Raw genomic sequence first — 114,126 nt, 5'->3', positions numbered from 1 at the left:
AGGGCATGCGGAGGAGCTCATCGCGGAGGTGACGGCGCAGGCGTACCGCGAACTCGATCCGGCGGCAGGCAGAATGACGAGGGTCGTCCTGTTTACCGGCGAGACGCCGCGTGTCCTCATCGTCGTGCACCATCTCGCGATCGACGGTGTGTCATGGCGGATCGTCGTTCCGGACCTTGCTGCGGCGTGTGAAGGGCGGGTGCTGGCGCGGTCGGGGATGCCGATGCGCGCCTGGGCGCAGGCATTGACGCAGCGTGCCAGCGAGCGGCGGGCGGAGCTGCCGCTGTGGAGGCAAATCCTCGCGGCACGGGGGCGAGTCCGGGTCGGGTCGCGCGAGCTTGGTCCCAGCGACACGATGTCGCAGACCGGGACGGTGCAAGTCGACGTCCCTGTGAACGTAGCGGAAAAGGTACTTACAGTGCTGCCCGAGCGTTTCCGGGCCCGCGTCGACGATGTCTTGCTCAGCGCGCTCGCCCGGGCGGTGGTCGCGGAGCACGGCCCCGGCGGTGTGCTTGTTGATCTTGAGGGGCACGGTCGTGAGGAGTCCGTGGTGCCGGGGGCTGACCTTGCACGTACCGCGGGATGGTTCACGACGCTGTACCCCGCTCGGCTCGACCCTGGTGAGGGCGACGCGGCGAGCGCGCTGAAGCGCGTGAAGGAGCAACTCCGCGCCATTCCCGATAACGGGATCGGTTACGGGATGCTGCGGCACCTTGACGTTACGGGGCGTGCGGAACTCAGTCCGCTCCCCGCTCCGGAGATTGGGTTCAACTATCTGGGCCGCTTCACGCTCGGTGAGCAGGCGGGAGAGCCGTGGTCTGCTGCAGCTGACGCGCTTGGTGGATCGACTGATGCGGAGATGCCAGTGAGCCATGCGATTGAAGTGGGGGTGGTGGCGCTGGAAACCGATGCAGGAACAGTGTTGCGCGCGCGCTTCGGCTTCAGCACTGGCGTCGTCACCAAGCACGTGGTGCAGAAGATGGCCGAGCGATGGGCAGGGGAATTGAGCGGACTTGCCGAGGATGCGTCGGCAGGCGGGTTTACCGCCTCTGACCTCACATTGAGTGGCTTGGAGCAGGACGAGATCGAAGAGTTTGAGGCGGAGTTCACAGAGTTCTCGGACGTCAACTAAACACTTGATCATGATAAGTTCGGTAAGGCTAACCAAATATGTCGGGCAATTCCGGCATTCTCATTCCGGGGAGATCAAGCACATGCGAGGAACAAAACTGAGTGGCGCACGCCGTGCGGGGGCACTCGCTGCAGCGTCGCTGCTGGCGCTGGGGCTGGCGGCATGCGGAAATGACGGAGATGGCACGAGTGCCACCGCCGACTCGGCGGACGTGGCAGCCACATCAGACTCGACTCGCACCTTCGAGGCGCAGAACGGCTCCATCGAGATTCCCGCAGAGCCGCAGAGCATCGTGGCATGCGGCTACGCTGTCCTGCCGCTGATCCAGGCCCAGGCAAACCTCTCAGCAGTGTGCGAGTGGACCCGCGAGATCGACAGTATGGCCGAGGAAACTCGCGCTGCCTACGATGCGCTGCCGAAAATCGCACCTGATGGGGCGGCGCAGTCGATCAACTATGAGGCAGTCGCCGCGGCCGAGCCGGACCTGATCATCATGGGTGTCCCGATTCGCGCCAAGGAAAGCCTCAACATGGAGGCGCTGGAAGCGCTGGCGCCGGTGGTCTTCCTCGGTCCCACGACCGCGTCAGACTGGCGGGAACTGGGTGAACAGCAAACCGACGCTGCCGGAGTCGCCCAGAACTATGGTCCCTTCAAAGAGACATACGACGCGCGTGCCACCGAAATCGCGGAGAAGTATAAGGACAGTCTTGGCAGCCTGAAATTCGCTGGCGTGTGCGATATCTGTGGTGCCAATGCAGGGGAGTTCGTCCGCGAGTATGCGGATTCCTACACCACGAACTTGTTCGCTGACCTCGGCGCCGACTTCCCCGGTCAACCCGACGACGATTCCATCGAGCATGCAGAGTACGCGTCGTACGAGCGCATTCCGGAGCTCCTCGGCGACGCCGATGTCATCGTCTACGCGGTTCAGGAAGACGGCACCGTTACCGAGGAACTCGAGGAACTTATGAATTCTGATCTGTGGCAGTCGCTTCCAGCGGTTCAGTCCGGGAACTTGATCCCCGTCCGCCACGGCCATGCCGCGACCTACCAGACGGCAGTGCTCGCGCTCGATTCCATCGAGGAATCACTTGAAACCCTGCCCGCAGCCAACAACTAACGGCTAAGGACTAGATCTCTGATGTCCCGCACCACTGCGCTCGAAGACGTTGTCCCTCTTTCACCATTGCAGCACGGTCTGCTCTACCTTCACGCCGTCACCAGGCCGGACGATGGTGCGGATGCTGGGCCTGACGTGTACACCGTGCAGTCAGTATTGAGGCTGACAGGTGACCTCGATGAGCAGCGGCTGCGGGACTCGGCACACGCCCTCCTTGAACGGCATGCGGCACTGCGCACCTGCTTCCGGCAGCGTAAAGATGGGCGCACCGCTGGTCTGGTTGTCCGTGGTGTGACCGCACCCTGGACAACGAGCGACCTGACCCACCTGCACAACGGTGCACAGGTCACCGAACTCGAGAAGATTTGCTCCGCCGATCGTGGGCAATGGTTCGACCTCACACAGCCGCCCCTTATCCGCTGGCATCTCGTCCGCACGGGTGCACGCGAATGCCATCTCATCATGACGGCGCATCACATCGTCGTCGACGGCTGGTCCACACCGATCCTCGTTCGTGAACTGCTCGAACTGTATGCCGGCGCCGGGGAGCTATCGCCGGTTCGGCCCTACCGCGACTATCTCGCCTGGCTGGACAAGCAGGATCATGCTGCCGCCCAGGCTATCTGGCAGGAGACGCTCGCGGGGCTCACTGAGCCGACACTGGTTGCGGCGCCCGGATCTACCCGCGAAGCACGCCAGATCGATACTCACGACCCCGGCATCCCTACCGAACTCACTGCTGCGGTTCTTGCGTGTGCGCAGCGGTGCGGGGTAACGGTCAATACGGTTCTGCAGGCAACGTGGGCGTTGCTGCTCAGCGGCCTTACTGGCCGTCGCGATGTGGTCTTCGGAGCGACAGTATCGGGACGCCCTCCAGAACTGCCTGGAGTGGAATCCATGGTCGGGCTCTTCATCAACACCGTTCCAGTTCGCGTACAGATAGAGCCAGGCGACACAGCCGCCGATCTCTTAGAGCGAGTGCAGCGGTCCCACGCCCGAACCATCGATCACCAGTACGCCGCCCTCGCTGATATCCAGCGTGACCAGGGGCTCGGTGAACTGTTCGACACCCTGACCATCTTCGAAAGCTATCCAATCGACAAGGATGCGCTCGAACGAGCACAGCAGTCAGGCGGTATCCGAATGGATGCCGTGCACGGAGCGGATGCGACGAACTTCCCGCTCGTCCTGGTCGCAGGCCTTAGTGACCAGTTGATTGTCCGGCTCGAATACCAGCCAGCATTGTTCTCACCCGACGCCGTCACCGCTATTGGCCGACGCTTCGTCTCGCTGCTCACACAAGTCACCGGTCAGCCAGAGTGTCCAGTCCCGCAGATGTCCTTCCTGCTCGACGAAGAGCGTAAGGAACTCACGTCCTGGCTTCCCGCCCGCGCTGACGCGACGACCATGCCGGACCTCCTCACCGCGCAGTCCGAAGCAACACCAGACCGCACCGCAGTCGTCTGTGGCGGTGACATTCTCACTTTCGCCGACTTCAGTTGCGCGGCGAATCAACTGGCCCGGGCGCTGATACAGCACGGCATCGGGCCTGAAGCTGTAGTGGCGATCGCCTTGCCCCGCTCCGCAGCGGTGATGTCCGCGATTTTCGGTGTTTTCGCCGCGGGCGGCTGTTATGTCCCACTCGATCCGTCGTATCCACCGGAGCGTCTCGCGCACATGCTTGACGACGCGCGGCCCGTCATGGTCATCACCGACGCCGCGACATCCGAGACGCTGGGCAGCGTGCTGAGTGGCTGGAATGTACTCAACCTCGACGCGGCTCGCGAGCTGATCTCACGACAGTCGGCACGCCCTATTACCGACGACGATCGCTGCGCCCCGCTGCGGCCCAGCAACACCGCCTACGCCATTTACACCTCAGGTTCTACAGGGCGCCCAAAAGGTGTGGCGATCACCCACTCGAACCTCGTGAACCTGTTCGCCAGCCATCACGCTGATCTGCACCAGCCTGCCGTGCAGGCGGCGGCTCGCGAGAACCTGGGTGTCGGACACGCGTGGTCCTTCAGCTTCGACGCTTCCTGGCAGCCCATGCTGTGGCTGCTCGACGGCCACACAGTCCATATCTTCGACGACACCACCATGCGTGACCCAGCAGAGATGACGCGCTACACCCTCGAGCACGAACTCGACTTCCTCGAGGTCACCCCCACTTTCCTGGACCACATGACAGGTGAAGGCCTGTTCAGCGGAGCGCACCGTCCGGCCGCTGTCGGTTTCGGTGGTGAAGCGGTCAACCCCGATCTGTGGCGGCGTCTGCGGGCCTCACCAGTGCTTGCCGCGAACCTGTACGGGCCCACCGAATGCACCGTCGACTCACTGATCGGTTTCGCCGCAGACACGGCGTCACCGACGCTCGGACGTGCTGTGCACGGGGGCCGCGCGTACGTGCTCGACGACCTGCTGCGCCCTGTCCCGCCCGGCGGGACCGGTGAACTTTACCTTGGTGGGGCCGGGGTGGGCCGAGGCTATCTGAACCGCCCGGAACTCACCGCGGACCGGTTTGTGGCTGACCCGCACGGAATCGCGGGGCAGCGCATGTACCGTACCGGCGACGTAGTGCGACTCTCTGCCGGATCGCCATACCGTCTTGAATACCTCGGACGCGGTGACGACCAGGTCAAAATACGTGGCTTCCGCGTCGAACTCGGCGAAGTGGAAGCGGCGCTGGCCGCAGCGCCCGGAGTGCGCAGTGCGATCGCGGTAGCCCACACCGACGAGTCCGGTGTTCGTCGCATCGTCGGGTACATAACTTGTGACGACCCTGCTGAGGCTGATGTCGACCCGCTCGATGTGCGCAGCGAACTCCAGACGCTTCTGCCCGACTACATGGTGCCCGCGGCCGTGATCCTGATCGACTCGATCCCAACGATGCCCAACGGAAAGATCGACCGGAAATCACTGCCAAATCCTGACTTCGCCGCGTTGACCAGCAGTCGAGCGCCCCGGACGGCCACTGAAGCGACCTTGGCCGGTGTTGTCGCAGAGATTCTTGGCCTGGAGAACATCGGAATCGACGATGATTTCTTCCTGCTCGGCGGGGATTCCATCGTCTCGATCCAGCTGGTGTCGAAAGTCCGCGCCGCAGGCATAGCCTTGAGTGCACGAGACGTATTCGAACTGCGCACCATCGCCGCGATGGCGGCAGCGTGCGATAAGTCGGACGCCATCGTCGCCGACGCTGAAGCCGCGGCACGACTCGACGCAATTCCCGCGACCGGCGAAGTCCCGTTCACGCCTATCATGCGCGACGCCCTTGAATGGGGCGGTGACCTGAGCCGGTTCACACAATCTCGGCTTCTCACCGCGCCCGCGGGACTGACGCTCGCAGCGCTCAGCAGCGCGATCGGGGAGCTTGTTTCAGCGCACCCGGCACTCCGATCCAGGCTTGCACGCGATAGCTGGGTACTCAATGAGACCGGCCCCGCGCCAGAGGTTCTCGTACGCCGGGTCGACGCGGCACAGAGCCCCTGGGAGGAGCTTTTCCGCGTGGAACGGCACCGTGTGCTCGATGCTCTCGATCCACATCGCGGCATCATGTTGCAAGCCGTGCTATTCGACATGGGGCCTGATGTCCCCGGTCGTGTTTTTCTTGCGATCCATCACTTTGCCGTTGACGGGGTCTCATGGCGGACGCTAGTTCCTGACCTGGCCGCCGCAGTGCGCGGCGACGGGATCGAGCCGGAGGGCACTTCCTTCCGGGCCTGGGCAACGACCCTGGCTGCCAGCCACCGGGTGCCCAGTAATCGGGACGTGTGGCTGCCCGCTCTCAGCGCGGAGGAACCGGTGCTGGGAACGCGTGGGCTGACCGGAACGGACACTGTCGCGACGATGCGATCCGCTCACGTCCGCCTGTCCATTCGAACCACCGAGAAGGTCCTCGCCAGCGGGGCCGTCAACGACATCCTCCTCGCCGCACTGGCATTCGCGGTGCGAGAAGTGCGCGGGGGGTGCGCCGTGAAGATCGAGCTCGAGGGGCATGGCCGTGAAGAACACCTCGTCCCCGGCGCAGATCTTTCCAGGACTGTCGGCTGGTTCACGACAATGTTCCCCGTGCTGATCGACGTCGCTGACGACCTGACAGCGACGCTGCACAACACAGCTTCCGCGCTGCGGGCCATCCCTGATGGTGGCATCGGCTTCGGGCTGTTGCGCGAATACGACCCCGAGTTCCGGGCGAGGCCCTATCAGCGACCTTCTGTGGTGTTCAACTATCTGGGCCGCATGACGCTCGGCGAAGAAACCGGTGCGGCCTGGACCACAGCGCCGGAAGGGGAGGCGCTCGGTGGTTCCGTTGACCCCGCCACCAGGCTCAACCACCCGCTCCACGTGGACGCGGTGACCGTCGACAGCGCCGACGGGCCCGAAATTGAATGCGAATTCTCGGCTGCCAGTGGTGTTCTCGGGCCCGAGTCCACCCAGCGAATCGCGGCGATCTGGCGGCAAGCCGTCAGCGATCTCACAACTGACATCACACACTAAAGGAGAACCATGGGACTGCAACGCTCCACCATCCTCGCCGATACCGCGCGCATCCTCGAGGTTCCCGCGGACCAGCTTGACCCATCCATCAGCCTCGTGGATCAGGGGCTCGACTCGGTGCGGCTGATCGCGCTCGTCGAGCAGTGGCGTGAGACTGGCGTGGACGTTGACTTCGTGGCGCTATCAACACAGCCAGAACTTGACCACTGGTTCACTGTCCTCGGGGCGAACTGATCCGCGTGACACTGCGCAACAGAGTTCTCATCGACATCAGCCCGCTGCGCATCAGCCGCGAATTCCGGTACCTGTTCACCGCGCGGGCCGTGTCGATCCTCGGCATCGGCTTCTTGATGGTCGCACTGCCTGTGCAAATGTATGACCTGACCGGCTCCACCACACAGGTCGCCGCGGTCGCTGCTGTCTTCGGCGCTGCCACCTTTGTGGCGACCTTCCTCGGGGGAGTCCTCGCGGACCGATGTGACCGCCGTCGCCTCATCATGCTCGCGCGCGGGACCGCAGGCGTGTTCTTCGCGGTACTCGCAATCAACGCCGTTCTTCCCGAGCCGCAGACTTGGGTGCTGTACCTCTGTGCTGTCGTCGACGGAGTGTGTGGCGGCATCTCAGTCACTGCGCTGATGGCCGTCACGCCCAGCCTGATACCCCGCGACAAGCTCGCCGCCGCAGGTGCGCTCGTCGCATTGACGGGGAACATCGGCGCCCTCGCGGGCCCCGCACTGGGTGGCGTCGTCATCGCTGCGGGGGGAGTGGGGGTCAACTACACCGTTGCCGCGGTGGCGACTGCGGTGACCACGTTCTGCATTTCGCGACTACCACCGCTGCCGCCTCCAGGTCACGCTCGCGAATCACCAGCCGCGTCGGTCAGCAGCGGCTACAAGTACGCACTAGGTGACCGTGTTGTCGGCGGAGTTCTCGTCGCTGGATTCGTGTCCATGCTCTTGGCCGGGTGGGCTGTTTTCATACCCGAATACGCCACCGAGGTCCTCGGTGTGGGTCCGTCAGTCATCGGCCTGCTTTACGCGGCCCCTGCGTTTGGAGCGCTTCTGGGGTCGCTGACCAGCGGATGGACGTCGACGGTGCAATGGAGCGGACGGGTGATTTTCGGTGGCATGCTGATTTCCGCCGCCGGACTGGCGGGCGCAGGTGCCTCCTCCGCCGTCGTGCTTGTGGTCGTGGGACTCGCCGCGCACGGCTTCGGTGACACGATCACCGACATCATGCGTTACGCCGTCATCCAGCGCGGCACCCCCGACGAGTACCGCGGGCGCATCGCTGGTGTCTGGTCCGCTCAAATGACGGCAGGGGCGTCCATCGGGGCCATCGCCGCAGGTGCAGTGTCTTTTGTTGTGCCGATTTCCGCGGCCCTCGTGGTGTACGGACTGATCGGGTGCGTGCTGACGCTCGTGCTGTGTGCATGGCTCAGGACACTGCGGGGTGTGAATGAGCGAGAGCAAGTTAACGAAGAAGTAACTGCCGCGAGCGGAGGGAGCGCGAAATGAACCGGACGGGCTATCAGGATCGGCTGGCGGAGGTTCTAGCGGGTCACAGCGCCGCGAAGGTCGGGTACCCGATTGGGCTCCGCGAACTGACAGTGCTGCGGCGCACAGCCGTCGGTTCTGGAATCGTGCGCGTCACGTTTGGTGGTCCAGAACTAGCCGGGTTCGTGTCGCACGTGCCCGACGAACATGTACGGCTGATCTTTCCGGATTCGGACGGTGTTCTCCGGTTGCCCGAACGTGACGGTTTGTCGCTGCGATGGTCAGCGCCAAGGCCCGTTTCGCGCGAGTATTCGGTTCGCCGTTTTGATGCTGAGGGTGGCGAGCTGGACATCGAGTTCGTGATCCATCCGGGAGGGCTCGCCTCTGAGTGGGCTGCGCGTGCTGAACCCGGCGCACGGATTCATATCGCGGGCCCGCCCGGAGGCGTCGTGGTACCCGACAGCTATGACCGGTACCTGCTGGCTGGGGACATCACTGCGCTGCCCGCCATCGCTCGCTGGCTCGAGATGTTGCCGCGCGATGCGCGCGGCTGGGCGATCGTGGAAGTTGCGGACGAATCCGAGCAGGTCACCCTTGACGCGCCCGCCGGACTGGACGTGCAATGGCTGCACCGCGGCGACGCGGCGCCCGGTTCAACGGATCTTCTGGAAAAGGCGATCCGGACGCTCGTGCTGCCTTCCGGTGAGCGCATTTACATCTGGATCTCCGGAGAAGCGGGGTCTATTCGCCCGCTGCGCAGGTGGGTTCGCGCTGAAGTGACGTCTGAGCGGTGTGACCACTTGATCACGGGGTACTGGAAGCGCGGCACAGCGGATTACGGTGACCCAGATTGATCCGGGGTACCGGTCTTGGTCTCGGCCTGCAGGGGTTTCCGTTTACCGAAGTAGAGCAAACCGGCGGCAATAGAACCGATGAAGAGCGCGAGCATACCTGCGAAGAACCAGCCTGCACCGAAGGTCATAATCAGGGGTATTGAACCGGCAGTGATGAGACCGCCGCCGAAGAATGGTTCGAGTACTAGTTGCTTGTAACCGAACGCGGGATACGCGGGTGTCTTGAGGTCAGGGTCGGCGACCCTCAGCAGGATGAGCCCGGTAGACGTCACACCGAGTGACTGGCCAATGTCGGCGAGGCCGCGCTCAAACCAGTAGTCAGGCATAACCCGGCGTGCGAGGACGAGGAACGCGAACACTGCCCAGAGGAGGCCCGTGATCGCGAGGAGCAGGAATGGGCCAATGTTTGCCGCAATAGCTTGCAGCGAAAGCGTGCCGAGCGCGGCGATGATGAGTACGTCCAGCGAGAAACCCTGAATGCGCTCGACCAACTGCTGGTCGACGATCTCGTGCTTGTCAAAGGACTGAATCAAAAGCTGCACGATGATTCCGCCGATCATCGCGATCGGGAACAACGGAACGAACGCGAACAGTTCGAAACTGTCGGCCCAGAATTGCTGTTCGATCCACCGCAGGCTCTCGAGAATCATCCAGCCAATGAGCACGGCACACGCGATCAAACCGAAATGCAGCGTGAGAGGCTCGATCGAGGACTGCTGAACGGTGAGGGTACCTGCGCGGCGACGGTCCTCCTTCTCGATGAGTCCGGCCTGCTCGGCGACCGTGAGATCGGCCCGGTCAGTAATCTGCGTTGTTTTACCCGTTCGCACACCCCAGTTGATAAGGATGATGCCCACAATTACGCCCGACAAAATACCAATCGTCGCGAGGCCTAGGGCGAGGTCCTGCCCTTCAGGGAACCCGAACTCTTCGAACGTGGCAGCCATACCGGCCGCCGTGCCGTGACCACCTTCGAAACCGATCTCAATCAGTGTTCCTGAGATGATCGGCAGCCCGAAAAGTGGGCCCATGACGAGGAACGCGAGCAGCAAACCGAGCACGTACTGCCCGCTGCCCAGCGCCATGCCGAAGCTGATCTGCGGCCCAGCAACATGGAATGCTTCTTTGATCGACGGCAACCGGTGGCCAAGAAACAGCGCCGCGAAGACCACTGAAATGAGGAGCCCCGGAAGTGCACTCCAGACATCGAGTACAGCCTCGGTGAAAAGCCCGGACTCAGAGAACCGATCGATCCCGAACAAGCCCATAATCTGGCCGAACACGTCTGGACCGAGCAGCAAAGCGATGCCGCCGCCGATGATGGAACTGGGGATGAACAGTCGCTGTGCCAGCCGCCATTTCACACGAATGATCTTTGACAGGAGCATAAACACGCCGATGAGGAGCAGGGCGAAGCCGATCACGTTCGCGGACATGAGGATCCTTCCCCGCGAGTCGGCCTGCGGCATTGCCGACAAGACCCGCGATATGCGGTCTTCCCTAGGTTCTTTCGAACCGAACTGCGCAGTGTCCTAAAGAGCTACGGTACGACACCTGTGGGGGTCATGTGACTTGAATGGTCGCCCTCGTCCGTATCGTCCAGGTTTATTTGAATTAGCCCGGCTAATGTGCACCGTAGCCGACTGTTTCGGCGGCTCGTTCAATCAGTGACCACACCAGCGGATGCGAGAGTGGCCTCGAAAAATCAGGTGCGGACGGGATCGCCGCTGCTGCCCGGTCATATAGCACCGGCATGGATTCACCGGTCATCGTGGACGGCGCCCACAGCCCATCGAGGTCTTCCCACTGCTGGTGAATGGCATGAGACCAAGCCCGGCAGGTCGGCCGCGGAGCCGCCGTGAGCGCGTACGCGGCATTGTTTCTCACTGCCCAGCTCTGCGTGAGATCAAGTAACTTCAGCGGCCGGACCGGCATCCACGAAGTCAGGTAGGGCGCACCGGTCATCGTGTTGACCCTGCGAGTGGTCTGAAATACCTCCGCCACAGAGGTGCGCACACTGCACGCGGTATACATGATGCCGAAACCAGGGTGGATTCCCCGCTCCGGAGGGTGCGGATCGTAGCGCGAGCTCACTACGGGACCGAACTCACGAAACGAGTTCCACGGCAGGACATGCGTTCCGCGGGTTCGGTGAATTCTCCACACTGGACCGGCATACTCGATGACGTCACCCTCATTGCGAACTAGCGGCGAATGCGGTTCACGAGGAACCTTCGGTTTCACCACCGATCGAAGTCTGCAGCCATGCTGACGATGACGCCCGGGTCGCGGCCAGCGGCAAGCCACTGCGCTGGCGTGTGGCCATCGAGGAACTCGTGCGGGCTGGTCATCATCGCGGCGATATCGAGGGGATGCGCACCTTCCGGGATCGCCGCAACCACCTCAGCCAGCCCGGGAAGTAGGGCGTTACCGGCGAACTGCCAGCTTGGAATGCGGAGTCGTGAACCCACTTTGAACGACCACAGGGCATCTTCGTGGATGCGGCGCGAAATCCCCGACGGGTCGACCCCTAGCTGCCGTGCTGCCTGCGTCCGGCTCAGGGAACTGGCAACGAGATCTTTAACCGAGCTGGCGACGGCGACGGCGTGCCGATGCTGTTCGTCTGCGGGATCCCATTGCGCTAGCACCGCATCGGTGCCCTCACCAGCATGCTGGCTGAGGTAGTCCAGTTCATGGGCGGTGAGCGGCGCGGAGCCGGGACGCTGAACCGATCGCAGTGCAGCGTCGAGCTCGCTCGCCAGGTCTTGCTCCGTCAAACCCACGTTGTACCGGTCAAGCACATCCTTGATTGCCGACATCGGATTGCACCTCCACAAACTCTACGCACAGTATCGCACACGGGTGCGCTATGGTGCGAGAGCATGAGCGAAGGGAGGGGCTCGCGCAATTAGCGCGCGAAGGCGCTCATGAGGGCCTTCCGACGAAAAAAGCCCCAGCTTGCTCTAGCCACGCCAGATCTTCTGTGCCGACGCGTCTGCCAGTGTGCGTCAACGGCAGGACCTCTGCGGGCACCGCCGTCGCGAGCATGGTCAGTTGCTCAGTCGCTTGCTCGACGGCGCTGGCGGCGTTGTCGGGGTCGAGTTTCACGGTCGCACTCCCATCGGTGACAACGAGGGCCCGGACCGCCACGTTCCGGCGCGCGAGGTACGGCGCCGCGACCACTCGGGCCAGTTGAAAGGCTGACGCCAGTGGGGTGCCTCCACCGCTGGGCAGTCTGGTAAGTACCCGATGCGCGCGAAGGAACCCCCGCGTGGGCGGCAGCACGAGTTGCGCTTTGGCTCCACGAGCACTGATGACGGCCACTTCAGAGCGGTCTTGATACGCCCTCTCGAGGGCGTCCGTAGCGAGCGCAGTCGCCTGCCGTAACCGCAGCATACCCATCGAATCTGACCGATCGATGATCACGATTGTGACGGTCTTCGCGCGTCCAGTACGCAGTGTGCCGCGCAGGTCAGCGCGCGTCACTCGGTACTGTTCGCCCTGGCCTGCGGTGTGACGGCGTGCAGCCGCCACCAGGGTGGGGTGGATGGCGACCTTTCCTTGTGCTCGTTCCACGGAAACTACGCGGCCCGCCCGCCCGCGATCGCTGTGGACCTGGGGGCCACGACGTGCTGAGGCGCGAGCGGTAATCCCACGCAATCGCACCTGCTCTGGAACCCGGCGTATCTGTGGTGCAGCGAGCAGTTCCGGGGGTTCTGCTGCGCCCTCCGCGTCCGCGTGACTCTCGGTCATGTCGGCCGCCGTTTCGCTGGCGTCCGCTGAACTGCCTTCGGCCGCAGTGTCACCGTGATCAGAAGCAGAGTCCACCTCGGGTGCCTTGTGCGATCCGTCAGCGTCGATTTCGTCTGGCGGTTCCCCATCAAGTGGCTGCCCGGCCGGCTGGTCAGCATCGTCATCTGCATCCGAACGCCCAACGTCTCCGTCGGGGTCAGCTCCCGCTGGACCGAGAAGCCGCGGCGCAATTACCGTGCGGTACAGGGCTTCGAGGCCTGCCTTTGCGCTGCCGCGCATCTGCGCAACAGCGTGGGTGAATCGGCCGGCGGTGACGTCAAGACCGTGGTCGCGAAGTCCGTTGGCCTCGAGCGCTTCGACAACCGCGCGCGTGAGGTCTGGGGACGGCGGTATCCGTTTTGGTTTGCGAACTGGACTTGCCTGAACTCCGATTATGCAGGTCAACCGTCGTAACAGGATGGGCGGGACGGATTCAGTGTCGGGCGCGGCGGCGAGTATCCGCATGGGAAATTGCGCTACGTCCTCGGTGTCGACGAGATCCGCAGCGGGTACGAGTTGCATGGTGCCGCGGCCCTTTGCTGCGAGTGCGAGTTCACGCCACAGCTGCTCCCGGCCCCAGTTGTCGCCCACGAGGAGGAGCCCGAATTCGCCACCCCGCAGCCACATTTCACATAGCGCCCAATCAGAGGCTGAAAGTAGCTCCCGCGGATCGGGTTCAATACTCATCAGGCCGCGCTGTGGAGGCCGAATGTGCGAACTGCAATGTTGTGGACGCGTGCGCTTGCAGTAGTGGGGTTTTCGAAAGGTTCACGTGCGACGCGGTGGCGCAGTACGGGCACGGCGACGGTCAGGATGTCGCGCGTGGTGACTTCAGCGTCCCTGAAGCGCCGCGGCGGCCCTCGCGGTGCGCACGAGCACGATCTCCGCACGATGACCTATGGCACCACATTCGACGCATAACTGGACCGCGGCTGCACTTACTCTGTCTGGGATCGCCACGTCGCCGAGTGAGCTCCGCGCTCGGCTGACTCGCCCAGCGAGGTCTTGCTGCTGGTCGTGGAAGGCGTGCAGCACGGAGTCGGGGTCAGCGTCGAACGCGAGCCGTCGCCGGACGATCTCGGTGCGTACACCGACGTCACGAATCGTGGTGACGTGCGTCGACAGGCCGAAACGGTCTTCCAGTTGTGGGCGAAGCTCCCCTTCTTCGGGATTGCCGGAGCCAATAAGAACGAACTGGGCATCATGCTGATGGCTGAGGCCGTCACGCTCCACCCGGTTGACTCCGGAGGCCGCGACGTCGAGGAGAAGATCGACGAGGTAGTCGTCGAGCAGGTTGACCTCGTCGATGTAAAGGAAGCCGCGGTGGGCCTCCTGGAGTAGTCCAGGGCGGAAGCGGACCTCGCCGCGGGCGAGCGCAGCGTCAACGTCGAGCGATCCGAGTAAGCGGTCTTCGGAGGCGCCAAGCGGGAGGTCAACGACGGGCGCGGCGATTCCGGCCGCGTGGAGCATATCTGCGAGCGCGCGGACGGTGGTCGATTTGGCGGTGCCGCGGTCACCCATGGCGAGAACGCCACCGATCGCGGGGTCGATGGCGGTCCATAGGAGACAATTCTTGAGGTCGGTCTGCCCGAGAATCGCGGTGAAGGGGAAGTGCGCGCGCATAACCGCCGACAGTAATGGAAACAGTTATCAATTCCAACTGAAGGGTTCGCGGGCGGATGCACCATCCTGCGGGCAGATTTGCGATACGTCAGCCCGCGAAGTCAGTGGACCCGCTACACGCGCCGGAACTGCTCGCGGCGCCCCAGGCGCCGAAGCCGGTTCCATTCCTTCCAGCCAGTGAAGTCACGCTGGTTTACCAGGAAGTACCAGCTGAACCGGACCCATTCCTGGAACAAAAGCTTCCGCATGCCCGGCTGCGCGAGCAGATATCCCCGGTTGCGGTAGGTGTAGTAGCGCTTCACCGAGTTGTCGGGGTACTGGGTGTGCATGCGCCCGCCGAGAATCGGCTTGAATTCGTCTGACCCGTCAGGATGCAGATATGCCGTCTGCAGGCACGTCCCGAATGGAAGGCCGGAGCGGACCAGTCGCCGGTGGACGTCGACTTCATCGCCCCGGACGAACAAGCGAAGATCCGGGACGCCCACCGCCTCGATCGCTTTGGACGAGAACAGTGCTCCATTAAACAGCGACGCGATGCCCGGAAGGAAGTCCTCGTCGCCAAGCTCGTGCCGCCAGCGCCGCCACACGACCCCGCGCCGCAGGGGGAACGCCAGCCGGTCGGGTTCGCCGATGTTGCACACCACGGGGGACACCTCAGCGAGGTCGTACCGTTCAGCGCAGTCCAGCAGGGTCTGCAGAACCTCCGGCCCCTCAGGCCGGCCGTCATCGTCGGCCAGCCACACCCAGTCCGCGCCTAGCGCGAGGGCATGCAGCATTCCCAGCGCGAATCCCCCGGCGCCGCCCAGGTTGTGCTGTGAACCGAGGTATGTCGCCGGTACCGGCTGGGATTCGACGAGTTCTTTCACCTCCGGCTCGGAGGCATTGTCCACGACTATCAAGTGGTCGACGGGACGGTCCTGGCCCGCCACAACCGCGAGAGATTCGGTGAGGAGCTCACGCCGGCGGTGTGTCACCACAACTGCGATGATCTTCATTCCTCTGCCGCCATATCCGCCTGCACCTTGTCGACTATCTTCGCGGCTTCGGGCCCCTTGTAGTGCGTGAGAACATCTTTGATCATCCCGCGTTCGCGCACGGTGCCGTGGTCTATCCACATTGCGGTGTCGCAGAGCTGGGCCAGGAACTCATCAGAGTGGCTCGCGAACACGAGAATGCCGGAGCGGGAAACCAGCTCCTGCAGCTTTTTGCGGGCCTTGCGCATGAAGTCGGCGTCCACCGCCCCGATGCCCTCGTCGAGCAGCAGGATCTCCGGCTCGATACTGGTCACAACACCCATCGCGACCCGGACTCGCATGCCAGTCGAATAGGTGCGCAGCGGCATGTTCAGGTAGTCGCCGAGTTCCGTGAATTCTGCGATGTCATCCATCCGCTGCATCATCTGCTTGCGGGTCATACCGAGGAACAACCCGCGGATGATGATGTTTTCGTAGCCGGAGATTTCTGGGTCCATGCCGACGCCGAGGTCGAAGATCGGAGCTACGCGGCCCTGGATGCGCGCTTTGCCGCGAGTGGGTTCGTAGATCCCGGCGAGCAATCGCAGCAAAGTGGATTTACCGGCACCATTGTGGCCCACAAGGCCGACCCGATCGCCTTCGCGCAGCGACATGGTGACGTCCCGGAGTGCTTCCACCACCACAACGTTCGAATTGGTGCGGCCGATCGAACCGCCCGCTTTGCCCAGGAAGGCCTTCTTCAGCGACCGGGTTTTCGCGTCGAATATCGGAAAGTCGACGCAGGCATGCGCAGTGTCTATGCGTACTTCGTCAGCCACTGGTCCCCTCCTAAACCCAGTAGGGCACGCGGGCCCGGTAGTTGCGCAGCGCGACGATTGTCAGCACCCAGCCGACAACAGTGCAGGCGATGACGATGCCCCAGTGGTATAGCGCGACGGAGTTCCCCAACATGGGTGCACGGACTATCTCCAGGTAGTGGTACAGCGGATTGATCTCGACAATACGGGCGCGGTCAGCAGCCTCGCCGCCACGCGCGATCAGGCCCTCCGTCGTCCACACGATCGGAGTCATGAAGAAGAGCAGCAGCGTCATGCTGTTGAGGATCGGCTGGATGTCCCGGTATCTGGTGGCGAAAATTCCGAAGAACATCGTCACCCACACCACGTTCAGCATGATCAACACGAGGCCGGGGATCGCGAGCAAGCTCGACCAGTCGAGTGAGGGCCGGAAAATCGCGAGCATGATGACGTAGATCAGGATGTTGTGAACGAAGAGCAGGAACAGCCGCCAGGCCAGCCGATACACGTGGACACTCAGTGCGGACGGCAGAAACTTGATCAGGCCTTCGTTTTTGATGAACACTTCCGCGCCGTCGATGATCGCGCCCTGGATCATCGTCCAGACGATGAGTCCCACGGTGACATGTGGAAGAAATGTCCGAAGCTCAACCTCCAGCAGCACCGAGTAGAGCAACCCCATCGCGACGGCCTGGACGCCGGTCGCGATGGTGATCCAGAACGGGCCGATGACGGAGCGCCGATAACGCTGCTTGATGTCCTGCCAACCGAGCTGCAGCCACAGTTCGCGCTGAGACAGGCCGGTACGAAGATCACCGAACGCCCGCGCAAAGGTCCGTGAGTTCGCGGTGATCTCGTGAACCTCGACCTGCAACGCGTGCGCGTGTTCGGCATCCGGCTGTTGAGCGCCGCCTTGGGGATCAGTCGGTGAGTCGGGCACGAACGGTAAGCCTAGTCGCCGGGCGATGGAATCGTGGAAGGGCCGCGCGGGGGACACCCGGAAGGAGCCTTCGAGTTGCCTAAAGGTAAAGAGATCGCCAAAGTTGTCCTCATGCTGCAGCCCGACGAAGGTCGTGAAGTCGTCTACCTCATTGCTCCAAGTGGGCACCCCAACTACGGTGACGAATTCATCGCCGCGGCCTGGCTGCGATATTTGGCGCGGGCTCGGCCGCACGCGCTCATCGTGCTCGACTGCCACACACCAGGGCAGGCTTCCGTGCTGCTGAACGGCTGCCATCCGCGTGTGCTGTTCGTGGACACCGCGTGGCGCCTCGCTGTGGAGGCAGGCAACCGGCCGCAGGAAGAATCGCATGAGTTGCTGGACCGGGTCATCGATGAACCGGGGCGTGCTTGCCTGCTCGCAGACGGGATCGGGCTGCTGTCCAGGGCGTCGAGCATCCACCTGCTTGGCGGTGGTTACCTGAATTCGGTGTGGCCGCACCATCTCGGCTTGTTGAGGCTTGTTCGTGCAGCGGCGCGACGGTCCGGCGCCCGCCTGTACGCCACCGGTCAGGGACTCATGCCGGCGGGCAGTGCGGAAGAGCTCCGTGCGAGCGTTGGTGACTTCGACGTCTTCGACGTGCGGGACCGTGAATCCGCCGAACTCCTCGGTGTCACCGCAACTGGAGACGACGCGTGGCTCGCTGTAAATCCGAAGTCAGGAACCGATCGACAACTGCGTCGCGAGGTGCCTGTGTACGACATCACGAGTGACGCCGCTCAACGCGACGTCGTCCTGTGTCTGCAGTCCGACCTTGTGACGAACACAGATGATGTGCCCGGCGGGAGCGTCGCCGACCTTGCCATCCGTTTGCTCGATGAATGGGGTGTGACCGGTGATCAAGTAGCCGTCATTGAATGCATCCCGGGTACTGATCGGGTCGCCTACGATCAGATCGCGCACCGGATCGAAGGGGCCGTATTTGTGCCGTTCACCGTGCTATGGCGTGACGGGCTGCCAGCGCGGGCAGGGCAAACATGGATCAGCACTCGCTTCCATCCGCACCTGCTCGCCGCAGCGGCAGGCGCGTCGGGCGTGGCGCTGAGCGGGCGCAAGGACTATTACGACACCAAGCACCGCTCGCTCACCGACGAAGGATCACCATGGGTAGTTCTGCCGCTGAACGCTGATATCGACGCCCCCGCCAGGCCGTCGCGCGGCGGATTTACTGCCGGAAACGTCGACAGTCTGGTGGCGCGCAAACGACGCCTTGCCGGTCAGTTGTACCCGCGCCAGTCAGCGCGGGTACGTGTCAAACAGGCGTTACCACCGCGGGTGCGGCGCAAGCTTCGCGCCGGGGTCCAGCGAGGAAAAGCTCTGCTGGCGAGACAGGACTAGCTACAGGTATTGGCCGGTGCCTGTCGCGGAGTGTCCGCCATGCTCCGGGTGCTCGGGGTCCTGATGTGCATGTCCAAGGCTCATCCCTGGGGGCAGGGCGCCTTGGCGCATCTGCTCGAGCTGCGCACGCGCCGCCATCTGCTGAGCGAAAAGTGCTGTCTGGATGCCGTGGAAGACCCCCTCCAGCCATCCGACCAGCTGTGCCTGCGCGATACGTAGCTCCGAGTCACTTGGTACGGCATCCTCGCCGAATGGCAGGGTGATGCGGGTGAGTTCGTCTCGCAGTTCTGGGGCGAGACCATCCTGAAGTTCCTGGATGGATGATTCGTGAATTTCACGCAGACGGGTGCGGCTCGCCTCATCAAGCGGTGCGGCCCGGACTTCCTCAAGCAGCTGCTTGATCATTGTGCCAATCCGCATCACCTTCGCCGGCTGCTCGACAAGGTCGGTGAGCGCAGTGGGTGATGATTCCTGCTTCCCGTTCTGTGCCGCCGTTGACTCCTCGGCCTCTACTGGCTCGGTGCTGATCACTTCGATGTCATCGTTCTCTGACAAGGACATGTTCCTATTCTTGCGGGTGGTGCTTGTTGATGGTCAGGCGACGCTGAGCAGGATTTTCCCGGTAACCCCGCCGGAATCGAGCATCTGGTGGGCAGATGCGGCTTCAGCGATGGGCACCTCGTCATGCACAATCGGCCGGACGAGCCCGCTGCTGATCATGGGCCACACGTGCGCAACCACTTCCTTGATTATTTCATCTTTGGAGCCCGCGCCGGTGACGGGGCGGCCACGCAGGCTGGTCGCCGCGATTCGTGCCCGTTTCGTCAGAATCTTGCCAAGGTTCAGCTCCGCTTTCACTCCCCCTTGGAGCCCGATGATGACGAGATTCCCGTCTTTGCCTAACGCATCGATATTCCGGTCCAGATACTTCGCCCCCATGATGTCAAGAATGATATCGGCACCCTGCCGGGCAAAGTCACTGGTGAAGGCCGCGATTTCGGCAACGAAATCCTGCTCACGGTAGTTGATGAGGCATTCCGCTCCCAACTCCTTACACACGGTGAGCTTCTCCGCTGATCCGGCTGTCACAGCGACACGGACATTCATTGCACGCGCCACCTGGATGGCGTGCGTCCCGATACCGCTCGCGCCGCCATGAATCAGCACTGTTTGGCCGCGGTGCATTCCCGCTGTCATCACGAGGTTCGACCACACGGTGCATGCCACTTCTGGCAGACACGCGGCTACGCGCAGGTCAACGCCTGTCGGCACAGGCAGAAGCTGGGACTGCGGAACAGCGACGTACTCGGCATAGCCACCGCCCGCGAGCAGTGCACACACCTCATCTCCGACCGCCCAGTCGTGCACGCCCTCGCCAAGCTCAGCGATGACACCGGAACATTCGAGGCCCAGCACGTCACTGGCTCCCGGAGGAGGTGGGTAGTGGCCCTGACGCTGCAGTAAGTCCGCACGGTTCGCGGCGGTCGCTGCGACACGAAGGAGGACTTCACCAGGGCCGGGCTGAACATCGGGCACCTCGGACCAGCGCATAACGTCGGGTCCACCGGGCTCTGAGATCGTGATGGCACGCATGCTTCGAGCCTAGCGGTTCTCAGTACACCGCCTTGTTCCCAAATTGTGGCAGTATTTTCCTTTGGTAACCATCGAACCTAGCTAGGCTCGGTACGCAGAAACCAGAGCAAAGGGAGACCGCATATGATCCCCGTACAGCCAACACAAGTGCGGTGGCTGAATGACGAGGAACAGCGGGCGTGGAGAGCGTTCATTGATGGCAGTCAGCGTCTGATGGCCGTCCTGAACAGGGACCTCGCTGATGCCACTGGGCTGACGCTGGCCGATTACCGGATCCTTGTGCTGCTCTCAGAAGCGCCGAGGAATGCCCTGCGCATGAGCGAACTGGCCGAGGGCATTCTCGCCTCGCGCAGCAAGCTGACGCATCAGGTGCGGCGCCTTGAAGGGCAAGGTCTTGTGGTGCGTGAGTCCTGCGAGGACGACGGCAGGGGTGTCATTGCACGCATCACGCCGCGTGGGCTGGACACGCTCCGGGAATCCGCTCCCGGTCATGTAGAAAGCGTCCGCGCGAATTTCATCGACCTTCTCGATCAGAAGCGACTCAACTCCCTCAGTGACGTGTTCGAGAAAATCGACTCATTCCTGCACGAGCAAAGTAGTTGACGAGCCGATTCGCGGATCCCGGTGGCCGTTCGTTAGGATCTCCGGTGGAAGCGTGGCAGAGCGGCCGAATGCACTCGCCTTGAAAGCGAGCGTCGTTAACAGCGACCGGGGGTTCAAATCCCTCCGCTTCCGCTCTGTGCCCTGACCTCTCGTGATGCACTGGAGGTCAGGGCCTTTTAATGAAGATCCCTACGGTGGGTAGGGACGGCCGGGGTGATGTGCTGTGGGTGGGCACAACCCGTAGCTCAGGACCTCCTCCGCACGTAGTGAGCTCCTCGCTTTTCGCCTCTCAGCTCCAGATCCCCCGTATCGACGAGTTTCTTCAGCGCGACGCGGGCTTGGTCTGGGCTGAGGCGGCAGAGTTCGGCTACTTTTCCCCGCGTGATGCTCCCGAACTGGGCGACATACGCGAGAATCATTCGTTCCTGCTGGATGGGATCTGTGTCCTGCAGGCGGACGTACTCACTGGACTGTGCCAGCCTGTAGAACGCAGCGGTTAGGTGATGGCGTCGGTTGCGGCCGGCTCCACGCGCCTCCACGAGGCCCATCTCAGCCAGTCGGGTTAATTGAGCTCGGGCCGCAGATTCTGGTGCATGTAAGGCCTCGACGAGGCCGCCGACGGTCTCAGGCCCCATTGCCTTAATCTCATGCAGGATGCGTAGCTGAAGGAGCGTGAGGCGGTGGCCGGTCGAATCTTCGTACTCGAAGACGAATCGCACGATCTCCAGGTCAGCGTCGGTGGTGGGGATCGACACGATCACTGCTCTGTCGTTGGTTGCTGAGTAGTCTGGCTCCCCGCGTCCGGAGCGCAGTAACTGCTGATACATTTCGCGGATCCCGCGTCCGGCGCGGTCGACGATTCCGGCGCGCTTGAATGCTTCGGCAAGAATTGGGCTGCGTGGCTTGGAGTCATCGAGGAAGTTGGCCAGTGTGATTCCAGCGGGGAATCCTCCTGGACTCTTGACTCGGAACTGATCTTCACTGAGTTGCACAGTTACGGGGCCGACTTCGGAGTAGTCCCGATGAACTAAAGCGTTGGCGATGGACTCGCGGATTGTGCCTTCGGGAACGCGTGGAACTCCGATGCGGTGAAGGCCGAACAGGAGTTCTTGCTCGGAGTTGCGAACGTCTATCAGGGCGTAGAGGCGTTCTGCGGCGCGGAACAGCGGTTGGTGCAGTGTTTCGTCAGTGGTGATCGCGTCTCGCTTCAGCTCATGAAACACGACTTCGGCTGTCGGGACGAATCGTGCGAGCGCAGACTCGGTGCCGAACAAGAGAATCGCGCCGAGTGTCAGCTGATATCCCTCATCCGGGAGGATCAGCCGTAGCGCTCGCAGAATATCGGAATTAGTTGAATCGGCGATCACACGATCGCCCTTGCCGTTTGCACATAGACGGCGAAAGCGGTCGAACTCCGCCGAGTCTAGATCGGCGTCGGTCGCGCCCCGCGCAGGGGTGGATGCGTAGTCGCGGCCCTGTGCTGTCAAGCCGCCAGACAGCATCTCATGCAGGAGATACGGTACGCACTGGGGTGAGCCGTCTACGCGGGTAGTCCGCCGGACGTATTTGCCGGATTTCGTGCCGACGGGCATCGGCATATCTGGGACTGAGATGACGGCGACATCGCGTCCGTCGACGTTCACAACCTCGACTTCGGTGGGAATCGGTGTATCAGTTTTATTGAGTATCATTGCCTGGACAATGTGCGCATCATTGGTTTTGCCGTTGCGGGGTTTCCAGCCGGTGATGTTTCGGTCGTCTTCTACCCCCAGCAGCAGAGTTCCGCCGTGGCCGTTGGCGAGGCACACGACAGCTTCGACGATCGCGTCGTCGTTCACCGTGCCGCGCTTGAATTCGACAGTAAGTGTCTCGCCTGCTTCGGCGAGGCGGCGCACATCGTCGGGTGTCATAGCTCCCATACTTATGCAAAGTTATGGTAGTAGCAAGAGTGAATCTATTATTGACTCATAGTTATGCAAACTGCCGCACGATGGATGTTGAATCCATAGGAGTTGACAAGATCGCGCTCTTGAGGCGGGGCTCGAATCCGCCGCTCGCTGCGTCTGGAGCGGTCTCTAGTCCCTCTGCTGCGCTGCCTGTTCCCCTCATGCAGGCACCACCGCCCAGCCACTCGTCATTTGCACGATGAAGTCTGGAAGCCGCATGAGGATCCGGTTGGAGTTCGCCTGGTCTTTGAAGGAAACCCCGAGGGCGCGGGCAGCGTCCCCAGGCCTGTCTTGCACAAGTGTCCGGAAGGCGGGGACGAGGTCCTGTTCGATGTACTCCCAGCGCGGCTCACGGTCAGCCCAGTTGAATGCAGGGAGCGGAGTGTGGACTGCGACGCGCTGACCCTCGATCGTGGCATGGACGGAGAGCGGCCGGAACGCGCCGAGCGGTGACGCGCCTGGCACGTCAGGATTGCCGCCGACCGTCGTCACGTAGGTCAGTACCCGGCCCTTGTTGCCGCGGCCGGCTGCGGTTTCGTCCCACTGATCGGCAATGATCTGGTTTTGTTCGCGTGATGCCATTCGGAGCAGCGCCTCGGCGAGCCCTTGACGGGTGCCGCTGGAGAGGAGTTGCCAGGCTTGGATGATGTAGGGGTCGTAGGCTCCGCTCTGGGCAAGCTCATTGATTTCTGCCATGCCGCCCGCAATGTAGGCCTCGTGCAGGGGAGCCATGTCCATGAAGATGTTGCGTTGCTTGATGAGCAGCCGGTGCAAGTACCAGTCGATGTCGGCCTGGGTGATCGTGCTGCCTTCGGTGGCGAGAAGGTGGACGTCGCGCGGCATGTCTTCCGCGATCTGCCAGGGGAGGTCCGCGAGCGCGTCCGCCACTGCGTTACCAAGCTCATGGATGCCGGGAACGCTGAGGAGCTGGCCGATGTCGTCGAGGTCCCAGAAGCCGGCAGCGAAAGAGATCCCAGCGAGGCCAGCCATCCCGGTCCAGTAGAACTCGGGGTTCTCGTTGTAGAGCCGCAGGTAATTGATGTAGACCTTGTCGACTGTGTCGAGGTTTGCGGTCAGCCCGCGTTGTGGCTCCCATCCGGCGAGGTCGATCCCGGCGTTGTCGGCGGCCACGGTTAGCCAATACTGGCGCAGCAGCGTGCCGTAGCGGCTCGGTGCGACACCGGCCGCGCGCGCATCGTCGAGCGCGCTTCGCAAGGTCTGCTGGTTGAGTGGCAGCTCGGAGGAGAACCCACCGCTGCGCTCGCCGAGGCTGTTGTCTTCGGTGAGGTCGAGGTACTGCGTATACGGTGCGGCTGTGGCGGTAGGGATCGCGAATATGAGTGGAATGCTGCACAACAGCACGCCAAGTGCGGCGGCTCCGACACGCCTGCAGACACCTGTCACGGTAGGGCTCCTCGCTGAGCAAAATGGTGACGCGCATCACCAGAATATTTGGGGACAGTCTTCACCAATTAGCTCTGCGGGGCAAGCGTGCAGTCAAACAAGCTTCTAGCGGTGCTCCGCTTCCACCGCCGCCTTCAAGTTTTTCAGCGTCACAGCTATGTTGCGACGGTTGAACTCCGCGAACGTGCGGCCACCGGTGAGCAAGCGGTCGACCACAGCACTGACTGAATCGGGCCAGGCGCTCCGATCGTCAATCCACGTTTCGGTGACGCGCGTGCCGTGCGGCGTAGGCGCAAGCTGGTACTCCCACGTGGCGACGGGGACCCTCAGGAAAGGTTTACCGACACCCCATTTTCGGACCTGGAAGCGGAACCGGCTAGGTGCGTCGGCAACGGTGACGACGCATTCTGTGACCCAGCGGAAAGGCCCTCGCTTGTTCGTCCCGTGAAAGACCGTTGCGGCCGAATGTGGTGCGCTGGTCACCCGCGCACCCGTGTTCTCTGGGCTCCAATTGCCTGTTTGCGTGGGGTCGCTGATCAAAGCATAAATCTGCTCCGGGGGTGCGCTGATGTCGATTGACTCGGAGACAGTCATGGTGCGCGGCATGTCCTCACCCTACTGGGCGGGTCTCGACGCGGTCAGCGCAGCGCGATCCGCTCCTGCTCAGGCACAGCGACAGGGGAGCGGGTACTGATGTAGTCGGTGAACGCTTTACTCGTCGTAGTCGACGCGACCCGGTCGGTGCCCGACGAGAGTGCGGTGAAACCGTAGCCGCCAACCGCGATCCGGTCCGTCACGGTGATCCGGTACGTATCAGTCGCCTGAACGGCCTCCCCGTTGATCTGGAGATCGATGACTCGCGCACCCGGGCTCGCGTCAGGATCGAACACGTAGGTCAGATCTTCAGAAGGCTGGAGAACGACGTCGCCACCGTCCCGGAACTGCTGTTCGAGCGTCTCTTGCAATTGCGCGCCAGTCAGTGTGAGCGTGACGAGCATGGCGGAGCGCGGAGCGCTGAACGCGTCACCGTAGGTGATCGACTCCGCTAGGTCCTCCGGCAAGGCTGATGGGGGCAGCAAGGTGGCTTGGGAGTCGGCGGCTCCGGCTGCAGCAAGTTGTGCGGCGTCAGCGAGAATGCGGCCAGCGGCTGACTCACCGGCGTCGGTGCGTTCGCTCAGCGCTTCACCACTGATTTCGCCGAGCTCGCGCCCGCCAATCTCACTCGCGCGTTCCTCAGCGCGGGCGATGATGTCTTCGGTCTCTTGATCAGGAGGGACATTACGCGTTACGACCTGGTTGAATGCGCTGGTCCGGTCCCGGAGCACTTCGCCGGTGGTGCGATTGATGACAATGTCCGCGACGGAGACAGTGCGCCCGTTCGACGCTGCGCGGATGAAGGGACGTTCGACGCCCGCAGGGTCGCGCACCGTGCAGTTGAACGCATCTGGTCCGCCTGCCGAGAAGATGACGTCGACGTTCGGGCTCGCGTCCGCGGCCAGCTGATACGCGGGTCCATCGCTCAGCCCGCACCCGTTCGGGCCTTCCTCGGCGCGCGGGCCCGCATCGCCGTAAAGCAGGAGAGTGATCGCCTTGACTCCGAAGAACTCCAAGACCTCGGCAGTTCGCTCGATCGCCTCGAGCTCGTCCTCAATCCGCATGTCATCCCCGGTCGCGCCAGCTTCGGCGGCACCGGTGGCTGCATCGCGCATGAGAACACCGATCGCCCCGACCGGTATGTCGTCGACGTGATTGATGGAGAAAGGCAATGTGACGGGCTCGTTCTCGTCATCCACGAGGTTGGCGCCGAGGAGCGGGAAGTTCGCGCCCGCGAACTCTTCGTTCAACTGGCAGCCATGATCGGGGTGACACCCGCCCTGCGCTTTCCGGAGCAGTTCAGGCAGTCCCTCAGCCAGTTCGGGTGCGCCGACGGCGGATGCGGCAATGTCCCACGAGTTCAGCACATCAATGGTCGGTTCCCCGGAGAACATCCGGAAGGCGCGGGACGCGCTGTCGTTATCGAACCCGATGTTTCCGCCCGCGGAGTACAGCAGCGACCGCGGTGCCTGTCGCCGGAGTTGATCCAGGAAAGCAGCAAGATGGCCTGCGCCACCAGCTTCAACCCGCGAATTGTCCGACTGCACGAGGCTCCCGGCGTCACCTTCTGGCGGCCGCAGCGCATCCCGGAGGTCGCCGAACGAAAGGAGCCGGAGTTCAACGTCGTCTGACGGCTGATTACGTGGGTGGATATCAGGTGCCGCCAACGCTGTAGGCGCAGACGTCAACGTTAAGGCCGCGGCGCTGATGACAGCAGCTACGCCTGCCGCGATACCGTGCTTGCGCCGTGGGGAGGAGTTGCCAGGGCCGCGTGCTTTGGGCATGGCCTCCTCCTTCCTCGTCGTTGCGGCATCATCGCACGCTGTGAGGCGCACGCGGCATCTCGGCCATCACTACTAGTGTCAGGCCATACCGGTGCTCAAGCATGGCGCATTGCGGTCACAGTTCTGTCACGGGTGTGGCTGGAATGAACCGCTGATATTAGTCACACAACGTCGAAAATGCGCTCGGCGGCTGTGCTCCTCGCGAATCGCAAAAAAACGTCGTTTTCATCGCGATCTCCGACCGTCACCCGCGCACCTTCGTCGGTAAACGGGCGAATGAGAACGCCAGCCTCAGCGCAGCGCGCCGCGAACTCACTAGTAGCGATACCGAGATCCAGCCACACGAAATTCGCTTGAGTGTGCGGAACGGAGTAACCGGCGTCGACGAGCGCCTGACGCACACGCTCCCGTTCGCTGACAACCGCGGATGTTCGCGCGAGCAGCTCATCCTCCACTGACAGAGAAGCGATCGCCGCCGCTTGCGCGATGCTGTTGACGCTGAAAGGGATGTACACCTTCCCGAGTGTGGCGATGACCTCCGGATGGCCGACGGCATACCCAACGCGCAGACCAGCGAGCCCGTAGGCCTTCGAGAAAGTCCGCAAAACAACAACGTTCGATCGGTTCCGGCTGATCACGATGCCGTCGGGCTGGTCCCCTTCCGCGAACCCTTCAGGGCGCAAGTACTCGAAGTACGCTTCGTCCAGCACCACCAGAATGTGATCGGGCACCGCATCCAGGAACCGCTCCAGCTCAGCACGACCGACTGCGGTTCCCGTTGGATTGTTGGGATTGCAGACGAAGATCAACCGGGTGCTGTCCGTGATCGCGGCGAGCATGGCGTCGAGGTCATGCACAGCGCTGGAATCAAGAGGCACACGCACCGGAGTGGCTCCCGCGACAAGCGTGACCAGCGGATAGGCCTCGAACGAGCGCCACGCGAAGAGTACTTCGTCACCCGGCCCGCACGTCGCCTGCACGAGCTGCTGACAGAGACTGACGGATCCGCAACCAACAGAGACACGCGCCGGATCCACCTTCAGATGGTTCGCCAGGGCAGCTTTCAGCGCGATCGCACCGTTATCTGGATAGCGATTCACCGATGCTGCGGCTTCCCCGATCGCCTCCACCACGCTGGGAAGCGGCCCAGGCGACGTTTCATTGCTCGCCAGCTTGATGGCACCAGGCCAGGATTTACCCGGAACGTAGACGGGAATGCTGGCGAGATCAGGACGGGTACGCGCCGTAGGTGCGGAATCACTCACGCCTGTCAGAGTATCTGGTCCTCGTGTTCGCAGGCTCAGCCCGAGCCAGCACTCGAAAAACGGACAAACCGGTGGGAGAGTAGACATATGTCGGGGATCCGTATGGTGCGTGTCCGGCAGGAATCAGCGGCCCTGCCGGGTAGCGCGAAAAAGAGAGTGCCGCTCACTGTTGTGGAACCGGAGGGACGGGCGCGCGGGGGCATTGTGCTCCTGCACGAGACCCATTCCTTCAGCCGCAGCCTCTTTCAATTCATGGAAGATCTTGCCGAGGAGGGCTGGGCTGTGACGGCGCCCGACCTGTTCCACAGGCAGCCCCAATCAACCGATCCTGTCTTCGGAGACGCATTATTTGAAGACTTCGCCGCGGCGAAAAAGTGGCTCCTCGGGGAGCGGATTCGGCCGGATCGTGTCGGCGTGCTGGGATTCGACAGTGCAGGCACGGCGGCGGCGCTCGTCAGCACCACTCAGCGAATCGGAGCGGCCGTAAGTATCGCGGCGCACGGCATATCCGAGCCCGTTGCGGCCGGAACCCTGCCGCTTGCCAACGCTGTCCGTGAACTGCGGGTGCCGTGGCTGGGAATCTTCGGAGAGGACGACCCGCTGACGCCGCCGTCAGAGATCGAACTACTGCGGGAATCCGCTGCCCGGGCGAACGTGGCGACGCTGATCGTGACGTATCCAGGGCTCGGGCACCGGCCCGACGAAGGCTTCGGGTTCACCTCGAAAGGTGCCGATGACGTTGACGACATACCTGCCACAGCAGACGGTTCACCCGAAGTGGCTGCGGTCGCCGCCAGGCAGCACATCTTCGAATGGTTCGACAGCAACTTGCGATGAGGGAACAGGGCGTGGGCAGGCGTTTTGCAATAGCGGTATAGACATGTGTAGTCTTTCCGGTGGCCCACGCAAGGGGCCCAGGGAGGCGTGCCAGAGCGGCCGAATGGGGCTCACTGCTAATGAGTTGTCCCCCTCAAAGGGGACCGGAGGTTCAAATCCTCTCGCCTCCGCCGCCGGTCTAGCCGGTATAACTGAATACACGCGCTCGTAGCTCAACGGATAGAGCATCTGACTACGGATCAGAAGGTTAGGGGTTCGAATCCTCTCGGGCGCACGTCTGGTTGAGACAGTGAAATGCCCCGCTACCAGGGAAAACATTCCCGAGTATGCGGGGTTTTTCGTATCTCTGGACCGTGTTGAGAGTCTCGATCCCACACTTACCCCACGGTTTCAATCACTGGCAGCTGCTCCAGCATGTAGGTCTGCGCACCAAGGACCCGTGCTTACTTGACATCGCTGCGGAAGAACCTGACGCACCAATAGAACGGATATCTTCCCGGCGGAGGCGCTTGGTTGGCTGACCGCCTAGCTCTCGTGCTGCTTGCTGCACGCCAGTCATCGCCTCGCCCATTCCCAAGGGTGGCCCGGATACGCCAGAGCGGACTCCAATGCTGAAGGATCCCGCAGTCGAGGTAGCGCGCTATGGCCTCCGTCGAACAGTACCTTCCCAGTGAGGGTGATTTTGCTGGCTAAGCGGCAAGCGCGACGATCGCGAGTACAGCGAGCGCGCCGAAGACGACGACGAGTGCTATCACCTGCCACCGCTTCACAACACCCTCGTTCTGATCAGCGACCGCACGGGTAGAGTCCCCCTGCACCATGGGCGGGTAGCGGTCCTGCCAGTCGCGCATGGAGTTCTGCCCTGTCACCGCTTGCGGGCGCGCATACGCAACTCGAACCGGGGCGACTGTCTTGCACTGCCAGCATTCAAACCGATTGTCGTTCACCGGAACGTTTTGTCTGGCGTTGCACCTGCGACAGGTGACGACGCGCATCCCCACTGGTGCGGGCGGATCACCACGCGGAGCTAATACAGCACATACAACCCCGAGAGGGCCGAGGAGGAACCCCAGTAGAAAGAACCCGAACGCGTGTCTGTTCTTCTCGCTCGCGATCGCGAGTGACACGACACCGCAGACGAACCACACAACGATGAACAGTTCCATTCGTGTCCCTTCGTCCCTTTGGAGCTTGGGCGACCAGACTGACGCGGGCTCGCTGTGGATTGGAGCTACTGGGTGATCAGATTGCAGTGCCAGCATTCAAACCGTGACGCCGCCTGCAGCACGTTCTGGCGAGTATTGCAGCGTGTGCAGACCACCGATCGCGTACCCGGCGGCTGCGGAGGCTTCGGTTCCATCAGGAGGGTAGCCGCGACACCCAGCGGTCCAGCTAGGAACCCAACGAACATATGAGTAGTGGTGTCGAAGTTCTTTTTGCCAGCGATTGCGCCGTTGATGAGCCCGCACATAAACCCGACCACGAGCAGAACTACTAGTATCTCGCCCAACGCGCACCCCTCACCTGTTCCACCGTGACGTTGCCGGTCAGCCAATACGCACGGTGGTATCTGACATTTCCGGGCGCCTCCACTCCAGGGCATCACTGAAGCGGACAAAACGGAAGACCCCAAAACTAGCGGCATATCGGCGATGGGGTTAGACCCACACCACGTTCACGCCACAGAAAGCTGGAATCCGGCGGAAGCAGGACAGGAGCCGGGAGGGCAGGAAACCCGCCGCTTACCAGGGCCGGGCATGCTACGTAGATCCTGGTGACTGCGACGAACTGGGCTTTCCCTTCAGCGGATAGCCTCGCACGTCACCGAATTGGCGGCGCTTGGATCAACTATTTTCACCCAGCCAGTGGCGTATCGACGCCGCGACCTTATCCGGTGCGTCGGACTGCACGAAGTGGCCCGCGCCTTCGATGATCACTGTTTCGTGATCGGCGAAAATCTGCTCCCATCGTTGACGTTCCTTTGCTCGGAACGCGATGTCGGCGTCGCCCCACACGATGAGGGCCGGAAGGGATGCGATGTCGGCCAGCCCAGCTTCGACCTCGGCAAGAAAGGTGCGGCTGGCCGTGATAGCCCGTGGGAACACGGCTGATGCGGCCCGCCGTTCAGGCGTGGCGAGAGGATGCCGATAGTGTGCCATCTCGGCGGAGTCGAGCTTCCGTAGCCGGTGCCCGGCGGGGATCAACGCGTTGACGAACAGGTTGAACCGCTGAATCAGCACGCGTCCGACTGGTCCACCCAGAAGGCGGGAGAACAGCTCGACCCGCAGGTCGCCGTTGAACGGCCACGCCCACGTGTTGGCCACGACGAGGCGTTCGAATTTGTCCGGCCGTTTCTCGGCCGCGTATAAGCCGATCGGGCCACCCCAGTCGTGGACGACCAGGGTAGTGCTCGACAAGCCCAGGCGGTCGATGAAGGCCACGACTACGTCGGCATGCTCATTGGGCAGATATCGATAGCCGGGTGCAGCGACGGATAGGCCGAAACCTGGATAGTCGAGTGCCACGCAGCGGAACTCGTCCCGCAGTGCGCGGATTACATCGCGGTACACAAACGACCAGGTGGGATTGCCGTGCAGGAACAGTAGCGTCGGTCCCGATCCTTCGTCTATGTAGTGGATTACGTTGCCGTCGATCTCCAAAAAACGGCTCTGGAAGGGAAACAGCTCACCGTCCACCCAGGACGGACGTATATCGGCGGACCACTGATGTGTCATGGCTAGACCTCTTCGGGACGGTGAACATGGCTGACGTGTCGTGCAATGCCGCGTTCGGCTGCGCTTTGGGCTGGGTCTCGGTACTGCAGCCTGCTGAGCACCACTGCAGAGCCTTCCGAGCGCAGTCCGAACTGGTGGGCCTCTGTCATGCCGAGCATGCCGGTGAGTACCCCCAGGATCGTCGGGGCGTCACCCTCGAGTACGAGGTCTGGCGAAGTCGCAACGCCAACTCGAGAAGTCACCTCACCGTCGGCTATCTCGATGACGGCGGGCTGGTCGTTGGTGCGTACCTCGATCGAGGCGGGCGGGCCGTCAGGCTCGCTATCCCGCAGCAGCTCCGACACTGGAAAGGTAAGCCAGTGGCTCCGAAAGGCCTCGTCTCCAGTGGGATTCGGCATGAACCGCACCCCCCAGCGCAGGAGAGCGCGTACCACCGGCTCAAGGTCGCGGCCTGTGTCCGTCAGGTGGTAGAGCGTGGTGGCCACCGGAGGAGCGGCCGCTTCGCGCGTGACGATCGCATGCTGTTCGAGTTCTTTGAGGCGCTCGCTCAGCAGGTTGGTGGCGATTCCGGGCAATTCTCGTTGCAGGTCGGTGAACCGGCACCCGCCCCTAAGCAGCAACTCCCGGACGATAAGCAGTGTCCAGCGGTCACCCACCACATCAAGCGCCTTGGCAACCGCACAGTACTGCCGGTAGGAGCGCATACCTGCACTCTAAGCCTGTGAATGCTTTAGTTTCAATAGTCAAAGCTTGAAAATATAAACTAATCGCAGTTATTTCGCTGAACGCGGGTTGGTGATGGAAATTCCATACGGCGCACCGTCGCGGCCAAGTATTCGTCCGGCTGCTCCGTGGTTGCGGCGTATTGTTTGAGCGTGGGTGTTACGGGAGTTGTTGGGGTGGATCATCATCAATTCGCGTTCGGTTGTGATGGCGCGGACACGTTAGCTGAGCGTGCGTCGGGAACTCTGCTTTCGGCGGGCCGCGGCTTTGTGACACTGAAGACCGGCGTGGCGTACGGTCCTGCCGCCGTTGAGGTCCGGGGAATAGAATCTTTGCCTGAAGATTCTGAGATTGCGGAATGGGAGGTGGCTGAGGAGGTCACTGTCCCGTTTACGGCGAAGCCAGCAGTGAGGACCCTCGACGGTGAGGTCGCTCTCTGGGTGCCGGATACGCACTGGCAGGGTTCCGGGCTGTACCGGGTGCGGGCATACGCGCGAGGACGTGACACGCACTGGGATCGGCAAGTTACCGCGCCGACTGAGAACTATCTGCTGCTCTTCGCGCCCGCACGGTCGTCGATGATGAACTTTCAGCGTCTCAAGAAGACCGACATTGTGTGGGAAGGCGACCAGGACCTCCACCCGAGCAGCACCACAACCTCGCCGGGCATCTCCACAAAGCGAAGCGGGAATGTGGACATCGACTGGCAGGAAGACGACATTGATGATTCGGACCTCGACTGCAGTGAATGCAGTGTTGACGCGCGTATACAGGTAGCCGGTCCGGCGCGTGGGCTCGACGCGCGCATCGCGCCCGGCCGGAGAGTTGCAGTGCCCGGCCGTCAATCTCCTGAACCACCTAGGGAGGGCGACGCTGAGCGGAGCGCGACTATGGCATCGGACGAGACGAAGCGGCCTCGTGTCCTCATCTTAAGGGGCGAAGAGGTTCATCAGTACGCACCGTGGATGCCCGGGCCCCGTTGGGGAGAACGAGACCTGTGAGCCCGTTTCTGGTCGCAGACCGGACGGGCTTGCCTTCAGGGGCGGGACGTCGAAAGTCACTCATAATCTAGCTGCGCCGCGGTGCCGTGATCCCAAACCAGCCGATCGCAGCGATCAGCAATACGAGCAGCCACGGCAAGCGCTCATCTCGAACCTGGAGCATCCCCACAGTCGCCCTTGTATGCCATGCCGCATCCGAGCGGGAGTCACGAACTTCTTCGATGAGAAAGTTGTTCTGATGCGCAATTACTTCGAGCAGATCACGCGCTACCCACCCGTTCACGACCTGTTGCTTGGGCGCAGAGTCCGCAGAAACTTCATTGGTGCGCCATGCCGCAAGTGCACTGTCAACGGACGACTCGAACTCGGAAGTTGTATCGCGTGCATTTGTCACCGAGTCAATGCGGGTTGACTGCGGTTCGTTGGGGCCCATCAGCAACAACACGGCAACCGCAGAAATCGCGATCACAGCGAGACCGGTCCTATGAGTGATGTCAAGCGTGTTTGGTGATACGGAGGGCATGGTTTGTCCCTTGCCTGTGCGATACGGCAGCGCCCGCATCCGGGTCTGCGGATCGCGGATTTTGTCTGACGCTACACCGGGCCTCTGACTTTTTTAGTTTGTTGGTCTGGGTTACCGGGCACTGCGGACCGAAGTTGACGCTCGGTAGCCCCTTTGCCACTGACTACGCGGCGAATGCATCGCTATTCCAGGGCAGGAGCGTTTTCCCATTCTGCTGCCGACCGGCGGCTTCTCATTGACAATTACGCTCGTGAGCACTCGCGACGTACCTCAGCAAATCGGTGACCTCCCACCCATCGGCAGACCAGCTAACAGTGCACTCCTCGCGCGCGGCATCACCACAATGGAGGAGGTGGCGAAGCTCAGCGAGCGTGAACTCCTCGCGCTTCACGGTGTAGGTCCGAAAGCTGTGAGACTGCTTAGTGCCGCACTCACCGAACGCGGAATGCATTTCGCGGACCACTCGTAGTCAGCGAAGGTCTCAGCCCGGCGTCATGGGATAAACATGAGTCACCGTGATCCACCATCAGTGCACGAGCCCAACGCCGATAGAGAACGTCTGCGCATGCTCTCCCGGGGCGTGTGGCTACTTCCGGTATTCAGTGTGCTCACGCTCTGGACAACGTTCGAGCATCAACCCGATCCGCTGAGCGAGTTCAGCGCCTGGTCACAGTTCGTGACAACAGATCGCTTTCTGTTACAGCACGTGATCGGGAGCATCGGCGGGCAGGCTTTGTTCGCGCTGGCCGTGTCAGCGCTCGGGGCGGTACTGGTGCTCCGTAGCGCTCGACCCAGGCAGGCCCTGTGGGGCGTGGCAACTGGACTGATCGGCAGCGCCGGATTGCTGGCGGGTTTTGGCACTGCTGCATTCGCCCAGCCCGCGCTCGGCGATCTCCAGCTCGACGGATACGCAGGCGCCCAGTCTGTCTACGAAAATGTGTACTCGCCGATCGCGATCTCAGTTTTGCTTGGCGGAGCCCTTTTATTTGCCCTCTCGACTGTCCTCCTGGCTCGCGCTGCCCACACCCTTGCGCATGTTTCCTCTATAGGTGCCTGGCTATTCGGCGTTTCCGGACCGCTCGTCGGTGTCTTCGGCATCTTTGTCGGCGAACTTCAGACAGCGGGCGCCGCAATCGGCATCGTAGGTGGAGTGCTCATTGCCCGTGGCGTCCACAAGTTCGTGACGAGCTAAGTGAGTGCTAGCTCCTCACCACGATTCGATAATTGGGTCGTTGTGCTCGCGTCGAGCCCACTCCTCGGTGAGGCGACCGAGACGTGCCGGGGAGGCCACGCCGCGGATGGTCGCGACTTTATCGCCACGGACCTCGAGGATTACCAGCCCTACGACCCGGTTATCGATGGCTGCGATTACCGCGGGGGAATTGTTGACCACGCCGGAATGAATCGAAGGGGTGCCGCCGGCCACTTTCCGTTTCGCCGGAGTGGGTTTGAAGCCAGCCCGCAGAACCATCGCGATCCGCTCGCGACCCGAGAACCGCAGAAGCTTCTCGGCCATACCGGCGCCATCGCTGGTCGCGGTCGCATCGTCGGTCAGCAACTCCAGTAGCCGTTCGGTGCGGCCCGACGAGGCAGCGGCGACGAACGCCTCGACGATTCGGCGCGCGGAGGCACCGTCGACTTCACTGACATTGCGCTCGGCGGCTATCCGGCGCCGAGCGCGCAGCGCGTGCTGCTGGCTCGCGGACTCGGTGATATCCAAGATCTGGGCTATCTCGGCGTGGCTGTGGGAGAACGCCTCCCTAAGGACATAGACAGCCCGCTCGACCGGGGAGAGCCGCTCCATCAGAGTCAGGACCGCCAATGTCACTGATTCGCGCTGCTCGATGGTTTCCGCTGGGCCCAGCATCGGGTCGCCGTCGAGGAGCGGTTCAGGCAACCATGTGCCGACCGCGCGTTCCCGCCGGGATTTTGCCGAACGGAGCCGATCGAGCGACAGGTTGGTGACCACCCTGGTCAGCCATGCTTCGGCCACCTCGATGCGGTCCCGGTCGGCGGCCTGCCAGCGCAGGAAAGCGTCTTGTACGACGTCCTCAGCGTCGGCGGCGGAACCGAGCAGACGGTACGCCAGCGAGGCCAACCGGGTCCGGCTGGCCTCGAAACGCTCCACGGTTGCGGTGTCCATGAGCGTCACCCTACGACGACCGTCTCCGTGGAGTGGCCCTTCGCGGTTGTCAGGTGGCGCTTGCGAGTCGGCAGCCCATACGTCGGGTGGGCTGCGCCCCATACGGTGCCCCGGAGGACGGCCGCCTTGACGTGCGATGCCGGACGGCCGCGCAGCGACCCGGACTTGGACGTCGCGTTGTTGTCGACGAGTTGAAAGATCGCGTCTTTCTGTCCGAGGCTGATGCAGTTGCCGAAGTAGGCCAACTTGGTTTGCGTGATCCTGCGACCAGTCAGGTGCCCGATGATCGCCTCCGTCGCCTGCATCCTGGTGAAGCCCGCCGAAGCGCAGGACATCGGCAGCGGCTGACCGTTATCGCCGATGGTGTAGACGCTGTCACCGGCAGCGTAGACCTCCGGGTGTGAGACCGACCGCATCATGCGGTCGACGGTGATCCGCCCGTCGTCTTCGACACTGAGACCACTTGCTGCGGCTAGGGGATGCACGGCGAACCCCGCCGCCCACACGGTCGCGTCGGACGGGAAAACTGTCCCATCTGAGGCCAGGGCACCCCCAACCTCGACGTGATCAATGGTGGTGTGCTCGTGGACCGCGATACCGAAACGGTCGAAAGCGCGCAGTAAATGTCGGCGCGCCTTGGCTCCGAGCCAACCGCCGAGCTCGCCACTGGTGGCGAGGACGACGTGCAGTCCGGGCCGGGACTCGGCGATCTCCGTAGCAGCCTCGATTGCGGTCAGGTTGCCGCCAACGACCAATACCGTTCCATTCTCGCCAAGTTCGTCGAGGCGCTGGCGCAGACGCAGCGCTGCCGAGTGCCCGGCGACATGGAAGGCGTAACTGTCGACACCGGGCACTCCATGGCTGGCGGCCGTACTTCCAAGCGTGTAAAGGAGGGTGTCGTACTCGAGGCGGTCAACTCCTTCGTCGCCGGTCACAGTGACGGTACGCCGATCGGCATCGACGGCCGTGACGTGCCCAAGTCGTAGCTGGATGCCGGTGCCGGCGAACATATCCGCCAACTGGTGACGCTGCAGTTCGTGACCGGCGGCGAGCTGGTGCAGGCGTATCCGCTCAACGAAATCGGGTTCGGCGTTGACCACGGTGATCTCGAAGTCTGCGGGGTGCAGACGGCGAGCGAGGCCTCCGGCGGCGGGGGCTCCGGCGTAACCGGCCCCGAGGACCACGATGCGGTGTTTCATGGCGTAGCTCCTGTCTTGTTCTTTATCTATGAACGAGACAGCTTCCAGATTCATGACACGGTGGAGGTGAATTCCTAGCCGTACCGTTTGACGAACTGGCGCAAGATTCGCGATGGGTAAGCGATATCGAAGCGGCGCACGGTATCTCGCAGCGTATCGGCCGCCTCGGGCGCGAAGTAGCCGTGGTTCTTGTAGGCGGCGATTCGGATGAGCATCCCAGGGAGGTCGAGCTCGGGGTGAAACTGCGTGGCGTACACGTTGTTGCCCACACGGAACGCTTGCACTGGGCATGCCGCGGAGTAGGCGAGGCGCACCGCGTGCGGCGGTAGCGCGCTGATGGCTTCTTTGTGGCCGACGAAAGCATCGAATGCAGCGGGGAGGCCTTCCATCAGCGGGTCGGCGCGGCCTTCGTCGGTCATTTGGATTGTCGTGCCGCCGACGGGCTCGCTGTGCGTGCGGTCCATTTCAGCGCCGATGTAGGTGCCGAGTGTTCCAATGCCGTAGCAGCATCCGAGAAACGGGAAGTCGCGCGGGACGACTTCAGCGAGCAGCGCCTGGATTTCGGTTTCTGCCCGGAGTTGAGTGGCCGACTTGGCTTCGGCTGGGTCGGTGACGTTGTACGGTCCGCCGCCGAGGATGATGCCGGACCAGTCATCGAGTGTGATGTCGCCGAGGGGCTCGTGGGTGAGCCGGATTCTGTGCAGTTGGGACTTTTCGAGGCTACCGAACTGGCGCACCGCCTCGTATTCGTTGTCCGCCGCCTCATCCTCTGCCCTGATCGAGAGCAGCAGGAATCGAGAATTCGGACGTGGCTGGTCGAAGCGAGATTGCGTCACATTGGGATGGTATCGGCCCGGCCGCCGAACTTCGGTCCTCTCTGGAGCAAATGAGCGTGGCTACGCTGGTTGGTACATGAAGGTTTGGATTCTCTCTCCCTGTCCGGTGACCGATTGGAACGACGAGCGCCGGAAAGCCCGGCTGCGCACGACCCGCCTCGGGCGCAGGTGGCGGCGTTTCGGCCGTTCTCGCCGTCTGCTTGCCCGCGCTGGACTTGCGCTGATACCGGTGATGATCGTCTCTGCCCAGTACTGGGTGCACGACGTCTATCCGGAGCAGCAGCGGCTAGCCCAAACACAACCGGCGCTGCACCATATTTACGATGCGGCGCAACCCGCCGACCAAGACACGGCGGTCGTCGATCTGGTTGGTTTAGGCAACCTAGACGCGAGTGACACAGCCCGCGCACTGCCTGCGTTCGCAAAGGTCGGCCAGGTGTGGGCTGTGCAATATGACAATGCCGGTATCGACACTGCGGTGATCAGCCGGATGATTGCCGAGCACGCTGAGCAGCGGGGAGTGGAACGGCTTCTGCTCGCAGGTCACAGCATGGGCGGGATCATCGCTCTCGAGGTTGCCCAGCACATTATCGACGACACCGAGCTGAGCCTCCTGGCGGTCGTGCTCGACTGCACCCCCATTGACCTGCATGCCGTACGGCCCGCGAAGCGAGACGCGGGGGAAGACATGTTGCGCTGGATGGGGTGGTTACCTGGGGCCCGTGAGAGTCGCACTCTGCGCTTTGCGGTGGAAACGGCGGCCCGCCGCGACCGCTTCTTGATCGACCATCCTCGCGGCATGCCCATCCTTGAGCCGAATGCGCTCGTTGATGCGATTGATGAGGTGTTTCGTGACAAGATCTTCGAAGAAAACACTGCGAGCAACAGCTTGATCGAGGCGCAGTTCCTCACCATCGTGGCCTCTGGTGCGGCGGACAATTTGGTGGCGCTGAGCCGGGAACGCGACGACAAACCACGCCCGGCGATCGTGTTCATGCGGCCGCATCGGGGCATTCTCGATGATGTCGTGGACGTCGATTACAGCCAGCGGGCGATTTTCGACCGGGTAGGCGGGCCGGGCGGTGCGTTGTTCGTGGCCCGCATGTATGGGACTGGACACGCGAACCCCATCCAGCAGCCTTACGTGTACAACGAGACGATTGAGGCGAGGATCCTGCCGTTTGTGACGCGGTTCGCCGAACGATCTGAAGCCCGGGCGGTCACGAGCCGGTGATGAGGGCCGAAAACTCACGTCCCGTTCTACAGCTCCGAAGCGCCTACTTCATGGCACTTCACCCGGTTTCTTGCGCGCATGGCAGTGAGGTCCATACCGTAGGGGCGTGACAGACGCTCTTACGTCGACAAGCTGGCCCGCTGTTTTCACCTGGGGCGCGCACTCAGCGCCGCGGATGGAATCCGTCCGGATCCAGCTTTCCGGCAAGAAGATCAAGGCTGCGGGACGGATCATCGGTGCGGACTGCGCCGATCACCCGGCCTTCAGCGCGTCGTACGACCTCATCACCGATGAGTTCGGTGCGACACGGCGGCTTTCGCTGCGTGCGACCGTCGCCCGCGGCGAGCGTGTCCTGTCAGTGAGCCGTGACACTGAGGGTTATTGGACGGTCCACGAGGGCAACACCTCGACGCGATCCCGGTTCGGCGGAGCGCTCGACGTGGACGTGATCTTGAGCCCGTTCTTCAACGCACTGCCGATCCGCCGCCTCGACCTGCACACCGAAGCCAACGACGTACAGGTACCTGTGGTTTACGTGTCACTGCCTGACCTGACAGTGCGGGAAGAGACATTGACCTATAGCTCGCACGCAGAGGGTATTCACGTGTTCTCCCCGGTAGCGAGCGCGACCGTCACGGTCGACAGCGACGGGTTCCTGATTGACTACCCGGCTCTAGGACAGCGGATTTAGGCGGCAACTCCACCGCCGAGCGCGAGGACGACAGCCTCACCGACTCCAGCTGCAGCGGCCTTCGGGAACGCTGCGATTTGCACCCCTGACGGCAGGCCATCCTCGTGCTGCGCCGGAACCGACACCGCGGGAACTCCGAGCATGCTGAACGGGATGCACATACGCAGCAACTCAGCGCGGACCTGGACAGTCCCGGTCGTCGTTTCGACTTCCTCCACACCGATCGCGGTAGCACGCAGGGGAGTGGTGGAGGTCAGCACCGCGTCAACGCCCGCGTCTCGCATCGCGACGAAGCACTCGTCCCGGATCTGATCACGCCGTCGCAGCGCATGAATGTACTCGGTGGCGAGACGGTCCCGCTGCGCGAGAAGCCGTTCGCGCGTGATGGGCTGAAACAGGTCAGGAGTGCCTCTGAGCGCTTCTTCATGCGTTGCGTACGCTTCGCTGCCAGTGATAACGCCGTAGAGCGCGATGAGTTCTTCAGCATGCGGAAGGTCCACGTCGACCACAACGGCCCCCGCAGTCCTGAGTTTCTCTGCCGCCCGATCGACGGCATGAGCCGCCTCCGCGTCGTGAATGGTCCACGCGGGTCCGTGCAGCCGTCCGATAGTGAGTTGATCCATCCGGGGTGCATCGCGGCTGCTGTGCCCGGTGAGAGCATGCCAGGCGAATGCAGCATCGGTCGGGGTGTCCGCTAGTAGTCCAACGTGGTCGAGAGTGGTGGAAAGCGGAAAGACACCCGCCGTGGAGAGGGCGCCCGCAGCTGGCTTCAGTCCTGTGATTCCGCACAGAGCGGCCGGCGTGCGCACGCTGCATCCCGTGTCGGTGCCGATAGCGAGCGGAACGATGCCGAGAGCCACGAGGCCCGCAGAGCCGGAGGAAGAGCCGCCGGTGATGCGCCTGGGATCGCGAGGGTTCGCCGCCGGTCCATCAACGTTGACCGCTCCGGTTGGTCCATACGCGAATTCGTGCAGATGAGTCTTGGCGACGATGATCGCACCCGCTGCATGAAGCTGCCGGACAATGTCCGCATCCCGCGTGGCGGGTGCGGCGCGGTTACGCGCACCGCTGCCGCATCGGGTGGGAAAACCCGCGACGTCAACGAGGTCTTTAACCGCGACGGGAACACCGTGCAACGGCCCGCGGGGACCTCGCTCCAGGAAATGAGCGTCAAGCGCGTCCGCTTGTTCGAGCGCTGCCTCGGCCAGGCGACTTTGATGGTCCCAACCTGCGATCAGATTCTCCCAGGGAGTGCCATTGAGATCATTGATCCTCTTAAGAACGTGCTCAATGTGCTCGCGCGCGGTTATCTGCCCGGTGCCGAGCCGGGCAGCTAGTTCGTTCAATTTCATGAAACCTCCCGGGGGAGCGTGAGAAGCGCTTCGCCGCGGCGCCCCGCGTCGCGTAGCCGTGCTAGCCACTCGTGGTCACCAGGAACTATCCCAGTGATCGAAGGCCGCCCCCCGCGCTCGAGGTACTTCTGGTGCGCCGCGAAGCCGCTCTCCGTGAGTTCAGATGTTGAGCCAGCTGCGAGCGCGGTACGGGCCGCCGCGAGCGTTTCCAGCGCCTCGTCGAGTACCCGCAGCAATGCGGCCGCGTTCGCCTCGCACATGGCGTCCACGAGGGCAGGCGACGTGCCTGCCACACGCGTGCCGTCGCGGAAAGAACCGGCAGCGAGCGCCAGCGTCAGATTTCCGCCCCGAACGCCGGACAAAGCGAGGGTTTCCGCGAACAGGTGAGGCAGGTGCGAGATGCGCGCAGCAGCGTCATCGTGCTCCTGCGACTCGGCAGGGACTACGGCTGCGCCACAGTCGAGCGCGAGTCGCGCCACCTCAGCCCACACCACTGGGTCGCGTCCTTCGTCCGCACTCACAACCCAGGTCGCTCCCCTGAACAGTTCGGCGAACCCGGCAGCCCAGCCGGATTCCGCGGTCCCGGCCATCGGATGTCCCCCGACGTAGCGTCCGTCGAGACCATGGTCACGCACGAGATCCGCGACCGGCCCCTTGACGCTGACGACGTCCGTAAGGGGACAGTCGCGCGCAGTCGTGGCGATCGCCTGCAGCACTGTGTTCACAGCGGGCATCGGAACGGCGACGACGAGCAGCGCACCCTCCGCCTGGGCGCGTGAAAGAACGGCTCCGAGGTCACTGCTGACGTCATATCCATCAGCTTGCGCGGCTGCGACAGGTCCGCCAGAACGGTTGTATCCGTAAACGCTTCGCCCCGCGGCGCGCGCCGCACGCATGAGCGATCCGCCAATGAGACCGAGGCCGAGAACACACACTGGAACAGACACCTGATTAGCGTCGCACACCGCAGCGCGGAGTGTCTCACGCCCACACTCGCGGCGATCTTCAACGATTTGCCGGCAGATGTTCCTTGTGCCGGCCCTGCGCGCTAACCTCACCGCATGGCTGCACAGCGCGCTCGCACACAAAATGATGACGAGTACGACATCGATGGTTTCGGCATTGGGGTTGTCCGGGAAGAGGGACGCTGGCGGTGCTTCCCAATGCCACTCGCGGCGCTCACAAGTTTGAGTGAGGCAGAAACGGAACTTCGCGAACTGCGAAGTTCGGGAGCAACATTCGGTTTGCTCGACGTCGACGACGAGTTCTTCGTTATCGTTCGACCGGGCCCAGCAGGCACGCACCTGCTGATCTCCGACGCTGCAGCGGCTATCGACTACGACATAGCTGCGGATGTGCTTGAGAAACTCAATGTGGAGGTCCCCGACCTCGACCCCGATGAACTCGACGAAACTGACCCGTGGGAAGAGGGCGAACTGGGAATCCTGGCGGATCTCGGCCTGCCAGAACCGGTGATGGGTGTGATTCTGGCTGAAACCGACCTCTACCCGGACGAACAGCTGCAGATGATCGCCGAGAGGCTCGGGTTCGAGCGGGAATTTGCCGCCGTTGTCGATTCCATCCAGAAGTAACGCCGACGACGCCGGTTGGATAGGTGCCGCGATCGAAGCTGCGGCTCTGTCCGGTCCGGACGACGTCCCAGTTGGCGCGGTCTTGTTCGGCCCAGACGGAGCAATCATCTCAAGGGCAGGCAATACTCGCGAACGCGATGGCGACCCGACAGCGCACGCGGAGATATCCGTGTTGCGTGAGGGGGCGCGCCTCGTGGGCGACGGCTGGCGACTCGAAGGGACGACACTCGCCGTCACACTCGAACCATGCACGATGTGCGCGGGTGCGATCGTCGTCGCTCGCGTCGCCCGCGTCGTGTTCGGAGCGTGGGAACCCAAAACCGGCGCAGTAGGGTCCCTGTGGGATGTGGTGCGCGACCGGCGGCTCACGCACCGGCCAGAAGTTCGTGGGGGAGTACGGGAAGCTGAGTGCGCAGCGCTTGTCACGGAATTCTTCGCCGGCCACCGATGACCATTTGCCGCGTTATCCAGCGGATTCGGCCCTGTGTTTAGGCTCGGGTACAGTTGTGCGCGGTGGCGTGTCCGAGCGGCCTAAGGAGCGCGCCTCGAAAGCGCGTGACGGGTAACCCCCGTCCGAGGGTTCAAATCCCTCCGCCACCGCCATAACCTCCCCGCCTGTATGTGCAGGCAGGGAGGTTTTTTCATGCTGGAGTTGATGTGCGGTGTTTCGTCAGGCCCGCAAGCTGCCCACGCCAGTGGATTACACGAGACCGGCCTGGCGCGCCAGGATGGCAGCTTGGACGCGGCTGGCGCAGCCGAGTTTGGCCAAGATGCGCGACACGTGTGTCTTGGCGGTGGCTTCGGTGATGAACAGGCCGTCGGCTATCTGCTGGTTGGATTGTCCCTGGCTGAGCGCGACGAGTACGTCTCGTTCGCGAGGCGTCAGGTCGGTGAGGCGATCGAGCGCCGACACGGCCGGGTCCGGCTCGCCGCTTGGGTCGGGCGGCGACACGAAGGTCGCGAGTACCCGGCGGGTCACTTCGGGTGCGACGACACCATCCCCGGCGGCGACCCGGCGAACCGCGGAGAGGATGTCACCTGGTTCGGCAGTCTTGAGCAGGAAACCGGCGGCACCGGCACGCAGCGCGCCGAAGACGTACTCGTCGAGATCGAACGTTGTGAGCACGAGCACTTCTGCTAGTTCTTCGCGGACGATCTCCCGGGTCGCGTCGATCCCGTCGACGCGCGGCATCTGCACATCCATCAGCACGACGTCCGGTCGCAACGCTCGCGCGTTGGTGACCGCGCTGTGGCCATCCGCGGCTTCACCCACGATGAGGATGTCGTCCGCCGCGTCGAGAACGAAACGCAACGCGGTCCTGAGCGGCTCGTAGTCATCGGCCAGGAGGACTCTGATTGGTGTGGACGCGGGATCCCCGGCACCCGCGATCACGGCTGCCGAGTCTGGATCGGTCATGGTGCGGTGCCTGCCTTTTCGTCGCTGTTCGATACCGATACCGGCAGGCTCGCCTCGACGCGCCAGCAAGCCGCCGTGTCGTCCAGTCCGGCGCGAAACCGCCCGCCCAGCACCTCGGCCCGTTCTCGCATGGTGACCAACCCAGTTCCTGCCGACAGCGTCGGGTGGTCGACAGCGGCGGCGCTGGTGAACGAGTTTTCGACGACAATCCGCACTCCGGCCCCGTCGCGGGACAGCGCGACAAGCACTTCTGAGTCGGGCGCGTGTTTGATCGCGTTGGCGAGGGCTTCCTGCACGATCCGGAAACAGGCTTGCCCGACAGCCATCGGCAGCACCGCCGTGGTGTCCGCCCACTGCCGGGGCACATCAAGGTGAACCCGCAAGCCTGCCGCTTGAGCGGCAGCGACCAGCTCATCGAGTTGCTCCAGAGATCCCACGACCACGGCCGATGAGTCCGCAGCTGATCGGTGCGGCTCGGAACGCAACACGACGATCATGGACCGCATCTCCTGCAACGCTTCGAGAGCCTGGACTCGAACGGTGTGCATGATCGCGCCCGGGTCCCGTTCTGGCGTGGCGAGACCGGCGGCGGATTGGATAGCGATGGTGGACAACCGGGAGGCGATCGCGTCGTGCAGATCGCGGGCGATGGCGCTGCGCTCAGCCTGCACCGCTTCAGTTCGGCGCAGTTCCCCGATGCGCTCCATGTCTGTAGCACGGCGGGCCTCCAGATCCGCTAGCTCGGCCTTCTGCCGAACGTTGGCCGCCCACCACAAAGGTAAAGCCAGTGCGGCGAACTGGAATCCGGTCACGATGCTCACCTGCAGGTCCGACTCCGCTATCAGTGCCGCGACAACGCTACCCACCACGGCGGCAGCGACCACTCCGGCCACAACCCGTCGGAGCCGGGCATTGCCTGATAATCCGACTCTGTAAAGCAGCTCCCAAAGCACGATCATCACGCCGAAGCTGCCGCCCAACGCCGTGTCGACGGCAGCCACCGTGCCCCCGAGGCCGACTGCGATCGCCAAGTGCGCGCGCTGGAGCAGGACAGCTGACGTCGCCAGCGCGAGTGTCACCAGGTGCCAGGAATCCGGGACCGATTCCGTCCAGCGCCAGCCCACGCCCGCCCAGATGCCGTGCAGTCCCACCGCCCACGCAGCGACACCGATACCGAACAAAGTCAGTGCACTCTTGATCGTGCCGCCCCCGCCGGACACTCTGGAGAGCCTCGATCCGGCCTGATCCGCGTCGTCGACCACCACGCAATCCATTTGACCAGACTGCGACCGCTAGGACGTCAATCGAAGGATGTACGTGAGCCGCTCCGGCCGGTCACAGGATCAATCGTCCGGCCGACGCCTGACATCTGCCGGATACGCGACATTGGGTTCAGAACTTGCGTTTCGACTTGAGCAGAATGACTGGAGTCCTTGTGGCAACTTTCCTTTACCGGCTGGGCCGGTTCGCGTTCCGGCGCCGTTGGCCGATCGTCCCCGCCGCCTTGGCACTGCTGGGTGAGCGGGCCTGGTGGATGCCGCGCTGGCTTGACCGGATCCCGCAAAATGTCGACGTCGAAGGCGAGCAGCTGCGCTACCAACTCGACCGGTCTGACCAGCGACAACAGCCGGAAGAAGCACCCGTCGCGCTATGACGCTCGAGGACAGGAAATACCATGTCGCCTGATGTAGTGCTGCCGGTCTTCGGGCTCGCGCTGCTCGACACGATGAGCCCGGCTGTGCTCGGCATCGGTCTGTTCGTGCTGCTGAGCGGACGGAAACGGATCGGCAGGCCGCTGCTGGCCTTCTTGGCAACGGTCGCGCTCTTCTACTTCGCCGTCGGCGTTGCCCTGATGCTGGGGCTGGACGCGGTCCTGGCCAACGTCGACGCTGTCGCGGAAAACCGGGGCGTGCTGTGGGGGCAGGCGGGCGCCGGTGCGGCATTGATCGGCTACAGCTTCCTCCCGAAACACTTCCGGACGTTCCGGCGCCGCGAACGGCAGGAACCGATGGAGCTGCGGACACCGGTCATGATCAGCCTTGGACTCGGTGCCGGGCTGATGGAAGTCGGCATGGTGCTGCCGTACTTGGCCGCGATCGGGATCATGACGGCTGCCGATCTGTCTGCGGCACAGTGGCTGCCGCTCGTCGCTGGCTACAACCTGATCATGGTGGCGCCCCCGTTGCTTATGTATGCCGGATATCGGCTCGCGCGGGAGCGCATCGAGCCACAGTTGCGGCGCTGGCATGAGCGGCTGCGAGCGAAGTCCGGCGAGACCCACTTGTGGATTGCCGGCATCGTAGGCGTGCTGTTGCTGGTGAATGCACTGCAGAAGTTGTTCTGAACAATCGAGAAAGGAGCCTCAAAAATGCGCGTGACACTGCAGATTATTGGAATCATATTGCTGATCAACGGGATCGGCGGCCTGGTCAAAGATGACTTCGGACTCCTCGCAAACGTGGCCGACGGCGGCGCGCTCACTGGACTTCAGGTGGTTGCCATCTTGGGCGGCGCTGCCCTGGCCGGTGGGAGTTCGTTGCGCAGAATGTTCGAAGAGTCGGATGACGCATGGTGATACGGCCGGACCGCATACGTGCTGAGCTTCAAGAACAGGCCACCGTCTCACCACTGACCGCGACCAGTGGGCGGTTATGTACGAGATTCGAGCCGATTTTTCGGACATTTCCGCCCATTCGTGCTGCCCAATATGGTTCGACTGCAACGAATCCGCGATACGGGCCGATAGCCTCATGGAACACGGTTCTTGTATCAAGCTGATGACGGAAGTCACAAATTTATCGTGTAAGGGTGGCCGCGGGTTACCCTCGCGACGGGAGCTGTTGATGTTGGCGGGCATGTGAGGGGTGGTGGATATGACAGCGACTGAGCGTCCGACTAGGTTCGCGAGGACCATCACGCTGGTCAATCTTGCCTCTCAGGCCGAGGTCGCCGAAGACGAGGTTCTCAGCGGACTGCTCGGATGGGCGACGCAGTTCTTGACACATCCGCATGCCGATCTCGGCCGCACGGGCCCTGTCTGCCCGTACACCGCACCGTCGCTCAATCGGAAGATGCTGTGGGCGGCCGTCGTTCGAGGCTCGGAGCTGACGGAAGATCAGGTCGGGCAGTACACGGACGAGTTGATCGAAGCCTTCAGCACGCTAGCGCCAGTCGAGGGTCCGCAGGAGATTTACAAGTCAGTGATGGTGGTCTTCCCTGATCTGAAGGATTACTCGCTGATCGATGCGGTGCAGTCAGCGCGCAAGCAGCTGGTAGTTCCGGACGGTTTGATGATCGGTCAGTTCTATCCAGGTTGCGGTGAGGCAGGGTTGTGGAACCAGGATTTCCGCCCACTCGACTGTCCCTTCCCTCTGATCGCGTTGCGGCACATGGTGGCGAGTGATTTCGCCTTCCTCGCCTCGCGGCGAGAGTGGCTTGCCGCGTACCTCAAGCGCTATGCGCCCGCCGTCCCAGCGCCGGTGCGCTCGGCGATCATCGATCGCCTTCATCCCGAAAACGATTAACTGCAGGAAGCGGGAGACTGGTGACTTCACCGCACATCAATGTTCTGCGTGCCGTTGATGCGACTGGTGTCAACGTCGCGATTCACGACCACGAGCTGTTTGAATCGCCGATTCGTTCGCCGCAAGATTTCGCCGACGCTTTGGGTTATCAGTTGAGTCGGATCACCAAGGCGGTGTTTCTGCGCTCGAAGTCTTCCGGCCATTACGCGGTGGCAGTGTGCGCGATGGACCGCAAGCTCGATTTCGCAGCCATCGCGGACGGGCTGCATCAGTCCACGCGGATGGAAGTTGCGAGTGCCGAGGAACTCGATCGCGTGGTCGGTTATCCCAAGAATGGGGTGTCACCGCTCGGTCTGCCATCCGATGTTGCTGTTGTGGTCGACGAAGCACTTCTCGCTGAGTCCACGGTACTGATCGGGGGCGGGGCGGCGGGAGTGGAACTCGAGTTGGCTCCAGCTGATCTTGTGTGGGCATCAGGTGCCCGGGTTGCCCAAATCGGCGTCACAAGTTGAGTAACGTCGTGTTGTAAATCATATTTCTGCATTAAGCAGAAATATTGCAGGCTGTCGCAAAAATCGCGAAGATCGATGTCATGGATCCATCGATTGGTCTCCGCGAGCGGAAGAAGGCCGCGACCCGTGCTGCGCTTAGCGCCGCCACGGTCCGGATTATCCGCGAGCGAGGCTTCGAAGCTGCGACGGCAGAAGCCATCGCGGCCGAGGTCGGTGTCTCCGCGCGGACTTTCCACAACTACTTTGCGAATAAAGAAGACGCGATCGTGTTTCACCTCGAGACACGGCTGGAGGGGCTGACCGACACGCTTGCCGCGATGCCGGAGGGCGAACCAATCCTCGTTTCCCTGCGCCGACTGCTGGCGGTCGCCGCTGAAGATGACGTCATCCGGCTTGGGGAACTCGCTAGTGCGTTGCACCTAGCGGAGGTGCATCCACACGTCGCAGCTGGTCATCAGCTTCTTTACACGCGCGCAATGGCGCGGGCAGCACGCATCGTGGCGCAGCGGACGGGCACAGACTCAAGAACTGACCTGTATCCGCACGTTGTGCTCGCGTCTACGGCAGCCGCGCTGCGCACAGCAGTCGAATTGTGGCTCAGCGGGAATGTGTCCGGACGGACTCTTCCTGAGCTGATCGATGAGGCCTTCGACCTCATCGAGTCCGGTCTGCAGCAACCGCCTTCCGCGCAGACGATGTCGTCTGCACGTTCACGACAGGAGCTTTGATGGCAACGTACCTCTACCGGCTAGGCAAATTCGCCTACCGCCGGAAGGGCATAGTTCTTTCGTTCTGGCTGGCTGTGCTTGTCCTAGCGGGCGTGGCTGCGGCGACCTTGTCTGGCCCGACGAAAGATACTTTCTCGATTCCCGGGACTCCCGCGCAAGAAGCCCAGGAGCTCATGTCCGAGCGGTTCCCCGGTGGGGCCGCAGCTGACCCCTTCAATTCCCTGTCCGCTCGCTACCTGGTGTCCGCGCCAGAGGGCCAGACCCTCGACGAGCCGCAGAACCAGGCGGCGATGGAGGACATGCTGACTGCTATCCGCGGCGTCGAGCAGGTTGAGGATTTCGCGAAAGCAGAGCCAGGGCCGGACGCGCCCGGCGCGCTGGTCAATCCTGTCGCAGCACATGACGGACTCGTCGAACAGCTGCTATCGCAAGGCATACCCGAAGAACAGGCCAATGCTGATGCTGCGGCCGTAAGCCCACTCAGCGCAGACCGCACCGTAGGTTACTTGGATGTTCCCGTCGCTGGGGACTTTTCCGACGTCAATGAAGAGCTCCGCGAAGCACTGCAGGAACCCGCCGAAGCCGCACGCGATGCTGGCCTGAACGTCCTGGTCAGCGGAACTGCAGTCGAGATAATGGAACCGCCGGGTGGCGCTTCGGAACTCGTCGGGATGGCTGTGGCCGCAATCGTTCTCGTGATCACCTTCGGCTCCCTCGTCGCGGCGGGCATGCCACTGTTCAGCGCGATCGTCGGTGTCGGCATTGGTGTCGCTCTGATCACCGCGGCTACCGGATTCCTGGAGCTCAGCTCCATGGTGTCGACCCTTGCGATCATGATCGGTCTCGCTGTCGCGATCGACTACTCGCTGTTCATCCTTTCCCGATACCGGGCTGAGCTGTCGTCTGGAATTGACCGGGATGAGGCTGCCGGCCGTGCCGTCGGAACTGCGGGTTCCGCAGTGGTGTTCGCCGGGCTTACCGTGATCATCGCATTGCTCGCGCTCCGCGTCGTCAACATTCCATTCCTGACAGACATGGGACGCGCCGCGGCGCTGACAGTGTCGCTCGCAGTGCTGATCGCTATCAGCATGCTTCCCGCAGTGCTAGGACTGACGAAGTCGTGGGTGTTCCGCGGCCGGCTCCCGTTCCTGCGTGAGGTCGATCCGGAGCACCCCACAAAGATGACGAACGGTCGCCGCTGGGCCAACGTCGTGACCCGAATTCCGGTTGTCACGCTCCTCGGTGGTGTGGCGCTCCTAGGTGTGCTCGCGATACCGGCCGCGAATTTGCAGCTTGCGCTGCCCACGCCAGCAACTGAACCGCCCGGCACGGTAGCGCGTGACACTTACGAGATCACGGCCGAATCGTTCGGCGAAGGCCGCAATGGTCAACTGCTGGTCGTCGCGGATGCACAGAATGTCGATGAGGACGCCCGCATGGACGCGTTCGGCACGGTGGTCGAAACCATGTACGGGTTCGGTGATGTGGAAAACGCGCAGATCGTTGGCATCAACGAGGCAGGTGACACCGCGCAGATCCTGGTCACGCCGCTATCCGGTCCCATTTCGGAGGACACGATGGCGCTAGTGGAGGACATCCGCGACGCGGAAGCCGCACTCGCAGAGGAGACCGGGATCCAGTTCGGAGTGACCGGCCAGACAGCGATGGAACTGGACGTCTCAGACCGCCTCGCCGACGCACTGATCCCGTACCTCCTGGTTGTTGTGGGGCTGGCGTTCATCCTCCTCATGCTGGTGTTCCGGTCAATTCTGGTGCCGCTGACCGCAACGCTCGGCTTCCTCCTGAGTGTCGCGGCGACATTTGGCGCCACGGTTGCGATCTTCCAGCTGAACTGGCTGGGAATCGTGTCCAACCCGCAACCGCTGGTGAGCTTCCTGCCAATCTTCCTGATCGGTGTGGTTTTCGGTCTGGCGATGGACTACCAGGTGTTCCTCGTCAGCCGGATGCGTGAGGCGTACGTCCACGGTGAGTCCGCTAAGGACGCGATTATCAGTGGGTTCTCGCATGGTGCCCGCGTCGTCACCGCTGCAGCTGTGATCATGATGTCGGTGTTCGCTGCCTTCATCGCGGAAGACATGGCGTTCATCAAGGTGATGGGCTTCGCCCTGGCTGCGGCGATCCTGTTCGATGCGTTCATCGTCCGGATGGTGATCATCCCGTCGGTTATGTCGCTGCTCGGTGACAAGGCCTGGTGGCTGCCACGCTGGCTTGACCGGATCCTTCCGAACGTCGACGTGGAAGGCGAGAAGCTAACGCGGCAACTCGAGGGGCGGAAATCTGAAACCGAGCTTGCCCGCGTCTAACCTCGGTCGTCGTGTGCAAGTTCGTGCAGTGGGAACTACCAAACCATGCACGAACTTGCACACGACCGGGGCGACCGGATTGGATTGCGCGTGTGCCTGACACTTCTCAGAACTTCACGGTAAACACATCCATCAATGGGAAGCTCGGCCGCACAGGCACGCTCCGCACTCCGCACGGTGAGATTCAGACTCCAGCCTTCATCCCCGTGGGCACGAAGGCCACCGTCAAGGCGGTCCTGCCGGAAACGGTGCGGGACCTGGGCGCTCAGGCGGTCCTCGCGAACGCCTATCACCTTTACCTGCAGCCAGGCGCTGACATCGTCGACGAGGCAGGCGGGCTTGGCCAGTTCATGAACTGGAGCGGCCCGACATTTACGGACAGCGGTGGCTTCCAGGTGCTGTCCATGGGTGCGGGGTTCAAAAAGGTGCTGGCGATGGAGGTCAGTCAGGCAAAGCCCGAAGACATCCGCGCACACCAGCGTGAACGGCTCGCACACGTGGATGACGACGGTGTGATGTTCAAGTCTCATATCGACGGTTCGAAGCACCGCTTCACGCCTGAAGTGTCGATGCGGATTCAGCATCAGCTCGGTGCGGACATCATCTTCGCCTTCGATGAACTGACCACGCTCGTCGATACGCGCGAATATCAGGAGGGTTCGGTCGAGCGAACACACGCGTGGGCGCAACGATGCCTCGATGAGCACGAGCGACAGACAGGGGAGCGCTCCCACCGGCCCTACCAAGCGCTATTCGGCGTCGTCCAGGGCGCACAGTACGAGGATCTGCGGCGCAAGGCGGCACGCGGGCTGACCGAGTTGCGGAGCTTCGATGGCCGCCCCTTCGATGGTTACGGTATCGGGGGTGCACTGGAGAAACACCAGCTCGGGACGATTGTCCAGTGGGTGAACGAAGAATTGCCCGACGAAACCCCGAAGCACATGCTGGGCATCAGCGAACCAGACGACTTGTTTGTCGCGATCGAGAACGGCGCCGACACATTCGACTGCGTATCGCCGTCCCGCGTCGCCCGGAACGGGGCGATTTATCTCCCGACCGGCCGGGTCAACATGGATAAGGCGCGGTATAAGCGCGACTTCAATCCGATCGACGACACATGTGACTGTTACACCTGCGCGCATTACACGCGCGCCTACCTGCATCATCTGTACAAGTCGAAGGAGTTGCTCGGCTCCACCCTCGCCACCATTCACAACGAACGCTTCATCGTTCGGCTCGTCGACCGGATACGCGACAGCATTGACGGGGGCTACTTCGCCGATCTCCGCAGCGAGGTGCTGGGGACGTATTACGGCGCCTAGCTGCCATACTCGGTGCATGTCCAAACGGTTCGAGGTTGTTGAGCGCAGCGCACTCCCGAAGACGATTGCTCGGTGGATTCTTGGTCTCTTCCTTGTGTCAGCCGGTGTTGCTCACCTGACGTGGGCGCGCACCGAATTCCTGGCGCAGGTCCCCGTTTGGCTGCCATTGGACGGCGACTTCGTGGTCGTCGCGTCCGGACTGGTGGAAATCGCGCTTGGTGCCACACTCATTGCCCTGCGGCGCAAGCGAGTTCTGGTGGGCTGGATCGTCGCGGGGTTCTTCGTGGCGATCTTCCCCGGCAATATCAATCAGTTCGTGACCCAGACGGACGCGTTCGGACTGGACTCCGACGTCGCACGCGGGGTCCGACTGCTGTTTCAGCCAGTCCTCGTGCTGTGGGCGTTGTGGTGCACCGATGCGCTGAAGATGCTCCGGAAGCGGGCTTCGGGTACGCGCGAGGAGTGAGTTCCGTGAGGGAAGCCCTGCTCGTGCAGGAAAACGGCAATGCGATCGCCTTTAGCTACGACGAACTGCTGCGCTACAACGGCATGGAAGCGCCAGGCGGTGTCGCCCACGCGTTCAAAGTGATGGAGCGTGCGTTCCCTCTCCTCGATCCCGGGCAGCCGGTAGAGCGCCGCGAAGTCAGCATCGTCACCCCGTTCCCCGGTCCCGGTGCGCGTGACGCGTTCGAGATGGTGACCAGGGCGGTGACGGAGAATCGCTACACCGTTGACCCCACGTTGAAGCGGGCCGAACGTGGAGACCTGTTGCAGCGGTACGTATTCACCCTCACCTATCGCAAACGCTCCGTCACGGTAATCATTCGTGAAGGGTTCGTTGTGCGTGAGTTCATCGAGCTTGCCCGCAAAGGGGAGTGGACACCAGCGGAAGCGGAACGGCTTACAGTCCTCAAGCAGGAGATGGCCGACCGGCTTCTGTCGAAACCGGCAACCGAAGTCTACGACGTCGACACTGCGAGCTGAGCCTGGTAGCTGGGTTCGCGTCGCTTGATGAAGGCGACCACCCGGTACGTGATGGGCAACAACAGCGCTTCGAGGACCGTCTTGTAGACGAAACCGAAGAACAAGTAGTTCAGGAAGTCACCGCCGGTGGCGATGCCGATCGCGGTCGCGGCGATGGCGCAGAAGATCAACGTGTCGACGAACTGGCCGACGACCGTCGACCCCATTAGCCGCGCCCACAAATGGCGCTCACGGGTGCGCTCTTTGACCCATACGATGACGTAAGAGTTCAGCAACTGACCGACGAGAAAAGCGGTGAGGCTGGCTAGCAAAATCTGCGGGTACGCCTTGACGACCGCTTCGAACGCTGCCTGATTCTCATAGAATCCCGCAGCTGGCAGGATGGCCACGATCCAGAATGATGCGGCCGCGAGCAGGGCTACACCAAACCCAATGAAGATCGCGCGCCGCGCAGCCCTGAATCCGTACACCTCCGCGAGGATTCCCCCGAGTATGTACGCCAACGGGAACAGGAAGAAGCCGCCGTCGGTGATGATCGACCAGCCGCCGAGAAGAGGACCGAACTCCACGCCTTTGGTGGCAGCGATGTTCGACATGAACAACAATGACGCGAACACCGCGACCACGGTTGCGTAAAGACCGCTGTTCACCTGCGCGAAAACAGCAGTGCGTGGCTGATCGGGAGTGTAGGTCGCCTTTGTCACCAGGGTATCCAAGCACACATTTCAGACACGGACCACTTGCGTGCCATCAGCGACTTCGTCATGACGGCCCTGCTTGTGCGGGCTGCGCTCAATGCTGATGACGATGGAAATGAACACGGCGAGCAGAACAGCCAGGGCGAGGAACTGAACGAGCCAGAAAGGCAGCATGACTACGGCTTGGAGCACATAGAAGGAGTTCCGGCGGAACGCTTCGGATTTGGTGGGGAAACCGCCGTTCGGTCCGAGAACCTGAAGGCCGAGCATCCGCTTGCCAATGGTCTGGCCGCTTCCGGCTTCGAGGATGGTGGCGTACGCGACAAGCGTGAGGCCGTAGATCAATGCTCCAAGGACGGCGCCGAGCCCGCCGAGGCCTTCCACGAGCACCCGATACACCAGCAACGCCGGCACGCCAACGAACAGCCCATCGATGACGCGGGCTGCGAGGCGGGGCAATAGGTCGGCGGGCGTGTGACCGGACGGAAGATACGACTTGCCTGATCCGTATGCAGCATCCGAATTGAAAGCGTGCGGATTGCCCGCGCCCGACGCTTTTCCGCCCTGCGGCTTGTTCTTCTTGCGGGGCCGCCCGTGCTTGCCGCGCTGCGGCTTCTCCTTCTCGCTCATCCGTCATCCCTGCGCTTTAGTAGTGCCCGGTGGCTAACAGACCCACATTACGACATTCGCCCCATCGTCACAGGTGAGTGGTCGCTGGCTGCACGATGAGGACTACGACAGCAAGTACCCACACGTAGACCGAAAAGTATCGGAATTTGGCGGCATACAGCAGCTTGAGAACTAGCGCGAGCGCGACAGCACCTACTACCGCAGCCGCGACGAAGGCGACCGCGTACGAACCCAGGTGGATGGTCAATTCTTCAGCCTGTAGGACCGTCCATGCCTGGAGCAGTGCAGCGGACAGAATCGTGGGTATCGCGACGAAGAAGCTGAATTGCGCGGCGAGCGGCCGGTGCAGTCCGAGCAGCAGAGCCATGGCGATCGTCAGACCGCTGCGGCTCAAGCCTGGTACGAGCGCCGCGGCCTGAGCGATACCGATCGCCACGGCTACCCATACGGTGAGCTGAGCGGCGCCGCGCCAGCGAGGACCAATAGTGTCGGTCCACCACAGGATTGCACCTGTGGCGATCAGCGCGCCTGCGATGAGCGCCGGGGTTGCGAACACCTCGGTTCCGAATGCGCGGATCGCCAGGCCCAGGAACCCGGTCACCGCGACCGTGACCGTGCCGAGCAAAGCGAGCCGGATGTACATGAGCTGCCCGCTCTTCACTCTGCTCGTGAGATCGCCGCCAGCGAGTTTGCGCGCGTCGGAAAGGAGTCCGCGGAGCAGGCGGAACAGCGGTTCCCGCATGACGATGACGATCGATACCAGCGTGCCAACGTGCACGATGATGTCGAACAGGATCATCTCGGGCGAGTCTGGTGCCGGCATGCCCGACCCGGCGCTGATCAGCCAGTGCTGCGCGAGGGCAAGATGGCTAGTGGAGCTGACCGGGACGAACATGAAAACGCCCTGAATGATGCCAAGTATCAGCGCCTCGAGGGTCGTCACGAGTTGCGTCCTCCGTTCCGCTTGCGTGGCGTGCTGAGTCCTGGCATCGGCCGGTATGAACCCTACAAGTCCGGGACGTGTGAAGGCTTCAGGCAGTGGCCATTGTTTCGGGGTTTAGTGTTTCCGGGGATGGAAGACCCAGGGGTGGCGCTGAATTCGCTCCAGACTGAAGCTTTCGAGCAGGTCAGCGGGGGTGGCGCGGTCACGGTCAGTGAGGTTGAGTGATCTGCCGAGGAGGCCGACGAGCGCGTGCGGCGACATGCGCAGTTCACTCATCGTGATCGCACCGTCTCGTTTAGCGAGCCGTTTCCGATGCGGGCCGAGGACAAGCGGCACGTGAGCGTAATGCGGCACGGGGAGCCCAAGGAGTGCGGCGAGGTAGCTTTGCCGCGGGGCGGACGTCAGAAGGTCATCGCCGCGCACTACTTGGTCAATCCCTGACGCGGCATCGTCGACGACCACTGCGAGGTTGTAGGCGGGTGTTCCATCTCCCCGGCGAAGCACGAAATCGTCCACGACGCCTGTGAATTGGCCGTGGAGTGCATCGTCGATGGTGTACTCGGCGACCTTGCTGCGAAGCCGAACGGCCGGAGATCTGCCGCTGCGAAGTTTTTCTTCTCTCTGTGAGGCCGTGAGGTCGCGGCACGTGCCCGGGTACGCGCCCGGTGCTGCATGCGGAGCGGACGCTGCCGCGTGGATTTCCCTGCGCGAGCAGTAGCACTCGAAAGTGAATCCCGCACTGCCTAGTTCCTCGACGACCGCGTTGTAGCGGTCTCTCCGGTCTGACTGGTAGATGACCTCGCCGTCCCAGTCGAGACCGAGTGACTCGAGGTCCGCGAGTTGCCTGTCAGCCGATCCAGGCTGAACACGGTCATCGAGGTCCTCCATTCGCATGAGAAAACGACGGTTCGTTGAGCGCGCGAAAAGCCATGCGAGCAGCGCAGTGCGGAGGTTGCCGATGTGGAGATCGCCGGTGGGGCTGGGAGCGTAACGACCGGCGCGACCAGCGGTCTGCGAACTGTCCACTCGACGATCGTACGTGCGTCAGCAGACACATTCCTTATCGCAGCAGGAGACGTCTTCGACAAGCATCCCTGCGAGCTTCCAGGACCGCAAAGCGCTGGTATCCCGATCCAGCCGCTCACCGATCACTTTGGCGACGTGGGCGAAGCGCTGCCGGAATTTGTAGATGAAGCAGAGGTGGAGGTTCTTGTGCCGGACAGAGGGACCACTGAGGAAGACGCCGGGCTGCAGAGTCGACTCGTCGTCGGTGTTCAGCAACGGCCACCCGTCATCACGCGTCGCGAACATGTGCTGGACAGGGCCGAGGTGTGGGCGGTAGCCAGTGGCGAGCACTGGTGGTGCGGTCGAGGTGTGGTGTGCGCCGGTGGAATCCGTGACCGTGTAACTGCCGTTGGGCTGGGAGATCGCGGCTGCGGCCGCGCCGACGAGGTCGAGAGCACCTCCTGCCTGCGCGACCCGGAGGCGCTGTCGTGTTCGGGGCGAAAGCGTCAGAGAGGGGTCAGAACCGGTGTTCTCCCATGGTGATTCGGGATCGAGGACGGTTGCGTGGTGGCCGCGTGCCACGAGCGAGCAGGCGACGTCGATGCCAGATTCGTATCCGCCGATAACAACGACGCGGGAGCCGTCTGGAGGCTCCCAGGCCTGCGGCTGAGAGCTGTGGACCCCGAGGTGAGCGCCGCTGACCTCGGGCGTGTGAGGTGCCGAGAATTCGCCGCCCGCCCAGATCAGGTTCCGGGCGGTGACCGTACCACGCGACGTTGTCACGACGAACTCGTCGCGGGCGCCGCGTGCGACCGATTCGATCATCGTGTTCTCGACGACAGGGAGCTCAAACAGTTCGACGAGCTTGCTGAGGTAATGCGAGTACGCCTCACCTGACGGATAATCGGTCTGCAGCAGCAGTGCGGGCGAGGTTTCGGGGTGAATGGCGTTGATGTCAATCGCGCCGAACGCATTGCCGGTGAAGGAGGGCGTGAGGAACCGCGTCCACCGCGGCCAGTCGCGGTATGACTGGCCAACCACACCGCGCTCGATGACGCCGTAGGTCAGACTGTCGACCGACTGCAGGGCAAGGGCGCATCCGATACCTGCTGGGCCCGCGCCCGCGACTAGGACGTCGACGGTGGGAAGTGGGGACGTAGCTGAGGAAGACACCCCACAACGATACCGATAATCGTTATCTATAACGAACGGCGTGGCTGCTGCGCCTGCGCGGCACCGGAGCGGCCGGGGCAGGTGCGCTTCCCAGCTTGCGGCGAAAGGCGTATGCGAGCGTAGTGAGATGGGGAAACTCAGCCAGCATTGCGAGAACGATGACCGAGTACATCAGCGGCTGGTCGGGGATCGTGGTCATCGTCAGGGCCAGCATTAGTGGGGCATTACGAGCGCTCGTCGTCATCGTGAGCGCTGTCCGTTCCGGCGATGAAAGCCCTGCTGCGCGGCCGAGGACCTGTGAAACGACGAGGGCGAAGCCAAAGAAGGCGACTACTGCGGCGAGAACCAGTGGCGCAAGCGTCAGTGCGCCGGTGATCGTTCCCGCGTGGACCGCAAAGATCTGGAACACAAGCAAGCCGAGCACGACGGGCACACCTGCATCCGGCAGTCGCGAGAGCAACGCGTCCGCACCTCCCCGATATCCCGCACGCGACAGCACCGCCCGGATGAGGGCGGCTACGCCAAATGGCAGGGCGAACCACACCAGCATCGTGGCGAGCAGATCGGCGATCGCAAAGCCGGAAACGTGATCCGACACGAGCCAGACCACTACGGGAAACAGAGCCACTTGCGTTGCGAGGTTGAGGGGGATCAATGCCGCGGCACCGGCGGTTTCCCCGCCGGCAAGTTTGGTGAAAGCCAGAAACCAATCGGTACAGGGCGCAACAAAGTAGATCGTCAGCCCGGCGATCGCGGCCGGGTGCCCGCTCATTAGAAGCCACGCCAGCAACGCGCCGAAAGGGGCGACGATGACGAAGTTGGCGAGCCACGCGCTCGCGGTGAAGCGAACATTGCGGAACGCGCGCCGCAGCGATTGGGTGCTGATCGGCAGGAAAAGTAGCACTAGCAGCGCAAAGATCGTGACGTCAATCAAGCCGTCCGGAATCAACGCAGGTGTGGTGAGACCTATTGTGGCGCCGCCCACGATGGCAAGAAGCAGGATCGCAGTAGTGGCTAGGGCAGGCACCGGAGTCCTCACGATCGGCGGCTATAACGAAAATAGTATTCATTAAGCCTAGCCTGGAAGCCAAACGCGTCGTTGGCTACGCTTCCTCAACCGGCTGGCGGAGGATGGTCCGTAGTTTCGACGGCGCGACCTTCCGGAAGTCGCTGAAGTAGATCTCGTGGTGTTTCCCCGTCATCCGCAAGCCTGAGTGCGGGATGAACTCGTGGTGCATTTCTGAGAGGATCTCGGTCTCGTCGTCGTATGAACCGACATGGAGCGTCTGCACGCATTTGCCCTCCCGGAGTGTTTCCAGGCGAACCTTGTCGAGGCTGATCGGGCGACTACTGGTGGCGACCCTGGCCACCGCTGTATTGAACATGTCGCGAGTGATCCAGTCAGGCACCATGATCATGACCGTCCAGTCCCACTGGGACTTATCACGTTCGACCGTGAAGGCGTCCATATCCGCCGCCCACCACAGTGCCTCCAAAGGCATGACCACGTAGTCCCGGCCGAGCTCCTGTTTGCTGGCGAACTTGAGTTTGTAGGCGACCGGGTACAACGCCGCGATGGCGTCGGCATACTCCGTCGCGGTGTTCGGATCGCCGTGGCCGTCGGCCATGAGGTACTGCAGCGGGGGTACGTCGACGATCCGGAACTTGTGGTGGCGCGCTTTGTACGAGTCGAGGGCTTTCTTGAAATCCGTCTTCATTGTTCCAGCGAGCCACCCCTGCATTTCCGGCTGGGACGAGTGAACCCCCGGTCTGCTTTGCTTACCGGGGGTTCACTCGCGCATCTGGCGGAGGATAGGGGATTTGAACCCCTGAGGGCTGTTAACCCAACTCGCGTTCCAGGCGAGCGCCATAGGCCGCTAGGCGAATCCTCCACGGGGAATGATACCGGTTTGGCGGGCCTCGAATGCAAACTCGCTGCAAGGCCCGCGCTGCGGAGGCGGAGCGCGGCACTTCTATGAGGGGGTTCTGCGCGGGAGTCAGCGACCCGCTACACTGTCCCGTGGATCCCGCGTGGCGTGCATCCTGTGAATCCCCCCAGGGCCGGAAGGCAGCAAGGGTCAACGGGCTCTGACGGGTGCGCGGGGTCCCCCAACTTCTTCGTGAGAGGCGGGGCCATACATGGTGTCGATCGAGACCCTTAGCCGTGACGAACTGCAAAACGAGGCAGACAAGCTGAAGGATCTGTATTCAGCGCTCAAGGCGAAGAATTTCAGTCTCGATCTGACCCGGGGTAAGCCTTCTCCCGAGCAGCTTGACCTCGCGGGCGAGTTACTGTCCCTCCCGGGTCCGGATTACCGGGATGGCAAGGGCACGGATTGCCGCAACTACGGTGGGCTCGACGGGCTCCCCGAGTTGCGCGCGATTTTCGCTGAACTTCTGGGTATGCCGGTTTCAAACTTGTTGGCAGGCAACAACGCCAGCCTCGAGATCATGCACGACACGATTGCCTACCAGCTCCTGACGGGCAATCCAGATTCCGTCCGGCCGTGGTCAGCTGAGCCAGGGATCAAATTTTTGTGCCCTAGCCCCGGCTACGATCGGCACTTCGCGATCTGTGAACACTACGGAATCGAAATGGTTCCGGTCCCGATGCGGGCTGACGGCCCCGACATGGATGTCGTCACCGAACTCGTCAACGATCCTCAAGTCAAGGGACTGTGGGCCGTTCCCATTTATTCGAACCCCACCGGGGTTGTCTTCTCAAAAGAGATCACCCAGCAACTCGCATCGATGCCCACTGGCGCCCCGGACTTCCGGATTTACTGGGACAACGCCTATGCGGTCCATCCGCTAACCGAGAAGGACGCGCCGGTCTACGACATTCTGGGAATGGCCACGGAAGCGGGCTTCCCGAATCGACCGCTGATCTTCGCATCAACGTCGAAGATCACCTTCGCGGGCGCTGGAGTCAGCTTCTTCGGCGGCTCCGACGAGAACATTGCCTGGTACAAGAACAACCTCGGCAAGTCCTCCATCGGCCCGGACAAGATCAACCAGCTCCGTCACCTGAGGTTCTTCAAGGACGCTTCAGGCGTGCGCTCACACATGGCTCGGCATCGCGCCATACTCGCGCCCAAATTCCAGGCTGTGCTCGACATTCTCGACGAACGGCTCAGTGAGTCGAAGGTCGCGACGTGGACAGAACCCGAAGGCGGATACTTCATCAGCCTCGATGTCATGGATGGAACGGCGAAGCGGACGATCCAGCTGGCGAAGGAAGCGGGAATCGCGCTGACTGCCGCAGGATCAGCCTTTCCTTACGGCAAAGACCCCAACGACCGCAACATTCGTCTCGCACCGAGCTTCCCCTCGATGGACGACCTCCGTGCTGCGATGGATGGTGTGGCGACCTGCGTGCTGCTCGCAGCGGCCGAGAAGAAGCTCTCCGAAAGCCCAGGAACGTAGTAATTAGCCCGTCGGCTTCGACGCGTGCACATACTGCACCACACCGTGGATTTCCTGCGCGATCTCGGTGAGTCCGGACGAGCGGAAGTAATCCGTGAACTCATTGACGTCGAACATCCGCAACCCGGTCAATCCCAGGACACGCCGCTGAGTTCGACGGATCGCAGGATGCTCGGATGCGCGGCTCGCCATCACGGAAATTCGCCCGCCCGGCTTTAGCACACGTGTCATCTCGTCGAGCACAGTGAAAGGGTCCGGGATCAGGTATAGCGCGGCATAGCAGGTGACTGCATCGAGTGTTGCATCCGGGAATGGCAGGCTTGTCGCGTCACCGCGAAGATATACCGTATTCGGGCGGCTATTGGTCTCCACAGCTTTCCGCAGCATGGGACGCGAAATATCCAGACCGATCGCGAGCCCGCGAGGGCTCAGCGCGTCCGCGAAGTTTGCGGTGAAGTTGCCAGGACCGCACGCGATGTCGAGGACTGTCTGATTCCCGGAGAGTTGCAGGGCCCGCACTGTTTTTGCGCGTTCCTCGCGAAAGTGCTGGAGATTGAAACCCATGAACGCGAGCGCTCCGGCCGGCCTCCAGATGTGCTCGTAGATCGGTGCGAGCAACGGGAACTCCATGGTGCGCTGCGCCAGCGACTTTGAGTCATCTTCAGGACTGTCAGGCAGAACGTCGACGTAACCATTCACGAGGCGTGGTCTGTGGATAACACCATCGGCGATACGGCGGTCGTCGAGCAACGGAGAAATTCGATCGAGCGCACTCGCTGCGTGTGTACCTTCGCTGGCCACTGGCTACCTCCTGTAGTCCCCGGCATTGGGGTTACCTGCTGGCCATTGTGCCGTGCTCTGTGCCGCAGCGCGAGGCCACCTTCGTCGGAGCTGACCGGTACTCTGGCCGCGTGGCGCTATACCGCAAATACCGTCCCGCGACGTTCGCTGAAGTTGTCGGCCAGGAGCATGTGACCGAGCCGCTCAGTGCTGCGCTGAATGCCGGCCGGATCAACCACGCTTACCTCTTTTCAGGTCCGCGTGGCTGCGGAAAGACTTCCTCGGCGCGCATCCTCGCGCGCTCCCTGAACTGTGAGCACGGCCCTACCGCAACTCCGTGCGGCACCTGCAATTCGTGTGTCGCGCTGGGGCCGGGCGGGCCAGGGAACCTCGACGTGATCGAGCTGGACGCGGCCAGTCATGGTGGTGTGGATGACACGCGTGAGCTGCGAGATCGCGCGTTCTATGCCCCTGCGGAGTCCCGCTACCGCGTATTCATCGTTGACGAGGCGCATATGGTCACCAATGCGGGGTTCAACGCGCTCCTGAAAATCGTGGAAGAACCACCCGAGCACCTGATCTTCATCTTCGCCACGACCGAGCCGGAAAAGGTGCTTCCGACGATCAAGTCCCGCACGCACCATTACCCCTTCAGGCTGCTGCCACCGCCGGTGATGCGCGGATTGGTGGAACGCATCTGCGCCAGCGAGAACGTGCATGTGCAGGACACAGTGTTTCCGCTGGTCATTCGTGCGGGTGGAGGGTCCCCGCGTGACACGCTTTCGGTTCTTGACCAGCTGCTTGCTGGGGCGGGCGAGGCCGGTGTCACCTACGATAGGGCGGTTTCGCTGCTTGGCATCACGGACTCTTCACTCATCGATGCCGCGGTGGATGGGCTCGCCAATTCCGACGGTGCCGCCCTATTCGGGACCATCAACGATGTCATGGACGCGGGCTTCGATCCGCGCCGCTTCACTGCAGATCTCCTCGAACGGATCCGTGACCTGATTCTGGTGCAGGCAGTGCCAGATGCGCTGACGAACGGGCTTGTTGACGCCCCTGCTGATGGTCGTGGGCGGATGCTCAGCGATGTCGAACGGATAGGTCCGGCGACTCTTGCGCGCTACGCGGAGTTGCTACACGCGGGCCTCTCGGAGATGCGGGGTGCGACCGCGCCCAGGCTCCTCCTCGAGGTGCTCTGCGCGCGGATGCTGCTGCCCGCTGCTTCCGCCACGGATTCCGCGTTGTTGCAGCGCCTTGAGCGCCTTGAGCGGGGGACACCCGCGGCTCAGTCCGCTCAGACAGACGCTCCGGCGGGTCAGGCTCAACCCGGATCCCCAGTGTTCGAGCGGCCATCTCAGCGGCCCAGATCTCAGCGGCCCAGGGAGGCCGCTCCCAAGGAAGCTCCCATGGAGGCCGCCCCCGCAGGAGAGACGGCACGTGAGGCCAGCGCACCTCCGGCGCCGACGACCCCCAAGGCGGAGGCTTCCGCGCCCCCGGTTGTCCACGAGCCCGCGGCGCCAAGGGAAGCGCCCGCCCCGCCGTCTGGCCCCAGCGAAGTGGCATCGCCTGCCGCCGCCGACAAAGCCCCGGCGACCCCGGCCGGGGACGAGGCCCATCCAGGTCTTTCCGTGCACGCGGTGGAAGCCGCGTGGGGCAAAATCTGTGCGAATGTTCGCGCGAAGAGCAAGATTGTGGAAGTAATGCTGTCCGGGGCGAAAGTCACGGGCGTGCGCGGCAACTCAATAATGCTGAGCCACGAAACACCTGCGCTGATGGGGCGATTGCGTGAAGCGCGCAGCGCCGGGATCGTGCTGGAGGCGTTCCGGGAGACGCTCGGGACTGAATGCGAGCTCGTTTGGGGAGCGGAGGCTCCGCGCCAATCAGCCGGTACTCAGCAGGCTCCCAAGGAACGTAAACAGTCCGGCCCGCCGAACGACCGCCCGCGCTTTGTGCGTAAATCAGCCGCGGCGCCCGGGCGGGCAGAGCAGAAGCCGCCGCAAACTGCGCCTGGGCAGGCGTCTCGTGAGCGCCACACCCCAGCCCCGGGTAGCGATGACATCCCGCCGCCCGACGATCCGGGCTACCCGGATGACCCAGGCCCGCCGCACCACCTAGCACCCACAAGCGCCGTGGGGCAAGGACCTGTTCGGCCCGCCGCCGCACCCGATGATGAGGATGCACTGCTCGAAGAAGCTCGCCGCGCGGAAGCATCCGGAATCGACGATTCAGACAGCTCACCGCGACGCGACCCTGAGGAACTCGCCATCGAACTGCTGACGTCAGAACTCGGCGCGCGCCGAATCGAATGAGTCAGCGGGCCCACCACTGACCCAACGGGACCTGCGCATCGCCATTCCGTGCGGTTTTGACCGCCAGGACCTGGTGCAGCTGAATCGAGTTCGTTTCAAAGGCGACTCGTGAACCGGAAATGTACAGACCCCAGACGCGGGCAGTGCCCTCGTCGGAGGCGTGCACACACGCGTCCCAGTCGCGAGCGAGGTTGCGGTTCCAGTCCCGCAGCGTCAGTGCGTAGTGCTCGCGGAGGTTCTCTTCGTGCCGCACTTCGAAACCGGCATCGTGGGCAGCTGAAATGATGAAGCCTGGTCCGGCGAGTTCTCCGTCCGGGAAAACGTACCGGTCGATGAAATCACCTGCGCGGTTGCTCTGAAGGTTATTTGGGCGAGTGATGCAATGGTTCAGCAGTCGTCCGCCTGGCCGCAACTTGTCCTTCAGGAAGCCGAAGTAAGACGGGTAGTTCGCCAAACCGATATGTTCAGTGAGACCGATCGACGACACTGCGTCGAAGCCCGCCTCCGTGACATCGCGGTAGTCGCAGAAACGGACTTCCGCCAGATCGCCCAATCCCTCATGGGCAATCATCTTCTGAGCCCATTCCGCCTGTTTGCGGGACAATGTCGCACCGATGACATGAACGCCACGCTTGGCTGCGAACCGCACCATGCCGCCCCACCCGCACCCGACGTCAAGCAGGCGATCCCCGGCTTTCAGGCCGAGTTTCTCGAAGACGAGTCGGTACTTGTTCTCCTGTGCTTCCTCCAGGGAACTGTCTGCGCTGGGGTAGGCCGCGCATGTGTACGTCATCGACGGGCCGAGGATGTGCTCGTAAAACTCGTTCGACACGTCGTAATGGTGGTGGATTGCTGCGGCATCACGGCTCTTCGAGTGCAGCAGGCCCAGGGCCATCCGGCGCCACCGGGGCATGTTCTCTTGCGGGGGTGGCGCGACCGGCCGCAAGCGCTCCCAGCCGAGTGACCGCATGATCGAGGCGATCGTTGCAGGCGAGGGCCGCCGCACCCGGACGTCATGCGCGAGAATCTTCATTATCTCGTACGGGTCACCCTGATGAACCCCGCTAACCTCGAGGTCGCCGGATACGTATGCGCGCGCGAGCCCGAGATCACCGGGCGCGGTTGCGAGGTAGGTCAGTCCACGGGGCGTCTTGAGGTGCAGTCCGTACCGGGCGGTTTCCGGGCCTAGTGCGCTGCCGTCGTACGCAGTGAACCGGATCGGGAAATCTCGCCCTAGTACCGCGCTGAGTATCTCAGCGACGTTCATCCTTTCGAGTTGGGGAGCCGTAAACGCCGTCAACACTGCCTTCATCGTCGTTGCACCGCCTTTGCATAGAGATCAAGTAACCGGCTCTTTGGGTCGTAGGTCTCTTTGAGTTCTCTATAGGTATCGCCGCCATACAGCGCGTCAAACTCTTTTCGGTCGTAAAACGCATCTGAGTACAGCGATTTGTGACCGTCAAGGCGATCCACTTCGTGCTCGATCATGCGGTTGGTGTGCCCCTCGGGCTGGTTAGCTACGACCGGCACCGCTGACCAGAAGCCAATATTGACGTATGTGCGCTGGGGTTCGAGCGGATAGAGGGGCCATGGGCGCGAAGCCGGGGATGTCGGCGAGGGTGGCCCTGGGCTGCGGGTTTTGCGCAGTCGCAGCGGGCATAGCCACACCGGCTCGATCGGCACGTTCGCCAAAAACCACCGCAGGAAGCTGGCGGTGTTCTCGATCGGGACCTCAATGTCCTGGACTACGCGTTCGCGCGGAAGGTTTCCCTTCCGTCGTTCGATGAAGTCCGCGAGGCCAACCCGGCGGTCAAGCGCGATCAGCTTCCAGTAGAAGCTGCTGCGGCGATAACGGCGCGGCCAGAATCTCCGGACCACTGGGTGTTGCGTTCCGAAAGCGCGCGAGCACCAGAACCAGTCGGTATCCCAGCGCCATAGATAGTCATGGATGGTCATCCGGTCGACGACGGGAGTTTCAGCGCCACCGTGCTGTATCGAGCGGTAGTAGATCTGGTTTCCGGTGTAGTCGCTGACCGGGCCCGGTTCGCTGGTCTGACGGCCTAGCGTGAGGTAGCTTTCTGTGGCCGAAAACATGACTCCGTCTACGTAATGAACGGGTTCCCCGTCATACGTCTGTTCGTACGAAACAGTGTCAAGTGTCTCCTGAAGCTCATCGAGGGTAGTAAACCGCAGGTGCCTGAGTTCAACGTAGCGTTCGACCGGCTCGAGTTCGATGCGAAGCCGCGTCGCATAGCCGAGCGTGCCGTACGAGTTGGGAAATCCCCAGTACAGATCGCTATGGGGCCCATCTGGAGCGGCGGTGACGACCTCGCCCGCCCCCGTGAGGATGTCCATCTCGAGAACAGATTCGTGGGGGAGGCCATTGCGGAACGACGTGGACTCGATTCCCAGGCCAGTCACTGCGCCGCCGAGAGTGATCGTTTTGAGTTGCGGAACGACCAAGGGGACAAGATTGTATTTGAGCGTTGCCGCGACAAGGTCCTCATATGTGCACATGCCACCGACGTCGGCAGTGCGAGCTTCGGTGTCGATCCCAATCACGCGAGCCAGGCCGGAGACATCGAGCCCAGGCGCGGAAGTCTTTTCCCTGTGGCGGAACAGGTTTGACGTCTTCTTTGCCAGCCGCACCGGAGCGTCATCAGGAATCGCTCGATAGCTGTGGATGAGGCGATCCACCGCAGCAGCATGCGCCGCCGCACTATCTTCAGGCGTCATAAGGGGCGTCGATCCGGTAGGCAGTCGAAGGCTCCGCACACTATCGACGATAGCCCGATCTTGACGCGGAGGGGGAGACTGAGATGTTGCCCGCGGGTGAACTTTCCGCGAGATAGGGCACTATGGACACGGCTCTAGAAGCGAATTGGTGTACTCCGAAAGGACACAAGCTCAATGGCACAGGTCAGCGCGTCAAGTTCAATCACGATCGCGGCGCCGGTCGACACAGTTTTCAGTGCCCTCGCCGACTACGAAACAGTGCGCCCGAGAATTCTGTCGGAACACTATCGCGACTACCGCGTCCTCGAGGGCGGCCACGGTGAAGGCACGATCGCACAGTGGATATTGCAGGCTACATCCAAGCGTTCGCGCGATATCAAGGCTGCGGTGAGCATCGACGGCACGACAATTATCGAGCGTGACGTCAATTCTTCGCTCGTGACGACATGGAGTGTTGCTCCCTCGACCAGCGGAAGTGAAGTCACCACAACGACGGAGTGGAAGGGCGCTGGAGGTATTGGCGGGTTCTTCGAGAAGACATTCGCGCCGCTTGGACTGAAGAAGATTCAGGCTGCGGTGCTCGCCAACCTGAAAGCCGACGTGGAAAAGCAGTAAGTCGTGTGCCCGGCCGTGCTATCAGGCCACTACCCTGGTAGCACGACTGCCGGTTTTTGGCAGTCCTCAACGTGAAAGGACCTCTTATGCAACCAGATGGTGCGCCTGACATGCAGGCGATCATCCAGCAGGCCCAGGCGATGCAACAGCAACTCATGGAGGCCCAGGAGAAGATCGCGTCGACCGAGGTTGAGGGCCAGGCCGGTGGCGGCCTGGTGACCGCGAAAATTACGGGGACTGGCGAGATCATCGACATCACGATCGACCCCAAGGTCGTCGATCCTGACGATGTCGAGACGCTCCAGGATCTTGTGGTCGGAGCGATCAAGGACGCCAGCCAGAACGCGCAGAGCCTCGCGGCAGACGCACTCGGACCGTTTGCGTCCGGGATGGGTGGAGGCTCCGGGATTCCCGGGCTGCCTTTCTGAGGCAGAGGACGCGTGTACGAAGGACCAGTTCAGGACCTCATCGACGAACTCGGCAAGCTGCCCGGGATCGGACCGAAGGGCGCCCAGCGCATCGCTTTTCATTTGCTCACAGCAGATCGCGCCCAGATCGTGCGATTGCAGGACGCACTCCAGCGCATCCGCGACGGAGTGCAGTTCTGTGTTGTGTGCGGCACGGTCGCGGAGCACGAGAAGTGCCGGATCTGCTCAGATTCTCGCCGAGACCGCACCATGATTTGTGTCGTGGAGGAGCCGAAGGACGTCCAGGCGGTCGAGCGGACTCGCGAGTTCAAGGGCGTGTACCACGTACTCGGTGGTGCGCTCGATCCGCTTTCCGGGGTGGGCCCGGACCAATTGCGGATCCGCGAGCTACTGGCGCGCATCGGCGGGCAAGTACCTGCAGGTGACGACTCCGTCGAGGTCACCGAGGTCATCATCGCGACAGATCCAAACACCGAGGGCGAAGCAACGGCAACGTACCTGGTGCGAATGTTGCGGGGCTTCCCGGGTTTATCCGTGACGCGCCTTGCGTCGGGTCTGCCCATGGGTGGTGACCTGGAGTTCGCGGACGAACTGACGCTTGGCCGGGCGCTTTCCGGGCGCCGCGCATTGTGAGACCGCGCGCGGACCGCGGCATCGATGACGCCGCTTTGACTCGGGCGGCCGATGTGGTGACGCGGCGGCCTCCCAAGCTGGGTGCCGTCCGTCTCGGGGCGATCGACGGTCCCTCAGGCTCCGGAAAAACAGTGTTCTCGCAAGCACTCTCGAACGAACTGAACCGCAGAGGCGTATCGGTTGCAGTCATCCCTTGTGACGACTTCGCCACGTGGGATCGCCCTGCGGCATGGTGGGGGGAGCTTGAGGACGGGGTCCTGAAACCAATCGGCCTCGGCGCGGATGGGCGCTATCAGGCGATCCGATGGGCTGGCGGACTCCCAGTCCCTGGGCCGTTCGTCGATGTGCCACCGCCTGACGTGCTTCTCATCGAGGGTGTATCGAGCGCACGCAGGTCCGTCGCAGGACGGCTATCAGTCGCGGTCTGGGTCGAGTGGGGTGACGCGTCCGCACGGCTCGAAGCTGCTGTAGCAAGGGATGGTGAGGTGTGTCGTGCGCCGCTGCAGGACTGGCAGGCGTTTGAGCGCGGATGGTTTCCCATCGACGGAACACGGGCGCGATGCGACGTCATCGCATGCGAATCACCTAGCTCCCTCGCTTAAACGGTATGTAGTTCACGACGTATTCGGGTATCAACTACAAACCGATTGAGTCCCTTCGGGCTTGACTACTTCGCTACGGCGAGCCGTTCCTTCCGCAACTGCGCGACCTCGTCAAGTGGCAGCGGTGTGAGGTCCTCGACACCAAGCGCGCGCTGGATGATCAGATCCGCGAGTTCCGGGTTGCGAGCGAGCGCCGGACCGTGCATGTAGGTGCCGATAACGGAACCTTGAACTGCGCCTTCGAATCCGTCACCCACACCGTTACCAACGCCGTACGTTACCCGCCCCAGCGGAGTTGCTTGAGGGCCGAGTGTGGTGCCTCCGCGGTGATTCTCGAATCCCGTCAGGGGCGCGGTCAAGCCGTCCGCAACGGGTGTACTGATCACCTCTCCGATAGCGCGCACATCCTGCGGTGATGTCGTGGCGTCCAGCATCGAGACACCGTCGACGCGCTCACCTGAGGAGGTCTCGTACCAGTGGCCCAGAACTTGGATCGCGGCACAGATCGCGAGCACCGGCGCACCGCGCTCGGCGGCACGTTGCAAGCCGGGATAACGGTTCAGGTGGCGCGTCGCCAGCCGCTGCGCGTAGTCTTCGGCGCCGCCGAGTGTATACATATCGAGCGACTCGGGGACCTCATCGTCGAGAGTGATTTCGACGATTTCCGCGTCGATCCCACGCATTCGCATCCGCTGACGCAGAATGAGCGCATTGCCGCCGTCGCCGTAGGTGCCCATCACATCGGGCAGCACAAGACCGATCCGCACCGTCGACTCAGCCACGTGCAACCTCCCGTTCGATAGCCCTGTTCAGCCCCAGGAATGCCGTGTAGTTCGCGAGTACTTCAACCCGGCCAGGCGGGCACGACCGGATGGCTGCGAGCGGGTCCTTGATCAGCGTGTGGCCGACACCCGCGTAGGTGAGGCGAACTCCCAGGTCCGTTCCGCGCTCCCCGGCCGCGACGACCTGAATGCCCTCGAAATGCTCGAACCGCACGTCCCAGAGCCACGACAGGTCCTCGCCGTCGGGTACCTGCCCGTTAACCGCGATCACGAGTCCATCAACGCTGTGATCGATCATCGACAGAGCTTCCTGCCAGCCCGCGGGGTTCTTCGCCAGCAGCATGCGCACGTTGTGGGAGCCAACTTGAACGGTGCTGTATCTGCCTGCGACTTCACGCACACCGGACACTGCCGCGACGGCGGCGTCAGGTGCTACCCCCATTGCGACTGCAGCTGCTACGGCCTGCGCCGCGTTGCCGCGGTTCGCGCGGCCGGGCAGGGACAAGGTCATCGGTACCTTGACACCGTCTGGCCCGTAGAGATGGTCGTCGTCAACCCACCAGTGCGGGGCCGGGCGGCGGAAGTCGCTGCCAGTGCTGCGCCAGTCGGTGCCATCGCGCGCGATCGGTTCACCTGTGCGGGGGCAACTTACCGAGTCCCCCACCCAGCTGTTGCCAGCAGCGACCCACACGACGTTCGGGCAATCGTACGCGGCTGACGTGACCAGAACGTCGTCACAGTTCGCAACGACAACTGCCTCGGGGTGACGTTCCAGTCCGGCACGGAGCCGACGCTCGATCATGTTGATTTCGCCAACGCGATCGAGCTGGTCCCGAGAGAGATTCAATAGGATGATCGCTTTCGGGCTGGTGAAGTCCGAGACGTGGGGGAGATGAAGTTCATCGACCTCAATGGCCGCGAGTGGGGCGTGGAGGTTCTTATTGAACGCGGCGACAATGCCCGCATCCATGTTCGCGCCATCGGTGTTCGTGGCGACCTCACCAAGCTCGGACAGCGCGGCGGACGTCATTCGCGTGGTTGTCGATTTGCCGTTGGTTCCTGATATCAGCACTGTCCGGCGGTAACTCGCGAGCTGCGTCATGATCGACTTGTCGATTTTGAGCGCAATCAGACCGCCGATCATGTTTCCCGCGCCCCGCCCTGATTTGCGTGACGCCCAGGACGCCGATCGCGCCGCCCGCAGGGCGAGCTTGCCGCGCGCAGTGATCGGTGCGCGGGCGATTTCTCCGGGGTCTCCGGGTGTTTTCCCCTTGGCCATGGGAAGAGGCTAGTTCGACTGGGCGGTCTCGTGCGCGCTGAACGCCCGAATTTGTCCCGGCAGCACTGCGATGATTGTCACTTTTGCGGGGACTCCCCAGGCGGGTCATAGACGGAAAGGTCGTTGTAGAGGGTCTGCGGGGCCAGTGGGGCGCCCGTGAGATACCCGGCGCGCCCCAAAGCATGTCCACCGACAGCGGCTGTCGCAAGGTTGATCACAATAGCGAGCGACGCCTTCACGATGTTCAGCCCTGAAGGCTCGTGGAGCAGCACGCCGAGCACGATAAGCGCGATCCCCAGGCCGGATGCGGTGGTGATCGCGCTTATTCGCGAGTAGAGGTCAGGCAGTTTGAGTACGCCGATCGCGGCTGAGACGAACGCCAGAGTTCCCAGGACGATGAAGATGGTGCCGACGATTTCGAGAATTGAACTCATCGCTGCCCCCTAGTGACGAGACGAGCAATGCTGAGAGTTGCCAGGAATCCCACAACTGTGGCGACGAGAATGATGTCGAGAACGATGTCCGTGTTCATCCGCAGTCCGAATAGCGCTACTACGCCGATAAAAGCGAAAAACACGAGGTCGGCTGCGACACCACGGTCTGCGTCTCGCGGACCGGTGAGGACGCGGTAGGACGCGGGAATGAGTGTCAGCGCGACAATCACGAGAGCCACATCGATGACCAGGGTCATGACGCGCCTCCTGCCGAGTTGGCCTTTTTCGTTCCGGCTATGGAAGGGGTGGAGCCCATTTCTCCGTCTCGGCGCATCGCGCGCAGGAGACGCCGTTCAGCTTCGTACAGTTCAGCCTTGAACGCATCCTTGTCCGCTGCATACATCCCGTGCACATAGAGGACTGCTGGATTGTTCTGAACCGACAGTGTCAGCGTTCCGGGAGTGAGCGAAATCAGATTTGCGAGCATCGTGATTTCCAGATCAGTGCTGCAGCGCAGGGGGAGCCGTACGATTCCTGCGGACATCCGCGTACCGGGAGTGACGATGTCCCACCCCACGGCGATATTCGATTTCGTCAGCTCCCAGATGTAGTACAGAACGAAACTCAATGCCCGGAACGGCCAGGTCAGAGTAGTACTCATTGTCCGATCACCGCCTCTACGTAGCCGCTCACGTCAAGCAGTCCAGCTGCGGCCTGTTCAGAGAGAACGAGAAGGCCCTGCGCGCCGATGCCCACTGCCAGGGTGACGACCGCGAGCACCACCGCTGGCATCGCCACGGAGGGTTTGATGTGGGTAAGCAGTCGTCCGGGTTTGCGTGCACTCACCAGGCTGACGCCGTCCTCGGGTGCCCGGCCCCAGAAGACGCCCTTCCAGATCTTCAGCATCGACGTCAATGTCAGCAGGCTGACGACTACGGCGATCACCGCTGCAGCGATCTGGGTTTCATCGATTGCTGCCCGCACGAGGAGGAGTTTCGCGACGAACCCCGAGAAGGGAGGGAGGCCAGCCAGTGAGAACGCCGCACCCAAAAAGGCTGCCGCGATGAGCGGTTCAGTACGCGCGATTCCCTGCACCTTGCCGAGATCGTTCGTTTTGTAGGTGACTTCGACTGCGCCGGTGGATAAGAACAGCGATGCTTTGACCACCATGTGGTGCAGCAGGTAGAAGATGCCCGCAGTCAGCCCGATGGGGCCGAACAAGGCGACACCGAGCAGGATGTATCCGATCTGGCTGATCATGTGGAAGGCGAGGATTGACCGAGTGGTGTTTTCACCGACGGCGCCGAGCACACCGATGAGCATGGTCGCTGACATGATTACAATGCCGATCCACAGGTAACGGCTGTCGCCGTCGTAGATCACCGCATAGATGCGGTAGATGGCGTAAATCGCGACTTTGGTGTGAAGGCCGGAGAAGAGCGCCGTGACCGCCGGGGACGTGTAGGGGTAGGTCCGCGCGAGCCAGCCGTGCACAGGCACCACCGCCGCTTTGACGCCAAGGGCGATGAGGACCACGGCCACCGCGGCGCCAATCAGCGGATCCTCACTCCCCGCGCCCGCTAATTCGGCGATGTTCACTGTCCCGGCAACGCCATACACCAGCCCGACCCCGACGAGGAAGATCGTCGACGTCATCAGGTTCATCGTCACGTACAGGCGTCCCGCCGACAGGCGCCGGAGCCCGCCGAGCATGGCGATCAGGCCGTAGGACGGCAGGAGCATGACTTCAATGAAGACGAAGAGGTTGAAGAGGTCGCCAGTGAGTAGCGCGCCGTAGACACCGCCGGAGAGCACGAGAACCAGGGGCGCGAAGTAGGCGCGTTCATCATCTCCGGTCGCAATACCGAAGGCGGAGCATACGAGACCGAGAAGTGCGGTCACGATCAGCATCAGTGCGCTGAACATGTCCGCGACCAGGGGGATCGCGATGCCGCTCGGCCACAGCGCGATGCTGTGCCCGAGCACGTTCCCGCCGTATGTTTCGACAGCGAGCCAGATTCCGAAGCCGAGTGCGAACGCATTGGTCCCGAGGAGGATGGTCCGGCGCGCCAGCAATGGTGTGTGCATAACGGTCAGCAGTGCCGCCGCCAGCAGGGGGACGATGATTACGAAAGCGAGGAAAGCACTGTTCATGGGTTGCCCTCGCCATGCACGTCAGATGTCCGCATGCCTTCTCCCTTGGGCGAAGCCGACGGAACGTCTCCCCGCTGGATCTTGTCTGTCGATCCGGCGTCAGTCTCGGTCACGGTCTCCTCTGCTCCGGGAGGTCTTGGTTTATCGGCTGACATAGGTGGATCATCGGTGTCATCGTCACCGGAGCCAGCGCCAGCAAGGGTCAGCATGTAGATGGTGATCGAAAAGGCAATCACGATCGCGGTCAGCGCGAAGGCCTGCGGCAGGGCGTCGGCCGCCCCAGCGAGGTCTGACAGCTGCACGAGCGGTGCCTCGCGGCGTGATGCGACCCCGGCGGACAACAGCACGAGGTTCGCTGCGTGCCCGAGCAGGACGAATCCGAACGTAATTCGGACCATACCGCGCTGGAGCACGAGGTAGACGCCGCCCGCTACGAGCACGCCGACGAAGAGCGCAAGGGTCATCGTCGGCCTCCTGTCATCGCTTCGTGTTCTGGCTCATTACTGACTGGCGGGTCCCTATCTGGGGGAGCGCCGTCTGGTGCGTCCGGAGTGTAAGCGGCAGGTGTCTCTTCGACGCCGAGCCGATTGAGTGCGGCGAGGATGACACCGACGACAGCGAGATAAACGCCGATATCGAAGATGAGCGCTGTGGTGAAGTGGTAGTACGCGTCACCTGGCAGCGGAATGTTGTAGTGCAGCGGCCGGAGGAACGAGCCATCGGCGAAGCCGAGCACCCCCACTAGTGTGGCAATGCCGATTCCGGAGGCGATCAGCCCCACGTACGGCAAGCGGATGGGAGCGCGTGCCGCACTCGGCGCGCTGAGGTACGCGAGTGCGAATCCGGCACCACCAACGAGTGCGGAGATGAACCCTCCACCAGGGAGATCATGCCCGCGGATGAGGAGGTACAGCGACAGAATGATGAGGACGGGTGCGAGCCAGCGGCCGACTGTGCGCGCCAGAATCGTGTTGCCAACGGCGGAGCCGATGGGTGCATCCTTCAACTCGGTGGCGCGGGGATCACGATCTCCGCGAAGAAGCCCGCTCGAGTCGAGTACCGAAATGATGACTAGCCCCGCGACGCCCAGAACTGTCAATTCTCCAAGAGTGTCGAGCGCACGGAAGTCGACAAGAATGGTGTTGACGACGTTCGTTCCGCCCGTTTCCTCTTCTGCTTCCTGGAGGAAGTACTCGCCGGCCTGAGAAATTTCGCGACGGCCGGTGAGCGTGTAGGTGGCGAGCGCCGCGCTCGTTCCGGCGATGACAGCGATTCCCGCGGTCAGGGCCGTGCGGGACTTGCTCACTGTGTGGAAGACGCGAGGCAGTCGGCGAAGGATGAGTACGGCAACAACGACCGTGAGTACCTCCACGAGCAGCTGTGTCAGGCCTACATCGGGAGCACCGAGCACGAAGAAGAGCAGCGCGACTACGAAACCCACGACGCCGAGCAAGGCCAGCGCGGCAAGGCGCGACCGCGCAATGACAATACCGATCACACCAGCTGACACGAGTAGCAGTAGCAGCCAGTCGATCGGCTGTGTGACGGGCTCAGGGAACGGAGGAACCACGGGGCTGCTGATGAACACTCCGAGCGCGAGTAGCGCCAGAAGAATGAACGGTGCCGCGAGGTGGCGAGTCGGCGAATTCGAGCGTGTGAGGTCTCCGACCCGCGCTCCAAAGGCGATGGTGCCATCGTAGATCCGTTCGAATACCTCCACGCCCGTGATCGGGAAGAGGCGCCGGTCGAGCAGACGGTCGATGGTGTTGCGGAGCAGGAACAGGACGATACCGACGCTGATCGTGATCATCGACATGATGAACGCCGCGTTGACCCCGTGCCACAGCGTCAGGTAGAAGGTGCCCACCAGGCCCTGCGTATCCAGTACGACCCGCTCGATCAGCGGGTCGAGCCACCCGGCGTAGAAACCGAGAACGAGGCCAGCCAGCGAGGACACCGCAGCAGGCAGCAGGAAGATCAATGAGGGCTCACGGAGCTTCACCTGCTCCGTTGGGCCACTGAACGCGCCGTACACGATCCGGAATGAGTACGCGAACGTCAGTATCGCGCCGATAACAGCGAATGTACCGACGAGCGGGCCAACGAAGTCCGGTCCCGGCGCCTCGAGGAAGGCGCCGAACATGTTCTCTTTCGAGATGAATCCTAGTAGTGGCGGTACGCCTGCCATGGATAGTGCCGAGAGCGCGGTGAGAGCGGCGGTGAGGGGCATGACACGGCGCAACCCGGTGAGTTTACGGATGTCCCTGCTTCCGACTTCACGGTCAATCACGCCGACGAGCATGAAGAGGGTTGCCTTGAATAGTGCGTGAGCGAGCGTGTGGATGCCTGCTGCCGCGAGGGCGGCGGGTGTGCCGATTCCGATTACGGCCACGAGGAACCCGAGCTGGCTCACCGTCGAGTAGGCGAGAAGTTCCTTCAGATCGTGGCGTTGCAGCGCAAAAAGTGCGCCCATGATCGCTGTCAGGAGACCGACACTAATGAGCGTCACGTGCCACACGGTGTTGTCGCTCAGCACTGGTGAGAAGCGCATCAACAGGTAAATGCCAGCCTTCACCATCGCAGCCGCGTGTAGGTAGGCACTGACCGGTGTCGCGGCGGCCATGGCGTCGGGCAGCCAGTAGTGGAATGGGAACTGCGCGGACTTCGTGAAAGCAGCGATGATGATGAGCACGCCGACTGCCGTGGCGAAGGTTCCGTTTTCCTGCCAGACAGGGTGCGCGAGGATAACGCTGAGCTGCGACGTCCCCGTGTACACGATCATGGTGACGACCGCGGACAGCAGGGCGAGCCCACCGCCCGCGGTGAGGATCAGCGTCCGCATCGCCGGCTTGTTGGCGTGCAGGCCGGACCGGCCAATCAGGAAGAACGAGGCGATGGTCGTGAATTCCCAGAAGACGAACAGCAACACGACGTCGTCAGCAACAACGAGCCCGAACATCGCGGCAGCGAAGATCGACATCAGCGCGTAGAAACCGGCGTGGCGGCCATGGCTGAAGTAGCGGGCGGAGTACGCCATAATCAGCGCACCCACGCCGAGCACCAGAGCGGTGAACAATAGGCCGGTACCGTCGAGCCGAAGGTGGAAGTTCACTCCGATCGCGGGCATCCACGGCTGACTGTATTCGATTACGCCGCCGTCCCGGAGGTGCGGGGGTGCCTCGTAGAAAACCCAGCCGCCGAGACCGAGGAAAGTCGCTGCGAGCACCCAGCCGGTTGTGCGGCCCAGGTACTTGTCCAGCAATGGCGATGCCACAGCTGCAAGCGCCAGCAAGCTGAGAACCAACGGCAGAACCACGTACCAACCCCTTTAGCGGATGCTCGGCAAAAGACACGTCTCGTAGGGGCGCCCCAGTTTGAGGGCCCCGTCAGTGGGGTGTTGCTGGCGGCGGACAACCACTCCCGTGGTGCCCCCACGTGCTCGGATACCCGTTAGAACCAGAGAAGCTGGGACGGCCGCGAGTCCCGAGGAGTGCGGTGTGAAACGCGGACAGCAGCGGGTAGGCAGTCATACTTCCCCCTTCGCTGATGTCAGGCTCGCGGAAGTCACGATATCAGGGGCTCGTAACAGGGTTGTGAATCATCCCGCTCCTTGGACAAGCGGAACGCGCGCCGAAATGTCGATGTGAAACGCGGAATCCGCCGCCTGGACAAGCCGTGGCGACGGATTTCGGGAGGTGAGAACGATCACTGTTGCGCGGTGCACGCTCGTGCAGAGCCCGTCTACACGGTCACTGTGACCGCTCGGTTAACGGCGGAGACAACAGCACGCAGCGATGCCGTAGTTATCGACGTGGCGATGCCGACACCCCACACCTGCTTGTCACCGACGAGGCATTCGACGTAGGCGGCAGCCGATGCGTCATCGCCGGCGGACATAGCGTGTTCGCTGTAGTCAAGCACGCGAACGTCGAGCCCCAGGGTTGCGAGTGCGTGGACGAACGCCGCCAGGGGCCCGTTTCCCTTGCCTGAGATCTCGCGCTCCGCGCCGTTGTACACCACGACCGCAGTGATCGAATCTGTACCACCGTCGACCTCAGCCTGGTCGTACAGCTGACGGATACGCTCAAGCGGACTGACCGGTTCCAGATACTCCTTGGAGAAGGCCTTCCACATGGCTTCTGGACTGATCTCGCCACCAGCTGAGTCGGTGTGTTGCTGGATCGTCCGGGAGAACTCGATCTGGAGCCGTCGCGGCAGCTGCAGACCGTGGTCGGTCTTCATGATGTAGGCGACACCGCCTTTGCCGGACTGTGAATTGACGCGGATGACCGCCTCGTAGGTCCGGCCCACGTCCTTCGGATCGATCGGCAGGTAGGGGACTTGCCAAAGTGTTGTGTCGACCTCAGTGCCCTGAGCTTCGGCATCTTCCCGCATAGCATCAAAGCCCTTGTTGATCGCATCCTGATGACTGCCGGAAAATGCGGTGTAGACCAGGTCACCCCCGTAGGGATGGCGTTCCGGGACTGCTAGCTGATTGCAGTACTCGACGGTCCGGCGGATGTCGTCAATGTCGGAGAAGTCGATCTGCGGGTCCACGCCGCGGCTGAATAGGTTCATGCCCAGCGTTACCAGGCACACGTTGCCGGTGCGCTCCCCGTTGCCGAACAGGCAGCCTTCGATTCGGTCTGCGCCTGCCTGGTATCCCAGTTCAGCTGCGGCGACAGCTGTTCCGCGATCGTTGTGTGGGTGCAGGCTCAGAATGATGGAGTCGCGGCGCTCGAGGTTGCGGTGCATCCACTCGATGGAATCGGCGTAGACGTTGGGTGTCGCCATCTCCACGGTTGCCGGGAGGTTGATGATCATCGGCCGTTCGGGCGTGGGCGCGAAGATCTCGGTCACTGCATCGCAGACGTCCTTGGCGTAACTGAGTTCAGTTCCGGTGTAGGACTCGGGTGAGTACTGCCACATCCAGTTCGTGTCCGGATACTTCGCCGCTTCCTCCAGGCAAACCAGCGCGCCATCCACCGCAATTTTCTTGATGACGTCCTTGTCGGCGCGGAACACGACGCGGCGCTGCAGGATTGAGGTCGAGTTGTAGATGTGAACGATTGCGTTCTTCGCACCCCGGCAGGCTTCGAAGGTCCGGCGGATCAATTCTTCACGGCACTGTGTGAGGACCTGGATGTACACGTCGTCCGGGATCGCGCCCTCTTCGATGATCTCGCGGACGAAATCGAAATCGGTCTGGCTTGCCGAAGGAAAGCCGACCTCGATGTGCTTGTACCCCATGCTGACAAGAAGATCGAACATCCGCCGTTTGCGGGCTGGGCTCATCGGATCGATGAGCGCCTGGTTCCCATCGCGGAGATCGACAGCACACCACAGCGGCGCACGCTCCGTGACGTTGTCGGGCCAGGTCCGGTCGGGAAGCGAGATGTGTTCGACTTCTTCGTCAAAGGGCCGGTACCGGTAGACGGGCAGGGAGCTGCCCTTTTGCGTGTTCCATGAGGGCTGCCCGGCAGGTTTTGGGCGAGAGGGGGCAGAGGTTGCGGCGACCTGCCCAGCCTCAGGTTCAACAATGGTCATCGGAAGATCTTTCTCGGGTAAGTAAGGGCTTTGCTCCCACGGGGAGTAGACCAGCACCAGAAAGTCCCGCGACGGGATGCCGGTCTGCGTCAGATCCCGTCGCGGCGCTTAAGGAGAAGACCGCGATGCATGCCTTCACTGTACCCCGGCGCGCAAGGTTGTCATCCTTTGCGGTGGCTGCGCGCCTGATCTGCGCAGATTGATTCTGCGTCGGCATCGCTGCCATAACAGTGGCACGAATCGACGGATCTGCCCTGACGGAAGTCATCCGCGGAGGCTAGCGTGTGGGACATGGCAACCGGTGGCCCCTCAGAACGTGAATTTGATGTCATTCTCTACGGAGCGAGTGGATTCGTGGGCAGGCTGACTGCGCAGCACCTCGCGCAGAGCGCACCCGACTACGCGCGAATAGCGCTCGCTGGACGGTCTAAACAAAAGCTTCAGGCCGTGATCGACGAGATTGGCGGTGTCGCGCACACGTGGCCAGTAGTCGAGGCGGATGCAAGCGATCCCGCGTCGCTCGCCGCGATGGCGAGCCGCACGCGCACCGTGGTGACGACGGTGGGCCCGTACGCGAAATATGGTCTGCCCCTTGTCGAGGCATGCGTCAATGCAGGGACAGACTATGCCGACCTCACCGGAGAACAGCTTTTCGTCCACGACAGCATCGAGCAATTCCACGAGCGCGCCGAGGAAACCGGCGCGCGCATCGTGCACTCCTGTGGTTTCGACTCCATCCCGTCCGATCTGAATGTCTATTCGATCTACCAGCAGGCGCTTGCTGACGACACTGGTGAACTGACCGACACCACGCTGTATGTGAAGGCGATGCGCGGTGGAATGAGCGGCGGCACGGTCGCATCGGGTCGCCGCCAGATGGAGCGGGAGAGCGAGAACCCCGAACTCGCGAGAATCGTCAAGGATCCCTACACATTCAGCACAGACCGGACGCTCGAGCCGGATCTCGGTGACCAGAAAGACAATGGCTTCGGCAAAGCCAGTGATATTGATCCCTCGTTAAAGGGATGGACCGCCACATTCCTGATGGCGCCTTACAACACGCGTGTGGTCAGGCGCACGAACGGCCTCCTGGGATGGGCGTACGGAAAGCAGTTCCGCTACCGCGAAGTGATGGGAACGGGCGCTTCGGTGGCGTCTCCGCTGTTCGCTGCTGCACTGTCGGGCGCGCTGGGCGCGATGTGGAAATTCGGGCCGACGCTGTTCCGGCGAGCGCCCCAGAAGGTAATCGACCGGGTGCTCCCACAGCCTGGATCAGGTCCGAGTGAAGAAGCGCGCCTCAAGGGCTTTTTCGTGATCGAGACCTACGCGAATACATCGTCGGGCGCCCGGTACAAGGCCACCTTCGCCGCGCAGGGAGACCCTGGTTACGCAGCCACGGCTGTGATGCTTGGGGAGGCGGGGCTCTGCCTGGCGCTCGATCGGGACCAGCTCTCGGCGCTGACGGGAGTGATCACACCAGCCGCCGCTATGGGTGAGGCATTGCCGCGCCGATTGCGCGCAGCCGGGGTGAAAATGGAAACTGAACGCATCAACAACTAGAGAAGCGCACCGCTCATCTCATAGGGCGGATCCTGTGCATTTTCTTAAAACCAGCTGAACGCGAAGTGCAATAGGGGTGCTGAACAGTGCAAATGAGCAGCTCGCGCGTCGCGTTCAGCTGTCTCGAGTGCGGCAGCCCAGGCGCATTCCAGGAGAAATCTCGGTAGAGTGTTCGTTTGGAATCCCGGCAATTTACCGAAAGGGTGAGTTTCAGCGTGGCGCTAGTCGTGCAAAAGTACGGAGGATCCTCGGTGCAGTCCGCCGAGCGCATCAAGCGTGTCGCCGAGAGGATCGTCGAGACAAAGCGCCAGGGCCATGATGTGGTTGTTGTTGTGTCGGCGATGGGCGATACGACAGACGATCTGCTTCAACTGGCCGCCGATGTGTCACCCGCGCCGCATCCGCGTGAAATGGACATGTTGCTGACTGCAGGCGAGCGGATCTCGAACGCTCTCGTGGCCATGGCGATTCACGCATTGGGTGCCGAAGCCCGATCGTTTACGGGTTCGCAAGCGGGGGTCATTACCACCCAGTCGCACGGCAAGGCGAAGATCATCGATGTGACTCCGGGTCGCGTGCGGACAGCGCTCGACGAGGGGTCGATCGTGCTGGTTGCCGGCTTTCAGGGCGTCAGCCAGGACAGCAAAGACGTAACAACGCTAGGACGCGGCGGGTCTGACACGACTGCGGTGGCTCTTGCCGCTGCGCTGAACGCTGATGTCTGCGAGATCTACACAGACGTCGACGGTGTCTACAGTGCTGACCCACGCATCGTCCCGAATGCACGCAAGCTAGACAATATTTCGTTCGAGGAAATGCTCGAGATGGCGGCAGCCGGCGCGAAGGTGCTGATGTTGCGCTGCGTTGAATACGCACGGCGCTACAACACGCCGATCCACGTGCGGTCGTCATATTCGAACAAACCCGGCACAATCGTGTCCGGATCAATGGAGGACATTCCTGTGGAAGACGCCATTCTGACCGGAGTTGCGCATGATCGCAGCGAGGCCAAAGTCACGGTCGTCGGTATCCCGGACGCGCCTGGTTTCGCGGCGCAGGTTTTCCGGGCTGTCGCAGACGCAGAAATCAACATTGACATGGTGCTGCAGAACGTTTCCAAGGTCGAGACCGGTAAGACCGACATCACCTTCACGCTGCCCCGGTCTGACGGCCCCAAGGCTGTCGAGTATCTGACGAAGCTTCAGGAGAAGATCGGTTTCAGTCAGGTGCTTTACGACGATCACATCGGCAAACTGTCGCTGATCGGCGCGGGCATGCGCTCGCACCCCGGTGTGACCGCGACGTTCTGCGAGGCGCTGGCTAACGCAGGGGTCAACATCGAACTGATTTCGACCTCGGAGATCCGCATCTCGGTCCTGTGCCGTGATACGGAACTCGACAAGGCGGTCGCTGCTGTTCACCAGGCCTTTGAGCTCGGTGGCGATCAGGAAGCTGTCGTCTACGCCGGATCGGGGATCTGATAATGGGTGCCACGGTTGCCGTAGTGGGCGCTACCGGCCAGGTCGGTCGTGTGATGCGCGCGCTCCTCGAGGAACGAAACTTTCCCGCAGACCGCGTGCGCTTCTTTGCGTCCGCCCGCTCGGCAGGAACGACGCTCCCATTCCGCGGTGAAGACATTGTCGTAGAGGATGTCGCCGCGACCTCAGATGAGGATTTGAAGGGCATCGACATCGCGCTTTTCTCTGCGGGGGGCACGCTCTCCAGGGAGCAGGCGCCACGGTTCGCGGCGGCGGGAGCGGTTGTCGTTGACAACTCTTCTGCGTGGCGCAAGGACCCTGAGGTGCCGCTCGTTGTCAGCGAGGTGAACCCGGACCAGATTCGCAACCCACCGAAGGGGATCATCGCAAATCCCAATTGCACCACGATGGCCGCGATGCCGGTCCTCAAGGCTCTGCACGACGAAGCAGGCTTGACCAGGCTGATCGTGTCGACGTACCAAGCGGTGTCTGGCAGCGGGCTAGCAGGAGTCAGGGAGTTGCTCACTCAGCTTCGCGCGGTGATCGACGATGCCGAGAAGCTGGTGAATGACGGGTCTTCGGTCGCGTTCCCCGAGCCGGATACCTACGTTGCTCCTATTGCGTTCAATGCACTGCCACTGGCGGGCGCGCTCGTCGACGATGGCAGCGGTGAGACTGATGAAGATCAGAAGCTGAGAAATGAGAGCCGTAAGATTCTCGGGCTTCCCGAACTTGCCGTATCCGGAACGTGTGTGCGCGTTCCTGTCGTGACCGGCCACTCCCTCTCGATTAACGCTGAGTTTTCTCAGCCGCTGAGCGTCGAACGCGCCGAGAAGATTCTTGCGGAAGCACCAGGCGTTGAACTCGTCGATGTTCCGACGCCGCTCGCCGCGGCGGGCCGGAACCCGTCGCTGGTCGGCCGGATTCGTCAGGATCCCGGTGTGCCTGAAGGGCGGGGGCTGGCATTGTTCATCACGAACGACAACCTCCGCAAAGGTGCAGCCCTGAACGCAATCCAAATTGCGGAACTGCTGGTGGCGCAGAGCTGATCAGTGCGACTTAACCGCTCCGGTGCTTGCTTACTGGCACCGGAGCGGTTTTGTTTTTAGCTATTTAATTCCATGTTTGGGACTGGCGGAATTTGGGACAGTGGCAATTCAGCGATCAAATATTAAAGTCAGCTGATAATGCGAAGGTTGAGATAAATGTCGAGGCCGGGCAGGGGCAGGCGGACCTGCCCCTGCCCGGACAGTCAGCCGTCGCTAGGCTGGACTGCTGCTTATGCGCTGAGGCAGGCTTCGGGATCTTCGGCACCGCCACCAACACCGGAAATGCCGCCCCCAGTGCCGCCTACCGAAATGCCTGGGCTATCGGCGCCGCCACCGACTCCGCTCACACCTGCGCAGTAGTCATCGGCCTGGGCAACGCCACTGAAGCCGAATGATGCGCCGGCGGCGAATGCTGTGACTAGGGCAGCCCTGGCGATACGACGGTACATAGATCGCTCCTTTGCGAATTTCTGCCTCCACGTGAAGGAAGCGTGGGGTTCGAATATGCCGGATTGCTTTCCCGACGATCGAAACATTAAGCGGTTGTGATGTTCACCGCAAGGGTTTCTGTAAATCCTGAGAAATTCAAAATCGCCAACGTCTGTTATTAAAGCATTTCGTCGCGGCAGGTCAAACTTCGATACAGCGGTTAACAAAATATGTTACTAATTCGTTTATGCTGGAATAACGCGTCCGGGTGTAATCGAGCAGTGGCCGGCCAGGAAGGTAGGCGAACCCGATGCCCGCGGGTCTCAACTTCTGACTCCCCGGCGTGTCCGCCCAGCCGCTATGCCCGATTCGCACCGAGCGCTTAGGCTGTGGCGGTGCAACGTAAGACTGAAGAGATCCCCCCACCCCCGGTACCCCCAGCGCAGTTGACGCTCGGCTGGTGGTCATGGCGCATCGCGGCGCTGCTCGTACTGCCTGCCGTGGTGCAGATCCTCGTGCGCCTCGACGGCGTCCAGGCGCGCTTGGCTCAAGAGTTCGCGACGGATCCTGGGCTGGGTACACCGGGGACCGAGAGCGCTACCGAGATGGCGCGTCTAGCTCCGTGGGGAGTGATCATGGCGGGCACAGTGCTGATGATCGCGCTCCTGGTGTGTGTTGCGATGATGCGCCGGCTGGGTTCACGAGCGGCACGGTACGCCATTATCGTGATTGGTCTCATCACGATCCCGATCACCTCGCTCGCGTATGGCATGGGCCAGGTGACGGTGGATTCAGCGCCAACCCTCCTTGACCTTCTGCCGATGGCTCAGGTGGTCCTGATGGTGGCGGGAACAGTGCTCACTTTCTTGCGTCCTTCTACGGACTGGCTGTATCTCGCCCATGAGTACTGGGAGTTCGAGCGGGGCTGAGGGTCCATGTTCGCTCAGAGTGAACTTTCTTTGGCTGCCCTTTCTTGACTCATTCCAGAAAGCAGGCATACTGGGGATATGCCTACGGAGCACCTGCCAGGCGAGCCGCGCAACGTGTTGCGCGAGGCTGGCCTGAGGGTGACAGCCCCCCGTGTGGCAGTTCTGACAGTCCTCGCAGCCGCCCCGCATTCAACGGCTGACGAGGTCGCGACGAAGGTCCGGGCAGAACTCGGATCGGTATCGACGCAGGCCGTGTACGACGTACTTAGAGCCTGTGTCGCCGCTGGTCTGGTTCGCCGGATTGAGCCTGCTGGTTTTCCGGCGCTGTATGAGACACGCGCTGGAGACAACCACCACCACTTTGTGTGTCGGTCGTGCGGAAACGTCGTCGATGTGGATTGTGTTGCTGGTGCTGCCCCGTGCCTCACACCGCACGAACTAGCCGGCTGCGTCATTGACGAGGCGGAAATCGTGTTCTGGGGTCTTTGCGCCGAATGCGGGCGTGAAAACCCGGAAACGTCGATAGCGTCCGGGGCAGCCCGACCGGAAAACTCTCCAGCCCACCCCTCCTAGGAGGCTCCGTTATGACCACTGCAGCTGACCAGCCCGTTCCAGCTACGACATCGAACAGCGGGATTCCCGTCTCGAGCGACGAGACCTCACTGACCCTCGGCGAGCAAGGGCCGATCGTTCTGCATGACCATTACCTCATTGAGAAGATGGCTCATTTCAACCGCGAGCGCGTGCCGGAGCGCGTAGTGCACGCGAAGGGCTCAGGCGCTTTCGGTGAACTTGAGATCACTGAGGATGTCAGCGAATTCACTTGTGCGGACTTCCTGCAGCAGGGCAAGAAAACGGAAATGGTGATCCGGTTCTCCACTGTGGCAGGGGAGCAGGGCAGCCCCGATACCTGGCGCGACCCGCGAGGTTTCGCCATGAAGTTCTACACCGAGCAGGGGAACTACGATCTCGTTGGTAACAACACGCCAGTGTTCTTCGTTCGTGACCCAATGAAGTTCCAGGACTTCATCAGGTCACAGAAACGCATGCCAGATTCTGGTCTTCGGGACCACAACATGCAGTGGGACTTCTGGACGTTGTCGCCCGAATCGGCGCATCAAGTCACCTGGCTGATGGGTGATCGCGGAGTGCCGAAGACCTACCGCCATATGGATGGCTTCGGGTCACACACGTACATGTGGATCAATAAAGACGGCAAGCGTTCCTGGGTCAAGTACCACTTCAAGACAATGCAGGGCGCCGACTTCCTCACACAGGAAGAAGCCGACAAACTCGCCGGGGCAGACCCTGACTTCCACCGGAAGGATCTTTTCAACGCGATCAAGAACGGTGATTTCCCGAAGTGGAGCCTGGAAGTCCAGATCATGCCGTTCGAGGACGCAGAGAAGTATCGCTTCAACCCCTTCGACCTCACGAAGGTGTGGTCGCAGAAGGATTACCCGCGGAAGAAGGTCGGTGTTCTCACGCTGAACCGCAACCCGGAAAACTTCTTCGCGCAAATCGAGCAGGCCGCTTTCGAGCCGTCGAACGTGGTTCCAGGTATCGGTTTCTCGCCCGACAAGATGCTCCTTGGGCGCGTGTTCTCCTATGCCGACACTCACCGCTACCGCATCGGTGTGAATTACACGCAACTGCCCGTCAACGCACCGAAGGCGCCCGTGCACACCTATGCGAAAGACGGCGCCATGCGCTACGCGTACAACTCGCCTGACGTGCCGGTTTACGCTCCGAACTCTGCCGGTGGCCCGGCTGCGAAGGAGCAGCTTGCTGGCCCGTACAACGGCTGGGAGTCCGCGGGAGACATGGTTCGTTCCGCGTATGTTCAGCACCCTGAAGACGACGACTTCGTCCAGCCGCACACTCTGGTCCGCGAAGTCATGGATGAGGCAGCACGCGAGCGCCTCGTCAACAATGTCGTCGGACACCTACTGGATGGTGTCACCGAGCCGATTCTCGAGCGCGCATTCGAGTACTGGAAGAAGGTCGACCCCGAGGTCGGCAAGCAGATTGAAGAAGGCGTCCGCGCCGCCCAGAACGGCCAGTAATCTCAACCACGAAATGTTCGGGAGGGTTACCCGAGCCAGAATCGGGTAATTCTTCCTAGGACGTAACCCTGGCCAGGGGGCACTCCACTGGCCACAGAGACAACAGGAGGCAACGAAGTGTCAGCCCCTATCACGAGCACACTGAGTGACGACGAACAGCGCGTGACCGGTGAGGCGCTACAGGGAACTGTCGTCGACCTGATCGACCTCAGCCTCATCGCGAAGCAGGCGCACTGGAATGTCATCGGCAAGAACTTCCGCTCCGTTCACCTTGCACTTGACGAACTGGTGACGGCCGCCCGTGAGTTCACTGACGAAGCAGCCGAGCGAGCCACTGCGATTGGCGTGCCACCGGACGGTCGGGCATCGACCGTTGCCGGTCAGTCGGGCGCCAAGGGTATCGGCGAGGGGTGGACGAGCGATGAGGACATCGTCAACATCGTTGTCGAGAACCTCGCCGCGGTGATCGAACGTCTCCGCAGCCGGGTCAAGGCAACGGAGGAACCTGATCCGGTAACTCAGGACCTTCTCATTAGCATCACGGCACGACTTGAGCAGCTTCATTGGATGTGGCAGGCGCAGGTCGCCTGATCTGGCTTGAGCGCATTGATTCGGCCCCTCGCATGCGCCTGGGGCCGAATCCGTTCAGGTCACATTTGCGAAGGCTTCGACCTGGCGGATCTTTCCGGCGACCACGAGAATATCGCCGCGCATAAGCACGGTCTCCTGCGTTGCGTAGGTGAAGTTCTGGCCGGGCCGCTTCACCGCGACGACCGTGATTTCGTACTTGCGGCGCAGTTCGCTGTCCTTCAGGGGCATACCGATCGCGTCCGCGGGCGCGAGAGTCTTGACCATCGCATAATCGTCACCGAACTCGATGTAATCGAGCATGCGACCTGTAACCAGATGCGCGACCCGTTCTCCCATATCGTGTTCGGGGATGACCACGTGGTGGGCGCCTACGCGTTCGAGGATGCGGCTGTGCTGACGGCTGGTGGCCTTCGCCCAGATCTGTGGCACCTGGAAGTCCGCGAGCAGTGAGGTTGTGAGGATCGACGACTCAAGGTCGGTTCCCACGGCGACCACAGCGTGCGGGAACTTGTGCACGCCCAGTTGCATGAGCGAGTCGCGGTCAGTTGTGTCTGCAACGGCAGTCTGCGTGAGATCCTCAGCGAGGCGCTGAATGATCTTGGGGTCATTATCGATACCGAGTACCTGGGTGCCGCTAGTAACGAGTTCACGCGCGAGTGAGCGGCCGAATCGCCCCAACCCGAGCACTACAACCCGCGTGCTTTGCTGGCGATCATTCTTACCCGACAATGGGACGCTCCTCTGGGAGTTCGTAACGGCGTGGCCGTTCCTGCAAGGCGAGAGCCGAGGCCAGAATAATCGGCCCGATACGGCCCGCGAACATCAGAACGACGAGTATCAGTTGAGCAAGTGGACGTAGGTCTTCGGTGATGCCCATGGAGAGTCCGACTGTGCAGAACGCTGAGATCACCTCGAACAGCACGTGATCGAGTGGGTGTTCGGAGAACGTCGAGATGATGATTGTTCCGCCCATGACAGCGGCGATTGAGAGCAGTGCCACAGTGAGTGCCTGCCGCTGGACGGCGTCCGCTAGCTTGCGGCCCATCACGTGGACGGTCGGCTGTCCCCGGAGTTCCGCCAGGATCACGAATCCGAGCAGCGCGAACGTCGTCACCTTGATGCCGCCCGCTGTACCTGCGCTCCCGCCACCAATGAACATCAGCACATCGGTGATGAGGACCGTGGCGGCGTTCATTTCCCCGGTTTCAATGGTGTTGAAACCGCTGGACCGGGGTGTGAGGCCCTGAACCGCGCCCGCCATCAGTTTCTGCAGGGTGCTGAGAGGGCCCATCGTACTGGGGTTCGCCCACTCGAACATGATGACAGAGGCAATGCCGATGACACCGAGAAGGCTGTGCGTGAGCACGGTGACTTTCGTGTGGATAGTCCAGTGCCGCGCGGTGTGCTCGGCGCCGCGTGCCTCCCGGACCTGTTGTCTGAAGTGGCGCGATACCTCGAAAATGACGGGGAATCCGATCGCGCCGAGTGTGAACGCGATGATCACCGGGAAGAGGATGAGCGGATCCCCGACGTACTGCATCATGCTGTCTGATTGCAAAGCGAACCCGGCGCTGTTGAAGGCCGAGATCGCATGGAAGATCCCCCAGTAGGCAGCCTCACCGAACGAATCGGCATACGCGATGTAGTAGCGGGTGACCAAGAAGATCGCCGTGATGAACTCGATGATCAGGCTCATGCGGATGACGCCGGCTACGACGCGGCTGATCTCACCGAGGCGGAGGTTCTTCTGCTCAGTGTGCGCGATGAGCTGCATGCGCATGCCCATCCGGCGGGCGACGAGCAAACCTAGCAGCGATGCGACCGTCATAATTCCCAGGCCGCCGAGCTGGAAAAGGCCCACGATTACCCAGTGCCCAAACGGAGACCAGAAGCTACCCGTATCTACGACAACGAGTCCGGTAATGCACGCTGCGGACGTGGCAGTGAAGAGCGCCTCGACGAAGGTCGCCCGTCCGCTCCCCGCCGTGGCGGCGGGAAGTGAGAGCAGGAATGTTCCGAACAGAATAACGGCGAGGTACCCGGCTACGATCACCCGGGCCGGGTATTTGACGAATGCACCTGCCGCCCGGCTCAGGCGGAACCGGACTCTGGAGCGGAGCTCAGACGGCTCAGCCGCAGTCACTGCCGCCGCTCGTGGGGTGCAGCGGTGAATCCCCTTCGGGCAGAGGGTTCTTTTGAGGAAGCTACTTCCGGGCCGCAGGCCGCAAGGCGCTGTTCAAGCATGAGGTGAGACTACGCCGCACGGATATGACGCGCACACGAAGGGGCCGGCTTCCTGATCGTTCGCGCTAAGAGGTGCGTGACGTGCACCCTCGTGGAAATACGCGAGTGGCGCCCTCCAGTGATGGAGGACGCCCTCGCACTATTTTTGTCGGGGTGGCGGGATTCGAACCCACGACCTCTTCGACCCGAACGAAGCGCGCTACCAAGCTGCGCCACACCCCGAACCTGGCAGCCCGGCTCACGCCGAGCGGCGTGGTGAGTTTAGCGCACTGTGGCCTCTGATTGCGAAACGGCATGGCTATCCTCCGCGTACGGAGCGCGGTCGGGCCGCGAGACCAACGTCAGCAGGCTCGCTTCGGGGCGACAGAAGAAGCGGGCAGGTGCGAAAGGTGACGTGCCGATACCGGCAGAAACGTGCAGATACATGCGAGAGCCCCAGCGTGACGCCCCTTTTACGCGGGACCGATCGATACCGCAGTTAGTGACGAGCGCACCCACCCCGGGCAGGCAGAGCTGACCACCGTGAGTGTGCCCAGCTAACACAAGGTCGTACCCGTCGTCAGCGAAACGGTCGAGCACACGTGGTTCAGGTGAGTGCGTGAGGCCTATCCGTAGCTGCGTTCGCGAATCAGATGTCCCGGCGATTGCGTCGTAGCGGTCACGCTCGATGTGCGGATCATCTACACCGGCGATGGAAACGCGCACGCCTGCCACTTCGAGTTCTCGACGTGTGTGAGTGGCGTCGAGCCATCCTTGTTCTTTGAACGCGGCCCTGAGGTCCTGCCAGGGGAGAGGCTCCCCGTAGACGCGTTCATGGTCCTTCTGGAAGTACTTCAGCGGATTTTTCAGCCGTGGACCGAAGTAGTCGTTGCTGCCGAAGACGAAAGCTCCCGGCCGGCTGAGAAGCCCGCCAAGGGCTTGAACGACATGCGGCACTGACCGGGCATGTGACAAGTTGTCGCCGGTATTCACGACCAGGTCGGGTTCGAGGGCGTTGAGTTGCTGCAGCCAGGCCTGTTTCTGACGCTGGTTCGGTGTCATATGCAGGTCGCTCATGTGCAAGATTCGCAAAGCGGGCACACGTGGCGGGAGCACCGGGAGTGTGAACTTCCGGAGCGTGAAGGCGTTGCGCTCGACCATGGTTGCGTAGGCGAGAGCAGCGGTGCCGGCTGCCCCCACTATTGCCGCGGTGCCGAGTGCGCTGTGGGCGGCAAGCTGCCGGGTTATGCGAGCCATCAATTCAGGATACGGCAGGCCGGTCGGGGCCCGGCCTGCCGCAGGCGGGACAGTCCGTCGCTAGTTGTTGAGGTTAGGGACGGGCATTGGCTCGGGCAGGCCGGGGACCTCGACCGAATCGGGAAGATCGGGCCGCTGCTCAGAGCGTGCAGTTGTAGGGGGTGCTTGCGTCTCCCGTTGAGATGGTGAGGGCCGCACGACGCGCTGGCTGCCGTCGGAGACATACAGGGTGATGGTTGCTCCGGGCGCAGCGAAGCCATTTGGTGAGTAGGACGTCACCACACCGCGAGATTCGGCACTTGATGTCCAGACGGTGTTGTAGCTGTAGCCACTTGATTCGAGGCGCCTGATTGCGGTGCTCTGCGTGAGGCCGGCCACGTTCGGCACCTGGTTGCGCGGATCGCCGCTGACGTACTTGCGATCAGTGGCCTGCGGTGCCTGGATTGGGCCGAGCTTACTTGCAACTGGTCCTACAGCCTGGAACCAGGTCTGGGCGGGCTCGTTGCCGCCGAAGAGGTTTCCGCTGTAGCACTGGCGTACTGGGAACGAACAGACAGGGCTCGGGGTGGGGGAGTCGCCGTAGATGTACGAGACGCCAGCGACCGTGTTCGTGTACCCAAGGAACCCAGCGGAATAGTTCGAGTTCGTTGTTCCGGTCTTCGCCGAGACGGGTGCGCTCCAGCCGGTGGCTCCAGCGGCCCGCGCGGCGGTGCCGACTCCGGTGTGATCCTGACCCAGCGCCTGTGAGAGTGCGGTTGCCAGACCAGGTTCGACGACTTGCTCGCATGGTTCATGTGCGATTTCGATCGCGTTGCCGTATCGGTCGATGATTGCGTCGACCGGGGTGGGTGGACACCACATGCCGTCGGAAGCGAGGGTCGCAGCGACGTTGGAGAGTTCGAGCGGGTTGACTGCGACGGGGCCGAGTGTGAACGAACCCTGGTTCTGGTCAACAACCATTTCTGCGAGGCTCTGCTCACCGTAACCGGAGGTCCCGGCGCGTGTGTAAGAGCGAAGGCCGAGCTTGACCGCCATATCGACGGTAGCTTCGACGCCAGCCTGCTCGATCATTCCGATGAAAGTGGTGTTCGGTGATGTTGCGAGTGCTTCGGTCAGGCTCATCGATGGCTTATATGACGAGTAGTTCTCCACGCAGTAGGTGGCGGGGGGGCATCCAGGAGCGCCTCCGTATCCCATGCCCCGGGCTTCATAGCGGGCAGGCACGTTCACCCACGTATCGATTCCCATGCCCTGGTCGAGGGCAGCTGCGGTCGGGAAGATCTTGAAAATCGAGCCGGCGCCGTGTCCCACCATAGAGAACGTCTGCGGGCTGACCGTTTCGTTGTTCGTGCCATCAAGGCCGTAAATGCGGCTGCTCGCCATGGCGAGGACGCGGTGTGATTCCGACCCAGGCTGAATGAGGTTCAAAACGTTCGCAACGCCGGTAGCCTGTGGACTCGTGTTGTTCCTGACGGCCCTGACCGCCGAATCCTGGACGTCAGGATCGAGTGTGGTCTGGATCAGGTAGCCGCCGCGCGTAACCTGATCACGCGGTATGCCAACGCTCGAGAGGTACTGCATAACGTAGTCGCAGAAGAAACCTCGGTCATCGGCAGCGATGCAGCCTTGGGGCAGCATCTTAGGCTCCGGCAGTACGCCTAATGGCTCTTCCTTGGCAGCACGGAATTCCTCGGCTCGATCAGGGATATTCTCGATCATCGTATCCAGGACGACGTTACGGCGATTCAGCACGCGCTCCGCGTTTGTGTACGGGTTGAGTGCAGAACTGCTTTGCACGATGCCTGCGAGCATGGCCGACTGGGCGGCATTGAGGTCGGAGGCATTGATCCCGAAATAGGTCTGCGCAGCCTCCTGGACCCCGTATGCGCCATTGCCGAAAGGCACGAGATTGAGGTACCGCGTCAGAATTTCTTCTTTACTCAGCCGACTGTCGAGTTCGAGGGCCATGCGGATCTCGCGGATCTTACGCGCGGGCGTGGTCTCGATTGCTGCCCGACGTTCCGCGTCATTCTGGGCGAGTACCAGTAACTGGTAGTTCTTGACGTACTGCTGGACGAGCGTTGAAGCGCCCTGTTCGATCTGGCCGCTGGTGGTATTGGTGAGGAAAGCGCGAGCGGTGCCCTGCCAGTCAACGCCGTCGTGATCTGCGAACCGGCGGTCTTCAACGGACACGATGGCAAGCTTCATGTCGTTTGAGATACGGTCGCTGGGCACCTCGAAGCGCCGCTGGTCGTAGATCCAGGCGAGGGGGTCGCCGTTGACGTCGACCATGGTGGTGACCGCGGGGACCTCGCCCTCGATCAGCTGAGCCGAGGTGTTCTCCACGGTTTGCGCTGCTTTGTTGGACGCGAGGCCGAACCCGCCTGCAACGGGGAACATCATGCCTGCAAGAAGCACACCCCCCAATAAGCTGCAACCACCGAGCTTCGCCACTGCCTTACCAATCGACACGAGACCTAGGGTACTTCCCCGAAGTAAGAAGAGCACTCCTGCAATGCCGCAATTCGTCCAGCGCATCGGGTTATGGGCGCAAAACGGTCGCGGATGGCCCGCTCGTTTACTCTTCACCGCGTTTCGTCATGTGTCGTTACACCCTTGTGATTTCAGTTGTTGCACAACTGTTTCCGGGCAGAGTCGCAGTTGTGCACCTTTGCATCTAGCGTCATGTCCTGTGCACTCACACTTGCTGGCTGGCATGCTGTGGCCTGGCGGAGAACTGTCTCCCTCAGGCTGTGGCGGGTCGAGTGCGCGCTGCGCGGGGATGACAATCCAGCCTCGGATGTAAATCCGAGGTTGCATTCAGCGCAGTTAGTACCTAAGTTTGTGGCCAGTGTGATTCACCTAACAGTCAGTAATGGAGTGTGAGCGACCCGTCGCACTTCGGTTGTTGACGCGGCGGGTGTTTCCTGAACCGGATCCGGTATGGGAGCGCCTGCGGGGGATGCTGGTCCGCAGTTGGCGATTCAGTCGCGCTGTGGACGGGCAGACAACAGGAAACCGCAGGGGGCCTGAAAATAGGGAGTCAGCGAAGGTGATGAATCAATCGGGACTTGCAGCCTCCGGAACAACACTCGACAAGCGACCCACTACACGCCGCAGTGGCGGTCTCCCGATCAGTGCGATGATCTCGACAGACCAGGCTGAGGCGCGTATCGCGTGGGTATCACAAGCTCGTTGCCGAGGAATTGATCCGGATCTGTTGTTCGTTCGCGGTGCGGCGCAGCGGAAGGCCGCGACGGTATGCCGTCACTGCCCTGTCATTCTCGAGTGCGGCGCCGACGCTCTCGACAATCGTGTGGAATTCGGCGTTTGGGGCGGCATGACGGAACGTCAGCGCCGCGCGCTGCTGAAGCAGCATCCAGAGGTCGAATCATGGTCTGATTTCTTCGCGGCTCAGCGCGCGCAGCAGTCAGCCGTGTGACAACAGAACTCACGATGTGGGTAGTACCTAGCAGGCAGAGAGGGGAAGCTCGGTCCGCTGGGTACTCACATCAAACGTGCTAGCCAGGGTTCTTCATCTGGGCGCTCACATTTCGCAGCGCATCGAGGTCCGACACTTCAAACGGAAGTGAACGGACGGTTGTCATCGCGACGCGCGGGTGAGCATGCGTGAATCGCGACAGCAAATGCTGTTCACGTTTGGAAATCCGGGATCGGTCGGCGTGAATTCTCAGGAGCGCTTCCGTCACCGCGTCGTCGCCGTTAGTGTCCTCCGCGAGTTCTTCGGCGGCCGCCAGCGCACGGTCGCTACTGAACGACGCAAGTGTCGGATGCGTTCTATTCAGAATCAGGCCCGCGAGTGGCATGTTTTCGCTGCTCAGCCGATCGACAAAGAATGATGCCTCGCGCAGCGGATCCGGCTCAGCCGCAGAGATGACAAGAAATTGCGTGCCAGGAGTACGGAGCAATTCGTAGGTGCGATTGGCGCGTTCACGAAACCCGCCAAACATGGTGTCGAGGGACCGCACGAATTGTGAGGCGTCCGAAAGCATCTCCGACCCGACGATGGTGGACACCCCTTTCATCGCCAAGCTGATAGCGCCAGTGACCATGCGCCCAATTCCACGCCCGGGCGCTAGGAAAAGGCGCATCATCCGGCCGTCGAGAAAAGTACCAAGGCGCTGCGGCGCATCGAGAAAATCAAGCGCATTCCGTGACGGCGGAGTGTCTACGACGACCAGATCCCAATCACGCTTCTGGACGAGTTGGCCGAGTTTCTCCATGGCCATATATTCCTGTGTGCCGGAGAATGAGGTCGCGATCGTTTGATAAAACGGGCTCGAAAGGATTGCTTGAGCGCGTTCTGGTGTGGTGTGCTCTTGCACCATTTCGTCGAAGGTGCGCCGCATGTCGAGCATCATCGCGTACAGCTTGCCTGCACTGTGCTCGAGCGGCACCTCTTTCGGCGTGTTGTCCAGTTCACCGACGCCGAGTGCCTGCGCGAGCCGCCGGGCAGGGTCGATCGTGAGGACGACGACGGTGCGGCCCATGTCAGCCGCTCGTAAAGCGAGTGCCGCCGCAGTGGTTGTCTTGCCCACACCGCCTGCGCCGCAGCACACGATGACCTTGGTGCCGGAATCGGAGAGGATTCCGTCCATGTTGAGGCGCGGCGCAGTGTGCGTGGTGGCGGGTTCGGCTGTCGTAGTCGTCATTTCACACCTTGGTTCGCTAGGGCTTCCGCGAGCTCGTACAGTCCGCCGAGGTCGACACCTTCGGTCAGCGTGGGAAGGGAGAGTTGCGGAATGTCGATGGCTTCGAGTTCACGTGCGCTTTCCCTCTGAGCCTGAGTGCGGATCGCATACTCGGACGCTTGGGTCAGCAGTCCGTCGAAGTCCTCATCGCTGAGTCGCAGCCCGGCACGCTTGAGTCCCTCCCGCGCCGCGTCACGATCAAGTTCACCCTGGGCGGCAGCGTCGAGCATTCCTTCAGGCAGATGCATGCTGTTGGTGCGGTTGACGATGATCGACCCGATACGCAGTTCCTTGGCCCTCAGCTCTTCAATCGCGTCGATGCTTTCCTGCACGGGGAGTGATTCGAGCAGCGTCACGACGTGGACCACAGTCTCGTCGGAGTGCAGCAACCGGACCACGCCTTCTGATTGACTTCGGATCGGACCGGACTTTGCAAGGTCCGCCATGGCTTTCGTGACGTCCAGGAAAGTGCCGATACGGCCAGTCGGGGGTGCGTCCACTACGACAGCGTCGAACGTCGGCCGCCCATCCTTCTCACGCCTGATCACACACTCTTTGACCTTGCCGGTGAGGATGACATCCCGCAGACCGGGAGCCAGGGTGGTGGCGAATTCCACTGCCCCGACCTTGCGCATTGCCCTGCCAGCGAGGCCGAGGTTGTAGAACATATCGAGGTATTCGAGGAATGCAGCCTCGATGTCGATGGCGAGCGCCCATACCTCACCGCCGCCGTCGGCCGAGGCCACCTTGGTTTCCGCATAGGGCAGCGGCGGGATGTCGAAGAGCTGCGCGATGCCCTGCCTGCCTTCAACTTCCGCAAGGAGAACACGCCGCCCCCCAGCCGCGAGCGCAAGCGCCAATGCCGCTGCTGCAGTCGACTTACCCGTTCCGCCCTTGCCGGTGACGAAGTGCAGCCGGGCGTTCGCTGCCTTGTGGGTCCACAATTCGGAGGTAGGCACGCTTCAGAGCTTATAAGTATGTGTGCCGCTGTGTCCTATGACTAGGCTTACAGACATGAGTGAGATCACCCGCTGGGAATATGCAACCGTCCCTCTACTCACACACGCCACAAAGGCGATCCTCGATCAGTGGGGAGAAGATGGATGGGAACTCGTGACCGTCCTTCCTGGCCCCACTGGTGAACAGCACGTGGCCTACCTGAAGCGCGCCAAATGAGCGGGTACCTCGAGCGGCTCAAGGAACTCGGTCTTACGCTTCCGCCCGTTGTCCCCCCTGTTGCCGCGTACGTTCCTGCAGTTCAGGCTGGGGATTTCGTCTACACGTCTGGCCAGCTTCCACTAGTAGCGGGCGGCTTGCCCGCTGTGGGGAAGGTTGGCACGGACGTGACACCCGACGAGGCGAAGGAAATGGCCCGGATCTGCGGCCTCAATGCCCTCGCCGCGATCGATGCGCTCGTTGGTCTCGAAGCTGTCGAACGTGTGGTGAAGGTCGTTGGATTCGTGGCGTCTGGCCCGGGCTTCACTGGTCAGCCGCAGGTCGTCAACGGCGCGTCGGAACTGCTCGGGGAGGTATTCGGGGAAGCAGGAAAGCACGCGCGGAGCGCTGTTGGCGTCGCGGAACTGCCCCTCGACGCCCCCGTTGAGGTCGAAATGATCGTTCAGGTCCGTCGCTGACCTCAGCGGTAGCTGAAGAGGCGCTTACCATCGACGTGACCGTGCTCGTTGTAGCTTACGAGCGACACCCCTGAGCGACCGTTGATCAGCTTCGTGATTCCTGCATTGCATGACACACGGTGCAGCGGAACGAATATCCGGTCGCGGTCGCCCAGGAGCTTCGCTGCGATCGCGGCAATCACGCCGCCTGAGGTGAACGCTGCAGACTGGACACCCGAACCCGAATTGCGGACCAGTTCATCGAATGCGCTATCCACGCGTTCGGTGAACTGGTCCCACGTTTCTGTGCAGGGGCTTGACCTTCCGGCAGCAATCCATCGGTCCAGGGCTCCATCGAGGAGTTTCTGAAACGACATTCGATCGGCGTGACTTTCCGCCGTCCCGCTGTCTGGCTCACCGTGGTGGTGGATGACGTCGGCGAAGTCGTACTCGTTCCAGCGCGGATCGGTGGCCGGCTCGTATCCGCTGTGCAGGGACGTGTCTCGCTGCCGCTGCATCGTTCCGCTGACGATGTGAGTCACGTGCGCGGCGCGATGGCGAAGCTCTTCACCCGTGATTCTCGCCTGTTCGCCACCAAGGTCGGAAAGCGCGTCGTAGTTGGCTGTGCCGAATGATGCTTGGCCATGACGGACCAAGAAGATGGTTCCCATCACGTCCCCTTGATTGCTTCCTTACAGCGCCATTCCAAATACCCGGTGAAGATCCAGAAATCTTTGTACAGCGGATTGTGTGTGCCGCCGTCATGGAAACGCCGATACAGCTGCTGAATGATCACAGCGAGGCGGAAAAGTCCGTATACCTCATAGAACTTCCAGTTTGTGACAGAACGGCCAGTCTCCTGAGCGTAATAGTCGACTACTTCTGCGCGCGTCAGCATCCCGGGCAGGTGAGTCGGCTGTCGACGGCTCTGCTGCATGACGTCGTCATCGTCGCTCTGCACCCAATACGCGAGTGTCGCGCCGAGTTCCATCAGCGGATCACCGAGTGTTGCCATCTCCCAGTCGAGAATGCCTATGACATTCATCGTCTCGGGGTCGTCAAAAACTATGTTGTCGAAGCGGAAGTCGTTATGAATCAGGCAGGTCGCGACGTCGTCGGGTGCGTGGCTCGACAACCACGTCATGACGTCTTCAAAGTCGGGAACGTTGGAAGTGTGTGCGCGGCGGAAACGGTCGGACCACCCGCTGATTTGGCGGCGGACGTATCCGGCGCCGCGGCCCAGGTCGCTGAGACCGGCTGCGCGAACGTCGATCTGGTGGAGTTCGACGAGACGGTCGAGAACGTCCGTGCATAGCGCGCGAACTCGGTCGGGGCTCGACGGCACGGCCTCCGGGAGATCCCTGCGGAGGATGATTCCCTCAAGGCGTTCCATGACGTAGAACTCGGTGCCGATCAGCGACACGTCATCACAGAAGGCCAGCATCTCGGGGACGTACGGGAATGATGGCTTGATTGCCCTCTGGACGCGGTATTCACGGTCCATATCGTGTGCAGAGGCCGCTCGGTGTCCGCCTGGTGGCCGGCGCAGAATCAGATCACGCTCGGGGTACGAGAGCAGGTAGGTGAGATTCGATGCACCGCCAGCGAACTGACGGACGACCGGCACACCCGTGACGCCCTCTACTCGATCAGCGAGCCACTCGCTCACCGTGGCGGCATCGAACGCGTCCTCCTCTCTGAGACCGGCTGGCTGGTCGATGAGACTGGCGTCGTCGCGATCATTAGTCACCCCACCCTCCTTACCACTGACAGGGGTGCGAACCGGATAACTTGGGCCAGTGCGGCCCACGGCCACCGCGGAATATAGGCCTTGCCGGGTTCCCGCTCGATAGCGGCAATGAGGGCACTGGCGCCTTTGTCCGCTGAGGCGAGCAGTGGGGTTTTTCCTGCTCGGGCTGTCATTTCTGATTCGATGTAGCCCGGGAGCAGCGAAGTCACTTTGATCGGTGAGCCAAGGTGCTGGGAACGTATGCCCTCGGCGAGCGACGCGGCAGCCGACTTGCTGGCTGCGTAAGCAGTGATGTTACCGCGCATGCCGCGCAGGGCGCTGAAGGAGGAAACCACCACGAGATGGCCGTACCCCTGGGCCCGGAAGATCCCGAGTGCCGCCTCGCATTGCGCAAGCAGTCCGACGACGTTCGTTTCCACGGTCTGCTTATTCGCGGCGAAATGGCCGGTACCCAGCGGCTGGCCCTTTCCAAGGCCCGCGTTGGCGATGACGCGGTCGAGGGATCCCAGTTCGTCCCGGATTTCGCGGAACACGGTAAACACTTTGTCGTGATCGTTGACGTCCAGAGTCTTGACCACGATCTGAATGCCAGGATTTGCGGCGCGCAGTTCCGTCGCCAGCGACTCAAGGCGATCAGTTCGCCTGGCGCAGAGGCCGAGATTGCGGCCCATTGCCGCGAACTTCCGCGCCATGCCTTCACCTAGGCCGGAACTGGCGCCTGTGATGAGAATGTTCGTGCGCGGCTGCGTGCCTCCTCTCCTACTCATTTCGAGTCCCTTCCGTGCGCACGTGCTTTCGCGAGTTCAATTCGTGAAACCACACCCAGGTGTACTTCGTCGGGCCCGTCGGCGAGGCGCAGTGACCGTGCTGCGGCGTACGCGCCCGCAAGCGGATGATCCTCTGTGAGCCCGCCGGCACCGTGCCACTGGATCACCATGTCCACCACGTCCTGAGCCATTTGTGGCACCGCGGCTTTGATCTGCGATAGTTCGGACAGGGCCCCAAAAGAGCCGGAGGTGTCGAGTAGCCACGCGGTATACAGGACATGCAGGCGCGCCTGATTGATGGCGATCCGGGCCCGGGCGATACGTTCCCGGTTGCCGCCGAGATTCGCGAGCGGTTTGCCGAAAGCTGTTCGGGTTGTCGCGCGTTCGAGTCCGATCTCGAGTGTGCGTTCAGCGAGTCCGATTAGGCGCATGCAGTGGTGGATCCGGCCGGGGCCGAGTCTGCCCTGCGCAATCTCAAATCCGCGGCCTGGACCAGCGATGATGTTCGCCACCGGGACGCGCACGTTCGTGAAGCTGACCTCGCCGTGGCCGTACGGCTCGTCGAAGTAGCCGAAAACGCTGAGCATGCGGTCGACCGTCATGCCCGGCGTTCCCACTGGCACGATCACCATTGAGTGACGGGAATGTCGATCCGCATCCGGGTCCGTAAGGCCCATGAAGATGACGAACTGGCATCGCGGGTGGCCGATTCCGGTCGAGAACCATTTGCGGCCGTTGATGACTACTTCGTCGCCCTCTATCACTGCGGTCGCGGTCATGTTGGTGGCATCAGAGGACGCGACATCGGGTTCGGTCATACAGAAGGCCGACCGTATCTGACCGTCGAGGAGTGGTTGCAGCCATTCTTCTTTTTGCTGAGCGGACCCGTAGTGAATCAAAACCTCGGCATTGCCGGTGTCCGGTGCATTGCAGTTGAAGATTTCAGGCGCAATGACGTGTCTGCCCATGAGTTCGGCAAGCGGAGCGTACTCAGCGTTTGTGAAGCCGGGGCCTCCGAGTTCACGACCTTTTTCGCTGGCATAGGCGGGCGGCAGAAAGAAGTTCCACAGTCCTTGGCTCCGCGCTTTTTCTTTGAGCTCATCGATGATCGGTAGCACGACCCACGGATTTTCCCGGTCGCGGAGTTCCGCGAGGTACTTCGCCTCGACCGGCGCGATCTCCCTATCGATGAACTCCGCAACGCGGCGCTGGTACTCGGACGTGAGGCTCGACGGCGTGAAGTCCATGACGGCAGCGTACTCGCGTATAAAGCATTGCTCAGTTATTTCGCTGTTCGGTGGCGCGCAGAATAGCCTCGATGACCCATTGAAGGTGTACGCCGCGCGTGGCTGAACAAGCGTGTTCAGTTCTTAGAGCACAGGACTCGAGGAACTCGTCGAGCATTGTCTGGTAGCAGTCGAGCGGGGAAGTTTCCCGAGTGCTCAGCTCGGCGACTCCGCTTTGCCCGTGGACAGTCACCCGGAGCCGTGATGGCTGGACCGGGGTCCGCATCGAAAGGGTGAGGGAACTCAGGCGCGAAGGGTATGACTCGGGCTCTCCAGGGGGAGGGCGATGGCTGAGCGTGAGCATCCAGGTGTCGGTGCGTGGCTCATGATGTGCTGACAGCACCCCGTCAATGTGCCCAAGTGCCGCATCGATGACGTCGATGACGTGGGGTCCGACGTCATGGAGGGCGCCTCCGTCGCGACGCCACTGAGATGCCGCGAAAGGTCCGCCAAGCAGGGCTCCGGACAGCCACATCGCATCTCCTGCTGACCAGTCACCACCCTGCGCCTGGTCCAGGAAGAGTCGGGTTTCGGGTGCGAACCTCCGCGTCAGGAACATGATGGTCCGCGAGCCGTGCTCGCTAGCAATCTCAGCGATGTGCCGCGCGGCGTCCATGGTGTCTGCGAGTGGTTTCTCCAGAATGAGGTGCTTACCACGCTGTGCGGCTAGTGGTGCCAGGGTGGCCTGGATTGCCGGCGGCACCGCGAACGCGACGGCGTCGCTCTCGTCGAGCAGTGCGGAGAATGAGTCGAACGCCCGTATGCCGGTTCCGCTCGCCGCGTCGGGGCGCCGCGCCCACAAGCCCGTGAACTGCACACCGGGGTGTGCAGCCAAAGCCGGTGCATGCGTGTGTATTGCCCACGGTCCAGCGCCCACAAGCCCGATTCGCATCTTCTCAACCTACCGGGCCTCGTGACGCCGTCGTACAGTGACAAGTGATGACTCTCGAGCACCCCGCGTACGGCGCCATCCGCGAAGTCTCGCCCTTCGCGTCTGTGGTGCTGGCCGAAAACCCCGGATACATGACGCTTGACGGGACGAATACCTGGATTCTGCGGGCGCCCGATTCGCCAGGCTGCGTGATCGTGGACCCTGGGCCCGATGACGAGGCTCATCTACGGCGTGTCGCTTCTGCGGGGCCCGTCGATCTAATACTCATCACGCATCGCCATATCGATCACACGGAGGGAATCGACTCACTGGCGCGACTCGTGCAGGCTCCGGTGCGTGGACTGAGGCCTGAAGACTGTCGCGATGCCTCTCCGCTCGAGGCAGGCGAACGTCTTGATGTCTCAGGTCTCACTCTCGAGGTCTTGAGTGCGCCAGGCCACACAGCAGATTCGATGATGTTCACAGCAGACGTATCAGGCGAACGCGCGCTGCTGACTGGCGACACGATTCTCGGCCGGGGTACGACGGTTCTCGACGCCTACGACGGAGACCTCGGAGCGTACCTAGAGACGCTGGACCAGATCCTCGACCTGGGGTCAGGAATCGTCGGACTACCAGGTCACGGCCCTGAAACTTCAGATGTCGCCGCTGTTGCGCTGGAGTACAAAGCGCACCGCGAGGAGCGGCTCGAGCAGATCCGGGCAGCACTCCGAGTTCTCGGGAACGACGTAACGGCGAGGGAGGTCGTCGAGCACGTCTATTCGGACGTGGGCCAGCACCTGTGGCCCGCGGCCGAAGCCTCGGTCCGGGTGCAGCTGGCGTACCTTCGCCAGCGCGCGTGAATCGGACAGCCGTACTAAGCTACCTGACAACGGTAGATCTGGGTGCGGAATGACTCAGATTGTAAACCCAAGGGCAGAACCCTGCCGGCTAGGCCGGTAGTGCCTTCGTCCCCTCGCCCCGTGGGAGGGTGACGCCGTGGGAGGGAAGACAACGTGCGGTTCTGCCAGGACGCCATGCGACTACGGAGCGGGGAGTTATGAGTGAGCAGAGCGTAACAACGGAGCGAGATGCGGAGCGCCTGCAGCACGCTATGGATGACCGTGATCAGGCCGGTCCGGGGGACCGTGGACTCTTTGCTGAGCGGCTCGAGGAGCTGTTCAGAAGTGTCCCTGATCCGAGCGGCCGGCGGTATACGGGTTCGGCCATTGCAAGGAAGTCAACTGAGCTGGGCTACAAGCTGGGAGAGTCATATCTGAGCCAGCTGCGGTCAGGGAAGGCGCGAACGCCATCGTTCCGGACGGTGGAGGGCATCGCGGCGGCCTTCGGTGTGGATGTGCGGTACTTCCTGGAGGATGCGGGGCGGCGCCGCAACCGGGAAGATATTGACATGATGCGGCTGCAGGCTGATCGGACGATCCACGAGGCAGCGCACCGCTTAGCGGGGCTGCCTGAATCTTCGATCACGATCGTGAACGAACTGATCAAGGTTCTTCGGGTACAACAGGGGCTTCCAGCCGATCCTGCTGCTGGTGCCGTAAACGGTGACGCTGGCCGGACCCTAGGCTAGCCCTGACGCAGAGAAATGGCCTGCGATGGCTGACCGCGCTAGTGCGGTTTGTGCCGTCGCAGGCCATTTGCTGTCTTGGTCAGCGTGCTCGGCGAGCCAGCCTCTCCGAGTCAGAGATTAGGACGCTTTTACCTTCGAGGCGCAGCCAGCCACGGTGCGCGAAATCGGCCAGCGCTTTGTTCACGGTTTCACGTGAAGCGCCTACTAGCTGGGCGATCTCTTCCTGAGTGAGGTCGTGCGTCACCCGCAGCGCACCGTTTTCCTGTGTGCCGAAGCGCTGCGCAAGTTGCAAAAGTGCCTTGGCGACACGACCAGGAACATCCGTGAAGATGAGATCGGCCAGGTTGTTGTTGGTGCGGCGCAGCCGCCGCGCCAGAACGCGGAGCAATTGCTCAGCGATTTCTGGACGCTGGGCAATCCACTCTTTCAGTGCATCGCGGTCCATGCTCACCGCGCGCACCTCAGTCACGGTGGTGGCACTTGACGTTCGGGGGCCTGGGTCGAAGATCGAGAGCTCGCCGAACATGTCGGAGGGCCCCATGATCGCCAGCAGGTTCTCACGACCATCCGGGGAGCGGCGCCCAATCTTCACTTTTCCGTTGACGATGATGTACAGACGGTCGCCTGGCTCGCCCTCATTGAAGATGACGTGCTGACGTGGGAAGTCCACAGGCTGCAGCTGCTGTGCGAGCGCAGCAACGGCTGAGGGGTCCACTCCCTGAAAGATTCCGGCTCTGGCCAGGACCTCGTCCACATGGGCTCCTTCGGGAACTCGTTCGGCGCCGACACTGTTCATGCGACGGCATCAAGCAGTTTGCGGGCACAGCGCACCGTCACCGGTCCTGCGCCCACACTCACTGTAGTGGTATGCGTCACACCTTGTCTCTCTCTTCGGGAGGAATGTTGCCGATCCGCCCGCTGCAACGCGATGCAACGTGTGGCAAGAACCACTTGTTACCTTCTGATTCTGCACAATGTGAGCCCCGAATACCAAGCTGACAGACCGGATCAAGCGGCGGAAGACCGGAAATCGTCCGCATCAGGCGATTGCGCGCGGTCTTCTTGCGCAGGAAGGGATCCCACGGCAGACCGTGCGTCTGCATCCGAGTCCTCCGTGCGTGGCCCCTCCGATGGGCGGTTGAACAGGAAGTGCTCGACCCGGTCGAGCCCCATCGAGAGGAACATCAGCAGCACAGGGATCAATAGCACCGCTAGCCCTTGCATGTGCTTAGTTAACCCCGAAAATATCTCAGAACGGCAACGAACGCGCAGTCGATTAGATGTCCCTTTGACCACCACTCCGTACCCTGGAGTGGTGTCTAAGCCCGCCACGCTGTCGTCATCTGCTGCCGCGAACGATCCAGTGACCCCGCCCGCGGACCCCCCAGCAGAGGAGGAGTCCGTGCGCTCGCCACGTTCCCGGCGCCGTGCGGCACGCCGCCGGGAAGAGACCCGGCTCGGCCTGGTGCGCCGTGCCCGGCGGATGAATCGGACACTGGCCGTAGCCTTTCCGGAAGTCTGGTGTGAGCTGGACTTTCGGACACCGCTCGAGCTTGCGGTCGCGACTATATTGTCGGCCCAGTGCACTGATAAACGCGTCAACGAAGTCACGCCAGCCTTGTTCGCCCGGTACCAGTCCGCACGTGACTACGCAGAAGCTAGCCGAACGGAACTCGAAGAGTTCATTCGGCCAACCGGCTTTTACCGCAACAAAGCCACCTCACTGATGGGGCTGGGCCAGGCGCTCGTCGAAAAGTTCGACGGTGACGTTCCCCACACACTCGATGAACTCGTCACCCTGCCCGGAGTGGGGAGGAAGACAGCTAATGTCATTCTCGGCAACGCTTTCGGCGTTCCGGGTCTCACCGTCGACACTCACTTTGGCCGCTTGGTCAGGCGCTGGGCGTGGACGGCGGAAACGGATCCGGTGAAGGTCGAATCCGCAGTTGCTGACTTGATCGAGAAGAAAGAATGGACACTGCTATCCCACCGCGTGATCTTTCACGGCCGCCGCGTGTGTCATGCGCGTAAGCCCGCATGTGGTGCATGCGTGCTGGCGCGAGATTGCCCGTCCTATGGAGAAGGCCCGACCAGTTTGGAAGAAGCGGCAGCACTAGTGCGCGGACCTGAGACGGAACACCTCCTGGCGCTCGCACGGAAAGGCGTTTCGTGACCCCTGGACGGCGCGGGGCGATTGCAGCGCTTGTGGTTGTCGTGGCGCTGATTGTCGCGATCTGGCCGCGCAGCGGCGAGGATGAGCTGACGGTGAGCGAGCTGCCGGGGAGTGCGATTGACCAGCCCGAACGCCGGGACCAGGACACTCCTGAAGCGCTCGCGGGCCCTCGAGCAGATGCGAACTTGACACCCTGCCCCGAGCCAGTGGCAAGCCCTCCCTCGGAATGGCCGACTGGCAGCGCGCTCGATATTCTGGCCGGGCTTCAGATGGGTTGTCTCAGCGATGGCACCCGCGTCGACCTCAGCAGCGCGCTTGCTGGCAAACCCGCTGTGATCAATATGTGGGCCTACTGGTGCGCGCCCTGTGCGGAAGAACTGCCGGCCCTCCAGGAATATGCCGATAGCGTTGGCGATTCGCTCACCGTGCTCACAGTCCACCGCGATCCGAATGAGCGCAACGCCTTGCTGAAACTCGCGGAGTATGGGGTGGATCTTCCGGGGGTACAGGACGGAAGTGGCACAGTCGCCGGGCTCCTCGGGGCGCCCAACGTCCTCCCCGTCACTATTGTGCTGCGCGCAGATGGCACGCTGGCAAAGATTCTCGCGGTGCCGTTTACGAGTGCAAGTGAGATAGCGGACGCGGTGACTGAGGCGCTAGGGGGAGCACAGTGAGCACGGGGAGCAAGGGGACTCTTCTTGGCGAGCCGCCCGAATGGCTGCGGAAAGTGTGCCAGATGTCAGTGGATGCGCACCCCCGTTTGATGCTGAGTGCTCCTGATGACGTCACACCGCGCCATGCCGCTGTACTCATGCTTTTCGCGGGGCCCGAAAAAGCCGACCCAATTACGCCTGGCGGGCTGCCGGACGGCGCTGACGTCCTCCTCACCCAGCGCGCGTCCACGATGCGTCAGCATCGTGGACAGGTAGCGTTCCCCGGAGGCGCCGCAGATGAAGAAGACGAAGGGCCAATTGCCACTGCGCTTCGCGAGGCGCAGGAGGAGACCGGGCTCGACCCGGTCGGCGTTCGGCCCCTTGTGCTTCTGCCGCGGATTTACATTCCGCCGTCAGGGTTCGACGTGACACCTGTGCTGGCGTACTGGCCCGAACCGAGTCCCGTATGGGTAGTTGACCCCAGCGAAGCCTCGCGGGTAGCCCGGGTTCCGGTACACGAGTTGATCGAACCTGAGAATAGGTTTGTGCTCCGCCACGCCGAGTTCGGCTATGAGTCACCAGCCTTCCTGACAGACGGCATGCTTATCTGGGGTTTTACGGCGGGCTTACTTGCCGGAATGCTCACGGTGTCAGGGTGGGAGAAGCCCTGGGATGAATCTGATGTGAGAGATATGGAAACGACTCTCGCTGAATACGGCATGGAGGTACGCGGCAGGTGACGGGTTCACAGTGGATCGACCTGATCCTGCTGATCGGTGTCTTGCTCGCGGCGATATCCGGGTGGCGCCATGGCGCACTAGCTTCCGGACTGGCATTCGTCGGTGTGGTGCTGGGTGCGATTTTCGGCATCATGCTCGCCCCCCACGTCATCGTGTACATCGATGATCAGGTCGGACGGCTGCTGCTCGGCATCACCCTGATCGTGATTCTCGTTGTCATAGGCGAGGTATGCGGCATGGTGGTCGGCCGAACGGCGCGAGGTTTGTTACGTGCGCAACTGCTGCACCTGATCGACAGCATGGTCGGTGCAATATTCCAGGCTGTCGCGATCCTCGTCGCCGCTTACCTGCTTGCGGTGCCATTGTCGGCATCGGGCAGGCCCGACGTCGCGGCAGCGGTACGCGGTTCCGCTGTCCTGACAGAGGTGGACACGGTAGCACCGCCGTGGCTGAAGGACATTCCGCGCGAGTTTGCCGCACTTATCGACACGTCTGGTCTCCCCGACGTGCTCGGGCCGTTCGCGCGCACACCCGTCTCACCCGTCGACCCGCCAGACGGGGACCTCGCGTACGCCCCGATTGTGTCCGAGGTGCAGCGCAGCATCCCGCGGGTGCGCGGGACGGCGCAGTCCTGCCTCAAATCCCTGGAAGGCAGCGGCATCATCATCGCTCCTGAACTTGTTATGACGAACGCGCACGTTGTGGCGGGCACAGAGGGCGTGACCATCGAAACACTCGATGGAGTCTTCGATGCCTCCGTTGTCATTTTTGACCCCAGCGTGGATATTGCTGTCCTTCGCGTTCCCGGATTGCCGGGGGCGCCTTTGTCATTCGTCGATGACCTCGTGCCGCGCGGCACAGACGCAATCGTCGTCGGTTACCCAGGGGGCGGCCCATATACCGCCAACTCGGTGCGCGTCCGGGATGTCCTTGACCTGACTGGACCCGATATTTACCAGCGCAGCACCGTCAACCGCGAGGTGTACACGGTGCGGGGAACGATCCGGCAAGGGAACTCCGGTGGGCCACTCATCACGTCCGACGGAACTGCCCTAGGCGTGGTGTTCGGTGCCGCATCCGATGACCCTGAAACCGGCTTCGTCCTGACCAACAGAGAAGTCGCGCCGCACCTGAATGCCGCAATGTCAGCCTTCAGTGCCGTAGGGACTGGGGCGTGCGTGTGATTCGGCGAATTTGATGATCTGCTCACTCACCTGGTGGGGGGCCTCTTCGTGTACGAAGTGGCCCGCCCCGTACACCATGTGAAGTTCGCGCTGCGGCGCCCACTTCTTGTCCCGGTAGAGCGTCCCCGCGAGGATAAACGGGTCCGCGGAGCCGTGAATCTGAAGTACCGGCACATGCACCACCTGGTTCATGGCCTTGAAGAACCTGCGGCCCTCAGGGCGGAACTGGCTTCGGAAAGCCCACCGGTGGTATTCAAGTGCACAATGCGCAGCGCCGGGAATCTGCACGGCCATACGCGCGTGCTGGGCCACCTCGCGGAACTCTTCTGAACGGAGCCATGCCGCACCCCCGCGGGCGCGCAAGATGTCTTCCGCGCGCTGGCCGTCATCACGCACCAGAGCACGCTCTGGCAGCCATGGAAGCTGGAAGGGGAGCAGGGCACGCAGCAACGCCCTCCGCTGATAGGGGTCCCGTAATGCAGCCCGCTTCACCGACATGGGGTGCGGAGAACTGATCACCGCGATCGACGCAACTTGCCGGGGGTGCAGGTTCGCCGTCGCCCAGCAGACGAGACCGCCCTCGGCATGCCCGACAAGTGTCGCCCGGTTGAGACCCAGAGCGCGGATCAAACTCGAGGCATCGCCGGCTAGCGTCCAGCCGTCGTAGCCCCGGGGTGGTTTGTCCGTGTCACCGTATCCGCGAAGGTCGACGGCGATGGCTCTGATACCAGCGTCAGAGAGAGCGCGGAGCTGATGGCGCCACGTCCACCAAAATTCACCAAAGCCATGCAGGAACAGGACAGTTGGTGCTTCCGGATCAGCTGGCCCTGCCTCAGCAGTGTGGAATCGTATCCCGTTGGCATGGGCATCACGATGTGTCCACGGTCCGTCGAATCGGACACGCGACGGATCGGGCGCAACCATCCGTGGCCCTCCAATAGTGTTATGAGTCTTGACTCTTCAGCCTATTCCATACGTTTCGCTGCAGTCAGTTGACGGTCCACGCTGCTGCTGGTACTGCCGGGGAGCACTTCCGACAACCCCTTGACTGATTCAATCGTATGCTCAGGTTTTCTTATCGCCCGGACCCGCAGGTAACCGAGCAGCCCGAACACGGCTGCGGCGAGGACCATGATGGCGAAGACGATCAGGAACGCCGCCCAGCGCGAGACCCAGGTGTCGAGGAGTTCTGCGACGAAGAAGAAAAAGAAGAACAAGCTGAACAGGAGAATCACGCCAGCGACGACGAAGAAGACGCTGCCCTTGACGCCCTTCTTGACCTCGCTGGTGACCTCAGACTTCGCGAGTTCGACCTCTGCCCGGAACAACGTCGACACGTGTGTCGTCGCTTCCTTCACCAGCTCCCCGATACTCACGTTCTGCCCAGGCTGGCGGGCATCAGCGTCCGAAAGCGGAATCGAAGCCACAGTGCGTGGCACCCCGTCACCGGTAAAGCGCCCATTGCTGCGGTCTTTGGAGGTCACGTCCACTCCTTATAGTCATTTCGTGGTAAGTCGGCCGTGGCATCTTCTCTTGGCCTATGTTGCCACGTTATTCAGATCTCGCAGCAGATGGGCGGAGATCGGCCTTAACGCGCCGAACGGGCGGACGATAAGAAAGGCCGATCGCGGAACCAGTCCGGTACCGCCTGCCTCAGCGCTCTCGGGCCTACCACCTCGAGTTCTCCATCACGCGCAGCGTCCGCCCAGGCGACGTCACCCCGCCAGACACGGATGAAAGCCCGGATCTCGGTTTTCAGCGTCACGTCGATACCAAAGCCAGGGTCATGCTGACAAACGTCAACTTGGGACTGTTGCAGCACGAGCCACCAGTTCCGTAGCTCGCCGGGCAGGTCTCGGAAATTTATCTCGAGCACGATCCGGTGATCTGGTAGCGCGCTGGTGTTGACTTTGCGGCGCATATCCCAAAGCAGAAAGGCAGGGTCGAAGTCCGCGTCGGCGAGTGAATCTAGCCAGCGGATTCCCCAATGGCCAAGTGCGTCGATGATTGAACGGAACTGGCTGCCCGCTTCCGTCAATTCGTATTCGGGTCCGTCGGCGCCCTCTTTCCGGGCCACTATTCCGCCAGCGGCCAGTTGACGGAGCCGTCTTGCCAGAAGGGTCCGTGACATTCGGGGCACACCACGATGGATGTCATTGAACCTGGAACTGCCTGCGACCAACTCGCGAAGGACGAGCACAGTCCACCGCTGATCGATCACCTCGGCTGCTTTTGCTACCGGACAGAACTGGCCGTATCCGTCGTCTGGCATCGTCGCACCGCCCTGCTGCTCGTCGGCTGCTGCCGGTACAAGTCTTTCACTGGTCCTGGCCGAGCGCGAGCGCGCATCATGACCGTATAGCGATCGGTCCACGGCACAAGGACGGCTCAGACGGTCGAAAGAGGTGCGGCGACATGGTGTACGCAGCGAATACAGATCCGCTCACAGGGCTGACAGAGTTCCCGCTTCTGGAAGCGATGTACGGTCGGCGCTCGCGCCGGTTTGGTTTGGGCATGACGATGCCGTCAGGGCCGACAGCCTTCCGCTCGAGCAGTGAAGCTGCGCCGCTGACCCCGCTTGAACGCGCCACGCTGGTCGCGGCGGGGACAGGGATGACAGGCTGGAGTTTCGGTGTTCCCTACGGCCCCGATCACCCGGACTCGTACGCGCATTACTCGCAGCGGTTCACTGGCCGGACTGCGCCGACTGCTGCCGGATCGGGTACGCCTGTGCTCTTCTTCACCGACGATGACGGCACTTACGTGACGAATACCCGGGACAGTCAGCCCGAAGCGGTGCAGGAATTCGGTGAGGGCGGAGCAGAAGGAGCCCGTCGGATCGTCGACGTGTGTGAGAAACACACGACCAAGCTGTCGGATAAACGACTTGATCTGCCCGCGAAGGCACCACACATGCTGCCACCCAACCTGTGGATGGCCAACGCGCCGGGTTCGACACTGTTCATGCCCGTCGGTGATGCGAGTGAGCAGGTTCTGGTTCTGATGGCGATGCTCCTGGCCAACGGGAACCTTATTGTCGATGATGAGGCCGGCTGCCCTGCCGGTAACCTCGCCCCATTCGTCCGTAGCGGACTGCTCGACGAGAACAGCCCCACTCCGCTCTCCGTGCTGCAACAGATCGCCTACGAGGGCAACTGCGCGGAACTTAGTTTTATGGGCCACAACATCGTGCTGACGATGCAAGCGATGGGCTTGGGCGGTCTTTTCCTCGCCGGCCTGAATCGCTGGAGTGCCCTAGGCGCATTCGCGGCGCAGGGCATCGAAGGTCTGGGCTTCCGCTTCGTGCGAAACGAGCACGGCCCCTTGCCGAACCCCGTCGGACTTGATGGTGTTTACGAGGCGCTGTGCCCGCCCTATTACCCAAATATGCGGGCTGCCGTCGAAGAGTTTGTGGAGCGCAAGTTTGGGCCGGGAGGTGCATACGATCCCGCAACCCAGGGGCCGTGGAACGATACCGCCGGGATCAAGGGCAGCGTCGAGCCGTACAGCGACGAGTTCGTAGCCTGCTTGAGTGAAGTGGCACAGTACATTTACGACAAGTACGGTCGCTTTCCAGGCACATTCACGACAATGGTGCTGACCGGCTATGTGCAGGCAGTACACCTTGACACTGAGTTCTACGACACCCACTACCGGCCGGGCGCGTACCTACGGTCCCACAAGGAGCATTGGGACCGCTGGCACGCGCCCGGTAACGGCATTTGATCTCAGCGGCTACTGTCCCCGCAGTGACTCCACAACCGCGGGATCGACCAGCGTGGAGGTGTCGCCGAGCTGGCGTCCCTCCGCGACGTCGCGGAGCAGACGACGCATGATTTTGCCGCTTCGAGTCTTGGGGAGTTCAGGGACGATATAGATGTCGCGGGGCTTCGCGATTGGTCCGATGTCCTGCGCAACAGCTGCGCGGAGATCGGAGACAAGAGCATCGCCGGTGTTTTCGACGCCCTGGCGCAGGATGACGAACGCGACGATCGCTTGTCCCGTGGTGGCGTCGGTAGCGCCGATGACGGCCGACTCTGCGACGGCTGCGTGCCCAACCAATGCCGACTCGACTTCTGCGGTGGAAATGCGGTGGCCCGAGATGTTCATGACGTCGTCCACCCGGCCGAGAACCCACACGGCGCCGTCTTCGTCGAGTTTCGCGCCGTCGCCCGCGAAATAGTAGCCCTGCTCGGCGAACCGTGACCAGTAGGTGTCTTTGAATCGCTGCATGTCACCCCAGATGCCGCGCAGCATCGCTGGCCAGGGCTTATCGATGACAAGGTAGCCATTTGCCTCGGTTTCGCCGAGCTTCACAGGCTTCGCGTCATCGTCGATGATCTGCATCGAGATGCCAGGCAGCGGCGCCATTGCGGAACCAGGCTTGCACTCGGTCACGCCGGGAAGCGGAGAGATCATGATCGCGCCAGTCTCGGTCTGCCACCAGGTGTCCACGATCGGGCACCGGCCAGCGCCGAATACCTCGTGGTACCAGCGCCACGCCTCCGGGTTGATCGGCTCTCCTACTGTGCCGAGCAGGCGCAACGACGTCAGGTCGTGAGCATCTGGAATCTCACGGCCCCACTTCATGAAGGTCCGGATGAGCGTCGGTGCGGTGTAGTAGATACTGACGCCGTACTTTTCGATGACCTCGAAATGGCGATGCTCGTTCGGGGAATTTGGTGTCCCCTCGTACACCACCTGGGTAGCGCGGTTGGATAGGGGCCCGTAGACGATGTAGGTGTGGCCGGTGACCCAGCCGATGTCCGCCGTGCACCAGTAGACATCCTTGCCAGGCTTATGGTCGAAAACGTAGTTATGTGTGTACGACGCTTGGGTGAGGTAGCCGCCACTTGTGTGGAGGATCCCCTTCGGCTTGCCTGTGGTACCTGACGTGTAGAGCAAGAACAGTGGGTGCTCCGCGTCGAACGCCTCGGCTTCATGCTTGTCGGAGGTACGCTCGACGGTCTCGTGCCACCATACGTCGCGACCCTCTTGCCACGGAATCTCCTGACCAGTGCGCCGTACGACAAGAACATTCTGCACGGATGGCGCCGGGGATTCCCCACCGATCGCGTCGTCCACGGATGCCTTCAGCGGAGCAGGTTTGCCTCGGCGGAACTGCCCGTCCGTGGTGATGACGAGCTTCGCCTCGGCGTCGTCGATGCGAGAGCGCAGCGCACTTGCCGAGAAGCCTGCGAATACTACTGAATGGGTGAGGCCGAGGCGCGCACAGGCGAGCATCGAAGCGATCGCTTCAGGAACCATCGGCATGTAAATCGCGACGCGGTCGCCAGGCTGCAGGCCGATCTCGGTCAGGTAATTTGCCGCCTTCGATACCAGGCTGAGCAAGTCGCTGTATGTGAGTGTGCGGGTGTCGCCCGGCTCACCCTCCCAATGGATCGCGACTTGGTCACCGTAGCCGTCTTCCACATGGCGGTCGACGCAGTTGTAGGCGACGTTGAGCTTGCCATCCGCGAACCACTTCGCCACTGGCGCGTCTGACCAGTCGAGGACTTCGGTAAATGGTTTGTG

General features: G+C 62.2%; 114 protein-coding genes, 6 tRNA genes and 1 other RNA gene (2 of these 121 running past the window's edge). 54 read left to right on the top strand and 67 right to left on the bottom strand.

Annotation, left to right across the window (positions count from 1 at the left end):
- The 6 genes from FHU29_RS11750 to FHU29_RS11725 all read left to right on the top strand — a co-directional run.
- On the top strand, positions 1-1,132 hold the end of the coding sequence (locus FHU29_RS11750; protein ID WP_064442434.1) for a non-ribosomal peptide synthetase. The gene continues 6,494 nt to the left of window position 1, outside the view; 1,132 of the gene's 7,626 nt are visible here — the last part of the coding sequence; its start codon lies beyond the left edge, outside the window; its stop codon occupies positions 1,130-1,132.
- A gap of 82 nt (positions 1,133-1,214) precedes the next feature.
- On the top strand, positions 1,215-2,252 hold the full coding sequence (locus FHU29_RS11745) for an ABC transporter substrate-binding protein (protein ID WP_064442435.1): 1,038 nt from the start codon (positions 1,215-1,217) through the stop codon (positions 2,250-2,252).
- Between the two features lie 21 nt (positions 2,253-2,273).
- The gene (locus FHU29_RS11740) at positions 2,274-6,752 is read left to right on the top strand and encodes a non-ribosomal peptide synthetase (RefSeq protein ID WP_064442436.1); all 4,479 of its coding nucleotides are present in this window, start codon (positions 2,274-2,276) and stop codon (positions 6,750-6,752) included.
- A gap of 9 nt (positions 6,753-6,761) precedes the next feature.
- Positions 6,762-6,986, top strand: a complete 225-nt coding sequence (locus FHU29_RS11735) for a phosphopantetheine-binding protein (RefSeq protein ID WP_064442437.1) — start codon at positions 6,762-6,764, stop codon at positions 6,984-6,986.
- A 5-nt stretch (positions 6,987-6,991) separates the two neighbouring features.
- On the top strand, positions 6,992-8,269 hold the full coding sequence (gene entS / locus FHU29_RS11730) for an enterobactin transporter EntS (protein WP_064442438.1): 1,278 nt from the start codon (positions 6,992-6,994) through the stop codon (positions 8,267-8,269).
- Positions 8,266-9,102 (top strand): siderophore-interacting protein, encoded by an 837-nt coding sequence (locus FHU29_RS11725; protein WP_064442439.1) that lies wholly within the window; start codon positions 8,266-8,268, stop codon positions 9,100-9,102. Before entS ends, FHU29_RS11725 begins: the two co-directional genes overlap by 4 nt.
- Here the strand turns inward: FHU29_RS11725 and FHU29_RS11720 are convergent.
- From FHU29_RS11720 to wzm, 9 genes are all read right to left on the bottom strand, one after another.
- Positions 9,084-10,538, bottom strand: a complete 1,455-nt coding sequence (locus FHU29_RS11720) for a sodium/glutamate symporter (RefSeq protein ID WP_064442440.1) — start codon at positions 10,536-10,538, stop codon at positions 9,084-9,086. The genes FHU29_RS11725 and FHU29_RS11720 overlap by 19 nt on opposite strands.
- 187 nt (positions 10,539-10,725) lie before the next feature.
- Positions 10,726-11,349, bottom strand: a complete 624-nt coding sequence (locus FHU29_RS11715; RefSeq protein ID WP_183377545.1) for an RES domain-containing protein — start codon at positions 11,347-11,349, stop codon at positions 10,726-10,728.
- A complete protein-coding gene (locus FHU29_RS11710; protein WP_064442705.1) occupies positions 11,343-11,921 on the bottom strand; it encodes a hypothetical protein in 579 nt (192 codons plus the stop codon). Before FHU29_RS11710 ends, FHU29_RS11715 begins: the two co-directional genes overlap by 7 nt.
- Before the next feature lie 106 nt (positions 11,922-12,027).
- Positions 12,028-13,581 carry a VWA domain-containing protein gene (locus FHU29_RS11705; protein ID WP_083962429.1) on the bottom strand — a complete coding sequence of 518 codons (1,554 nt, stop codon included), beginning with the start codon at positions 13,579-13,581 and terminating at the stop codon, positions 12,028-12,030.
- Positions 13,581-13,694 carry a hypothetical protein gene (locus FHU29_RS23675; RefSeq protein WP_341478971.1) on the bottom strand — a complete coding sequence of 38 codons (114 nt, stop codon included), beginning with the start codon at positions 13,692-13,694 and terminating at the stop codon, positions 13,581-13,583. Before FHU29_RS23675 ends, FHU29_RS11705 begins: the two co-directional genes overlap by 1 nt.
- 31 nt (positions 13,695-13,725) lie before the next feature.
- Positions 13,726-14,517: a magnesium chelatase ATPase subunit I gene (locus tag FHU29_RS11700; RefSeq protein ID WP_341478970.1), complete on the bottom strand. Its 792-nt coding sequence runs from the start codon at positions 14,515-14,517 to the stop codon at positions 13,726-13,728.
- A 113-nt stretch (positions 14,518-14,630) separates the two neighbouring features.
- Complete coding sequence (gene glfT1, locus FHU29_RS11695) at positions 14,631-15,512, bottom strand: galactofuranosyltransferase GlfT1 (RefSeq protein WP_064441398.1); 882 nt, start codon at positions 15,510-15,512, stop codon at positions 14,631-14,633.
- The gene (gene wzt / locus FHU29_RS11690) at positions 15,509-16,309 is read right to left on the bottom strand and encodes a galactan export ABC transporter ATP-binding subunit Wzt/RfbE (RefSeq protein ID WP_064441397.1); all 801 of its coding nucleotides are present in this window, start codon (positions 16,307-16,309) and stop codon (positions 15,509-15,511) included. Before wzt ends, glfT1 begins: the two co-directional genes overlap by 4 nt.
- Positions 16,310-16,319: 10 nt before the next feature.
- The gene (gene wzm, locus FHU29_RS11685) at positions 16,320-17,228 is read right to left on the bottom strand and encodes a galactan export ABC transporter permease subunit Wzm/RfbD (RefSeq protein ID WP_439951634.1); all 909 of its coding nucleotides are present in this window, start codon (positions 17,226-17,228) and stop codon (positions 16,320-16,322) included.
- Positions 17,229-17,303: 75 nt separating this feature from the next.
- Between wzm and FHU29_RS11680 the strand changes: the two genes are divergently transcribed.
- Complete coding sequence (locus FHU29_RS11680; protein ID WP_232323020.1) at positions 17,304-18,626, top strand: polysaccharide pyruvyl transferase family protein; 1,323 nt, start codon at positions 17,304-17,306, stop codon at positions 18,624-18,626.
- On the opposite strand, the gene FHU29_RS11675 is transcribed toward FHU29_RS11680, so the two are convergent.
- On the bottom strand, positions 18,627-19,187 hold the full coding sequence (locus FHU29_RS11675; RefSeq protein ID WP_064441396.1) for a bacterial proteasome activator family protein: 561 nt from the start codon (positions 19,185-19,187) through the stop codon (positions 18,627-18,629).
- A 33-nt stretch (positions 19,188-19,220) separates the two neighbouring features.
- Positions 19,221-20,219, bottom strand: a complete 999-nt coding sequence (locus FHU29_RS11670) for an NAD(P)H-quinone oxidoreductase (RefSeq protein ID WP_064441395.1) — start codon at positions 20,217-20,219, stop codon at positions 19,221-19,223.
- A 123-nt stretch (positions 20,220-20,342) separates the two neighbouring features.
- Here FHU29_RS11670 and FHU29_RS11665 point away from each other — a divergent pair, with 123 nt between their 5' ends.
- Positions 20,343-20,822: a MarR family winged helix-turn-helix transcriptional regulator gene (locus tag FHU29_RS11665; protein WP_064441394.1), complete on the top strand. Its 480-nt coding sequence runs from the start codon at positions 20,343-20,345 to the stop codon at positions 20,820-20,822.
- 46 nt (positions 20,823-20,868) lie between these two features.
- Positions 20,869-20,954 (top strand) — tRNA-Ser (locus FHU29_RS11660).
- Positions 20,955-21,067: 113 nt separating this feature from the next.
- Here FHU29_RS11660 and FHU29_RS11655 read toward each other — a convergent pair.
- The 5 genes from FHU29_RS11655 to hisC form a co-directional block, all read right to left on the bottom strand.
- Positions 21,068-22,732 carry an RNA-binding domain-containing protein gene (locus FHU29_RS11655; protein ID WP_064441393.1) on the bottom strand — a complete coding sequence of 555 codons (1,665 nt, stop codon included), beginning with the start codon at positions 22,730-22,732 and terminating at the stop codon, positions 21,068-21,070.
- A 195-nt stretch (positions 22,733-22,927) separates the two neighbouring features.
- Complete coding sequence (locus tag FHU29_RS11650) at positions 22,928-24,172, bottom strand: DUF2515 family protein (protein WP_064441392.1); 1,245 nt, start codon at positions 24,170-24,172, stop codon at positions 22,928-22,930.
- 105 nt (positions 24,173-24,277) lie between these two features.
- Positions 24,278-24,778, bottom strand: a complete 501-nt coding sequence (locus FHU29_RS11645; RefSeq protein WP_064441391.1) for an SRPBCC family protein — start codon at positions 24,776-24,778, stop codon at positions 24,278-24,280.
- A gap of 32 nt (positions 24,779-24,810) precedes the next feature.
- Positions 24,811-26,550, bottom strand: coding sequence for a bifunctional metallophosphatase/5'-nucleotidase (locus FHU29_RS11640; protein ID WP_064441390.1), 1,740 nt, complete (start codon positions 26,548-26,550; stop codon positions 24,811-24,813).
- Between the two features lie 161 nt (positions 26,551-26,711).
- Complete coding sequence (gene hisC / locus FHU29_RS11635; RefSeq protein ID WP_064441389.1) at positions 26,712-27,815, bottom strand: histidinol-phosphate transaminase; 1,104 nt, start codon at positions 27,813-27,815, stop codon at positions 26,712-26,714.
- A gap of 87 nt (positions 27,816-27,902) precedes the next feature.
- On the opposite strand from hisC, the gene FHU29_RS11630 reads away from it, so the two are divergent.
- The 3 genes from FHU29_RS11630 (at position 27,903) to FHU29_RS11620 (ending at position 28,926) form a co-directional block, all read left to right on the top strand.
- On the top strand, positions 27,903-28,652 hold the full coding sequence (locus FHU29_RS11630) for a dienelactone hydrolase family protein (protein ID WP_157095275.1): 750 nt from the start codon (positions 27,903-27,905) through the stop codon (positions 28,650-28,652).
- Positions 28,653-28,733: 81 nt separating this feature from the next.
- Positions 28,734-28,822: transfer RNA gene (locus tag FHU29_RS11625), tRNA-Ser, on the top strand.
- 31 nt (positions 28,823-28,853) lie between these two features.
- Positions 28,854-28,926: transfer RNA gene (locus FHU29_RS11620), tRNA-Arg, on the top strand.
- A 415-nt stretch (positions 28,927-29,341) separates the two neighbouring features.
- Here FHU29_RS11620 and FHU29_RS11615 read toward each other — a convergent pair.
- The 4 genes from FHU29_RS11615 to FHU29_RS11600 all read right to left on the bottom strand — a co-directional run bounded on the left by FHU29_RS11615 (position 29,342) and on the right by FHU29_RS11600 (position 32,091).
- Positions 29,342-29,818 (bottom strand): hypothetical protein, encoded by a 477-nt coding sequence (locus tag FHU29_RS11615; protein ID WP_064441388.1) that lies wholly within the window; start codon positions 29,816-29,818, stop codon positions 29,342-29,344.
- 65 nt (positions 29,819-29,883) lie between these two features.
- The gene (locus FHU29_RS11610; RefSeq protein WP_064441387.1) at positions 29,884-30,162 is read right to left on the bottom strand and encodes a hypothetical protein; all 279 of its coding nucleotides are present in this window, start codon (positions 30,160-30,162) and stop codon (positions 29,884-29,886) included.
- Positions 30,163-30,496: 334 nt separating this feature from the next.
- On the bottom strand, positions 30,497-31,387 hold the full coding sequence (locus FHU29_RS11605) for an alpha/beta fold hydrolase (RefSeq protein ID WP_064441386.1): 891 nt from the start codon (positions 31,385-31,387) through the stop codon (positions 30,497-30,499).
- 2 nt (positions 31,388-31,389) lie between these two features.
- The gene (locus tag FHU29_RS11600; RefSeq protein WP_064441385.1) at positions 31,390-32,091 is read right to left on the bottom strand and encodes a winged helix-turn-helix transcriptional regulator; all 702 of its coding nucleotides are present in this window, start codon (positions 32,089-32,091) and stop codon (positions 31,390-31,392) included.
- 171 nt (positions 32,092-32,262) lie between these two features.
- On the opposite strand from FHU29_RS11600, the gene FHU29_RS11595 reads away from it, so the two are divergent.
- Entirely contained in the window at positions 32,263-33,111 is an 849-nt protein-coding gene (locus tag FHU29_RS11595; protein WP_157095273.1) for a hypothetical protein, read from the top strand.
- A gap of 67 nt (positions 33,112-33,178) precedes the next feature.
- Here FHU29_RS11595 and FHU29_RS11590 read toward each other — a convergent pair whose 3' ends face one another.
- Positions 33,179-33,634, bottom strand: coding sequence for a hypothetical protein (locus tag FHU29_RS11590; RefSeq protein WP_064441383.1), 456 nt, complete (start codon positions 33,632-33,634; stop codon positions 33,179-33,181).
- Positions 33,635-33,884: 250 nt separating this feature from the next.
- On the opposite strand from FHU29_RS11590, the gene FHU29_RS11585 reads away from it, so the two are divergent.
- Positions 33,885-34,103, top strand: a complete 219-nt coding sequence (locus FHU29_RS11585) for a helix-hairpin-helix domain-containing protein (protein WP_064441382.1) — start codon at positions 33,885-33,887, stop codon at positions 34,101-34,103.
- Between the two features lie 36 nt (positions 34,104-34,139).
- Entirely contained in the window at positions 34,140-34,826 is a 687-nt protein-coding gene (locus tag FHU29_RS11580; protein ID WP_157095271.1) for a hypothetical protein, read from the top strand.
- A gap of 15 nt (positions 34,827-34,841) precedes the next feature.
- Here FHU29_RS11580 and FHU29_RS11575 read toward each other — a convergent pair whose 3' ends face one another.
- The 3 genes from FHU29_RS11575 to FHU29_RS11565 all read right to left on the bottom strand — a co-directional run bounded on the left by FHU29_RS11575 (position 34,842) and on the right by FHU29_RS11565 (position 37,812).
- The gene (locus tag FHU29_RS11575; protein ID WP_064441431.1) at positions 34,842-35,777 is read right to left on the bottom strand and encodes a sigma-70 family RNA polymerase sigma factor; all 936 of its coding nucleotides are present in this window, start codon (positions 35,775-35,777) and stop codon (positions 34,842-34,844) included.
- A 5-nt stretch (positions 35,778-35,782) separates the two neighbouring features.
- Complete coding sequence (locus tag FHU29_RS11570; RefSeq protein ID WP_064441380.1) at positions 35,783-36,976, bottom strand: NAD(P)/FAD-dependent oxidoreductase; 1,194 nt, start codon at positions 36,974-36,976, stop codon at positions 35,783-35,785.
- A 74-nt stretch (positions 36,977-37,050) separates the two neighbouring features.
- A complete protein-coding gene (locus FHU29_RS11565; RefSeq protein WP_064441379.1) occupies positions 37,051-37,812 on the bottom strand; it encodes a glutamine amidotransferase in 762 nt (253 codons plus the stop codon).
- A 76-nt stretch (positions 37,813-37,888) separates the two neighbouring features.
- Here FHU29_RS11565 and FHU29_RS11560 point away from each other — a divergent pair, with 76 nt between their 5' ends.
- Together FHU29_RS11560 and FHU29_RS11555 are read left to right on the top strand one after the other, a co-directional pair.
- Positions 37,889-39,046, top strand: a complete 1,158-nt coding sequence (locus FHU29_RS11560; protein WP_064441378.1) for an alpha/beta hydrolase — start codon at positions 37,889-37,891, stop codon at positions 39,044-39,046.
- Between the two features lie 106 nt (positions 39,047-39,152).
- The gene (locus tag FHU29_RS11555) at positions 39,153-39,737 is read left to right on the top strand and encodes a putative glycolipid-binding domain-containing protein (RefSeq protein WP_064441377.1); all 585 of its coding nucleotides are present in this window, start codon (positions 39,153-39,155) and stop codon (positions 39,735-39,737) included.
- Here FHU29_RS11555 and FHU29_RS11550 read toward each other — a convergent pair.
- Both FHU29_RS11550 and FHU29_RS11545 read right to left on the bottom strand, forming a co-directional pair.
- Positions 39,734-41,089 (bottom strand): amidase, encoded by a 1,356-nt coding sequence (locus FHU29_RS11550; protein WP_064441376.1) that lies wholly within the window; start codon positions 41,087-41,089, stop codon positions 39,734-39,736. The genes FHU29_RS11555 and FHU29_RS11550 overlap by 4 nt on opposite strands.
- Positions 41,086-42,036, bottom strand: a complete 951-nt coding sequence (locus FHU29_RS11545) for a prephenate dehydrogenase (RefSeq protein ID WP_269747852.1) — start codon at positions 42,034-42,036, stop codon at positions 41,086-41,088. The genes FHU29_RS11550 and FHU29_RS11545 overlap by 4 nt, the downstream gene beginning before the upstream one ends.
- 114 nt (positions 42,037-42,150) lie before the next feature.
- On the opposite strand from FHU29_RS11545, the gene FHU29_RS11540 reads away from it, so the two are divergent.
- The 3 genes from FHU29_RS11540 to FHU29_RS11530 all read left to right on the top strand — a co-directional run bounded on the left by FHU29_RS11540 (position 42,151) and on the right by FHU29_RS11530 (position 43,284).
- Positions 42,151-42,681, top strand: a complete 531-nt coding sequence (locus FHU29_RS11540; RefSeq protein ID WP_064441374.1) for a tRNA adenosine deaminase-associated protein — start codon at positions 42,151-42,153, stop codon at positions 42,679-42,681.
- Positions 42,659-43,132, top strand: coding sequence for a nucleoside deaminase (locus FHU29_RS11535; protein ID WP_221194915.1), 474 nt, complete (start codon positions 42,659-42,661; stop codon positions 43,130-43,132). Before FHU29_RS11540 ends, FHU29_RS11535 begins: the two co-directional genes overlap by 23 nt.
- A 61-nt stretch (positions 43,133-43,193) precedes the next feature.
- Positions 43,194-43,284: transfer RNA gene (locus FHU29_RS11530), tRNA-Ser, on the top strand.
- Positions 43,285-43,381: 97 nt separating this feature from the next.
- On the opposite strand, the gene FHU29_RS11525 is transcribed toward FHU29_RS11530, so the two are convergent.
- A complete protein-coding gene (locus FHU29_RS11525) occupies positions 43,382-44,098 on the bottom strand; it encodes a response regulator (protein WP_064441373.1) in 717 nt (238 codons plus the stop codon).
- Positions 44,095-45,372, bottom strand: coding sequence for a sensor histidine kinase (locus FHU29_RS11520; RefSeq protein ID WP_083962428.1), 1,278 nt, complete (start codon positions 45,370-45,372; stop codon positions 44,095-44,097). The genes FHU29_RS11525 and FHU29_RS11520 overlap by 4 nt, the downstream gene beginning before the upstream one ends.
- Before the next feature lie 161 nt (positions 45,373-45,533).
- Between FHU29_RS11520 and FHU29_RS11515 the strand changes: the two genes are divergently transcribed.
- The 10 genes from FHU29_RS11515 (at position 45,534) to FHU29_RS11470 (ending at position 53,492) form a co-directional block, all read left to right on the top strand.
- Positions 45,534-45,752 (top strand): hypothetical protein, encoded by a 219-nt coding sequence (locus FHU29_RS11515; RefSeq protein ID WP_064441371.1) that lies wholly within the window; start codon positions 45,534-45,536, stop codon positions 45,750-45,752.
- A 21-nt stretch (positions 45,753-45,773) separates the two neighbouring features.
- Positions 45,774-46,442 carry a GAP family protein gene (locus FHU29_RS11510; RefSeq protein WP_064441370.1) on the top strand — a complete coding sequence of 223 codons (669 nt, stop codon included), beginning with the start codon at positions 45,774-45,776 and terminating at the stop codon, positions 46,440-46,442.
- A 24-nt stretch (positions 46,443-46,466) separates the two neighbouring features.
- Complete coding sequence (locus FHU29_RS11505) at positions 46,467-46,673, top strand: hypothetical protein (protein WP_064441369.1); 207 nt, start codon at positions 46,467-46,469, stop codon at positions 46,671-46,673.
- 298 nt (positions 46,674-46,971) lie between these two features.
- Positions 46,972-47,622, top strand: a complete 651-nt coding sequence (locus FHU29_RS11500; RefSeq protein ID WP_083962427.1) for a DUF6875 domain-containing protein — start codon at positions 46,972-46,974, stop codon at positions 47,620-47,622.
- A 20-nt stretch (positions 47,623-47,642) separates the two neighbouring features.
- Entirely contained in the window at positions 47,643-48,134 is a 492-nt protein-coding gene (locus tag FHU29_RS11495) for an aminoacyl-tRNA deacylase (protein WP_064441368.1), read from the top strand.
- Positions 48,135-48,214: 80 nt separating this feature from the next.
- Complete coding sequence (locus FHU29_RS11490) at positions 48,215-48,862, top strand: acyl-CoA-like ligand-binding transcription factor (RefSeq protein WP_064441428.1); 648 nt, start codon at positions 48,215-48,217, stop codon at positions 48,860-48,862.
- Complete coding sequence (locus FHU29_RS11485; RefSeq protein ID WP_064441367.1) at positions 48,862-51,186, top strand: MMPL family transporter; 2,325 nt, start codon at positions 48,862-48,864, stop codon at positions 51,184-51,186. Before FHU29_RS11490 ends, FHU29_RS11485 begins: the two co-directional genes overlap by 1 nt.
- A 92-nt stretch (positions 51,187-51,278) precedes the next feature.
- Entirely contained in the window at positions 51,279-52,508 is a 1,230-nt protein-coding gene (gene tgt, locus FHU29_RS11480; protein ID WP_064441366.1) for a tRNA guanosine(34) transglycosylase Tgt, read from the top strand.
- Between the two features lie 16 nt (positions 52,509-52,524).
- Positions 52,525-52,974, top strand: coding sequence for a DoxX family protein (locus tag FHU29_RS11475; protein WP_064441365.1), 450 nt, complete (start codon positions 52,525-52,527; stop codon positions 52,972-52,974).
- Between the two features lie 5 nt (positions 52,975-52,979).
- On the top strand, positions 52,980-53,492 hold the full coding sequence (locus tag FHU29_RS11470; RefSeq protein ID WP_064441364.1) for a hypothetical protein: 513 nt from the start codon (positions 52,980-52,982) through the stop codon (positions 53,490-53,492).
- On the opposite strand, the gene FHU29_RS11465 is transcribed toward FHU29_RS11470, so the two are convergent.
- From FHU29_RS11465 to FHU29_RS11430, 8 genes are all read right to left on the bottom strand, one after another.
- A complete protein-coding gene (locus FHU29_RS11465) occupies positions 53,468-54,196 on the bottom strand; it encodes a queuosine precursor transporter (protein WP_064441363.1) in 729 nt (242 codons plus the stop codon). The two genes, FHU29_RS11470 and FHU29_RS11465, sit on opposite strands and share 25 nt — an antisense overlap.
- 21 nt (positions 54,197-54,217) lie before the next feature.
- Entirely contained in the window at positions 54,218-54,820 is a 603-nt protein-coding gene (locus FHU29_RS11460; protein ID WP_064441362.1) for an RDD family protein, read from the bottom strand.
- Positions 54,821-54,887: 67 nt separating this feature from the next.
- Positions 54,888-55,763: an undecaprenyl-diphosphate phosphatase gene (locus tag FHU29_RS11455; protein ID WP_064441361.1), complete on the bottom strand. Its 876-nt coding sequence runs from the start codon at positions 55,761-55,763 to the stop codon at positions 54,888-54,890.
- A 114-nt stretch (positions 55,764-55,877) separates the two neighbouring features.
- On the bottom strand, positions 55,878-56,789 hold the full coding sequence (gene gluQRS, locus FHU29_RS11450; RefSeq protein ID WP_064441360.1) for a tRNA glutamyl-Q(34) synthetase GluQRS: 912 nt from the start codon (positions 56,787-56,789) through the stop codon (positions 55,878-55,880).
- 18 nt (positions 56,790-56,807) lie between these two features.
- Positions 56,808-57,941 carry an NAD(P)/FAD-dependent oxidoreductase gene (locus FHU29_RS11445; protein WP_064441359.1) on the bottom strand — a complete coding sequence of 378 codons (1,134 nt, stop codon included), beginning with the start codon at positions 57,939-57,941 and terminating at the stop codon, positions 56,808-56,810.
- 22 nt (positions 57,942-57,963) lie between these two features.
- The gene (locus FHU29_RS11440) at positions 57,964-58,980 is read right to left on the bottom strand and encodes an arsenic resistance protein (RefSeq protein ID WP_183377544.1); all 1,017 of its coding nucleotides are present in this window, start codon (positions 58,978-58,980) and stop codon (positions 57,964-57,966) included.
- A 64-nt stretch (positions 58,981-59,044) separates the two neighbouring features.
- On the bottom strand, positions 59,045-59,659 hold the full coding sequence (locus tag FHU29_RS11435; RefSeq protein WP_064441427.1) for a GyrI-like domain-containing protein: 615 nt from the start codon (positions 59,657-59,659) through the stop codon (positions 59,045-59,047).
- A gap of 85 nt (positions 59,660-59,744) precedes the next feature.
- Positions 59,745-59,833: transfer RNA gene (locus FHU29_RS11430), tRNA-Ser, on the bottom strand.
- 127 nt (positions 59,834-59,960) lie between these two features.
- Here FHU29_RS11430 and ffs point away from each other — a divergent pair.
- Together ffs and FHU29_RS11420 are read left to right on the top strand one after the other, a co-directional pair.
- Positions 59,961-60,055, top strand: an RNA gene (ffs, locus tag FHU29_RS11425) — signal recognition particle sRNA small type.
- Positions 60,056-60,080: 25 nt separating this feature from the next.
- Positions 60,081-61,367 (top strand): aspartate aminotransferase type Ic, encoded by a 1,287-nt coding sequence (locus tag FHU29_RS11420; protein ID WP_064441357.1) that lies wholly within the window; start codon positions 60,081-60,083, stop codon positions 61,365-61,367.
- Positions 61,368-61,370: 3 nt separating this feature from the next.
- Here the strand turns inward: FHU29_RS11420 and FHU29_RS11415 are convergent, their stop codons facing one another.
- The gene (locus tag FHU29_RS11415) at positions 61,371-62,168 is read right to left on the bottom strand and encodes a methyltransferase domain-containing protein (RefSeq protein WP_083962423.1); all 798 of its coding nucleotides are present in this window, start codon (positions 62,166-62,168) and stop codon (positions 61,371-61,373) included.
- A 110-nt stretch (positions 62,169-62,278) separates the two neighbouring features.
- Between FHU29_RS11415 and FHU29_RS11410 the strand changes: the two genes are divergently transcribed.
- A complete protein-coding gene (locus tag FHU29_RS11410; protein ID WP_064441425.1) occupies positions 62,279-64,459 on the top strand; it encodes a DNA polymerase III subunit gamma and tau in 2,181 nt (726 codons plus the stop codon).
- Between the two features lies 1 nt (position 64,460).
- Here the strand turns inward: FHU29_RS11410 and FHU29_RS11405 are convergent, their stop codons facing one another.
- Both FHU29_RS11405 and FHU29_RS11400 read right to left on the bottom strand, forming a co-directional pair.
- Positions 64,461-65,771, bottom strand: coding sequence for a class I SAM-dependent methyltransferase (locus FHU29_RS11405; RefSeq protein WP_064441356.1), 1,311 nt, complete (start codon positions 65,769-65,771; stop codon positions 64,461-64,463).
- Complete coding sequence (locus FHU29_RS11400) at positions 65,768-67,195, bottom strand: FAD-binding oxidoreductase (RefSeq protein ID WP_064441355.1); 1,428 nt, start codon at positions 67,193-67,195, stop codon at positions 65,768-65,770. Before FHU29_RS11400 ends, FHU29_RS11405 begins: the two co-directional genes overlap by 4 nt.
- Positions 67,196-67,369: 174 nt before the next feature.
- On the opposite strand from FHU29_RS11400, the gene FHU29_RS11395 reads away from it, so the two are divergent.
- The 4 genes from FHU29_RS11395 to FHU29_RS11380 all read left to right on the top strand — a co-directional run bounded on the left by FHU29_RS11395 (position 67,370) and on the right by FHU29_RS11380 (position 69,473).
- Positions 67,370-67,810 carry an SRPBCC family protein gene (locus FHU29_RS11395; RefSeq protein WP_064441354.1) on the top strand — a complete coding sequence of 147 codons (441 nt, stop codon included), beginning with the start codon at positions 67,370-67,372 and terminating at the stop codon, positions 67,808-67,810.
- 86 nt (positions 67,811-67,896) lie between these two features.
- Positions 67,897-68,238: a YbaB/EbfC family nucleoid-associated protein gene (locus FHU29_RS11390; RefSeq protein WP_064441353.1), complete on the top strand. Its 342-nt coding sequence runs from the start codon at positions 67,897-67,899 to the stop codon at positions 68,236-68,238.
- Between the two features lie 12 nt (positions 68,239-68,250).
- On the top strand, positions 68,251-68,871 hold the full coding sequence (gene recR / locus FHU29_RS11385) for a recombination mediator RecR (RefSeq protein ID WP_064441352.1): 621 nt from the start codon (positions 68,251-68,253) through the stop codon (positions 68,869-68,871).
- Positions 68,868-69,473: a uridine kinase family protein gene (locus FHU29_RS11380; RefSeq protein ID WP_232323019.1), complete on the top strand. Its 606-nt coding sequence runs from the start codon at positions 68,868-68,870 to the stop codon at positions 69,471-69,473. Before recR ends, FHU29_RS11380 begins: the two co-directional genes overlap by 4 nt.
- Before the next feature lie 65 nt (positions 69,474-69,538).
- On the opposite strand, the gene FHU29_RS11375 is transcribed toward FHU29_RS11380, so the two are convergent.
- From FHU29_RS11375 to leuA, 9 genes are all read right to left on the bottom strand, one after another.
- The gene (locus tag FHU29_RS11375) at positions 69,539-70,255 is read right to left on the bottom strand and encodes a type 1 glutamine amidotransferase (RefSeq protein ID WP_064441351.1); all 717 of its coding nucleotides are present in this window, start codon (positions 70,253-70,255) and stop codon (positions 69,539-69,541) included.
- Entirely contained in the window at positions 70,248-71,534 is a 1,287-nt protein-coding gene (locus FHU29_RS11370) for a Mur ligase family protein (RefSeq protein ID WP_064441350.1), read from the bottom strand. The genes FHU29_RS11375 and FHU29_RS11370 overlap by 8 nt, the downstream gene beginning before the upstream one ends.
- A 77-nt stretch (positions 71,535-71,611) precedes the next feature.
- Positions 71,612-71,968 carry a cation:proton antiporter gene (locus FHU29_RS11365; RefSeq protein ID WP_064441349.1) on the bottom strand — a complete coding sequence of 119 codons (357 nt, stop codon included), beginning with the start codon at positions 71,966-71,968 and terminating at the stop codon, positions 71,612-71,614.
- The gene (locus FHU29_RS11360; RefSeq protein WP_064441348.1) at positions 71,965-72,225 is read right to left on the bottom strand and encodes an MrpF/PhaF family protein; all 261 of its coding nucleotides are present in this window, start codon (positions 72,223-72,225) and stop codon (positions 71,965-71,967) included. The genes FHU29_RS11365 and FHU29_RS11360 overlap by 4 nt, the downstream gene beginning before the upstream one ends.
- On the bottom strand, positions 72,222-72,629 hold the full coding sequence (locus tag FHU29_RS11355) for a Na+/H+ antiporter subunit E (protein ID WP_064441347.1): 408 nt from the start codon (positions 72,627-72,629) through the stop codon (positions 72,222-72,224). Before FHU29_RS11355 ends, FHU29_RS11360 begins: the two co-directional genes overlap by 4 nt.
- Positions 72,626-74,122 carry a monovalent cation/H+ antiporter subunit D family protein gene (locus FHU29_RS11350; RefSeq protein ID WP_064441346.1) on the bottom strand — a complete coding sequence of 499 codons (1,497 nt, stop codon included), beginning with the start codon at positions 74,120-74,122 and terminating at the stop codon, positions 72,626-72,628. The genes FHU29_RS11355 and FHU29_RS11350 overlap by 4 nt, the downstream gene beginning before the upstream one ends.
- A complete protein-coding gene (locus FHU29_RS11345; protein WP_064441345.1) occupies positions 74,119-74,586 on the bottom strand; it encodes a sodium:proton antiporter in 468 nt (155 codons plus the stop codon). Before FHU29_RS11345 ends, FHU29_RS11350 begins: the two co-directional genes overlap by 4 nt.
- Positions 74,583-77,438, bottom strand: coding sequence for a DUF4040 family protein (locus FHU29_RS11340; protein WP_064441344.1), 2,856 nt, complete (start codon positions 77,436-77,438; stop codon positions 74,583-74,585). The genes FHU29_RS11345 and FHU29_RS11340 overlap by 4 nt, the downstream gene beginning before the upstream one ends.
- A 425-nt stretch (positions 77,439-77,863) precedes the next feature.
- Positions 77,864-79,669 (bottom strand): 2-isopropylmalate synthase, encoded by a 1,806-nt coding sequence (leuA, locus tag FHU29_RS11335; protein WP_064441343.1) that lies wholly within the window; start codon positions 79,667-79,669, stop codon positions 77,864-77,866.
- A 291-nt stretch (positions 79,670-79,960) separates the two neighbouring features.
- Here leuA and FHU29_RS11330 point away from each other — a divergent pair, with 291 nt between their 5' ends.
- The 3 genes from FHU29_RS11330 to FHU29_RS11320 all read left to right on the top strand — a co-directional run bounded on the left by FHU29_RS11330 (position 79,961) and on the right by FHU29_RS11320 (position 83,756).
- Positions 79,961-81,229: a saccharopine dehydrogenase family protein gene (locus FHU29_RS11330; RefSeq protein WP_064441423.1), complete on the top strand. Its 1,269-nt coding sequence runs from the start codon at positions 79,961-79,963 to the stop codon at positions 81,227-81,229.
- A gap of 215 nt (positions 81,230-81,444) precedes the next feature.
- A complete protein-coding gene (locus FHU29_RS11325) occupies positions 81,445-82,710 on the top strand; it encodes an aspartate kinase (protein WP_064441342.1) in 1,266 nt (421 codons plus the stop codon).
- 2 nt (positions 82,711-82,712) lie between these two features.
- Positions 82,713-83,756, top strand: a complete 1,044-nt coding sequence (locus FHU29_RS11320) for an aspartate-semialdehyde dehydrogenase (RefSeq protein WP_064441341.1) — start codon at positions 82,713-82,715, stop codon at positions 83,754-83,756.
- Positions 83,757-83,986: 230 nt separating this feature from the next.
- On the opposite strand, the gene FHU29_RS11315 is transcribed toward FHU29_RS11320, so the two are convergent.
- Positions 83,987-84,205: a hypothetical protein gene (locus FHU29_RS11315; RefSeq protein ID WP_064441340.1), complete on the bottom strand. Its 219-nt coding sequence runs from the start codon at positions 84,203-84,205 to the stop codon at positions 83,987-83,989.
- Positions 84,206-84,580: 375 nt separating this feature from the next.
- On the opposite strand from FHU29_RS11315, the gene FHU29_RS11310 reads away from it, so the two are divergent.
- From FHU29_RS11310 to FHU29_RS11295, 4 genes are all read left to right on the top strand, one after another.
- Positions 84,581-85,114: a hypothetical protein gene (locus FHU29_RS11310; RefSeq protein WP_157095269.1), complete on the top strand. Its 534-nt coding sequence runs from the start codon at positions 84,581-84,583 to the stop codon at positions 85,112-85,114.
- A 78-nt stretch (positions 85,115-85,192) separates the two neighbouring features.
- Positions 85,193-85,687: a Fur family transcriptional regulator gene (locus tag FHU29_RS11305; protein WP_064441338.1), complete on the top strand. Its 495-nt coding sequence runs from the start codon at positions 85,193-85,195 to the stop codon at positions 85,685-85,687.
- An 11-nt stretch (positions 85,688-85,698) separates the two neighbouring features.
- Positions 85,699-87,180, top strand: coding sequence for a catalase (locus FHU29_RS11300; protein WP_064441337.1), 1,482 nt, complete (start codon positions 85,699-85,701; stop codon positions 87,178-87,180).
- A gap of 117 nt (positions 87,181-87,297) precedes the next feature.
- Positions 87,298-87,771, top strand: a complete 474-nt coding sequence (locus FHU29_RS11295) for a Dps family protein (RefSeq protein ID WP_064441336.1) — start codon at positions 87,298-87,300, stop codon at positions 87,769-87,771.
- A 54-nt stretch (positions 87,772-87,825) separates the two neighbouring features.
- On the opposite strand, the gene FHU29_RS11290 is transcribed toward FHU29_RS11295, so the two are convergent.
- The 5 genes from FHU29_RS11290 to FHU29_RS11270 all read right to left on the bottom strand — a co-directional run bounded on the left by FHU29_RS11290 (position 87,826) and on the right by FHU29_RS11270 (position 93,705).
- A complete protein-coding gene (locus FHU29_RS11290) occupies positions 87,826-88,500 on the bottom strand; it encodes a potassium channel family protein (protein WP_064441335.1) in 675 nt (224 codons plus the stop codon).
- Positions 88,490-89,914 (bottom strand): potassium transporter TrkG, encoded by a 1,425-nt coding sequence (locus tag FHU29_RS11285; protein WP_232323018.1) that lies wholly within the window; start codon positions 89,912-89,914, stop codon positions 88,490-88,492. The genes FHU29_RS11290 and FHU29_RS11285 overlap by 11 nt, the downstream gene beginning before the upstream one ends.
- A 249-nt stretch (positions 89,915-90,163) precedes the next feature.
- Positions 90,164-90,237, bottom strand: a tRNA-Pro gene (locus FHU29_RS11280).
- Between the two features lie 39 nt (positions 90,238-90,276).
- Positions 90,277-91,251, bottom strand: a complete 975-nt coding sequence (locus FHU29_RS11275; RefSeq protein WP_064441334.1) for a metallophosphoesterase — start codon at positions 91,249-91,251, stop codon at positions 90,277-90,279.
- 60 nt (positions 91,252-91,311) lie between these two features.
- Positions 91,312-93,705 (bottom strand): transglycosylase domain-containing protein, encoded by a 2,394-nt coding sequence (locus tag FHU29_RS11270; protein ID WP_064441421.1) that lies wholly within the window; start codon positions 93,703-93,705, stop codon positions 91,312-91,314.
- A 688-nt stretch (positions 93,706-94,393) separates the two neighbouring features.
- On the opposite strand from FHU29_RS11270, the gene FHU29_RS11265 reads away from it, so the two are divergent.
- On the top strand, positions 94,394-94,693 hold the full coding sequence (locus FHU29_RS11265) for a WhiB family transcriptional regulator (protein ID WP_041451364.1): 300 nt from the start codon (positions 94,394-94,396) through the stop codon (positions 94,691-94,693).
- 79 nt (positions 94,694-94,772) lie between these two features.
- Here the strand turns inward: FHU29_RS11265 and bagB are convergent, their stop codons facing one another.
- Both bagB and bagA read right to left on the bottom strand, forming a co-directional pair.
- Complete coding sequence (gene bagB, locus FHU29_RS11260; protein ID WP_064441333.1) at positions 94,773-95,924, bottom strand: ArsA family ATPase; 1,152 nt, start codon at positions 95,922-95,924, stop codon at positions 94,773-94,775.
- Positions 95,921-96,922, bottom strand: a complete 1,002-nt coding sequence (gene bagA, locus FHU29_RS11255) for an ATPase BagA (protein WP_064441332.1) — start codon at positions 96,920-96,922, stop codon at positions 95,921-95,923. Before bagA ends, bagB begins: the two co-directional genes overlap by 4 nt.
- 55 nt (positions 96,923-96,977) lie before the next feature.
- Here bagA and sp36 point away from each other — a divergent pair, with 55 nt between their 5' ends.
- Both sp36 and FHU29_RS11245 read left to right on the top strand, forming a co-directional pair.
- A complete protein-coding gene (sp36, locus tag FHU29_RS11250; RefSeq protein WP_013805068.1) occupies positions 96,978-97,139 on the top strand; it encodes a Sp36 family protein in 162 nt (53 codons plus the stop codon).
- A complete protein-coding gene (locus tag FHU29_RS11245; RefSeq protein WP_064441331.1) occupies positions 97,136-97,597 on the top strand; it encodes a RidA family protein in 462 nt (153 codons plus the stop codon). The genes sp36 and FHU29_RS11245 overlap by 4 nt, the downstream gene beginning before the upstream one ends.
- Before the next feature lie 2 nt (positions 97,598-97,599).
- On the opposite strand, the gene FHU29_RS11240 is transcribed toward FHU29_RS11245, so the two are convergent.
- The 5 genes from FHU29_RS11240 to FHU29_RS11220 are packed head-to-tail and all read right to left on the bottom strand — an operon-like array spanning position 97,600 to position 102,271.
- On the bottom strand, positions 97,600-98,247 hold the full coding sequence (locus FHU29_RS11240) for a histidine phosphatase family protein (RefSeq protein WP_064441330.1): 648 nt from the start codon (positions 98,245-98,247) through the stop codon (positions 97,600-97,602).
- Positions 98,247-99,326, bottom strand: a complete 1,080-nt coding sequence (locus FHU29_RS11235) for a phosphotransferase family protein (protein WP_157095267.1) — start codon at positions 99,324-99,326, stop codon at positions 98,247-98,249. The genes FHU29_RS11240 and FHU29_RS11235 overlap by 1 nt, the downstream gene beginning before the upstream one ends.
- Positions 99,323-100,093: an SDR family oxidoreductase gene (locus tag FHU29_RS11230; RefSeq protein ID WP_064441329.1), complete on the bottom strand. Its 771-nt coding sequence runs from the start codon at positions 100,091-100,093 to the stop codon at positions 99,323-99,325. The genes FHU29_RS11235 and FHU29_RS11230 overlap by 4 nt, the downstream gene beginning before the upstream one ends.
- Positions 100,090-101,340, bottom strand: coding sequence for an acyl-CoA dehydrogenase family protein (locus FHU29_RS11225; protein ID WP_064441328.1), 1,251 nt, complete (start codon positions 101,338-101,340; stop codon positions 100,090-100,092). The genes FHU29_RS11230 and FHU29_RS11225 overlap by 4 nt, the downstream gene beginning before the upstream one ends.
- Positions 101,341-101,371: 31 nt before the next feature.
- On the bottom strand, positions 101,372-102,271 hold the full coding sequence (locus tag FHU29_RS11220) for a Gfo/Idh/MocA family protein (RefSeq protein WP_064441327.1): 900 nt from the start codon (positions 102,269-102,271) through the stop codon (positions 101,372-101,374).
- 47 nt (positions 102,272-102,318) lie between these two features.
- Between FHU29_RS11220 and FHU29_RS11215 the strand changes: the two genes are divergently transcribed.
- Positions 102,319-103,113, top strand: a complete 795-nt coding sequence (locus FHU29_RS11215; RefSeq protein ID WP_064441326.1) for an MBL fold metallo-hydrolase — start codon at positions 102,319-102,321, stop codon at positions 103,111-103,113.
- A 251-nt stretch (positions 103,114-103,364) separates the two neighbouring features.
- The gene (locus FHU29_RS11210; RefSeq protein WP_064441419.1) at positions 103,365-103,841 is read left to right on the top strand and encodes a helix-turn-helix domain-containing protein; all 477 of its coding nucleotides are present in this window, start codon (positions 103,365-103,367) and stop codon (positions 103,839-103,841) included.
- Positions 103,842-103,920: 79 nt separating this feature from the next.
- Here the strand turns inward: FHU29_RS11210 and FHU29_RS11205 are convergent, their stop codons facing one another.
- Together FHU29_RS11205 and FHU29_RS11200 are read right to left on the bottom strand one after the other, a co-directional pair.
- Positions 103,921-104,595, bottom strand: a complete 675-nt coding sequence (locus FHU29_RS11205) for a Crp/Fnr family transcriptional regulator (protein WP_013805077.1) — start codon at positions 104,593-104,595, stop codon at positions 103,921-103,923.
- Between the two features lie 254 nt (positions 104,596-104,849).
- Positions 104,850-105,050: a hypothetical protein gene (locus FHU29_RS11200; protein WP_157095265.1), complete on the bottom strand. Its 201-nt coding sequence runs from the start codon at positions 105,048-105,050 to the stop codon at positions 104,850-104,852.
- 274 nt (positions 105,051-105,324) lie between these two features.
- On the opposite strand from FHU29_RS11200, the gene nth reads away from it, so the two are divergent.
- From nth to FHU29_RS11180, 4 genes are all read left to right on the top strand, one after another.
- Positions 105,325-106,014 carry an endonuclease III gene (nth, locus tag FHU29_RS11195; RefSeq protein WP_157095280.1) on the top strand — a complete coding sequence of 230 codons (690 nt, stop codon included), beginning with the start codon at positions 105,325-105,327 and terminating at the stop codon, positions 106,012-106,014.
- Entirely contained in the window at positions 106,011-106,688 is a 678-nt protein-coding gene (locus tag FHU29_RS11190) for a TlpA family protein disulfide reductase (RefSeq protein WP_064441323.1), read from the top strand. The genes nth and FHU29_RS11190 overlap by 4 nt, the downstream gene beginning before the upstream one ends.
- 62 nt (positions 106,689-106,750) lie before the next feature.
- The gene (locus FHU29_RS11185; RefSeq protein WP_064441418.1) at positions 106,751-107,407 is read left to right on the top strand and encodes an NUDIX hydrolase; all 657 of its coding nucleotides are present in this window, start codon (positions 106,751-106,753) and stop codon (positions 107,405-107,407) included.
- Positions 107,404-108,591, top strand: coding sequence for a MarP family serine protease (locus FHU29_RS11180; protein WP_064441322.1), 1,188 nt, complete (start codon positions 107,404-107,406; stop codon positions 108,589-108,591). Before FHU29_RS11185 ends, FHU29_RS11180 begins: the two co-directional genes overlap by 4 nt.
- Here FHU29_RS11180 and FHU29_RS11175 read toward each other — a convergent pair.
- From FHU29_RS11175 to FHU29_RS11165, 3 genes are all read right to left on the bottom strand, one after another.
- Complete coding sequence (locus FHU29_RS11175) at positions 108,553-109,515, bottom strand: alpha/beta fold hydrolase (protein ID WP_064441321.1); 963 nt, start codon at positions 109,513-109,515, stop codon at positions 108,553-108,555. The genes FHU29_RS11180 and FHU29_RS11175 overlap by 39 nt on opposite strands.
- Positions 109,516-109,556: 41 nt before the next feature.
- Positions 109,557-110,081 (bottom strand): phage holin family protein, encoded by a 525-nt coding sequence (locus FHU29_RS11170; protein ID WP_064441320.1) that lies wholly within the window; start codon positions 110,079-110,081, stop codon positions 109,557-109,559.
- A gap of 98 nt (positions 110,082-110,179) precedes the next feature.
- Complete coding sequence (locus tag FHU29_RS11165) at positions 110,180-110,965, bottom strand: winged helix-turn-helix transcriptional regulator (protein ID WP_232323017.1); 786 nt, start codon at positions 110,963-110,965, stop codon at positions 110,180-110,182.
- Positions 110,966-111,006: 41 nt separating this feature from the next.
- Here FHU29_RS11165 and FHU29_RS11160 point away from each other — a divergent pair, with 41 nt between their 5' ends.
- Entirely contained in the window at positions 111,007-112,317 is a 1,311-nt protein-coding gene (locus tag FHU29_RS11160; protein WP_064441319.1) for a hypothetical protein, read from the top strand.
- A 9-nt stretch (positions 112,318-112,326) separates the two neighbouring features.
- Here FHU29_RS11160 and acs read toward each other — a convergent pair whose 3' ends face one another.
- On the bottom strand, positions 112,327-114,126 hold the 3' portion of the coding sequence (gene acs, locus FHU29_RS11155) for an acetate--CoA ligase (RefSeq protein WP_064441318.1). The gene runs 171 nt beyond the window's last position; 1,800 of the gene's 1,971 nt are visible here — the last part of the coding sequence; its start codon lies off the right edge, out of view; the stop codon is at positions 112,327-112,329.

Source organism: Hoyosella altamirensis, assembly GCF_014191505.1.
Taxonomy (GTDB): domain Bacteria; phylum Actinomycetota; class Actinomycetes; order Mycobacteriales; family Mycobacteriaceae; genus Hoyosella; species Hoyosella altamirensis.
This window is presented reverse-complemented; position numbering and strand designations above follow the sequence as displayed.

Coding starts and splice junctions, on each gene's coding strand:
- FHU29_RS11210 (WP_064441419.1), top strand. CDS start 103,365: ATGGATGACCGTGATCAGGCCGGTCCGGGGGACCGTGGACTCTTTGCT.
- FHU29_RS11185 (WP_064441418.1), top strand. CDS start 106,751: ATGTCAGTGGATGCGCACCCCCGTTTGATGCTGAGTGCTCCTGATGAC.
- FHU29_RS11305 (WP_064441338.1), top strand. CDS start 85,193: ATGCCTACGGAGCACCTGCCAGGCGAGCCGCGCAACGTGTTGCGCGAG.
- FHU29_RS11175 (WP_064441321.1), bottom strand. CDS start 109,515: ATGGTTGCGCCCGATCCGTCGCGTGTCCGATTCGACGGACCGTGGACA.
- FHU29_RS11605 (WP_064441386.1), bottom strand. CDS start 31,387: ATGACACATCAGTGGTCCGCCGATATACGTCCGTCCTGGGTGGACGGT.
- FHU29_RS11580 (WP_157095271.1), top strand. CDS start 34,140: ATGAGTCACCGTGATCCACCATCAGTGCACGAGCCCAACGCCGATAGA.
- FHU29_RS11275 (WP_064441334.1), bottom strand. CDS start 91,251: ATGGCTCGCATAACCCGGCAGCTTGCCGCCCACAGCGCACTCGGCACC.
- leuA (WP_064441343.1), bottom strand. CDS start 79,669: ATGACCATTGTTGAACCTGAGGCTGGGCAGGTCGCCGCAACCTCTGCC.
- FHU29_RS11355 (WP_064441347.1), bottom strand. CDS start 72,629: ATGAGTACTACTCTGACCTGGCCGTTCCGGGCATTGAGTTTCGTTCTG.
- FHU29_RS11505 (WP_064441369.1), top strand. CDS start 46,467: ATGCGCGTGACACTGCAGATTATTGGAATCATATTGCTGATCAACGGG.
- FHU29_RS11490 (WP_064441428.1), top strand. CDS start 48,215: ATGGATCCATCGATTGGTCTCCGCGAGCGGAAGAAGGCCGCGACCCGT.
- FHU29_RS11740 (WP_064442436.1), top strand. CDS start 2,274: ATGTCCCGCACCACTGCGCTCGAAGACGTTGTCCCTCTTTCACCATTG.
- bagB (WP_064441333.1), bottom strand. CDS start 95,924: ATGACGACTACGACAGCCGAACCCGCCACCACGCACACTGCGCCGCGC.
- FHU29_RS11360 (WP_064441348.1), bottom strand. CDS start 72,225: ATGACCCTGGTCATCGATGTGGCTCTCGTGATTGTCGCGCTGACACTC.
- FHU29_RS11665 (WP_064441394.1), top strand. CDS start 20,343: ATGATCCCCGTACAGCCAACACAAGTGCGGTGGCTGAATGACGAGGAA.
- FHU29_RS11520 (WP_083962428.1), bottom strand. CDS start 45,372: ATGGATTGCGTGGTGGTCGACGACGCGGATCAGGCCGGATCGAGGCTC.
- FHU29_RS11405 (WP_064441356.1), bottom strand. CDS start 65,771: ATGAAGGCAGTGTTGACGGCGTTTACGGCTCCCCAACTCGAAAGGATG.
- FHU29_RS11225 (WP_064441328.1), bottom strand. CDS start 101,340: ATGGACTTCACGCCGTCGAGCCTCACGTCCGAGTACCAGCGCCGCGTT.
- FHU29_RS11575 (WP_064441431.1), bottom strand. CDS start 35,777: ATGGACACCGCAACCGTGGAGCGTTTCGAGGCCAGCCGGACCCGGTTG.
- FHU29_RS11670 (WP_064441395.1), bottom strand. CDS start 20,219: ATGCGTGCCATCACGATCTCAGAGCCCGGTGGACCCGACGTTATGCGC.
- sp36 (WP_013805068.1), top strand. CDS start 96,978: ATGAGTGAGATCACCCGCTGGGAATATGCAACCGTCCCTCTACTCACA.
- FHU29_RS11525 (WP_064441373.1), bottom strand. CDS start 44,098: ATGACCGATCCAGACTCGGCAGCCGTGATCGCGGGTGCCGGGGATCCC.
- FHU29_RS11500 (WP_083962427.1), top strand. CDS start 46,972: ATGACAGCGACTGAGCGTCCGACTAGGTTCGCGAGGACCATCACGCTG.
- FHU29_RS11645 (WP_064441391.1), bottom strand. CDS start 24,778: ATGCCGCGCACCATGACTGTCTCCGAGTCAATCGACATCAGCGCACCC.
- FHU29_RS11640 (WP_064441390.1), bottom strand. CDS start 26,550: ATGCCCAAAGCACGCGGCCCTGGCAACTCCTCCCCACGGCGCAAGCAC.
- FHU29_RS11390 (WP_064441353.1), top strand. CDS start 67,897: ATGCAACCAGATGGTGCGCCTGACATGCAGGCGATCATCCAGCAGGCC.
- FHU29_RS11630 (WP_157095275.1), top strand. CDS start 27,903: ATGTCGGGGATCCGTATGGTGCGTGTCCGGCAGGAATCAGCGGCCCTG.
- FHU29_RS11400 (WP_064441355.1), bottom strand. CDS start 67,195: ATGACGCCTGAAGATAGTGCGGCGGCGCATGCTGCTGCGGTGGATCGC.
- FHU29_RS11245 (WP_064441331.1), top strand. CDS start 97,136: ATGAGCGGGTACCTCGAGCGGCTCAAGGAACTCGGTCTTACGCTTCCG.
- FHU29_RS11590 (WP_064441383.1), bottom strand. CDS start 33,634: ATGCCCTCCGTATCACCAAACACGCTTGACATCACTCATAGGACCGGT.
- FHU29_RS11370 (WP_064441350.1), bottom strand. CDS start 71,534: ATGGCCAAGGGGAAAACACCCGGAGACCCCGGAGAAATCGCCCGCGCA.
- FHU29_RS11240 (WP_064441330.1), bottom strand. CDS start 98,247: ATGGGAACCATCTTCTTGGTCCGTCATGGCCAAGCATCATTCGGCACA.
- FHU29_RS11365 (WP_064441349.1), bottom strand. CDS start 71,968: ATGAGTTCAATTCTCGAAATCGTCGGCACCATCTTCATCGTCCTGGGA.
- FHU29_RS11420 (WP_064441357.1), top strand. CDS start 60,081: ATGGTGTCGATCGAGACCCTTAGCCGTGACGAACTGCAAAACGAGGCA.
- FHU29_RS11550 (WP_064441376.1), bottom strand. CDS start 41,089: ATGAAATTGAACGAACTAGCTGCCCGGCTCGGCACCGGGCAGATAACC.
- FHU29_RS11705 (WP_083962429.1), bottom strand. CDS start 13,581: ATGAGTATTGAACCCGATCCGCGGGAGCTACTTTCAGCCTCTGATTGG.
- FHU29_RS11350 (WP_064441346.1), bottom strand. CDS start 74,122: ATGAACAGTGCTTTCCTCGCTTTCGTAATCATCGTCCCCCTGCTGGCG.
- FHU29_RS11475 (WP_064441365.1), top strand. CDS start 52,525: ATGTCCAAACGGTTCGAGGTTGTTGAGCGCAGCGCACTCCCGAAGACG.
- FHU29_RS11675 (WP_064441396.1), bottom strand. CDS start 19,187: ATGTCCTTGTCAGAGAACGATGACATCGAAGTGATCAGCACCGAGCCA.
- FHU29_RS11315 (WP_064441340.1), bottom strand. CDS start 84,205: ATGTACCGTCGTATCGCCAGGGCTGCCCTAGTCACAGCATTCGCCGCC.
- FHU29_RS11320 (WP_064441341.1), top strand. CDS start 82,713: ATGGGTGCCACGGTTGCCGTAGTGGGCGCTACCGGCCAGGTCGGTCGT.
- FHU29_RS11570 (WP_064441380.1), bottom strand. CDS start 36,976: ATGAAACACCGCATCGTGGTCCTCGGGGCCGGTTACGCCGGAGCCCCC.
- FHU29_RS11300 (WP_064441337.1), top strand. CDS start 85,699: ATGACCACTGCAGCTGACCAGCCCGTTCCAGCTACGACATCGAACAGC.
- FHU29_RS11160 (WP_064441319.1), top strand. CDS start 111,007: ATGGTGTACGCAGCGAATACAGATCCGCTCACAGGGCTGACAGAGTTC.
- nth (WP_157095280.1), top strand. CDS start 105,325: ATGAATCGGACACTGGCCGTAGCCTTTCCGGAAGTCTGGTGTGAGCTG.
- FHU29_RS11615 (WP_064441388.1), bottom strand. CDS start 29,818: ATGGAACTGTTCATCGTTGTGTGGTTCGTCTGCGGTGTCGTGTCACTC.
- FHU29_RS11460 (WP_064441362.1), bottom strand. CDS start 54,820: ATGAGCGAGAAGGAGAAGCCGCAGCGCGGCAAGCACGGGCGGCCCCGC.
- FHU29_RS11510 (WP_064441370.1), top strand. CDS start 45,774: ATGTCGCCTGATGTAGTGCTGCCGGTCTTCGGGCTCGCGCTGCTCGAC.
- FHU29_RS11655 (WP_064441393.1), bottom strand. CDS start 22,732: ATGACACCCGACGATGTGCGCCGCCTCGCCGAAGCAGGCGAGACACTT.
- FHU29_RS11345 (WP_064441345.1), bottom strand. CDS start 74,586: ATGACCCTTGCGCTCTTCGTCGGCGTGCTCGTAGCGGGCGGCGTCTAC.
- FHU29_RS11710 (WP_064442705.1), bottom strand. CDS start 11,921: ATGTCGGCAATCAAGGATGTGCTTGACCGGTACAACGTGGGTTTGACG.
- FHU29_RS11230 (WP_064441329.1), bottom strand. CDS start 100,093: ATGAGTAGGAGAGGAGGCACGCAGCCGCGCACGAACATTCTCATCACA.
- FHU29_RS11745 (WP_064442435.1), top strand. CDS start 1,215: ATGCGAGGAACAAAACTGAGTGGCGCACGCCGTGCGGGGGCACTCGCT.
- FHU29_RS11215 (WP_064441326.1), top strand. CDS start 102,319: ATGACTCTCGAGCACCCCGCGTACGGCGCCATCCGCGAAGTCTCGCCC.
- FHU29_RS11720 (WP_064442440.1), bottom strand. CDS start 10,538: ATGTCCGCGAACGTGATCGGCTTCGCCCTGCTCCTCATCGGCGTGTTT.
- FHU29_RS11700 (WP_341478970.1), bottom strand. CDS start 14,517: ATGCGCGCGCACTTCCCCTTCACCGCGATTCTCGGGCAGACCGACCTC.
- FHU29_RS11725 (WP_064442439.1), top strand. CDS start 8,266: ATGAACCGGACGGGCTATCAGGATCGGCTGGCGGAGGTTCTAGCGGGT.
- FHU29_RS11600 (WP_064441385.1), bottom strand. CDS start 32,091: ATGCGCTCCTACCGGCAGTACTGTGCGGTTGCCAAGGCGCTTGATGTG.
- FHU29_RS11395 (WP_064441354.1), top strand. CDS start 67,370: ATGGCACAGGTCAGCGCGTCAAGTTCAATCACGATCGCGGCGCCGGTC.
- FHU29_RS11265 (WP_041451364.1), top strand. CDS start 94,394: ATGATCTCGACAGACCAGGCTGAGGCGCGTATCGCGTGGGTATCACAA.
- glfT1 (WP_064441398.1), bottom strand. CDS start 15,512: ATGAAGATCATCGCAGTTGTGGTGACACACCGCCGGCGTGAGCTCCTC.
- FHU29_RS11560 (WP_064441378.1), top strand. CDS start 37,889: ATGAAGGTTTGGATTCTCTCTCCCTGTCCGGTGACCGATTGGAACGAC.
- FHU29_RS11735 (WP_064442437.1), top strand. CDS start 6,762: ATGGGACTGCAACGCTCCACCATCCTCGCCGATACCGCGCGCATCCTC.
- FHU29_RS11220 (WP_064441327.1), bottom strand. CDS start 102,271: ATGCGAATCGGGCTTGTGGGCGCTGGACCGTGGGCAATACACACGCAT.
- FHU29_RS11540 (WP_064441374.1), top strand. CDS start 42,151: ATGGCTGCACAGCGCGCTCGCACACAAAATGATGACGAGTACGACATC.
- FHU29_RS11330 (WP_064441423.1), top strand. CDS start 79,961: ATGGCAACCGGTGGCCCCTCAGAACGTGAATTTGATGTCATTCTCTAC.
- FHU29_RS11435 (WP_064441427.1), bottom strand. CDS start 59,659: ATGAAGACGGATTTCAAGAAAGCCCTCGACTCGTACAAAGCGCGCCAC.
- FHU29_RS11485 (WP_064441367.1), top strand. CDS start 48,862: ATGGCAACGTACCTCTACCGGCTAGGCAAATTCGCCTACCGCCGGAAG.